Source organism: Ensifer sesbaniae (genome assembly GCF_013283665.1).
In the GTDB taxonomy this organism is placed as follows: domain Bacteria; phylum Pseudomonadota; class Alphaproteobacteria; order Rhizobiales; family Rhizobiaceae; genus Ensifer; species Ensifer sesbaniae.
The window spans coordinates 2,294,761-2,404,057 of the sequence record NZ_JABEKU010000001.1 but is presented as its reverse complement, the minus strand read 5'-3'; the positions used below and the strand labels follow the sequence as shown (position 1 = coordinate 2,404,057).

Sequence of the window (109,297 nt, the reverse complement as noted above, 5' to 3'; positions counted from 1 at the left end):
GGTCTGTACGCCACGGCTGGCACCGGCGCGTGCTGCCGATCTCGGACAGATGACGCTCATCCATTACGACTGGGGAACGTTGCGCCGCCACGATGCCCGTGCGCCGGTGTGGCGGCACTGGCTGGAGCAGGCCGGCATCGCAAATGTCGATGCGAGCGCGGGGCTTTCCTTTACCGATGAAATCCATGCCGTTCAGGCTGCGGTGGCGGGGCAGGGCATTGCCCTTCTCAGCCTCACGCTCGTGGCGGAAGAGCTTGCCTCGGGCATCCTCGTCCAGCCGTTCGAACTGACGCTCGAGAGCGACCGCTACGACCTCGTCTATAGCCCACGGATGGCCGACCGCCCGGCCACCCGTCTGCTGCGAACCTGGGTGCTGGCCCAATTCGGCGGGGGAGACTGTCGCTCCCTGCCGTAACCGCTGATCTTGTTAAAGCGCGTCGCGATCTTTCAGATTCGCTCCTTCGCTTTAAGTCTTTGATATTTTCCATGTCGTTATCGCAAAACCGCTGCACACTTTTGCGCGACATGGTTTAGTCGTCGAAGAGAAAGTCCGGCTGCCAGCGCCGACTGGTGAGGCGCAGGGACCGGTCGGGTTCGATGATGTAGGTTTCATAGACCTTCCGGCCATAGGAATCGATGAACTGGTGCGGCACGATGCTGCCGACCGGCGCCTTCTTCAGCTTGGTGCGCGGCTGGCCGCCATAGGTGATGCTGCCGGGGATCGGCTCGAGATTCGCCGAATAGCCGTAGTAGCTGGAGCCGCCCGCGGTGCAGCCGCTGAGAAGCAGAACGACGGAGAAGGCGGCAAGGGCGTGTTTCATGGCGGCGATCCTCGAATTGCGGGGGCGCTTGTTGCGGAAGGCGCAGGCGGGTTCCTTGCCTTCAGGACGAATTGCGGAACGCGCTGCAACGCTTTGATCTATTGTACAATTTCCTGATGCAATTCCAAGTTCCTGATGCAATTCCAAGAGCGGGCAATCATGTCGGCCCATGTGTTTCGGCAGCACCCACCTTGGGCGGGGCGACGGACGAGACAGCGCCGTGGCCGCTCCAAGCCTCCGGGGTGGTGTGGGTGCGTCGCAGCCGCAACGGGAGAATTTCGCCTTCGTACCCAGATTTGTCGCTGAGCCGAATTCCGGTCCGGGGAAAGATGCGTTACTTCTCTCGTGAACGTTTCGGCGGATCGTGCGTTTCGGCTTCGGGCCTTGCTCATTTTTCCGTCCGTCCCTTCCTGTGTAGACCGGGTATTGCATGACCGCCGAACAGTCTCTCGCGTTTATCGTCATCGGCGCCATGATGGCCTTCTTCATCTGGGGCCGGTTTCGATATGACGTGATCGCCTGTTCGGCGCTGATGCTGGCGGTGGCGGTCGGCATCGTGCCATTCGATCATGCCTTCGACGGTTTCAGCGACGATATCGTCATCATCGTCGGCAGCGCGCTGATCGTCAGTGCCGGGGTTGCGCGCTCGGGCGTGGTGGATGCGACGATCCAGCGGTTCCTGCCCAATATTACATCCGTGCGGGCGCAGCTCGCGCTGCTGGTCATCACCGTCACCGTGCTTTCCGCCTTCATCAAGAACATCGGGGCGCTCGCGATCATGCTGCCGGTCGCCTTCCAGTTTGCCCGGCGGTCGAACGTCCAGCCCTCCACCTTCCTGATGCCGATGGCCTTCGGGTCCTTGATCGGCGGGTTGATGACCCAGGTCGGCACCTCGCCGAACATCGTCGTTTCGCGCGTTCGCCAGGAACTGACCGGCGAGAGCTTCACCATGTTCGATTTCACGCCCGTTGGCGCGACCTTGGCGCTGGTCGGCTGCATTTTCCTGCTCTTTGCCTATAGGCTGGTGCCGCAGCGAACCAGCCAGCAGGTCTCCGTGCACCAGGCGATCGAGATCACCGACTATACGTCCGAGGCCGTGGTCGCTCCCGGCTCGCCGGCGATCGGCAAGCCGCTCAGCAACCTGGTCAAGCTCGGCGACGGCGGTGCCGTCGTCGTCGCCATCTTCCGTCGCGGCCTGCATCTGGCGCCGCTGCCCGACATCAAGCTCGAAGCCGAGGACATTCTGCTGTTCGAGGGTGGCCCTGCGGCGCTGGATCGCATCGTTTCCCAAGCCAAGCTGAAGATTGCGGGCGACCGTTCGCCCAATGGTCGCGAAAAGTCCGGGTCCGAGATCGAGGCAATCGAGGCGGTCGTCGGCAGCGGCTCGCCGCTCGAGGGCATGTCGGCCCAACGGCTGGCACTCTTCAACACGCACAACATCAACCTGCTCGCCGTCAGCCGCCAGGGCGAAAGGCTGAAGCAGCGGCTCGGCAGCATTCGCCTGAGGGCGGGCGACGTCGTGGTGCTGCAGGGCGCGCGGCACGAATTGACATTCTTCCTGCAGGATTTCGGCTGTCTGCCGCTCGCCCAGCGCGAGATCCTGCTCGGCACCAGGCGCAGGGCGCCGCTGCCGATCCTCGTTCTTGCCGCCGCCATGGGCTCGACCGCGGTCGGTGTCGTGCCGGTTCCGATCGCCTTCTTTGCGGCTGCTCTTGCCATGGTGGTGCTGCGCATCATTCCCTTGCGCGACTTCTACCGCTCGGTCGACGGGCCGATCCTCGTGATGCTGGCGGCGCTGATCCCGGTCAGCGATTCCCTGCGAACGACAGGGGGGACGGAGATTATCGCCCAATGGCTCGGCACCGTCGCCGCCGGCCTGCCGCCTGCGGGCGCGCTGACCCTGATCCTGCTTGCGGCGATGGCCGTAACGCCGTTTCTCAACAATGCCGCCACGGTTCTCGTCATGGCGCCGATCGCGGCCAGCTTTGCCGGGGCGCTCGGCTACAAGCCGGAAGCCTTCCTGATGGCGACCGCCATCGGCGCCGGCTGCGATTTCCTGACCCCGATCGGCCACCAGTGCAATACGCTCGTCATGGGCCCGGGCGGCTACCGGTTCAGCGACTATCCGCGCCTCGGCCTGCCGCTTTCCGTCGTGATCGTCATCGTCAGCGTGCCGACGCTGATGATGGTGTGGCCGCTGCGGTAGTTTCCTGACCTAACGGCAGCCCGCCACCACGCATACCTTCGGGGCCGTTCGCCCTACCCGAGAACCGTGACGAGGACCGCTCCCCAGAGCGCCAAGAGCACGTTGCCGATCGCATAGCCGAGGCCGTAGCCGAGGGTCGGCACCTGGCTTCCGGCGCTTTCCTGCACGGCGGCGAGCGCCGGCGCCGACGTTCCGGCGCCGCAGCAGGTGCCGGCGAGCACGCCTTCGTTCATGTGGAACACCCAGCGGCCGAGCGCCAAGGCCGCGAGATGCGAGATCAGGCAGATCAGAAAGCTGGCGATGACGAGCGCCGGGCCGGACTGGACGAGGCCCGTGACAAAGCTCGGGCCGGCCGAGATGCCGACGCAGGCAATGAAGGCGCAGAGCCCGACGCTGTCGAAGAACCAGAGGGTCGCCTCCGGCACGAAGCCGAAGGTGCGCCGGACCGAGCGCAGCCAGCCGGCGACGAGGCCGGCGATCAGTACGCCGACCGCAACGCCGAGGCCGATCTCCAGCGCTCCGAGTTTCAGCGCAGGAATGCCGATGAGGCCGCCGAGGAAGATGAAGACGCCGACATAGACCATGTCGGTCGCCGTCGTCTTGCGATCGGCATAGCCGAGCAGGGCGGCTACATCCTCGACATGGCGCTTGGCGCCGGCGATCGACAGCACGTCGCCGCGGCGGACCGTCAGCCCGGGGAAGATCGGGATCGGCTGGCCGGCACGCAGGATGCCGCGCAGGAAGACCGAGCGCGCCTCCGGCTGCTGCCTGAGCTGCCACAGGCGTTTGCCGGCGACGTCCCTGTTCGTCAGCACCACGTCGAGCATTTCGACCGGGATGTCGAGAAGCTCGCGATCGTCGACCTCGGTGCCGATCCGGCCTGCATAGTCGACCAGGAAACCGCGAAGACCCGCGACCGCGATGATGTCTCCGGCCTGCAGCCGTTCTTTCGGAGTGGGGGAGATGATCTCGTTGCCCCTGCGGATCTGCTCGATATAGGCCTTCTGATGCTCGGGGACCTTCGCTTCTGCCTCTGCGACGGTGAGGCCCACCAATGTGTCGGCGATCTCGAAGGCGCGGGCTTCGATTTCGCGGCGGGCGGTGTCGCCGCGGTTATGGGGAGCGATGTTGAGCTCGGCTTCGAGCTCGGCGCAAGCTTCCTTCAGGCTGCGGCCGAACAGGCGCGGTGCGAGCTGCGACTGGACGAGGATGGCGGTGACGACGCCGACGAGGTAGGCGACCGCAAAGCCGGTGGCCACGGCCGATTCGAACTGGCTGGCGGCTTCGGGTATTGGTGCCGTCTTGCGGAAGGTATCGATGGCGACGCCGACGGTCGCCGATTCCGTCGCCCCGCCGGCCAGCACGCCGGCGGCCGTGCCGAGATCGAAAGCGAAGAAGATCGAGAGAAGGATCGCGGACGCGAGGGCTGCGACGCAGAGCGTCACCGTGACGGCGATCTGGGGCAGGGCATCGGCATTGAGGCTCTGGAAGAATTGCGGGCCGGTGCGGTAGCCGATGGCGAAGAGGAACAGCAGGAAGAAGGCCTGCTTCACGTCGTTGGAAAGCTCGGCGCCCGTCTGGCCGATGAGCACGCCGGCGAGCAGGCAGCCGGTGACGGCGCCGATGGTCACGCCGAAGATGGTGATCTTGCCGATCGCGTAGCCGATGCCGAGCGCCAGGAACAGCGCAAGCTCGGGATGCGCCCGCAGGATGCTGAATAGGTGCTCGATCACGCGGCGTCTCCTCCCGGTTCCAGGCCGAAGGGTCGTCTTCAGCCTGATGATGCGCTGCCTTCCTGCCGGCAGGATCCCGCCGGGAAATCTGGGTGACTGAACTACGGGGCGTCTGCTTGCGCCCGACTGCATGTTTCCTTCTGCAGGACGAAACAAGCAGCGTTCAAAGTGCTGCAGCGATCTCTGCGCGTCTCATGAGGCGCGGCGGCGCTGCGGGAGGAAGCGGCCGGCCACGGACTGGTCGGCCGCCTCGATCGCTTAGCTGATCTTCAGGCCCTTGGCCGCCTGGTAGGTCTGGACGTAACCGCGGGCGACCGAGCGCACGGCGCGGCCGATCTGCGAATAGGCGTCGTCATTGAGGTTGGCGAAGGAAACGCGCGCCGACCAGCTCGGCGCATCGAAGCCGGAGCCGTTCAGGAGGACGATGCCGTGGTCCTCGGCCAGCCGGAAGGGAATGTCGAGCGGGTGAATGTTGTCCTTCACCCAGGTGACGACATCCTGGCCGACATATTTGCGCAGCCAGAACTCGAAATCGATGATGCCGTAATAGTGGTCGAAATAGATGCCCGGATTGGACTCGACCCCCATGCCCTCGATCAGGTTCCAGAAGCGCTTGACGCAGATGGCGATGCAGGCCTTCTGATAGGCCTTCTCGACGTCCATTAGCTCCACCAGGCTGAAGAGCGTCATCATCACCTGCTGGGGAAGCGAAAGGCCGGCGGTGTGGTTCAGCGCCACGTCGCGACTGTCGGCGACGATGCGGTCGATGAACTTCACCTCGCGCGGCTTCGGCGTCATCGCCTTGTAGCGTTTTTCGAGAAGCTCCTGGACCGGCTCGGGATGCGCCTTGATCTTCTCGTCGAAGATGTTGTCCTCAGCAACGGCGATCACGCCCAGGCGCCAGCCGGTGCAGCCGAAATATTTCGAGTAGGAATAGACGCCGATGGTGTTGCGCGGCAGATGGCCGAGCAGGGACTGGAAGCCGGGCACGAAGGTGCCGTAGACGTCGTCGGTAAGGATGATCAGATCGGGGCGCTCGTTGTTGACGAGATCGACGAGGCGCTTGATCGAATCCGGATCGAGGGCGACGGCCGACGGGTTGCCGGGGTTGACCAGGAACAGCGCCTTCACCTCGGGGTTTTCCAGCGCCTTGATGTCCTCGTCGGTGAACTGGAAGCGATCTTCCTGCTCGGCGCTGACATTGATGGTCTTCAGCGTGTAATCCTCGAGCTGCGGCATTTCGAGATAGGGCGTGAAGATCGGCGTGCCGAGCGCGATCGTGTCACCGGCGTTCAGGATGCGGGCGTTCTTCAGCGCCTTGAAGATGTAGCACATGGCGGCGGTGCCGCCTTCGACCGGGTAGAGGTCGAACTTCACGTCCGGCCGGTGGCCGGCGGACATCGCCCACATCAGAAATTCGTGGGTGATGATCTCGTTGTGATGCAGCGCGCGGTCCGGAACCGGATAGTTGTCGCCGATGATCGAGTCGGTCAGCTCGTGCACGAAGGCATCCGGGTCGAAACCGAAGGTGGTGATGGCGTAGTCGACCGCGCTTTGCAGGGTCTTTGCCGGCGGAACGCCTTCATCCTCTTCGTCAACAGCGGCCGCTACTTGAAGCTGTTTCTTCACCCATTTCTGGAAGCGCTGATGCGCGCCGTCCTGCGGCGGCATGCCGGCGACGCCGGCCTTCGGGTCGTAATAGGCGCGCTTGGCTTCCGTCAGCGCGAACTGACCGAGCAGGAAGAAGGCTTCGCGGGCGCGCGTCGCCGTCCAGTTGGGGTTGCCGCGGCCGGCATTGAGGAAGGCCTTGGCGGATTTCTGCGAGCTCGACTTGGCGAGCTTGATCAGCTCGTCCTTGATTTCGAACGGGCTGAGATCGGAAATGCTGTCGTAGAAGTTTCTGTCCAACATGATCCACACTCCCTGTGATCTATGAATTATGAACGATGGCCTCGGTTGCCCGCCCGCCTCAGGCGAGCATGATGACGATGACGAGGCCGAAGATGGTCAGCAGCGTGTTGCCGATGGCATAGGGCATGCCGTAGCCGAGTGCCGGCACCTTGCTCTTGGCCGCTTCCTGGATCATGCCGAGCGCCGCCGTCGTCGTCCGGACGCCGGCGCAGGCGCCGAACAGGATCGCCGGGTGGAAGCGGAAGACGTAGTGGCCGATGAGCACGGAGGCGATCATCGGGATGGAGGTCGCGACCACGCCCCAGATGAAGAGGGAAATGCCGACTTCCTGCAGGCCAGCGACGAAGCCGGGGCCGGCGCCGATGCCGACGACGGCGATGAAGATGTTGAGGCCGAGCGTGTTCAGCAGCCACAGCGCCGGCGACGGGATCCGGCCGAAGGCGGGGTAGGTCGTACGCAGCCAGCCGAGCACGAGGCCGGCCAGCAGGGCGCCGCCGGACGTGGAAAGCCCGATCGGGATGCCGCCGATCGTCAGTGTCAGCGCACCGACCATCGCGCCGATGAAGAGGCCCCAGCCGAGGAAGGCGATGTCGGTGGTTTCGACCGGACGGTCGGCAAAGCCGAGCGCCTTGATCGCCGCTTCGACATGGCGCTTGGCGCCGCCGATGGTGACGATGTCGCCCCGTTCGACGGTCGTGCCCGGCAGCACCGGGATCTCGACCAGCGAACGCACGATCTTGCGGGCATAGACGCCGCGCGCCCAGTCCTCGGTGCTGACATCGGCAAGCGTCCTGCCAGCGAGCGCCTTGTTGGTCACGTAGACGTCGACCACTTCCGCCTCGGCATTGAGGAGTTCCTTGTCCTCGACTTCCGTCAGCCTGGAATCCAGGTTCTCGACGAGCAGGGCTCTGCGGCCGGAGAAGGCGACGACGTCGCCCGGCTGCAGCACCGTGTTACCGTCCGCCTCGATGATCTCGTTGCCGCGGCGCAGGCGCTCGACGTACACGCGGATGCCGGGAAGCAGGTTCTTGACCGGCGTTCCGGTGAGGCCGCTCGCCTGATCGATGCGATAGGCCCGGAGCCCGAAATCGTGATAGGCGCGGGTGATGCCCGGCTCGCTGCTCTCGGAGCCGCCGCCGAGCTTTGCCTCATATTCCCTGCAAGCGGACGGAAGGTCGATGCCGAGAAGCCTGGGCCCGAGCTGGGCGAGGATGATCGCGGAACCGATCGTGCCCCAGATATAGGTCACCGCATAGGCGATCGGGATCTGGTCGGCAAAGGTCTTGGCCTGCTCGGGGGTCAGCCCGAGCGAATTGATCTGGTCGGTCGCAACGCCGATCGCGGCCGAGATCGTCTGCGACCCGGCATACATGCCGGCGCCGTAGCCGAGCGGAAGGCCGGCAATCAGCGCGCAGAGATAGGGAACGATGAGGCACAGCACCAGGACCGAAAGGGCAAAGGCGATCTGCTTCGGCCCGTCGGTGCTGAGGCCCCGCACGAATTGCGGGCCGACACCATAACCGACGGCGAACAGGAAGATCAGGAACAAGGTGGACTTCAGGTCACCGGACACCTGGATGCCGAGCTGCCCGATGAGAACGCCTGCGAGAAGCGTGGCGGTGACGTTTCCGAGATTGAAGCCCGCGACCTTGACGGGGCCGATCAGGAAACCGATGCCGAGGGCGAGGAAGACGGCGACGGGAGGATAGGTCCGAAGCGTCTCGACGAAGAAATCGATTGGATTCACTGCTATACCCTTCAGAAAGTTGAATTGCCGTCACTTCATTTCAGGGGATTTGCGCGGCTAAGTTGATTTTATCGGTGGCTGGTCGATGCCCAATCCCAGCTTCGCCAATTGTCTCTTCGGCCGTTGATTTTCTCAACGGTCATAGGGTTACGTAAGCGTAACGTACGTTAAACTTCCCGGATTTTGGGCAAAGGCGGGGCGAATCGGGGGCGCCGGCATCGGCTTGCAAGCATCGGGCCGGGCGGTTTGCCGATCAGCGTGGGAAGGCGGCTTCGGGAGCGCGGCCGCGCTTCGGTTCCGATCCGTGGGCGCGGTAGCGTCGCGGCAAATTTCGCCGGCTATGCAACTCTTGTGTTGTATTCTTTCACGTTCGCTCATAACGGAAAACACATGGCGACGCATCCGGAGCACATGTCCAGCGGCGGCATCCGCGCGCCGCGAAGCTCGACGTGACGGTGAAGGCTGGTATTTGCGGCCAGTCTTGCGCTCCGCTTCAGATGGCGACACCTTCGAGTGCGATGATCCGTGTCCTGGCACAGCGCTCACGGATCTTCTTCAGGCGCTGATAGTCCGGCGATTGATACCACTCGAGCAGGGAATGCATATCCGGGAACTGGACGATGACGAGTCGGTGCGGCTCCCAGTCGCCTTCGAGCACCCGGGTCGCGCCGCCACGGGCGAGATAGCGGCCGCCGTAGCGCGCCTCCGTCGCCGGCACTTCCTGTATATATTGTTCAAACGCCGCGGCATTCGTGATTTCGACATCCGCGATCAAATAGGCAGCCATGGTGGTATCTCCTTTCCACGCAGGCACCATCGAAGGATACGCCGTTCGGCCGATCCGGGCGAGTTCGCTGTCGATTCCATTCTGTCGAAGGGGGAACCGGCGCTCCTGGCTCTGCGCGAATTTTTTGTTGAAATGTGTAATGTTATTTCGTAACAAGCGTCATGACGAAACGCCGCATGTCGATAGATCTGGAGCCCATGCCCCTGGCAGTTGTTTCAGCCGCCGATTCGTGCGAGGAAGACGTTGATGGTGCTGCATCCGCGGAAATGCGGAAGCGGCTGAAAAGGGAACACGGAACGGACGACCCTGACGGGACCGAAACCGTGGCTGCCCCCGCAACTGTGAGCGGAAAGCGCATTCACACCATGTCACTGGCGACAAGCCGGGAAGACGTGGATGCGCCGCGACCCGCGAGCCAGGAGACCTGCCATCGAACCGATCAACCACAACGGACGGGGTGTTCCGATGGAAAAGAACTGGCTTCCAAGCGACGGTCATCCGTCGTCCTGCCGTTTCGCCATCTCTTGCCGTCAGTCCCACGGAGAGAGAACATGGCCGAGACGAATTCCCGACAGCACAAGATAACGGTCTCTACCGACTGCCGCTTTACCGGTGGCCCGTGCATGCCCGGCGCCGAGCTCATAAAGCGTCTCAACCGCAGCATCGCCGCGCTCGGCGAGCCGCTCGATCGCGATTTCTCGATCGCCGGCACGGTCTGCATGGCGGCCTGCACGCGACCCTGCACCATCGCCTTCCAGGCGACGGGCAAGGCGACACACCTCTTTGGCGGCATTTCGCCCGAGGAGGATATCGACGACCTCGTCCGCTTTGCCGCCACCCATTCCGATCGCGGCGACGGCATGGTGCATGCCGCCACCCATGGCGAGTGCGGCGACGGCAAGACGCTTGCCCGCATCCCGGCGGCGATGCTCGTCTCCGAAGACGTTGCGGGCCACTTCCAATGACGGTGCGGGGAGGGATGAGACCATGACCTGCACCGCAACAGGAGCAACGCTTCGCGTCGAAGGGCTTTGCTGGGGGCCGCGCCCGGGGCTGAAGCTGGTCGACAGCATGGACTTCGCGGTCGAGGCGGGCAGCCGGCTTGCGATCCTCGGGCCGAACGGGGCGGGCAAGACCTCGCTCTTGCGCTGCCTTTACCGGGCGGTGCAGCCGAATGCGGGCCGCATCGAGGTCGACGGCGTCGACCTCTGGTCGATCTCGGCGCGCGAAGCTGCAAGGACGATCGCCGTCGTGTTGCAGGAAATGCCCGGCGATTTTCCCTTCAGCGTGCGCGACGTCGTGATGATGGGGCGTATCCCGCGGCGGGAAGGGCTCAACGGCTGGACGGACACGGACCGCGAGCGCGTGCAGCACGCGCTCTCCCATCTCGATCTCGCCCACCTTGCCGGCCGCCAGTTCTCGACGCTCTCGGGCGGGGAAAAGCAGCGGGTGCTGATCGCCCGGGCGCTTGCCCAGGAGCCGCGCATCATCATCCTGGACGAGCCGACCAATCACCTCGACATCCGCCACCAGCTTGAAATCCTCGAGCTGCTGCAGACGCTGAAGCTGACGATCGTGTCGACACTGCACGACATCAATCTCGCCGCCGACTTCGCAACCGACGTGGCGATCGTGACGGCGGGGCGCCTGACCGCCTTTGGAACACCCGAGGACGTGCTGAGCCTGCGGGCGCTGTCCTCCGCCTTCGGTGTCACCGCCACCGCCCACGCTGCCGGCAGCGCGCGCTTTTCCTTTTCACTTCCTCGACAGGGATCGATTTCATGAAGATCAACATTGCCTCCTCTGCCCTCCTGTTTCTCATCGCCACGGCTGCGCCCGCGCTCGCCTATCCGGTCACGGTCAAGAGCTGCAACCGCGAGGTGACCTTCGATGCCGCGCCGAAACGGGCGATCGCCAATGACGTCAATCTGGTCGAGATGATGCTGGCGCTGAAACTGCAGGACCGCATGGTCGGCTACACCGGCGTTTCCGGCTGGAAGACGCTGGATGAAAAGCTGCGTGAGGGCGTGAAGGAACTGCCGGAGCTCTCGGAGAAATATCCGACCAAGGAGGTGCTCCTCAATGCCGACGCCGATTTCTTCTTCGCCGGCTGGAACTACGGCATGAAGGTCGGCGGCGAGGTGACGCCCGAGACGTTGGCGCCCTTCAAGATCGGCGTCTACGAACTCACCGAGTCCTGCATCCATGTCATGGCCAGGGAAAAGCCCTCGATGGACGACATGTTCGTCGATATCCTCAATCTCGGCCGCATCTTCGGCGTCGAGGATCGCGCCGAAGCGCTGGTTGCGGGTTATCGCAGCCAGCTCGCGGAGATCACCAAGGCCAATGCCGGCCGCGGCAAGCCGACCCGTGTCTTCGTCTATGATTCCGGCGAGGAAAAGCCGTTCACCTCGGGCCGCTTCGGCATTCCGACGGCGATGATCGAGGCCGCCGGCGGCGCCAACATCATGGACGATGTCGACAAGAGCTGGGTGGAAGTCTCCTGGGAGCCGGTGATCGACCGCAATCCGGAGGTCGTGGTCATCGTCAACTACGGCGAGGTGAAGGCCGAGGACAAGATCGCCTTCATGAAGAACAATCCGGCCTTTGACAATATCGATGCGGTCCGGAACGACCGCTTCGTGGTGCTCGATTATGTCGAGGCGACGCCGGGGCCGCGCAACGTCGACGCCATCGCCCGGCTCGCCAAGGCCTTTCACGGCGAGGGCCTGTAACCGATGCTGGCGGAGGATACGTCGCCTGCTCCCGCCGCCGTTTCGCGGGTCGCTCCCGTTCGGGCGATCCGCGGCGGGGTCGGGCTGTTCGCGGCGCTGCTGCTGCTGGTCCTCACCGTGACCGCGGGCGTGTCGCTCGGCTCGGCGCCGATCCCTGTCACCACCGTCTGGTCGATCGTCGCAAGCAAGCTCGCGCCCGGCAGCATCGAGGCCTTCTGGTCGGCAGGCCGCGAAAGCATCGTCTGGGACGTGCGCCTGCCGCGGGTCATGCTGGCGGGGCTCGTCGGTGCCGGCCTGGCGCTGACCGGCGCCGTGCTGCAATCGGTCACGCGCAATCCGCTCGCCGATCCGCATCTGCTCGGCGTCTCCTCGGGAGGCGCGCTCGGCGCGATCGTGGCGCTGCTCCACACCGGAATGATCCTCGGTCTTCTCACGGTGCCGCTCTTCGCCTTTGGCGGCGCGCTTCTGGCAACCGTGCTGGTCGCCTTCGTTTCCCGCGCGCTCGGCGCCAGTGCCGATCGCCTGGTGCTCGCCGGGGTCGCCGTCGCCTTCGTGCTGACGTCGATCGGCAACCTCATGATCTTCCTCGGCGACCCGCGGGCGACCCACACCGTGATCTTCTGGATGCTCGGCGGCCTTGGTCTGGCGCAATGGCCGCACCTCATCTATCCGGCACTGGTGCTCGTCGTCTCGCTTGGCTGGCTGGTCGTCCGGTCGCGCGAGATCAACGCGCTTGCCATGGGCGACGAGACGGCGACGACGCTCGGCATTCCCGTGCGCCGCTTCCGCCTGACGCTCTTCGTCGTCACCGCGCTCCTGACCGGGGTGATGGTGGCCTTTTCCGGCGCAATCGGCTTCGTCGGGCTGATGGTGCCGCATTTCGTGCGGCTCCTTGCCGGCAGCGACAATGTCCGGGTCATCCCGCTCTCGGCCTTCTTCGGCGCCTTGACGCTGATCATGGCCGACCTCGCGGCCCGCGTCATCATGGCGCCGGAGGACATGCCGATCGGCGTCGTCACCGGCATTGTCGGCGGCATCGCCTTTGTTGCCATCCTCACGCGGCGCGCGTAAGGCGTGCATCGACATCGGACGTGGGTGCATGGACATGGGCCGGTTCGCGCCTATGTCTTAGCACATGCATGGCTGGCAGGAGCGGCAGCAGCGCGGCACGAGGGAGCAAATGACGAAGGAAGTTGAAATCTGCACGCCGGACGACGTTTTGAACTTCTGGTTCGGCGAGCTCACCTATGACGACTGGTTCACGGTGAGCGGGGAGCTGGACGAGGCCTGCACTCGCCGGTTCCAGGCGTCGCATCTGGCGCTCGCCCGCGGGGTCGGCGAGATCTGGCGGGCGACACCGGAGAACCGGCTGGCGGCGATCATCCTGCTCGACCAGATGCCGCGCAACATGTATCGCGGCACGCCGCTGGCCTTTGCGACCGATTGCCTGGCGCTGCATGAGGCGAAGCTCGCCGTGGGCATCGGCGCCGACATGGCGATCAAGCGGGAGGCGCGGGCCTTCGTCTATCTGCCGTTCGAGCATTCGGAAAATCTGACCGACCAGACCATGTCGGTGAAGCTTTTCACCGAACTCGGCGACCCGGACTATCTCGATTATGCCATCCGGCACCGCGAGGTGATCGAACAATTCGGCCGCTTCCCGCACCGCAACGCCTTCCTGGCCCGTGTCTCGACGGACGCCGAGCTTGCCTATCTGGCACAGCCCGGCGCCGGTTTCTGACGAAAAATCCGGCGTTGGTGCGTAATTGGCGGCGGCTTTTGCATCTTTCCGCCGTCTTTCGTATTCACATCGCATTGTGATGACCACCGACGCGATTCCGCATCACGGTCTCAACCTGCAAGGATCATGAAATTGCGTTCTGTCGGAAAATTGCCTGCCATTCTCCTCTGCCTGCTGGCGCTTGCCGCCACCGGTCCGGTCATGGCGCAAAAGCCGACGCAGCCGGCACAGGCGACGGCTCAGAACGCAGCACAGCCGGCGCAGAAGACGGCACCCGCTCAGTCGGGCCAGACGGCAACGCAACCGGCCGGCAAGACGGCGCCCGCGCAGGAAGGTGCGCAACCCGCTGACGATGGCGCGACACCGGGCACTGCCACCGAGCCCGCCACGGCCGCCCAGCCGGCGCAGACGGCAACGCCGCCGGCCGAGCAGACGGTACCGGCCGATGCCACGCCACCGGCTCAAACCCAGGCGATCGAGCAGCTCGCCAAGGCCGGCGAGGAGCTCAAGCGGCTGACCGACCTCGTCGACAAGGCGAAAGACGACGATACCGCGCTTGCCGAGCTGAAGGTCCAGGTCGATGCGCTCTCGAAACAGATCATCGGCGTATCGGTCTCGACCCGTCCGCGCCTCGAGGAGATCAAGGCGCGGCTCACCGAACTCGGCGACCCGCCGGGCGAGGGACAGCCGCCGGAGGCGGACATCGTGTCCGCCGAGCGCAAGCGGCTCGTTGCCGAGCGCGGCGCCATCAACGCGCTGACCGGCGAGGCCGAGGGCCTCTCGGTACAGTCGACCAAGCTTTCCAACGCGATTACGGCGACGCGCCGCGCGCTGTTTTCGAACACGCTGCTGAAGAACACCGAAGTCTCCGGCACGATGTTCAACGACGCGCTGTCGGCGACGGCCGACGAGACCCGCGTGCTGACCCGCAGCGTCACGAGCTGGCTGAGCTTTGCCTGGAACTACAAGCGCGTGCAGCTTCTCTCGGCGCTTTTCCTGTCGCTGCTGGCGGCGCTGGTCTTCCTCGCCGGCAGCCGCAGGCTCTTCCGCCCCTGGATCCAGCACGATATTACCGACGAGGAGCCGAGCTATTTCCGGCGACTGTCGGTGGCCTTCTGGTCGACCATGATACCGACGCTGGCTTCCGCCGCCTTCGCCGTGTCGAGCTTCTTCTTCCTGCACTCGTTCAACGTGCTGCGCTCCGACATCGCGCCGATCGTCGCCATCACGCTCGGCGTCAGCGTGGTGGTGTTCTTCATCACCCGCCTTGCCCAGGCGGTGCTTTCGCCGCGCGATGCGCGCTGGCGGCTGGTCCGGGTCTCCGACCGCGGCGCCCGGATGTTGATGGTCGCGATCTTCGCCATGGCGCTGGTCAACGGCCTCGACTACCTCTTCGGCGGCGTCAGCGAAGCGCTCGGTTCGCCGGTCGTCTTGACCGTGGTCAAGAGCTTCGTCGCCTCCATCGTCATCGGCCTGATCATCATCGCTTCAGCCTGGATTCGGCCGACGCTTCGCAAGGACGACGACTTCGACGCGCATGGCCGGTCCTGGCCGCGCTTGGTTTCGATCGGGCTTGTGCTGATCGGTCTCTCGCTGATCGTCGCTGCGGCCTCCGGCTATGTCGGCCTCGCGCGCTTCATCGCCACGCAGATCATCATCACCGGCGCGATCCTGGTGACGATGTATATCGGCATCCTCACCGGCCGGGCCGTGGCGAAGCAGGGCGCATTCGGCGAGACGGCTGCGGGACGCTATCTCGAGCGGCGCTACAATCTCGAGCAGGTGGCGCTCGATCAGATCGGCCTTGTCGCGGGCTTGAGCATCTATGCGCTCGTCGTCCTGTTCTTCATTCCGCTGATCCTCCTGCAATGGGGCTTCCAGATCGCCGATATCGAGGCCTGGGCCTATCGCGCGGTCACCGACATCAAGATCGGCTCGATCACCATTTCGCTGGTCGGCATCCTCGCGGGCGTCCTGTTCTTCGCGCTCGGCTATGCCGTTACCCGCTTCGTGCAGCGCTGGATCGACGGCAACATCATGGCGCGCAGCCGCGTCGATGCGGGCGTGCGCAACTCCATCCGCACCGGCATCGGCTATACCGGCGTCGGCCTTGCCGGCCTCATCGGCCTCTCGGCGGCGGGCATCGATCTCTCCAACCTCGCGCTCGTCGCCGGTGCCCTCTCGCTCGGCGTCGGTTTCGGCCTGCAGAACATCGTCTCGAACTTCGTCTCGGGCCTGATCCTCTTGGTCGAGCGGCCGTTCAAGGTGGGCGACTGGATCGTCAGCGGCACGACGGAAGGTTTCGTCAAGCGCATCTCCGTGCGCGCCACCGAGATCGAGACCTTCCAGCACCAATCGATCATGATGCCGAACTCGCTGCTGATCAACGCGTCGGTCGGCAACTGGACCCACCGCAACAAGCTCGGCCGCTCCGAAATCGCTGTTACCGTGAGCTATGCCAGCGATCCGCGCCGGATCATGGAGCTGCTTTCCGAGATCGCCGCCGCCCATCCGATGGTGCTGAAGAACCCGTCGCCGAGCGTCGGCTTCACCGCCTTCGGCGACGAGCGCATGACCTTCGAGCTCAGGATCTACGTCGCCGACGTGTTGACCGGCGGCGGCGTGCGCAACGACCTGCGCATCTCGATCTACGAGCGCTTCCGCGACGAAGGCATCGGCGAGCCGTTCCCGGTGAAGATCGAGGACGTGCCGGTCGAGGACCAGACCGGCATCGAAAGCGACGAGCCGGAGAAGGTCGGCGAGCCGAAGGGTGCCACGTCGGCCGAGGCAAGAGCATCCGCCGAGGCAAGGGCGCCGGCCAGGACGACCGCTTCCGGCAGGAAGACCGCGTCCGCAGCGCCGCTCGACGAGGAAGAGGAGGTGGAAGAAGCGCGCAAGCGCCGAACCGCCAGCCGCCGCGCGAATCCAAACCGCTGATAAACGGCCCATTCAGCGCCTATTCAGCCGGCCTGCCATAAAAAGCAGGCAATTCTTCTGGTGAGCGCCTGCAGCGCCGCGCGTCTGACCGGACGCGTAAAAGGTCGCTGTAGCACTTTGATTTGCTGCATAATTCCAATTCTCAAATCGATTTCGATTTAAGAAATTATGCAGTAGGCTGGCACCGGCTGAAGAGGTGGCCGGCGCAGCGTCGCGAAACCGACGGGGCGGCCGGCTCGGCGAGAGGGCGGCGCGTCGGGCGCCGATGGGCGATGAAGAAATTTGTGATTGCCTTGCTTTCGGGCGTGCTCGTGGCCGGCGCGCTGGCTGCTGAGGCGGCATCGGCCGCGACCGTCACGAACAAGGACGGCGAGACCGCCGTCCTGGTCGTCGTCGAGGGCGAAAGCCGCATGGAAGTGGCGATTGCATCCGGAGCCACGGAAATGATCTGCCCGAGCGGCTGTTTCGTGACGGCGCCGAGCGGCGACCGCATCGGCCTGCAGGGCGACGAGAATGTCGAGATCGTCAACGGCAACGTCGTCGTGAAATAATCCTCCATTCTACGGCAGGACGATTGCATCCGCAGCTACGGAACCAGTCGCTGCAATGACGGTTTGAGGATGGTTGATGATCCATTACCGGGGTCATGGGCACGGGCCCCGAGTCTTCCTGTGAGCTGGGCCCAATTTGAGAAGCACACTCTTTCCCTGGGCCCCACGTGACGGCGGGGCCATTTCTTTGCGGCTCTCCTTCAAAACTCCTCGCGGTTGGTTGCCTTATCGTCGGATCGGCTCATACTGTAATTACCTCCGGGCGGTGATACGGGCCCCGGTGGCTGGAAGACTGATCGCTTTCGCCCCAATCCAGGAGGTCGCGCGATGTTTTCCACGGCCAATCCAAAGGCGCTTCTCCCTCACGAAATGAACCAGATCGAGCAGATCTTCACCGACATTCTGCGCGCGCGCGGTCTACCACGCGATTGCGAGACAGCACGCTCGATCGCAAGACAGCTGATCAGTGGCTACCAGAGGGGCATCCGCGACAGCGTCGCCCTGAAATACATGATCGGTTTCGACAAGAGCTCGGTGTCAGGCACAGACGCCGATATACCCGACCAGGGCGGCCAAGAGGTTTCAGCGCAGGAGATTGCCAGTGGAATGAACTCTCCGATCGGCCCCGACGACCTCGATATGCTTCAGCGCGTTATCGACCGTGTGTGCACATGTTGCAGCATTCCGCGTCGTGGAAAGCGGGCCGATCGCCTGGCTCGGCATCTGACGGATCAATTCCGCAGAGGAATGTCCGATGAGGGCGCGCTGTTCGAGGCCGCCATGCGGCTGGAGTTGCACGCTTTGGATCAACACCGCTCGGACGCCTGAATGCGGAGCGCCCATTCGGGGCGGTTCGTGCCTGATTTACACACTCTGAAGCGGCGGGACTCGCTTGCGCGACATTGGCGACCGTGGGGGGAGCCTCTACTGGAGGCAGAGGCTCCTGGGGCTGTGCGCGACTACAATGGATGAGGCATCTGCAGTCGCTCTTCGCATGCTACACTCGAGCGATTGGAGCACAACTCATCCATTTTGGGTAAGGATCGGCCCCATCGGATCGGGGCCGATGCGGGACCGTCACCCAGGCTGGGTACGAGGTCGAGGAAGGAAGGACCGCCATGAAACTCCAGCTTATCCGCAACGCGACGCTCAAGCTCGACTATGGCGGCCACACCGTGCTCGTCGATCCGTTCCTTGGACCGAAGCACAGCCTGCCGTCCTTTGCCGGGCGCTCCCCCAATCCGACGGTCGAGCTTCCGATCGATATCGACACCATCCTCGCCGGAGTGGAACTCGTCATCATCTCGCATCTGCATGAGGATCACTTGGACGATACCGCCAAGGAGCGGGTACCGAAGAGCGTGCCGATCTTCTGCCAGCCGGGCGACGAAGAGACGATACGCGCAGCCGGCTTTAGCGACGTCACGCCGCTCTCCGGCAAAGCCAGTTGGCAGGGCCTGACGCTGACCCGACGCGATGGCAGCCATGGGCTTGGTCCTGTCGTCCAGGACATGGGGCCCGTCATCGGTTTCAGCCTCGAGGCGAAGGGCGAACCGACGCTCTACTGGGCGGGCGATACGGTCTTCTATCCGCCCGTCGAGACGACGATCCGCGAAACCAGGCCGGACATCATCGTCACCCATTCCTGCGCGGCGCGCTGGAACGGCGATCTCATCGTCATGGATGCCGAACAGACGATCAAGGTCTGCGAGATGGCCAAGAACGGCATCGTCATCGCCGCGCACATGGAGGCGCTCGATCACGCGACGCTCAGCCGCAGCGAGCTCAGGGCAGCCGCCGATGCCCATGGCATACCCTTGACGAAACTGGTGATCCCTGATGACGGCGAGGTCCTGACGCTGATCCCGCCGGTGGTGTGAAGCGCGGCGCGATCTTTCAGTTCGTGCGTAGGCTTCACGGAATCGAAAATATGCTGATCTCGTTGGTGATGCCGCGCAGCGCTACATTGTGCGACTGCGGATTGAGGCCGCGGTCGCTGAGGAGGTTCGAGGCGCGCGGGTCGTCGAGCACGGAACTGGTGGCGAAGATTTCGCGCGAGGTGGCAAGGTGCTGGACGCGCGAGGCGATGTTGACCGTCTGGCCGAAATAGTCCTGGCGCTCGTTGAGGCTGACGGCGATGCACGGTCCCTCGTGAATGCCGATCTTCAAGAGCAGGTCCTCGGAGCCGCGATCCTCGTTCAACTTGCGCATCGCCTCGCGCATGCGCATGGCTGCCGCAACTGCCCGATCCGGCGTCGGGAAGGTCGCCATGACAGCATCGCCGATCGTCTTGACCACGGCGCCGGCTTCGGCGGCAACGATCTCGTTGACGACGCTGAAATGGGTCTTCACCAGATCGAAGGCCGCGAGATCGCCGACCCGTTCGTAGAGTTCGGTGGAGCCGCGCAGATCGGAAAAGAGAAAGGTGAGGCTGGTGATCTTCAGCCTTTGATCAACATCGATCGTGTCGGTGCGGTAGATATCGCGGAAGGTCTGGTTGGAAAGCAGCCGCTTGGCCGTCAGGAACGGCCGGCGGCGGCCGAGAATGTCGTGCAGCGCGTCATTGGCGATGCAGACCGAGGGCAGGGTGCGGACATCGGTGTGGTTTTCCACCTGGATGCGCAGCGGTCCCGGCTGCATGGTCAGCGCCTCGTCGTGGCGATGGCCGCGATCGAAGACGAGCGACAGGGTGCGCCGCTCCTTGGTCGGCTCGCCCTTGACGTCGATGAACTGTGCGGCATGCGTTACCGGTTCGAAGACGATGATGAACTCCGCCGGCAGTTGCAGCGAGATGACGGCCTTTTCGCCGGGCGGCAGTTCCAGCGCCTCCAGCACGAAATCATCGATCCTGGCCTCGTAGTCCTCTTCCGGCAGCTCGATACCGGAGCCCCAGTAGATTTGGCGGAAATACTCGAAGGGCGACAGCTCGTGCGGGCTGTGGGCCTCGATGTGGCGCACCCGCGGGTTCACGGTGAAGGTGACCTCGACCATTTCGTCGAGCGTCGGCTCATAGCCGGCGGCGCAGAGCGAGCAGGTATAGGTGTCGCTCTGCACCGTCTTCAGCGAGGTGTTGGCGTCGAGCACGCCGCCACAACCGGGGCAGAGCACGTTCCAGGAGAGTTCGAAGAGGCCGAGGCGGGACGCGTGCAGGAACGCCGCGATCGTCTTTTCCTCGTTCAGCCCGTGCTCGGCGGCAAACGCCAGCGCATTGACGCGGCAAAGCTTGCGGTCCGGCGCTTCCCGGACAAAGCGCTCCAACACGTCGGCGATCTCAGGCTGCACGGTTTGGCGCAGCATGTCGAAGAGAGGCTGAGCTTCACTCATGGTGCCATCTTATACTGAAAAGAGACGGCGCGGCAGCCGGTTTGTCGCGGTAGGGGCGAGTGCCGGAGATGGCGCGTAGTCCGCCGACTGCATGTCTCCTTAAGTCGACCCCGACTTGAGGGGACATGCAGCAAATCAAAGTGCTGCAGCGACCTTTGCGCGTCGAGGTCGCTTCAAGGAGACGTGCTCTACGCCGCCTTCCGGTCGCGGCCGAAGGGATCGCCGCGCAGCGATTCCGTGTGCAACGCGGCCACCCATCCGCCGTTCTCGCGGATCCAGGTCGTGGCGTCGGCGGCCTTCAATGTCAGGGGCTGCCCGTCGACCTCCATCTCTTCGGTCACCGTGTAGGCGATGACGGCCACGTCCTCCCGCGGAAAGATGACGCTGACGTCGTCGAGCCGGAACGATCTGAGGCTCCAGGAGCCCTCCGCCTGCTCGGCCATCCGGCGGTAGTCGTCGCGGGTGAGCACGGACGCACCTTGTGCCCCGACGACGATCGACCGTTCCGGCAGCATCGCCACGGACGCCTCGGTATCCTTGTCCATAATGGTTCGCCAGAATTCCTGTTCGAGGTCGATGATCTCCTGTCTTTCGGCATGCATGGTTCGTGTCCTCCATCCGGAATACCCGCAGAAGACGTGGAAAGGCGAAAAGTTCCCTGCCGACGCTAGTCCTGCGCGATGAAGCACGGCATCGCGCATTCTGACCGCGTTAAAGTTCGCCGTTGCGGGAACCCAACGCCCGCGTGTATCGTTTCCCGGCCTGACATCAACCATTGCGCGACAGGATAAAGTCATGACGATGCTCTCGGGAAAGTGCCTTTGCGGTCAGGTGCAGGTTTCGGTGCGCGGTGAGCCGACGCGGGTCGGTATCTGCCACTGCACCGACTGCCGGCAGGAAAGCGGCTCGGCCTTCACCTTCTATGGCATCTGGCCCGCCGATCGCTTCGAACACACCGGCGAGACCTCGGTGTTCCAGGGGCGCCGCTTCTGTCCCCGTTGCGGTTCGCGGGTCTTCTCGGTCGACGACCAGGAGGCGGAAGTCAAGCTTGGCATCCTGTCCGAAGCGCCGACACCGCTTGTGCCGAGCTACGAGCTCTGGATCAAGCGCCGCGAGCCGTGGCTGAGGCCGGTGGAAGGGGCAGCGCAGTTCGAAGAAGACCGCATATGAGGGCAAGTGCCTGCCAATATTCGCCGCAGAAATCGGCGCGGGGCTTGTCTGCGTGATCTGCCGGAAATGGAACTGCATCTTGTCGACGGCGGACATGGCATCTCGACCAAGCGGCCGAACGGATACGCGTGTTCCTATTTTTCACTTCCCTTAAATGAGCATCGATTCAAGAGTAGGATTGTGCTTTAGATCAAGGCGTTGCTGGGTGCCGCGCTGCGTGTGAAGTCGGCGGGCCGCTGGGGGAGTGTATGTCGGCACGGCCTTTGTTGAGGATATCGGATTCTGCCAATGGCCTTTTGGCGGCGGCGGGTCTCATCGTGGTTGCCGCGCTGACCGCGCCGAACTTCGGCGTCGGCGCGCGGCTTGCCCTGGAGGGGGTGCTTGTCGGCATCTGGGGCGTCTATGCGCTGCAACTCACCGACACGCTGGTCGCGCTTCGGACGAAGGACGGTCCTGCGCCGATGTCCGAATTCACGATCGACCTCCTGGCCGTCGTCGTTCCGCTTGCCGGCTTCCTCCTTGCCGGCCCGCAGGATCAGAGCCTTTTTTGCGGCATCTGGCTGTTGAAGCCGCTGCGTCATTCCACCTTCTTCCGGCTGCTGGGCCGGGTCGTGTCACGGGCTGCGCCCAATCTCATCGGCGTCACCTCGCTCTTCGGCATCGTCCTCTTCGGCGCATCGCTGATCGCCTATCTCATCGAGCGCGATGTCCAGCCGGACAAGTTCGGCAGCATTCCCCAGGCCATGTGGTGGGCGGTGGTGACGCTTTCCACCACCGGCTATGGCGACGAGATCCCGCAGACGCTCGCGGGCCGGGTGCTGGCGGGGCTGGTGATGATGAGCGGCATCGGTATCTTTGCGCTCTGGGCCGGCATCCTCGCCACCGGCTTCTTCGAGGAGGTGCGCCGCCAGGATTTCGTGCGCAATTGGCAACTGGTGGCCGCGGTGCCGCTGTTCCAGAAGCTCGGCTCGGCCGCCTTCGTCGAGATCGTGCGGTCGCTGCGCCCGCGGGTGGTGCCGGCCGGCGCCGTCATCTGCCGCAAGGGCGAGGTCGGCGACCAGATGTTCTTCATCGTCGAGGGGCGCGTGAGCATCGCGACCCCATCGCCGACACCGGTCGAGCTCGGCCCCGGCAGCTTCTTCGGCGAGATGGCGCTGATATCGGGCGAGCCGCGATCGGCGACCGTCAGTGCCGCGACCGAAGTCTCGCTGCTGTCGCTCTATTCGGAGGATTTCCAGATGCTGTCGAGCAGCAATCCGGAGATCGCCGAAATCATCCGCAAGACGGCGGAGGCGCGGCGCGGCCAGGCACCCAAGGGCTGATCGCAGCGTTGCGTCGGAAGTGACGGCGAGTCCCGCGCCGGCACGTGCCTCGTCATTTCGCCGGCTGCCATTAACACCAGGGAAAGCCTTTCTCCTCTAGCATGGCGGCTGCAAGTTGCAGTGACTTTGCGGGCATGAGGAACGCTTGGGCGCTGTAGGGGGACACTCTTTCACATAGGCGTTCAATGTCGTTTTTTGGCATTTCCGGAATGTACTATTCCGGCGAATCCCTCGCCGAGCACCGCATCGTGCTGGCCGAGGACTCCAACCTCTTCTCGTCGATGGTGTCGAAGCGGCTGAAAGAGCTGTTCGACATCGATGTCATCGTCTGCCGCGACTATGACGACCTGCAGTTTGCCGTCGAAAACGCGACATTTCCGGCGTCGCTCGCCATCTCCAATATCAATCTCCCGGGGGCGGAGAACGGCGAGGCGCTCAACTACCTGATCGACATGAGCGTGCCGACCATCGTCTTCACCGGCTCCTTCCAGGAATCGACGCGCGAGAAGATCCTCGCCAAGGAGATCGTCGATTACGTCATCAAGGACAGCGTCTTTGCCGTTGACATGCTGGCGGAGTCCGTCTGCCGCTTCCTCACCAACCACGAGCATCACGTGCTGATCGTCGACGACAGCCCGACGGCGCGGGCGCTCTTGACGACGCAGCTCAAGCGCTACAACTTCCGCACCAGCTCGGCCGACAGCGGCGCGGCTGCGCTCGAACTTCTGAAGAATAACCCCGATATCGGCCTCGTCATCACCGACTACAACATGCCCGATATCGACGGCTTCGAACTGACGCGGCGCATCCGCGGCTCCTATGGGCCGCATCAGTTGCGCATCATCGGCGTATCCTCGTCCACCAACCGGCTGCTGTCGGCGCGCTTCCTGAAGGCGGGCGGCAACGACTTCGTCGTTCGTCCCTTCGTCAACGAGGAATTCTACTGCCGCGTCAACCAGAACCTGGACACACTGACGAAAATCCGCACGCTCAGTGAAAAGGTACGGGTTCCGGCGCAGGTATCGGCCTGATACGAGAAATAATCTCCAAAATAATATGGCAAATGGCGCGAACTGCCGCGCTCAGGTTGCCGCATTAACGAAATTGCAATCCGTTCGGTCTTCAATCCGCCGCAACAGGGCGGGGAGCCCGGTCACGCCAGATCACGCCGGCCAAAGGGCCGGTGCGATCAGTGACGGGGTTTGTTCACATATTCGGAGCCAGCGTCACCCCTCGAGGGAAGCACGCCTGCGGCTCGAGAGGGGTTGCAGGGACGTGAGATTGCGCCGCACGCCGGGCCGGGTGAACTCTGTGCAAAAGCACAGCGACAAGCGCATGCTGCTCGTCGAAGATTCCCGGATGTTCGCGACGGCGCTGAAATACGGGCTCGAATCCGTCCACGGCATCCGCGTCACCCATTGCAGCTCGCTCGCGGCGCTCAAGGAAACACTGGAGCAGGCTCCGGAAAGCTTCTCGCTCGCGGTGCTCGATCTCAACCTGCCGGATGCGCCCAATTGCGAGGCGCTCGAATTCGTCCTCGAAAATCAGGTGCCGGCCGTCGTCTTTACCGCGGCCTTCAACGACCATACGCGCGAAGAGATCCTGTCTCGCGGCGTGCTCGATTGCGTCATCAAGCACCAGCCGGAATCGATCAACCTGTTGATCGGCGCCGTCGACCGGGCGCTCACCAACGGCAAGACGACGGTGCTGCTTGCCGATTCCGATGCCGCCTCGCGCAGCGAACTTGCGGGCATCCTGAGAAGGCAGCGGATCGCCGTCTGCGAGGTGGCATCCGCGGCCGATGCGCTGCAGGTGCTCGACAGCGGCGAGGCGGTCGATCTCCTCGTCACCGATCTCGATCTCGCCGACATGTCCGGTGCGGCACTGCTTGCCGAAGTGGAGCGCCGGCAGGGCGACGGCGCGCTGCCGGTGATCGGCCTTTCCGACAGCGGCGATCGAAGGGCGGGTGCTCGTTTCCTGGAGGCGGGCGGCACCGACTTCATCCAGAAGCCGTTCCTCGAAGCGGAATTCAACGGCCGCATCGCGCAGGCCGCCGGCGTGCAGAAGCGCCTGCAGACCCTGCAGCGGCAGGCGGCGAGCGACTACCTCACCGACCTCTACAACCGCCGCCACTTCTTCCTCGCCGGTCCGCGCCTGGTGGAACAGTGCCTGAGGCGCGGCGAGCCGACCGCGATCGCCGTGCTCGACATCGACCATTTCAAGCGGCTCAACGACACCTACGGCCACGAGATCGGCGACATCGTGCTGAAGCACGTGGCCAAGCGGCTTTCGGCGCTGGTGGGCGAGGAACACCTGCTCGCCCGTCTCGGCGGCGAGGAGTTCGGCATCCTCTTCAACGGCTGCGACGTGCGGCGCGCCTTCGCCTTTTGCGATGCGCTGAGGCTGGAACTGGCGAAATCGCGGATCGTTGCCGACGACGAGGAACTGACGATCACCGTCTCGATCGGGCTGGCCACCATCGAGACGGCGGAAGCCTTTGAAAACTACCTGCACGCCGCCGATCAGTTTCTCTACATGGCGAAACATGCGGGCCGAAACCGGGTGATCTCCGAACTCGCGCTGCTCGACGCGCTGGCGTCCTGAAGCCTGTCGCGGGCCGACCGTCACGAAAAATTCACCGCCCAATCTGTCGGCTTGGAACGAAGTCGAACGTCCTTCGGTTATCCGCCCATGATCAAGCGGGACGAAGAGGAGCCGACGGATGAAGAATGTTGTTTCAAATCTCTGGTTCGAGAAGGAGGCGCGCGAGGCGGTCGAATTCTACGTTTCGCTCGTTCCCAATTCGGCGATCACCCGCATCGCCACATTGCCGGCCGAGAGCCCGAGCGGACCGCCCGACAGCGTCAAGATCATCGAGTTCACGCTCGGCAAGCAGGAATTCCTGGCGCTCGAAGCCGGGCCGCTCGATCCGTTCAATCATTCCTTCTCGATCATGATCCAGTGCGACACCCAGGAGGAGATCGACCGGCTGTGGAACGCGATCCTCGATAACGGTGGAGAACCCGAGCAATGCGGCTGGATCCGGGACCGCTGGGGCCTGTGCTGGCAGATCGCCCCGCGTGTGATGGGCGACATGATCGCCCATTCCGACCGTGTGCGCGCCAAGCGTGCGGCGGAGGCCATGCTCGGCATGATCAAGCCCGACATCGCCGAACTGGAACGGGCGTTTCACGGGCAGGTTTAGGAACCGGGAGTGGCTGTCCCGACCGTCATGACGGCGCGCGATGGCGGGGTGGCCGCCTCACTTCCGTCCCTGCGGATAGATCGTTTCGCCGCGCTTCAGCATCTCGACGAAGGTTTCGATCTTCTTCCTTCGCCCTGCCTCCGTCTTCATGTTGTGGGTGCGGAAGGCGAGCGCGAAGCGGTTCTGCTCGCTGAGCCTGGCGAGCATCGCCTTTGCCAATGGCTCGGCGTCGATCGCCGCCTGCAGGTCGTCGGGGATCTGCATGTCCTTGCCGCTGGCATAGGCGCGGTCCCAGCGTCCGTCCGCCTTGGCGGCGTCCACCTGTTTGAGGCCGTGCTCGGTCATGCGGCCTTCCTTGACCAGCCGCGCGACATTATCGACGTTGATCTTACTCCAGACGCTTTTCCTGCCGCGCGGCGAGTAGCGCTGCAGGAAGCTCTTGTCGTCCAGCCCCTTGCGCACGCCGTCGATCCAGCCCCAGCAAAGCACCACGTCGATCGCCTCCTTGGGCGTGATCGAGGGTAGGCCGGAGCTTACCTTGTGGATCTTGATCCAGACTTCGTTTTCGCTTTGATGATGGGCGCCGAGCCAGTCGTAGAAGCTGTCGAAGTCCTTGAACTCGCGGACCTTGGCGGGATTGATGTGGACGGGGGGCATCCGACGGCGTTGCTCCTGATGGTGGCGGTGGGGCGGCAACGGAGCCATGATCCTCCCGCCCGTGCGTGATTCGCAGATGCCGCAAACATTCATAGCTCAGCGGTGCGCGTGCAAGTCTTGCCACGTACAGCGGCCTGGTTCAGGCGCGGCGCCAAACGGCGTGAAACGACAAAACAAGCGCTGAGCGCAAGAGCATAACGGGACCAGCGCATGCCGACCTCACCATTCGTCATCCTCGGGCTTGACCCGAGGATCCATACCGAGTGGCGCAGGAGCATGGATGCTCGGGTCAAGCCCGAGCATGACGGAAGGAGGAGGCGTTGTCGGCCAACGCTGCCTATGCGCGGCCCGGAGCAAAAAGGGCGGAAAACCCCGCCCTTCTGTTTGTTCTTATATCGATCCCTACCGCGCCATCTGCAGCGTCAGCTTGCGGTCGGCGCGCTCCTGCTGGGGCGAGCGGTTGTAGAGTTCGCGGTAACACTTGGAGAAGTGCGAGGCGGAGACGAAGCCGCAGGCAACGGCGACCTCGACCACCGGCATCGACGACTGGATGAGCAAGTGCCGGGCACGGTCGAGGCGGATCTCCAGGTAGTAGCGGGCGGGCGACCGGCCCATCTCCTGGCGGAAAAGCCGCTCGATCTGGCGGCGCGAAAGATCCGCGCCCTCGGCGATTTCCAGAAGCGACAGCGGCTCGGCGAGGTTTGCTTCCATCAGTTCGATGATCGACAGAACCTTGGCGTTCTGGACGCCGAGGCGGGCGCGCAGCGGCAGGCGCTGGCGGTCATGCGGGCCGCGCACGCGGTCGGTCAGCGCCTGCTCGCAGACGCGGTTGACGAGGTTCTCGCCGAAGTCCTGGTCGATCAGGTTCAGCATCATGTCGAGCGAGGCGGTGCCGCCGGCGCAGGTGTAGATGTTGCTGTCGATCTCGTAGAGGTCGGCATAGACCTCCGCCTGCGGGAAGCTCTCGGAAAAGCCCGGCAGGTTTTCCCAGTGGATGGCGCAGCGCTTGCCGGTCAACAGGCCGGCGGAGGCCAGCACATGGGCGCCGGTACAGAGGCTGCCGACGGCAACGCCGCGGTTATAGACCTCGCGCAGCCAGGCGTTCACCGACTTGTTGTTGAAGTCCTCGACATAGATGCCGGAACAGACCAGCACCATCGACGGGCGATTTTCGCCGCCCAGGAACTTGCGTTCATCGGCGAGCGACGAATTGACCTCGAGCGCGATGCCGCTCGAGGAGAAGACCTTTTCGCCGTCGGTCGAAGCGAGGCGCCAGGTATAGGCCTCGTAGCCGAGCATGCGGTTGGCGATGCGGAGCGTTTCGATCGCCGCCGAAAAGGGCAGCATGGAAAAGTTCGGCACCAGGAAGAAGACGAGAGAACGCTTTTTGGTCAGTGGCTTGTTCATGAGGCTTCCCATGCTTGGCGATGCGGGTATATTCGTCGCTTGGAAGATACTCTTCGGCTTGTCTATTTGCGACATTGACATGGAAAGCCGCGACCGCAAAGTGATTTCGCATTGCGACATCGGGCGGCAAAGGGCGGTTCAGTGGATCTTTCAGGCTTCTGTAAGGAAAGCGACAGTTTCTCCAGCGTCGCTGACGTTATCTGACAAGAACTGCCACAGATACGCAATAATCACAAAGTGAGCGCAAAAGTTGTGTTTGCCGATTGCGACGTTTTCGATACGGGAACGGGGTGTCGGTATGAGGCAAGTCGCGCGCCGCTGCTCATGCTTTGGACTTGCTGCAATGACAACCCGGACCCGCGCCAGCGGATCAGCCAAAAACGCTCTCAGCCTGTCCTTGGGGCTCCGGCGGGCGGATCGAAAGCAAATCGCCGACTTGGGATTCTCAGCTCTTCAATCAAACCGGGTCCTGCGTGGGCGAGACAGGCACCGCTTGTATTAGCAAATGTTGAATGGTAGTGATTGCTGTCGCATGCAATCAACGGTCGGTGGCGCTGCCTTAGAGCACTTCACGGCGCGGTGCCGCACCTCGTCCGGAGGGTTGCTCCTGACGTCTCTGAAACATTCGGGCGGGGGCATTGCCGGTATGGCGCAATCGAAAAACGCCCGGGTATGGGCCAGCCGCGCTTTCATGGACTCAACACGGATCAAGGGGTTTACCGCCGATCCGCTGCCGACGGGCATGAGCCTCGGCCAGATGGCCAAATTGAACGAAACGGGCGAGCGGATGTCCGCGGAGCATTTTCCGAGGGAGATCTTCGCCAAATATCCGGACAAGAAGGAAAAGAAGCAGGCGGATCTCGTTCTGGCCGCAGGCGCGGTGGTGGTTTCGGCGGCCTGTGCTGATATCCTGCGGCAATTCGACCTCGGCCATTCCTCGCTCTATCCGATCAAGCTTCTCCAGCACGACCGCAAAACGCCGGTGGAGGGCGAGTATTTTTGTCTCAATATTGGCGAGCGCAAGGATGCGTTCCTTCCTGAATTGTCGCGGGGGGTCACGACCCTCGGCTCCGGGAAACTGCTCGTCCGATCCTATCTGCCTGATGATGACGTTGCCGTCAGCCAGGCCGCGCTCAAGGGCCCCGACCTGTGGGTGAGTCCACCATTGATCCGCCTATTCTTCTTAAGTAATCGGCTCACCCAAGCGCTGCGAGCGGCAAAAATGAGCAGGGTCTTTGGTTTCCGCGCCTGCCGCATCGTCGAAGCTGACTAATCCTCCGAGGGTTGGGTCTCGCTCTCGAAGGGTGCCGGTCAAAAGTAGAAGGGCACCGCCTTCTTGGCGATGCCCTTCATGGGTATCAAGCATTTCGTCTCGCCCTTCGAGGGCAGCTGACGCCATCCTTCATTGTTCCGTCTTATGCACCGCGTCGTCGACCGACGGGAAGCCGATGTCCTTCAGCGTGTCATAGGACAGGTTTTCGAGCGCCCGTTCCTGGCGGTGACGCTTCCACGCCGCCCAGGCGCGGACGCGCAGGTTGAAGAGACCCGGAAGGGACGAGTGGGAGGATGCCCGTTCCGAGGCCGATGAAAAATGAGTGTTGGACATTTCATGGCTCCTTCTGAGTTTCTCAGCAGGTCGCGACCATGACGCTATCTATGGCGCAACCTGATCTATCATTCCAACGAATATGTTTGATGCTTTTCATCAAACATGGTGATTGATCGAAGGGTCTGCAAACATCACGTCGTCGCGCACTCTCCTCGGCAGTTTGGCCAGTTCGCGCTCGGTTTCCACCCGATTCCTGGCAATTTGCGTCCGGCGCCGGCGGCTCGCGATACCTTCGAGCATGGCGATCACGTGATTGAGGGCGGCAAGCACCATGTCCGTGCTACGTCGCTCTTGATATTCTGCCACCATCCGCGAGCCGGCGGTGTTACGCAGGGAACGGTTGGGCGTGGCGATGACAAGCTGGGCGGCGGACATGGGTTTCTCCTTCCTTCGTCGTCCTTGAGCTTGACTATCGGCCATTGGTGATGTTCAATCAAACGAAATGAAGTGAACTAATCTTTCAGTTTTTCTGATCGAGGATGCCGCCATGAACATGATGATGCGCCACGCGCTTCCGCTTCTTGAAATGGACGTGCTGAAGACCTTCGTCGCCATTGCCGAGACCGGCAATTTCACCACCGCCGCCGAGACCGTCTACCGCACGCCGTCTGCTGTCTCGATGCAGATCAAGAAGCTCGAGGAGATGCTGAGCTGCACGCTCTTCCTGCGTGACGCCCGCTCGGTGACGCTGACGCCGAAGGGGGAAACGCTGCTCGGCTATGCCCGTCGGCTGCTGTCGCTCAACAATGAAACGGTGTCGCGCTTCCTGCTGCCGGACATGAACGGCGTCGTGCGCGTTGGTGCGCCCGAAGATGTCGGCGAGCGCATCCTGCCGGAAGTGCTGAAGCGTTTCGCAGAGTCCTATCCCAACGTGACAATCGATGTGTCGATCGGCATGAGCAACGCCATGCGCAAGAAGGTCGACGAGCATCGGCTCGACATCGCGATCTTCAACAGCCTGACCGAGGGAACGCCGAAAAACGGTGAAATCCTGATGCAGGAGAAGCTGGTCTGGGCCGGCGCCAAGTGCGGCAACGCCCATCTCAAGGATCCGCTGCCGGTCTCGATGTGGGAGGATGGCTGCGTCTGGCGCGCCGATGCGGTGGAGAAACTGTCGCGCGCGGGCCGCAAGTTCCGCATAGCCTTTCTCAGTGCCTATACGACCGGCCAGCGCGCCGCCGTTCTTGCCGGCCTCGCGATCGCGCCGCTGCCGCGCTACCTCGTCCAGGGCGAAATGGTGCAGCTCGGGGAGCGCGACGGCCTGCCGGATCTCGGCCACTACAATATCGGCCTGCAGGTGATCAATGATGCACCGGCGCCGGTGCTGGCGGTGGCCGACCATGTGCGTGACGCTTTCGCCGAACTGCAGATGCAATAGCGAGGCCGCATGCGGTTTGTGGTCTCCCGGGCGCTGCCGGCAGCCCTTCCGCCTCCTGGGAGACGTTGATCCTTGAGCGACCAGCCGCGCCCTGTTCTCGATCCGATCGATCGCCTCTCGGAGATCATCTTCGGGCTGCTGATGGCGCTTTCCTTCACGGGAACGATGAGCACGGTCACGGGCGGCGAGGGCGGGGTCAATGCGGTGCTCGCCGCCGCCCTCGGCTGCAACATCGCCTACAGCGCCGCGCGTCTTATCGGACGCGCAAAGGTCGCTGTAGTGCTTTGAAGTGCTGCATGTTTTTGTCCTTTAATCGGCTACGATTAAAGGAAACATGCAGTAGGGCATCGTCGATGGCGTCATGTATGTGCTGACGGCGGCGGTCGAGCGGGTGCGGCGCCGTGGCTTTCTCGATGCTCTCCGGCGCGAGCCGCTTGATCGTGCCCGTGAGATGTTCCTGGAAAACCTGCCCGACGACGTGCGCCGCGTCGCCTCGCCGAAGGAGACCGAGGCGCTGCTTATCCGGGTGAGGGCGCTTGCTTCCGACCCCAGGCACCGGGCGGTCACCGGGCATGACGTCAAGGCGGCTTTCGCTATCTTCCTGCTCGTCGTCACCTCGACGCTGCCGCCCAGCATCCCATTCCTTTTGATCGACGATGTCGCCTTGGCGATGCGCGTCATGCTGTTCGCCGTCGGCGCGCGGCTCGGGCAATATATGGGTCGCAGCCCCTGGCCGATGGCCTTTGCGATGACGGCGATCGGCGCCGTTCTGGTGGCGGTGACGATCCTGTTTGGGGGGTAGCTTCGCGGCAGGGCCGCGCGCGAGGCGATTGCAAGAGGCGTTCCAATTCATGGAGCCCTCGCCGCCGGTCCATGGCGCCAGATTTAAGGGTGGAACCAATCCGTCGGTGTGTGCCCAAGTGTGCGCAAAGATCCCTATCGGCCGACAGCAGCCCTTTTGCTTTCCCGGCCAATCTGTACGATTGCCCCTTTGCCAGGATAGCCGCATGAAGCTCGCACACATCAACTTGGTCGCCCGCGACGCGGATGCGCTCGCCGCGTTTTACGTGAACGTCTTGAAATGCGAGCCCCTTCGGGACCCCAGGATGTTGTCTGGAGAAAAGGTGTCGAGAGGCAATGGGATTGCCAACTGCGAGATCTACACGATCTGGCTCAAATTCCCCGCACTCGACCGCCCCTTTCTGGAAATCCATGAGCACAGGACCATGTATGATCGGAGCCAGCCAAGGGTGAACGAGCCTGGCTTTGGACACCTGTCATTCCAGATGGAGGATATTCGCGTTGCGCTGTCAGCGATCATTCAGGCAGGTGGCAGCCAGATTGGCGAAATCACGGACTTTGGGACGACGGATAAGCCGTATCTCATTGCTTATGCACGCGATCCTGAGGGGAACATTCTCGAGCTTGAACAGACCCGTAATGAGCCGAGCAGATGACCGCGTCTGGCGCGAAGTAGCCGTGCCGTCTCGACCGAAAGGGGCTTGCTCCCGGTCTGCTTCCGGAACCCGCATATCGAAAGCGGACGCGCTGCTCCAATCCATCGTCACCCATTGACGTTGGCATTTTTCTTCACAATAGGGTCAAGCTGACGAAGGTGGCGAGCGCCAGCCACACAGCAACAGGAGTGTAATCGTGAGCGAACCGACCGTAGCCGATGCAACAAACCGCATTTATGAATCGCTGCAGGCGGACAATGCCGACATCGACTTGCATATTGCGACCCTCAAGGCAGCGTTGACGCGGGCGGGTTTGAAGGAAGCCGTATTCGACCCGGCGAGGCTCGTGCAGAACAATCGTTCTGGCAGGAAGCTGATGCAGGCATACTTTCGCCAGCGCGGCGTGACGGTGAATTTCTCGGCTTCGTGAGACCTTCCCATGACGCCAAACGGGGGCCCAGCGTGACGGCTGACCTGATTACCCTCGTTGGGGGCCCGACAGCGAGCTTGGCTTCGTACTCCAACTGAAGTGCCGCGTCCGCCGTCGCCTGCGACGGACCGGATGCGGTTGGCCAACCCGCCGGTGCGCCTGACCGGCGAAGCGCCGAAAAGCTAGAGGCTCAGGCTTTGATCGGCGCCTGGCGGATGTGGATTTCGATCAGCCGCTTCAGTTCGGGGAGATCCCTCGCTTCCAGCGCGTCGACCATCAGATGGTGCTCGCGCGCCGATTGCTCGATGCGTGCCCGTGTGCGCCATTGCGAGACCGGGGCTGACACGGTTCGCTGGCGGATTTCGGCGACGACCTCCACGAGTTCGGAATTGCCGGCAAGCATGAGAAGGGCGCGGTGGAAGGCGAGGTTGGCGTCGTAGTGCTCCATGATGGAGCCGCGGAACGACATTTCGTCGAAATGACGCGCGAGCCCGCGCAGCTCGGCAATGGCCGCCGGCGTGACATTGGCGATCATCCGGTCCGCAACGCCCGTCTCCAGGATCACGCGGATATCGCTGATCTCCCGCGTGCGCTGGTCGTCGAGCTCATAGACCTGATAGCCGCGGTTCGGATTGTGCTGCACCAGTCGGCGCTGCGACAGGCGGTCGAGCGCCCGGCGCACCTCCGGCCGCGTGCAATCGTAGCGGCGCTCCAAGTCGATCTGCTTGAGCCAGGTGCCGGCTGGCAAGGTCCCGGTCAGGATGTCGTGCAGCAACAGGTCGGTGACGTCCTTCTTCTCCTCGGGTTTCTCCTCGGGCGCCAGCATTTCCGTCAGATCGTCGCTCATTTCTGCCTTACACTCTCTTTCCGTCTGTCGCCGCCGTCCGTTGCCGAAGCATCGCGCACCGCGCGTTTCTGCGGCGGAATTGGCTCCATTTTTGGAGAAACTATGATGCTGTCCTGAACAATTCAATGCGGGAGAACGGTGTTCCACGCCAGCCTTTCGCCCTTGTGCACATCGAGTCGAATTGTTTCAGGAGCCTCTTGTGTATCCAAAAATGTTATCGTAAATTGGCACCAATTCTGGTTACTATTGTTGCGGAAGTCAAGAAACGATGAAAAATGCCGATGCCGTCTGGGACCTCCTCGAAGCCAAGCGCGAGCGGTTTTTCGCGCTCAGCGACCGGGTCTGGGATACGCCGGAAACCAACTACGAGGAATTTCGCTCGTCGGCGGAACATGCGGCGGTGCTGGAGGCCGAGGGTTTCCGCGTGTCGCGCGGCATCGCCGGCATGCCGACGGCGCTCATGGGCGAGGCAGGCGAGGGCGGACCGGTCATCGCCATACTCGGCGAGTTCGATGCCCTGCCGGGCTTGAGCCAGGAGGCCGGCCTTGCCGAGGAGCGGCCGCTCTCCGACGGCGGCAACGGTCACGGCTGCGGACACAATCTGCTCGGCGCCGGCTCGATGATGGCGGCAACCGCGGTCAAGGACTATCTCGCCGCCCATGGCATCAAGGGGCGGGTCCGCTATTACGGCTGCCCGGCGGAAGAGGGCGGCTCGTCCAAGGGGTTCATGGTGCGCGCCGGCGTGTTCGACGATGTCGATATCGCCATTTCCTGGCATCCGGCACCCTTTGCCGGCGTCAATAACCCGATCTCGCTTGCCTGCAACGAGCTCGACTTCCGCTTCAGTGGCCGCGCGTCGCATGCTTCGGCTGCACCTCATCTTGGCCGCAGTGCGCTCGACGCGCTCGAGCTGATGAATGTCGGGGTCAACTATCTGCGCGAGCACATGCCGTCGTCGGCGCGGATCCACTATGCGGTGACGGACACGGGCGGCAGCGCACCGAACGTGGTGCAGGCCCGGGCGAAGGCGCGCTATCTCGTCCGTGCCCGCAGCCTGCCGGAACTGCTCGATCTCGTCGAGCGGGTCCGCAGCGTCGCGAAGGGCGCTGCCCTGATGACCGGCACCACGGTCACGGACGTGATCGTCAGCGGCGACGCCAACCTGATCGGCAATACACCGCTGGAAGCGCTGATGCATCGTCAGCTCGAGCAGCTGGGGCCGCCGCAGTTCGACGAGGACGACCGCAGGATCGCGGCAAGATTTCAGGAGACCTTCACCAACGAGGATATCGCCTCCGCCTTCGAACGGTTCGGGCTGAAACTGCGCCGCGGCATTTCCCTCTGCGACACGATCTTTCCGCCCGGAAACGGCGCCGGCACCCTCGTCGGCTCCACCGATGTCGGAACGGTGAGCTGGGTGGTGCCGACGGTGCAGATGCGCGGCGCAACTTACGCGATCGGCACGCCCGGGCACTCCTGGCAGCTCGTCGCGCAAGGCAAGCTGCCGGCCGCCCACAAGGGCATGGAGCATGCGGCCAAGGTGATGGCGAGCACGGCGGTCGCGCTGATCCTCGACCCCTCGCTTATCGCCGCCGCCAAGGCCGACCATGCGGCGAGACTGGACGGCACGCCCTTCGTCAATCCCATTCCTGATGACGTCGATCCGCCGATCCCCGGGGTGAGCCATGGTTAGTCAATCGACAAGCGAAGGGAGGCGCTGCGATGACTGAGCCCGGTTTTCTTGACATCATCAGCTTCGGGCGGGACGGCTGGGGGCCGGTGCTGGCCGCCGGCGCGTGGATGACGATCCTGATCGCGATCGCCGGTTTTGCGATCGGCGGCGTCATCGGCATCTTCGGCGCCTGGGCGAAGATTTCCGGCGGTCCGGTCGTCCGTGGCTCCGCCGAAGCCTTTACCACCGTCCTTCGCGGCATTCCCGACCTCTTGGTGATCTATCTCTTCTATTTCGGCGGCAGCGCCGTGGTGACGGCGGTCGGCCAGTTCTTCGGCCAGGAGGGCTTCGTCAGCTTTCCGGGCTTCCTTGCTGGCGCGCTTGCCGTCGGCATCACCTCCGGTGCCCAGCAGACCGAGGTCTATCGCGGCGCCTTTCGCGCCGTGCATCCGGGCGAGCTGGAGGCGGCAACCGCCTGTGGCATGGGACGGCTCCTCAAATTCCGCCGCATCACCGCGCCGCTGACGCTGCGCCATGCGCTGCCGGGCCTCGGTAACGTCTGGCAGGTGGTGCTGAAGGAATCGGCGCTGGTCTCGGTCACCGGTGTTGTCGAACTCTTGCGCCAGGCGCAGATCGGTGCCGGGTCGACCAGCCGCCCGTTCGATTTCTTCTTCATCGCAGCAATGATCTATCTCGCCATTTCCACCGTCTCGGGCCTGGTTCTCCAGGTCACCGAACGACGGTTCTCGCGCGGCGTCAGGAGGGGCTGATGGACATCCAGTTCGCTCTCGAAACCTTCTGGAGCCTGCTTTCGGCCCTGCCGCTGACGCTGAAGCTCGCGGCGACGTCAATTGCGCTTGGCTCAGTGCTGGCCCTTGGACTGGCGCTTGCGCGTCTCTCCGGCAATCTCGCGCTCGATCTCTTTGCCCGAGCCTATGTGTTCCTGTTTCGCGGAACGCCGCTGCTCGTGCAGATCTTCCTGATCTATTACGGCCTCAGCCAGTTTCCGGCGGTGCGTCACAGCATCTTCTGGCCGCTGCTGCGGGAACCCTACTGGTGCGCGGTGCTGGCGCTGATGCTGAACACGGCCGCCTATGCCAGCGAGATCATCCGCGGCGGGCTGCTTTCCGTGCCGCACGGCCAGGTCGAGGCGGCACGGGCCTGCGGCATGGGGCGTTTCATGATCTTCCGCCGCATCGTCATGCCGCAGGCGCTTCGCCAGGCGCTGCCCGGCTACGGCAACGAGATGATCTCCATGGTCAAGGCGACCTCTCTCGCCTCGATCATCACGCTGATGGAGATCACCGGCGTTGCCGCCAAGATCATTTCGGAGAGCTACCGGGTGATCGAGGTCTTCGTCGTCGCAGGCGTCATCTATCTCGCCATAAACTTCGCGCTGACCCGGCTCGTCGCCTTCGCCGAACACCGGCTGAACCCGCAACTGCGCCCGCCGCTGCCGATCTCCGCCGAACTCAAGGGAGAAGCCCATTGAACATGTCCGCCGCCGTCACCGCACCGGTCGCCATCCGCGTGCACGACCTTCACAAGAGCTTCGGTCCCGTCGAGGTCCTGAAAGGCGTGTCGCTCGACGCGCGCGAGGGGGAAGTGATTTCCATCCTCGGATCCTCCGGCTCCGGCAAGTCGACGCTGCTTCGCTGCATCAACATGCTGGAAGTGCCGAATTCGGGCACGATCGAGGTCGCCGGCGAGGCGATCCGGCTGAAGACGCTGAGTGACGGTCGCAGTCGCCCGGCCGACCAGAAGCAGGTGGATCGCATCCGCTCCGAACTCGGCATGGTGTTCCAGAGCTTCAATCTCTGGTCCCACAAGACGGTGCTTGAAAACGTCATCGAGGCGCCGGTGCATGTGCTGAAGCGACCCCGGGCGGAAGCGATCGAGGAGGCGGAAGCGCTGCTTGCCAAGGTCGGCATCGCCGACAAGCGCAATCACTATCCCTCGCACGTCTCCGGCGGCCAGCAGCAGCGCGCCGCGATCGCCCGCGCGCTCGCCATGCGCCCGAAGGCGATGCTCTTCGACGAGCCGACTTCGGCGCTGGACCCGGAGCTGGTCGGCGAGGTGCTGCGTGTCATGCGCGGGCTCGCGGAGGAGGGGCGGACCATGCTGGTCGTCACCCACGAGATGGGCTTTGCCCGCGACGTCTCGAGCCGCGTCGTGTTCGTGCACAAGGGAACGATCGAGGAGGAGGGCCCGCCGGACGAGGTCTTCACCCGCTCCAGGTCCGAGCGGTTCCGCCAGTTCATCAAGAGTTGAAGTCTGCCGTCAACGGCAGGCGGGCTCCAACAATCAAAGCAATCAACATCCACAAAAGGGGAATGCTGTAATGAAGAAAACGACCGCAATCATCGCTTCGGCGCTTGCCGTGGCCGCGGGACTGATGTCCATGCCGGCGAAGGCCGAGGACAAGAAGTGGACGAAGGTGACGATCGCCACCGAAGGTGCTTTTCCGCCCTATAACCTCACCAAGGCCGATGGCACGCTCGACGGTTACGAGATAGAGCTCAGCAAGTATCTCTGCGATCACATGAAGGTCGAGTGCACCATCATCGCTCAGTCCTTCGACGGTCTGATCCCGGCGCTCAACGCCGGCAAGTTCGATGCGATCATGGCCGGCATGTCGGCGACGGAGAAGCGCAAGGAAGTCATCGACTTCTCGATGTCCTACGGCAGCACCGGCCAGGCATTCGCGACGCTGAAGGGCGGCGAGCTCGAAACCCTGCCGATGAAGGGCGAACTCTTCTCGCTCGCCTCCAACGAGGCGGGCGCCCGCAAGGCGGTCGACGAGTTGAAGCCGCTCGTCGAAGGCAAGACCATCGGCGTCCAGACAGCCTCGATCGCTGCCCGTTTCATCGACGAATATCTGAAGGACGTCGTCGAGGTGCGTGAATACAAGACGACCGAGCAGCACGACCTCGATCTCGTCGCCGGCCGCGTCGATTTCGTCATGGCATCGATGGGCTATCTGAAGACCGCGGTCGAAAAGCCGGCCAACAGCGACATGGTCATCGTCGGCCCTCGCTTCCAAGGCGGCTTCCTCGGCGCCGGCAGCTCCGTCGGGCTGCGCAAGAGCGATCCTGAACTGAAGGCGCTGTTCGACGACGCCATCGCCGCGGCGAAGGCCGACGGCACCATCAAGCGCCTCTCCGAAAAGTGGTTCGGCTTCGACCTGACGCCGCAATAAGGCCTGCCCCCACCCTCGGATCCGGGCGCCGCGCATTCCGCCGAATGCGCGGCGCTTTCGCGTTGGGGGCATCGAGCTTGACTTTCATAAGTCTGCCCTTATGATAAGCCATGACTTATGAAGGAAAAGTACTGGCTGCGCTGGCGGATCCGACGCGAAGGGCGATCTTCGAGAAGCTTGCCAAAGGGCGCTCCTCCGTCGCCGACGTCGCCCGCTCCTTGCCGGTCTCGCAGCCGGCGATTTCTCAGCATCTGAAGGTGCTGAAGGAGGCGGGGCTGGTCAGCGACGAGCCGCTGGGCCAAAGGCGCATCTATTCGATCGATCCGGCGGGGCTCGGCCCGCTTCGGCAATGGCTGGATCGTTTCTGGGAAGATCAGCTTGCCGCCTTCAAGGTGCTGGCCGACAGCGACGAGGCTTCGGGAGCAGGGCCGAGGAAACCGGAACGATAGGGCGGAAGCGATACGGTCGGCGCACATCCGCTGACATCGTGAGCAATGGGAGGAAAGCACATGCATAGGATCGAGCCGGCGCCGGTGGTGAAATCCGTAACCGTCGGCGCGCCGCCGGAGCGCGCCTTCGAGATCTTCACGGCGCGCATGGGCGACTGGTGGCTGAAGACCCATAGCCTGACGGCGAGCGGCCAGAAAACGGTCGTCGTCGAGCGTGCCGACGGCGGACGCTGGTACGAGATCGGCACCTCGGGCGAGGTGAAGGAATGGGGGCGGGTGCTCGCTTACGATCCGCCGAAGCGCATCCTCTTCGCCTGGCAGCTCAATGCCGATTGGACCTTCGATCCGGATTTCGAGACGGAGGTGGAAGTGACCTTCGAACCGACGGCGGAGGGCGGCACGACCGTGCGGCTCGAACACCGCGACCTCGCCAACTACGGCGCGAAGGCGGAGGTGGCCCGTGCGTCGCTCGATTCCGAAGGCGGCTGGGCAGGGCTGCTCGGGGCCTTTGCGGCGAAGGCGGCGTGAGGTTTCGGCCGACTGGTTTTGGCGCCGCCCCGAGGCGATTCGCGACTGAACTTGTTTCGGACACAATCGCTCCCTATATAGCCGCCATCGGCATTGCTGATGAGCGCTGAGTTTCTCGCCGCTCGCAATTGCCGCGTCGCTTTAGACTTTTGACCACGGATGTACTGGCACTGGTGTAAGAGCGATGATGAGGAAGGTCGGTGCGGTTTCGCCCCGGCCTTTTTTGTTGAGCCCACTACGCAATGACGGATCGTCATCTGGCCATGCGCTTCCGCCGCTTTAACGCTCGACGCTGTGCCAAGCCGCGCACGTTCATCTGAGGTTCATGGCGGATTTCGGAAAATGGCCCGACGAAAAACAGTTGGATGATATCATGAAAAAAATAGGTGCAGTCCTCGTAGCCGCCGCTACGGCACTGTCGGCGGTCTCGGCTGAGGCCGTGCCCATGTCTCCCGTTTCGGTGGGGCAGTCCGCTTCCAAGCCGGTCGAGCTGGTCCACCACAAGCCCGGTCATTACGGCGGCCCGCCGCACAAGCGCGGCTACAACGGCTATCGCTACGATGCAGGTCCTCGATACGGCTATTACAATGGCTACCAGGGTTACCGTTACCGTCGCGACGGATACCGTCGGCACAGTGACGGCTGGTGGTATCCCCTGGCCGCATTCGGGGCAGGCGTAGTCATCGGTGGCGCGATCGCATCGCCACCCCGCAGGGTCTATTCCAACGCGCCGTCAGCACATGTCGAATGGTGCTACGACCGCTATCGTTCATACAGAGCCTACGACAACACTTTCCAGCCGCATTATGGGCCACGCCAGGCATGCGTGTCGCCGTATTACTGACCCGCACGCCCGATTGACGGCGACTGCCTTCAACCGCCGTCACCGCCCCCTTGGCAGTGACGGCGGTTCAAAAGTTTCGGGAAGGCATGGACATTGGTGGGCGCCGTCCGCTGACGCGGATCAATCCGACGGCATGCTCCCACGAGGAGCGGGGGCCGAAGAGCGTTGCGGCGAGCCGCTACTTCGTCGGCGTCGGCCGCACCAGCGTGACCACGCGCGGCTTCGAGGGCGCATCCAGCCATTCGATCCACTTGTCCCGTTCCTCGATAGTGTCGAAGAACCGCCAGAGCTTGTAATCTTCCTCGGTGGTCTGCAGCATCTCGCCGATCGAGACGAGTTCCATCGGCAGCTCCACCTCGTTGCCGTCGAAGCGGATGAAATAGATACCTTCGGCGGCGGGACGAATGACCTGCCCGGTGCCGTAGGTGCCATCGGGATCGTCGACGGTGAAGTACATGCCGGTCAGAGTGTCGAAAATTTTGTCGCTCATGGGTCTTGGGTGCCAGTTCAAAAGATGCGGTTCATCAGACCGTCGCTTGCTGCCGGAATTAAGGCAAGCTGAAATCTCCAGTATCCACGTCTGCTGAAGGGTATGCGGCCCATACGTCGGCCCCTCATCCCGCTGCCGCGACCTTCTCCCCGCAGGCGGGGAGAAGGGGCGTGCCGTGCCCGCCCGTATCTTTCTTATCCGTTTGTGATGACCGCCATCTCGATAGTTGCAGTCGTTATGGCAAGCGTGCTGCGGTCTCGTTCCCTCTCCCCGCCTGCGGGGACAGGGTTAGTCCTCGGGTTGAACCCGAGGAGAGGGGCAGATTCTCGATGTCATCCCATGAGGCAAAAAAGCGACTGCGTCCCGAACGGTGCCGGTCCTACTCCCGGCTCCGCCGCCGCCGTCTGCCGCCGCCGTCACCTTCATCGCTGCTCACCTTGCGCTCCGGCAAAGTTACCACCGTCGAAAGCTTCGGGAAGGCGTCGACCTTGTTCGGCAGTGCCATGGCGTTGACGAAATGCTCCTGAAATTTCGATTCAAGCGCCGTCTCTATCTTCTCGATTCTGCTGACGGTTTGCTCGATCTCGCGGCGGTGGCCGCGGTTGAGGAGCGCCATCAGCGCACCGGTGCCGGCGGCGTTGCCGACGGCCTTTACTTCGTCGAGGTCGCAGTCCGGGATGAGGCCCAGCACCATCGCGTATTTCGGGTCGATGAAGGAGCCGAAGGCGCCGGCGAAGCGAATGGTGTCGACATGGTCGACGCCCTGCTTTTCCATCAGGAGCTTGATGCCGGCGTAAAGCGCGGCCTTGGCGAGCTGGATCGCGCGGATGTCGTTCTGGGTCACGGTGATGCGTTGTTCGCCGTCATGCAGCAGGTAGGAGAAGGTGCGGCCGTTCGGGATGATGCGCGGGCTTCTTGCAGCCATGGCGCCATCGACGACGCCGTCCTCAGAGATTATGCCGGAGAGATACATCTCGGCGACGATCTCGATGATCGCCGAGCCGCAGATGCCGGTGACGCCGACACTGGCGGCAGCCTCGGCAAAGCCTTCCTCGTCCGACCACTTGTCGACGCCGATCACCCGGAAGCGCGGCTCCAGCGTTACGGGGTCGATGCGCACGCGCTCGATCGCGCCCGGCGCGGCGCGCTGGCCGGAGGAGATTTCCGCACCTTCGAAGGCGGGGCCCGTGGGCGAGGAGGCAGCGACGACGCGGTTCCTGTTGCCGAGCACGATTTCGGCATTGGTGCCGACATCGACGAGCAGCATCATCTTGTCCTGGCGGTAGGGGCCTTCCGAGAGCGTGGCGCCGGCTGCATCGGCGCCGACATGGCCGGCGATGCAGGGCAGCATATAGAGCCGGGCGCCGCGGTTGACGTCGATCTCGAGCTCATGCGCCCAGTATTGCAACGCGCCGGAGACGGCGAGCGCGAAGGGCGCCTGGCCGAGTTCCGTCGGATCGATGCCGAGGAACAGGTGGTGCATGATCGGGTTGGCGACGAAGACCATGTCGAGAATGTCGTGACGGTCGACCTCGCCTTCGGCGCAGACCTTGCCGATGAGGCCGTTGACCGCCTCGCGCACGGCCTTGGTCATCGCCTCGCGCCCATCCGGGTTCATCATCACATAGGAGACGCGGCTCATCAGGTCTTCGCCGAAGCGGATCTGCGGGTTGGAAGCGCCCGAGGAGGCGGCGATGCGGCCCGAAAGCAGCGACACCAGATGCATGGCGATCGTCGTCGAGCCGATGTCGCAGGCCACGCCATAGGCCTCGTTCTTCAGGCCCGGCCAGAGGCCGACGATGAAGGGGCGGGAGGAGTCCATGTCGCGGTGGATGGCGGCGGTGACGGCCCAATTGCCCTTGCGCAGGATGGTTTGCACCTGCGGGATCAGGTGCGGCGCGATCAGGAGATCCTTCCAGCCCCAATCCTTCTCCAGCATCACCTTCAGCCGGTCGAGGTCGCCGAGCGGCTTGTGCATGTCGGGCTCGTCCACCTCGACATAGCAGAGCTGGACGGCGGCATTGCGCTCGATCACCCGGTCGGTGGCGGCCTTGCGCACAACCTGGGCGTTGATGACGGTGTCCTGCGGCACGTCGACGACGAGATCGCCGAGGATCTGGGCGGAGCAGGAGAGGCGGCGGCCCTCCGGCAGGCCGCGGATCTTCTCGTAACGCTCTTCCTTGGCGCCCTTTTCCGAAATGTGCTCCAGCGAGGAGACGATCTTGTGCTTGGCGAAATTGCCTTCCTGCACCTCGATCTGACAGCGGCCGCAGGTGGCGCGCCCACCACAGACGCTCTCCACATAGACGCCGAGCTTGCGCGCGGCATCGAGAACCGGCGTACCAACGGGGAAGCGGCCGCGCTTGCCCGAAGGCATGAACAGCACCAGAGGTTCCTTTTGCGCGGCTTCGGTCATGTTGGTCTCGATCTCGGAAGTGCCTTCGATGCGCATGCTTCAGGTCTTTCGTCAGGTCCGCTCTCTCCTGAGTGAAGCACCGGTGAGGTGATTCATCTCGCGAGCGAAGCATGGGTAAACGGTTTCAGACTGCACCGGAACGCCGCCCGATAGTTGTCCAATCCCGACATGGAACGATCTCAAAGCATCATTTCAAGTGGTGCTGGCGATGAAGGGTAGATTGCTCACGGCTTCCTGCGCGACAGACGCCGGGCGTTGCTGCGCACCCGCTTGCCATAGGGCCTCAGCGCCGCGGATGCAATCGCCGTTCCGTGGCCGGAGGCCGTGCCGCCGGTCATCAGCCGCATCGTGTTGTCGAAGGCGGCTCTCCAGAGCGCGAGATTGACGGCGACGACACTCTCGGCCGTGGCGGCGATCTTTTCGGAGACCATGCGGTGAAGCTCGGCCACGTCATGCGACTTGCCTGATAGCGCGGCGATATGCATCTCCTGCAGCCGAAGAGCGATCACGAAGGGGGCATCGAACCAGAGCGTGGCGGCATCGAGGCGAAGGCGGCGTGTCATGGTGATCTCCACTTTGCGTTGGCAGATGGATGGACCGACGCCCGTTGCTACGGCGCTCCGGCAAGTTTCGCGACTGCGAATGCGTAGGCGAGGGCCGCTGCCAACACGGCCGAGCTTCCCCAGAGGCAGGCCTTGATGACCCGCTCCGGTGGCCCGAGATAGACCTTCTTCGTGGCGGTGGCGACCATTATCACAGCAAGCACGGCGGCGGACACGATGATCACCGGCGCAACATAGATCCGGAGCGCCGCGTAGAACCGCTGAAACTCGGCTGCATCGTCAAAGAGCATGTACCTGGTCAAGACGACCAAAGGGAGAACGACGGCTAAGAGGCGCAGATGTCTTCTCATCGTCCTTCCTCCCTCTCGGGTGCCGCTTGTAGAACGGCCTATTCGCGCGCGCCGCCGGCGCCCGCGCGGGCCGCACGGCCGCCACGGCGACCGCCGCCACCGCCAGCCGGAGCGGCTGCAGCAACGACGTGGCCGCCTTCGGCGGGCTTGTGGTCGCGGTAGGTCATGATCCAGTTGGTGCAGTTCGGGTCGGTGCCGTTCAAGACGTTTGCGGCGCGCACGGCTTCCATTTCCTGCGGGCGACAGGGGTTCATGATCGCCGAGGTCATGCCGGCGCCGATGACCATCGGGATGAAGCCGGCATTGATGCCGTGGCGGTGCGGCAGGCCGAAGGAGATGTTGGAGAGGCCGCAGGTGGTGTTGACCTTCAGCTCTTCGCGCAGGCGCCGGAGCAGCGCGAAGACCTGCTGGCCGGCGGTGCCCATGGCGCCGATCGGCATGACCAGCGGGTCGACGACGATGTCATGCGGCTTGATGCCGTAGTCGGCGGCGCGCTCGACGATCTTCTTGGCGACGGCGAAACGCACGTCCGGGTCCTCGGAAATGCCGGTTTCGTCGTTGGAGATCGCGACGACCGGCACGTCGTACTTCTTGCAGAGCGGCAGGATCGCCTCGAGCTTCTCTTCCTCGCCGGTGACGGAGTTGACGAGCGGACGACCCTTGGCGACACGCAGGCCCGCTTCGATCGCGGCGGTGACGGAACTGTCGATCGACAGCGGCACGTCGACGAGACCCTGGACGATTTCCAGCGTCTTGACCAGCAGCGGCGGCTCGGTCTCGTTCGGGTTGACCGCGGTGACGCCGGCATTGACGTCGAGCATCGTGGCACCCGCGGCGACCTGCTCCAGCGCATCCTTGATGACGGTGTCGAAGTTGCCCTCGATCATCTCGGCGGCGAGCTTCTTGCGGCCGGTCGGGTTGATGCGTTCGCCGATGACGCAGAACGGCTGATCGAAGCCGATGATGATCTCGCGGGTGGCGGAAGCGACGATGGTGCGGGTCATGCAGGGTCCTTTGTCTTAAAAGCGTCGGGCTATGTAATCACGCCCTTGAAATCGATGAAAGGCGCCGACTGGCCGGCGCCGGTTTTGTCTGCAATCTGCTCAGTGCGGATGATGGGCCGCGGCTTCGGCCATCTGCTGCTGGTTTTCTTCCTTGCCCTCGCGGATCTGTTCCAGGCGCTCGGCAACCAGCGCGTCGGCCGGCAGCGTCTCGCGCTTCCAGGGCTTGCGGCCCTTCAGCACGCCCGATTCATGCACGATCTCCGCGACATATTCTTCCTGGCGGTAGGCCATCACGTGGATGCCGGAGACGCCTTCGATCTCCTTTACCTCGTTGATGATGTCGATGCAGAGCTGCTTGCCTTCCTTCTTCTGGTCCTGCGCGCCTTCGAGGCGGGTGATCACGCTGTCCGGAATATGGATGCCCGGCACGTTGGAGCGGATCCAGCGGGCGGTCTTGGCCGACGCCATCGGCCCGACGCCGACGAGAATGAAGCATTTCTCGTGCAGGCCGAGATCGCGCACCTTCTTCATGTATTCGCGGAACATCGGCACGTCGAAGCAATACTGGCTCTGGACGAACTGGGCGCCGGCCTCGATCTTCTTGGCCAGGCGATAGGGGCGGAAGTCGTAGGGCGGGGCGAAGGGGTTGATCGCGGCCCCCAGGAACACGTGCGGCGGCGTCGTCAGCTTGCGGCCCGAGAGGAACTTCGAGTTGTCGCGCATGATGCGCACGGTTTCGAGCAGCGACATGCAGTCGAGGTCGAAGACGGGCTTGGCGCCCGGCTGGTCGCCCGCCTGCACGCCGTCGCCGGTGAGGCACATGATGTTCTGCACGCCCATGGCGGATGCGCCGAGCACGTCGCCCTGGATGGCGATGCGGTTCTTGTCGCGGCAGGCGATCTGCATGATCGGCGCGTAGCCCATGCGGGTCAAAAGCGCGCAGATGCCGACGGAGGACATATGGCAGTTGGCGCCGGAGGCGTCGACCGCGTTGATGCCGTCGACCCAGCCGTCGAAGATTGCCGCGCGCTCGTAGACGTCCTGCGGGTTGGCGCTGTCGGGCGGGTTGAGCTCGGCGGTGACGGCGAATTCGCCGCGGCGCAGCACGCGCTCGAGACGGCCGCGCGAGGAATGGCCGGGCAAGGGATCCAGCGGCGCGCCGGGATCATGGGGATTGATGTCGGGGCTCATGCCTGGTCTTCCTTTGATGCCGCTTCACGGCGCGCTGCGGCTTCCGCCGTCACGCGCAGCCAGGACGAGGTTTCGCGCAGCGACTGGTTGACCGGCTTCTGCACATTCATGATTGCGTTGCCCTTCACCATGTTCTGCGAGCCCTTCCAGGCCTGCACCCAGACGCAGGGCATGTCCGGCTCGACCTCGCAATTGCCGTTGGCGCGAACGCCGCCGCAGGGGCCGTTGCGCAGCTGCTTCGGACAGTTCATCGGGCAGGACATGCCGGTCGAAGACAGCGCGCACTGGCCGCACATGCGACAATCGAACAGGAAGCCCTTCACGTGGCGCTCGACGAAAGTCACGGGACGCTCGACCCGGCCGTAGCCGATGGCGTTCCACAGCGGGTGAAGCAGCAGGAACAGGTCGGCGAAGCGGTTGTAGAACCATTCGAGGAAACGGGAGTGCCGCACCGCCCAGAGGCGGACCGTGTATTTGTGGCGCGAGCGGCGGCTCGGCGAGACGCCTTGGGGGGTGTAGGCGCCGGTCGCGGCCTTGGCGGCGGGCGCGGCATTGCCCTTCATGATCTTCGGCTCGCCCGTGGGCTTGGCGTCAGCCATTGTCCCGGCCTCCGGCTTTGACGAGCGCGACGAGGCGCTCGCGGTCATAGGCGGCTTCGAGCTCGGCAACGGCGCTGTCGGCCTCGGCGTCGAGATCGTCGGAGACCGGCACCGGATCGGCCTTGCGCCACTCGGCGAGATAGTCGTCGGTTTCGGCAGCGCCGGTGCGCATGGCACACATGTCGATCGCTTCGGTGAAGCGCAGTGAGAGCTCGCGCTTCGCCGTCGTGCGGCCCTTCTTGATGATGACCTGGGCCGGAATGTCGCGCCAGTAGACGATAATGCGATCTGCCATCGGGTGTCGTTCTCCTCCCCCTGCATGTTTCCTTTGACCGGAGCCGATTAAAGATCAAAACCATGCAGCACTCTAAAGCGCTACAGCGACCTTTGTGCGTCTGATGAGACGCGCGGCGCTGTAGGTGCGACAATGCGCATGTACAGGCTTCCGGGCTCATCTCGCCACGACGTCGGATATGTCCAAAAACGACGCTGACGCGGAAGCTATATCAGACGCCTTGGGAGCGATCCGCAAGTGCCGCTTGACGCTTGGCAAGGCGACCTCCGCGATCAGGGCGGATTGTCCGCAGTTTCAGGCTTTTAGGTCGCAGCCGGCCGACAGGATCGCAGGGATTCCGCCTACCAGATGCGACGCGTCAGGCCATTCCACACCCAGGTCCAGATCGGCGGGTGAAACCATTGCCGTGACGGACCTGCGACATCGACGGTTCTCAGGTTTCCGGCAAGCGCATCCTCGATGGCGGCAATCGCGATACCGGTGGAGGCGGCGGTCTGCAGCAGCGGAAAGGTGTGCATCGTATCTTCAGGCGCCGGTTTCTGGCGCGACTGATAGAGCACGCCGCCGGTATCGACGCCCGCATCGACCAGATGCACGGTGGCGCCGAAATTCCCCGCGTCGCCGTTGACCAGCGCCCAGTAGCCGCCCATCAACCCGCGATAGGCGGGGTTGATGCCGGCGTGGAAATTGATCACCGGGCAGGGGATCGCCGCAAGCGTTGCGGCCTTCAGCATGCGGCAACTGATGAGGAAGACGACATCCGGTTCGAGCGCGCGAAGCTGCCGGACGGCTTCGGCGTCGTTGATCGAGGCGACGGGTTTGACCGGGATCGACGGATCGGGCGTGCCCGAGACCTTATAGGTGGCGATGATCTCTTCCGCCCGTTTGCGGGTGAAACGCTTGCCGAAGCGCGAGGCGATCATGGTGGCAAGCTGCCCGAGCGCGGTCATCCAGCCGAGCTTGCGGGCGCGTCGGCGCAGGAACAGGCCCTTCGATTCCGGCTGTTCCCCGATGACGGTGACATCGGCAAAGCGCGCAGCCAGCGCATTGATCATGATCCACGGATTTTCGCCACCCGCCGTCACCACGACGATGCGGCCCGCACGTTTGCCCGCGGCTTGATCCTGGCTGGCGATTTCGGTCATGGCGGCCCCGCGGATGACTACAGCGCCGCGCGTTCTGTCAGACGCGCAAAGGTCGCTGTAGCACTTTGAAGTGCTGCATGTTTTTGTCCTTTAATCGGCTACGATTAAAGGAACATGCAGTAGAGCCACAGATATGAAGGCTTGCCCGTTACCGCCGGCTTAACTGGTTCCAGTACCACTCGGCCACACCGCCGCCGAGCACGACCAGAGCCACGGACTCGACCATCTTTATGTCGTCGGTCAGCTTACAGACCTCGCCGATCAGTAGCGCCAGGATGAGGCCGCCGGCGCATCCAAGCGCGTAAGGCAGGTATTCGAGGAATTTCACCGGTTTCCTCCACGTGGATGCAAAGAGGGGCAGCTTCGGTCTCAAAACCGGCCCCGCGGTTGCGCGCGAGCAATGTACAAGTTAGCGCAGAATCGCAATCGAGGAAGAGCTGATTTTTCCGCCTGTGCCGCGTGATCGGTGAGGGCCTGTTGGTCGGGTCTTTGCGCATTTCAACGACGGCGAGGAGATTGCCCCTCTCCTCGGGTTTAACCCGAGGACTAACCCTCTCCCCGCAGGCGCGGAGGGGACGTGGGCAGATCTAAGCGTTGTCAGGTGGAGTTGCTGGGATTGGGGAGGCGAGGGCGAAGCGCCTGGAAATCGAGGACGGCTGTTGTCGAGACAAGCGGACGCAACCAGTCTCCTCCTCCCCGTCATGCCGGGGAGAAGGTCGCGGCAGCGGGATGAGGGGGCTTGTTCCGCTGCACCATAGCCTCACGACGCCGCAGTGATGCGCCGGTGAATACCCCCGAGACTTTCCGCGAACCGCTCGAACGTCCCGTGCTCCGTCAGTTCGCGCAACACCTGCTCGTTGATGCCGCCGCGGGTCGCATAGTCGGCGGCCAAGTGTGCGAAGCTGGCATCCGGCGTCGCCGCCGGCGCCTGGCCCAGAGCCCCAAACAGGGAGGCGACATAGTCGCGGCCCTTCGCGTCTTCGACGCCGTGGTCCTTCAGCCAGCTATGGATCGTTTCGAGATATTTGAAGTAGCTGGCATAGGTGGCGGTCGCGACGCTCAGCGCATCGAATTCGCTCTCGCTCGCAACCTCGATCGCCTTGCCGAGCCTGCCGAAGAACGCGGCGATTTCCGGGTCCGGCGGAAAGATGATCGTCGGCCCCTGGCGGATCGCGATCATCGGCATCGGCAGGGCCTTGGTCACCCGCTTCACCGGACCGACCATCGCGGCGATCTCGTCGCAGGAAAAGGTGGCAATCAGGCTGAGGACGTGATGATCCGGCCGAAAGCGCAAGCCAGGCAGCACGTCGCGGGCGATCTGCGGCCGGACGCCGAGCATCACCATGTCTGAGGCGTCGAGCACGGCCTGATTGTTGGCGGCAACGGTCACGCCAGGAAAGCGGGCAGCCAGGCCGGCTGCGATCTCTTCGTTGCGCGGTGAGAGGATGACGGTGGTGGTGTCGCGGGGAAGCGTCTTGAGGCCGGTGACGATCGCCGAGGAGAGTGCGCCGGTGCCGATGAATCCGAGTTTCATGAAAATTCTGTCGCCTGGTGATTTCAGCCGATCCGTGAAACTGCCGGGCTTGGCATGCACGGGTACGGGTTTGTGGTTCGGGGAATAATAATACCAAAGGCGCCGGCGACAAGCGATCGCGACAGCGTCGCCCATGGGATAAGGAGGCATTTCAACAGTGCCGTTGAGGTCGCCACGCCCTGTCGTCTGCTGCGGGGAGAAGGGACGTGGACGGGGTGATATTGCAGAGCAGGGCGGCGATCCTGCGAGACCAAGGGGGGCGAGCGCGTGCGGCGCGTTTTGGCTGAGATCTAGCGAAAATCAGCGGCCGTGAGGACATAGATCGTCCGGTGCCCCTTGGCATAGGCTGCCGTCGCGACCTCGTGGATTGTGTTGCGCGCGGCGTCGAATGCCAGCAGGCAGGCTGCCTCGGTCGTCCGGGTGCCACCGGAGAGGGCCGCCGCCTCGACATAGAAGGGCACTTCGAACATGCCGTCGTGGCCAAGGAAACGGACGGCGTTCCTCGCTCCATCGAAGCTTCGGCATGGGTTTGGGAAGGTCAGTGGCATGGTCGTGATCCTTTTAGCCGCAAGCCAGGCCGGCCAGCGGCGGGCCGTCACAAGATCCGCCCGAAGAGGATCGTCGTCACGACGACAGCGACCGCCAGCGAAAGGGCGATCCAGGCAAGCAGGCTGCGGTAGTCGAAGAGATAGATCTGAGCCGGTATGTGGTACTTCATGATCGCCTCCTGCGGCTGACCTGTTGGAAGGATGGTTTGGATCTAAAGGGCGTGTCTGGTCTTGAAGGTCCGTTCGGCCAGCGCCATTCCGTGATCGTCGGCACGGATCAGTTCGAGATCGCCTTCATCGGTCACGCGCTCATGGCATTCGCCGCTGCTGCGAATGCGGTACTGGAGTGCATTGTCGCGGATCGGCAGCGTTGCGGTAATGCGGTAGGCTTCTCCGCTGATCGACTCTCTTGTCAGCGCCCTCTTGGAGCGAACAAGCTGGCCGACGTGGAAGCGGTGCACCGGCGACTGGTCGCGGGGGCCGCGGATGATGCGTTTCGTAATAGAGAGAGTGTTCATGGCGGTCTCGGTCCTTCTGGGCTGCGGGCAGACACGGTCGGTCGGGCAGGCGCGATGGGCCGGTTATCGACCGATCAATCAAGGTTCGGGGACCAATAGACGTCTCGAGGCGAGACGTGCTTCGAGGAGAAGCATGGATCAAGCACTGGATCCGAAGCTTGCCTGTCGTTCGAAAATTTAGGAGATAGGTGCGGTTCGAATTTCTGATACCGCGAAAGCCACATCGGCCAAATTTACTTGGATATACTATTGCGCGCCGATTGAGTTTCAATTGAGGCGCGTGTGGCTTCCGGCGCAGATTTAAAGTGTTTTTGGCGTGCCGCTGGTGTTTCTCCCGAGTTTCTCGTTGCCCGCGCGATAAAACTCAGGTGCCAATTGCGGATGTGTTAAGCTCGTCGTTTCGAACTGGAGACTGTCATGTCCGAGCCGAACAAACTTTACCAGAGCGACATCATCACCCTGCACAAGGCGCCGCTGATCGGCACGCTCTGCCTGGAATGCGACGATGGCCCGATCGAGGTCGCCCTGAACCGAACGGCTGCCGAGGCCCTGCAGAAGGCGATTGTGCGCTTCCTTTCCGAGGCCGCGTGACTCTCCCGGCCACGATGGCCCCATTCGACGAAGGAGAGGCGCGATGTCCTCCCGTTTGGTCTTCTCACTGTTTCTGGTCGCCCTGTCGGTTGTTCTCGTCTGGGCCTTCAGGCCACCTCAGGGCAATGCGGGTGGTCGCCCCGCCATGCCGCATGTGGCTGAGCAAGGGCAGGTGGTGAACCCCGATTGTGGGCTGGGCTGAACCATGGCCACTCTCAGATATGGCCTCAAGGTCGAAGCCAACAATGTCTGGGCGGTGATCGATGTCTTCACCGGGCAAACGGTTGTTCTTGACGGTTGCCTGATGTCGAACCTGCCGCGCGATGAAGCGGACGATCTTCTTGATCTTCTCAATCTCAAGGACGGCATCCGCAGGGGCACGATCAAGGTTCCGCGCCGGCCGCCGGAAGATGAAGACAAGGGCTAGATTGTTCGGACTGGACATCCGCGATGGTTGGCTCAACCGGACAGGGTAGCCCTCTCGCCATGCCGCCTGGTTCCTGGCGGCGAGGGTGGCCTCGACAAAGTGCGCGGCAGGCGACGCTATTTCATGTAGGCGCGCACCACATCCACCAGCTCTGCGGCGGCTTCGTCTCGCTCCTTCTGCGACAGGTCGGCCGCGGCCAGATGCATGTGGATGTGGTCTTCGACGACTTCCGCCATCAGCCCGTTGACCGCACCGCGGATGCCGGCAATCACCTGCATGACCTCGGTGCAGCCCTTTTCCTCTTCCAGCATCCGTTCGACCGCCTCCATCTGGCCCCGCAGCCGCCGGACCCTGTTGATGAGCTTCTGCTTTTCACGGATGGTATGGGTCATCGGATACTCCGGTTTCGGGCGCCGTCACTACGCGGCCCGTGGTTCCACCTCCACCGTCACATGCGACAAATCGTGAATGGCGGCAAGCTTCTCGCGATAATAGGAGGGCGCGCGCGGGTTATCGGCGACAATCGAGACGATGGCGCCGTGGTGGCCCGGCCCGAGCTGCCAGACGTGCAGATCGACGATCTCGGCATCCTCCTTCGCGACGATCTCTCCGATTTCCTCCGGCAGGTCTTCGCCTTCGGGGATGTAGTCCAGCAAGGTTGCGCCGGTGTCGCGGATGAGACCGAAGGACCAGCGGGCAATGATGATGGCGCCGACGATGCCCATCGCGGGATCGAGCCACAGCCAGCCGTAGATCGCGCCCAGGCCGAGAGCGGCAATCGCGAGAACCGAGGTCAGGGCGTCGGCAAGCACGTGCAGATAGGCGGCGCGCAGGTTTCGATCCTGTCCGCCATGGTGTCCATGGTGATGCCCGTGGCGATCGTGGTGGTGATGGCTGTGATCGTCCTTCAGCAGCCAGGCGCAGATGAGGTTGACGATGAGGCCGGCGACGGCGACGAGAGTCGCTTCGCTGAAATCGATCGTGACCGGAGCGTTGAGGCGACGAAGGCTTTCCCAGCCGATCAGCAGCGCGATGAGCGCGAGGACGATGGCACTCGAAAAACCAGCGAGCTCGCCGAGCTTTCCGGTGCCGAAGGTGAAGCGGCGATTGTTCGAGTGCTTGCGGGCATAGAGATAGGCGAGGGCTGCGATCAGCATTGCCGCCGCATGGGTCGACATGTGCCAGCCGTCGGCAACGAGCGCCATCGACCCGAAGACCTGACCGGCCGCGATCTCGATCACCATCATCGTCGCGGTGACGGCGATGACGATCCAGGTCCGCCGCTCGTTGCGCTCGTGATTGCCACCGAGGAAGACATGGTCATGGCGCGCGGCGAGCACGCGCGCCTCGTCGTGCGAATGCGCGTGGTGACTGTGATGGTGGCGATGATGATCGTGCTGGTGGTTGCTCATGCCGATGTCTCCGATATGATATAGGGGGGTACCCTATTTTAAGTCTGGCGTAAAGCGCTCGTTTTCTCTACCGTTCCTCGGCGCTCGTCGTCGGCGAGGAGAGTGTGCCGGCACTTTTGGAGCCGTGGCCGGCTCTAGCGGGATGCGCTCACATGCATTCCGCCGCCGCTCTAACCCTTTGTTTTTGCCGCACTTGTGCGACGTCAGGTGTTTCCACCTGACTGCCAAATGCTCTAGCCGGCTCCGCCGAGAGCGATGGCCGAGCCGGTAAACGGCAGGACCCGCTTGTAGCCCATGGGCGTCGGCTCGATCTGCGTGGCGGCGGACGTGCCGAATTGCGTGATGCCCGCGCCAAGATACGCCGCCAGATCGTGGCGACGCCCGCCGAAATCGAACGAAGCGCTTGCGATCAGGCGGGCCGAAAACACATTGGTGCCAAACAAGGCTGCCGACGTCCCGCCAATGGTGTCCGAGAGCGTGGTGCCGACCACAAGGCTGGTCCGCCGGAATGTCGCGATGCATTCGCCTTCTGCGAACGAGGCGGGGTCGTCGAAAGTTCCTCGCGGCTTGCGCTGCAGGTAGACGGAGAACTCGCCGACGGGGTCGAGCCCGAGAGACAGCGCGCCGTTTGCCATCCCCTGCGCCTTGAAGGGCTTGGCCGCGAAGGTGAAATGCGCCGTCGTTTCGCCCGGTTCACCGTCGAAGATCTCGGCATCAGGAAAAGGCAGGTGCAGGAAATAACCATAGTCGGCCAGCGTACCGTCGTTCGCCTCGTAGAAGCGACCCGTGGCATACCAGGCGAGTTCGGCAGGAAGCAGTGCACTCATGGCGGGCAGTCCTGTGGTCAGCGGTAAGTTGCAGCCAGTACGTTGTGCAGCTTTCTCACCGGGGCGGGAAGGGTCCGCCGCGGCCCGCGTGCCGCTGGAAGGCGCTATTCAGCCGATAGCGTAAACACGCGCCGGCACGGTCGGTGAATATTGGTTCTCTTTGCTACACGGTGCGCCATGGAATGACACGGCGCAGGTGATCGCGCACCTTCGCCTCACGCCTTCAGAAGTGACGTCGCGAGATCCCCATAGCCGGTGAAGCGGTACTCGTATTCGAGCCCCAGATAATCGGCGGCCTTCTTCGCCTTTTCCTGCAGGGCCGGATCCTCCTGCTGCGAGAGATAGACCAGCTTGCGGTAATGGCCGAAATACATGTCCCTCAGCTCCGGATGGCGGTTGAGGCCGAGTGGTTCGATGACGAAGGCCTCGAATTGGCGGGCGAGGAAGTCGGTCAGGAAGAAGGCGGTGATGTCGTCATCCCAGCGGCGGGCGAAATCCTCGTTGCCGACGAAGAAGGAATAGCAGTGCGGGCCGGGGATGCGCTCGACCTTTTCCTCCTCGCATAACCGGTCGAGATGGCCGCCGGTGCCGCAATCGGCGTAGGCGATGAAAATGCGCTCGAAGCCTTCGGCGCGCGCCTTGGCGATCGCCTCACGAATGCCCGGCGTGATCTTTTCCGGCGTGTTGTGCCAGATGGCCGGCAGACAGTTGAGATCGATATGAGAAAGACCGTTCGCCTCGCAGATCGCCAGGATTTCGCGCGCGATGGCGCCACAACCGATCACGTGAACTTTTTTCGGTTGTGCGGGTTCTATCGGACGCGATATTTTTTCCATCTTGATTCCACTTGGCTATGCGGGAAGGAACCTGACCATGAAAGTAAAAAATCTCGCCATCGTCGGCGCCGTTCTCGTTGCCATGGCAACGCTGAGCGCTTGCGGCAACACCATCCGCGGCATCGGCAGGGACACCGCAAATGTGGTCAACGCGACGCAGGACGCCGGCCGCAGCGTGGCGAAGGCCGCCAACTAAAGGGTGCCCGTCACCTGACGGCGCGCCGTCGACGCGTCATTACATATAAGAAAGCCGGCCGCAGATTTCACTTCTGCGGCCGGCTTTTTCATTTCGGATCGCCCGAAGCTCAGCTGGCCGCCAGGCGGTTGTGCTTGCGCTTCATGAAGTCCTTGGCGGTTTCGACGGCGATCGCCGCGTCGCGGCAATAGGCGTCGGCGCCGACGGCCTTGCCGAATTCCTCGTTCAGCGGCGCGCCGCCGACGAGAACGACGTAGTCGTCGCGCATGCCCTTTTCCTTCATCGTGTCGATCACGACCTTCATATAGGGCATGGTGGTGGTCAGCAGCGCCGACATGCCGAGAATATCCGGCTGCTCGCGCTCGATCGCTTCGAGGTAGTTCTCGACCGGGTTGTTGATGCCGAGGTCGACGACATCGAAGCCGGCGCCTTCCATCATCATGCCGACGAGGTTCTTGCCAATGTCGTGAATGTCGCCCTTGACGGTGCCGATCACCATCTTGCCGAGCTTCGGCGCGCCGGTTTCGGCGAGAAGCGGCCGCAGGATCGTCATGCCGGCCTTCATCGCGTTGGCCGACAGCAGCACTTCGGGCACGAACAGGATGCCGTCGCGGAAGTCGATACCGACGATGCGCATGCCTTCGACCAGTGCCTGGGTCAGGACGTCATAAGGCGTCCAGCCGCGTTCGAGCAGGATGCGGGTCCCGTCCTCGATTTCCTCCTTCAGACCGTCATAGAGGTCGTCATGCATCTGCTGCACGAGTTCTTCGTCGGAAAGGTCCTCGAGAATGATTTCATCGTCTGCCATATTGGGGTTCCTCGGTTCCTGGCACGGCCGCGCGAAAATTTCGGGCGCGTCCACCAATCCATAACGTTCGATTTCTAAAAATCTGTTTTCGAAAGCGACGTCGCATATGACAAAAAGCGACGGGAGAGCAGCTTCTTTTGACGCCTGCATATTCTTAACAAAAACAATATATTCGCGCCACGCGGTTTTTGGCGTCGTGGGATCGCTTCTCGGTAGTGTTCGAGTTGCGCCACTCCTTGGCGCATTGAGACCCGCAAGGACCCCGATGCTTGGTAGCATTAGGGCCAATCCATGCTTGAAGGCGCAAGAAGTGATGCGCGGGAGAGGAAAAGCGAATGAGCGACGTAACAGATCAGGGCGCGGGTGAAGGCGGCGGCCGCCGCGCGCGTGGCGAGGGACGGGGAGCGGCAGCGCGGCGTGCGTCGCGCACCGGCGGCGGTCCGGGGCCGTCTCTGCCCTATATCCAGCGCAAGATTCGCGAATACGAGGTCCTCGACGAGGAAGGCCTGCAGCTCATCGAGCGCAATGCCGACACGATCCTGGAGGAAATCGGTATCGAGTTCCGCGACGACGCCGAGGCGCTCGAACTGTGGAAAGAAGCCGGCGCCGATGTGCGCGGCCAGCGCGTTCATTTCCCCAAGGGGCTCTGCCGCGAACTGTTGAAGACCGCGCCCTCGGAATTCACCTGGCACGCCCGCAACCCTGAACGCAGCGCCCAGGTCGGCGGCAAGGCGACGATCTTCGCGCCGGTCTACGGCCCACCCTTCGTGCGCGACCTCGATGGTGTCAGGCGCTATGCGACGATCGAGGATTTCCGCAATTTCGTGAAGCTCGCCTATATGGCGCCGTCGGTGCATTCGTCCGGCGGCACGGTCTGCGAGCCGGTCGATATCCCGGTGAACAAGCGCCACCTCGATATGGTCTACAGCCATATCAAATATTCCGACAAACCCTTCATGGGCTCGGTGACGGCGCCGGAGCGGGCGGAAGACACGATCGCCATGGCAAAGATCGTCTTCGGCGACGACTTCGTTGAAAACAACTGCGTCACGCTGAACCTCATCAACGCCAACTCGCCGATGGTCTTCGACGAGACCATGGTGGGGGCGCTGAAGGTCTATGCCCGCCACAACCAGGCCTGCGTGCTTTCGCCCTTCATCCTCTCCGGCGCCATGAGCCCGGTGACGGTTGCCGGCACGCTGACGCAGATCCTCGCCGAAGTTCTCGCCGGCGCCTCGTTCACCCAGCTCATCCGCAAGGGTGCGCCGGTGCTCTTCGGCACTTTTGCCGCCTCGATCTCGATGCAGTCGGGTGCGCCGACCTTCGGCACGCCGGAGCCGTCGCTCGTCTCCTACGGCGCGGCCCAGCTCGCCCGTCGCCTGAAGCTTCCCTTCCGTACCGGCGGCTCGCTCTGCGGCTCCAAGGTTCCGGATGCGCAGGCAGCGCACGAATCGGCCAATACGCTGAACATGACGCTGCTTGCCGGCACCAATTTCGTGCTGCATGCGGCCGGCTGGCTGGAAGGCGGTCTCGTCTCGTCCTACGAGAAGTTCATGATCGACCAGGACCAGCTCGGCATGATGCAGAAGATGGCCGAAGGCGTGGATCTCTCGGAAAACGCCCAGGCGCTCGACGCGATCCGCGAAGTGGGTCCGGGCAGCCACTATCTCGGCTGCGCCCATACCCAGGCAAACTTCCAGACCGCCTTCTACCGTTCGCCGCTTGCCGACAACAACTCCTTCGAACAGTGGGAAGTGGAAGGCGAAAAGCGCATCGAGCAGCGCGCCAATGCGCTCGCCCGCACCTGGCTGGAACATTACGAGGCGCCTTACCTCGATCCGGAGATCGACGAAAAGCTCAAGGCCTATATCGCGAGCCGCAAGGACTCGATGCCGGACGCCTTCACCTGAAAGGCTCCCGAGCGCGCCAGGGAGCAAGGCGGAGCGGCGCAGGTGGCTGACATGATCCAGAAGGAGGTCTGGCGCCCGCACTACGAACACCAGGGGCCGAAACCGAAATGACGGCGCCTTCCGCGACAGCGGACAAGCTTATCGAGATGGTCCGTGCGGCGCTGGCGCCGCACGGACTTTTTGTGCGTGGAGCGTTGAACTTCTCCTCCGCAGAGGCAGCGCCGCTGCTTTCCGATGGGCGGCGGGCGGCAAGCGTGCTGCTCGTCGGCAATATCGGCGGCTCGCTCTGGCCAGCCTTCAGCGCCTGGCGGGATGGCCTGCCGGATCGCGGCGGTGCCGATCCACTCGATACCTGGTCGAAGGCGGTGATCGGGCCGATCGCCGAAGCGTGCGGCGCCACCGCCTATTTCCCGTCCGATCCGCCCTGGCAGCCGTTCCAGCAATGGGCGATGCGGGCGGAGGGCCTGAAGGCGTCGCCGCTCGGCATCCTCATCCATCCGCGTTACGGGCTCTGGCACGGCTATCGCGGCGCGCTCGGGCTCGAAATGGCACTGAGCGACACGGGCGAGCGCATGGAGGCGCACCCTTGCGATCGCTGCCTCGAGAAGCCCTGCATCTCGGCCTGTCCGGCAAACGCGCTTGCCGATGAGCGCTTCGATGTCGGCCTCTGTCGCGGCCATCTGCGCAACGAAGCGGGCAGGGCGGGCTGCCTCGCGACAGGCTGTCTCTCGCGTGATGCCTGTCCTGTTGGGGACGCCTATCGCTATCCCTTGGAGCAGCTCCGTTTCCATATGGCGGCGCTCGAGCTTTGAGCGGAAACCATGTGCGGTTTTCAGAGCAATTCCAGGAAAAGTGTGAAACGGTTTTCCGTCCGGAATTGCGTAATTTCAAAAGGCTAGGTCCTTTCACTGTTTCCATGAAACAGTGAAAGGACCTAGCCTGCGTCTCGATTTCACGCATGAGACGCGACCGCATTGCCGTCTTTGCCCGCAAAGATGGTGGAAATCTCCAAAATGACTAAAATTGGAGATGTCCTGGAAAGATAATATTATCGAATTTACACCGATCTGGACGGCGTGGCGTTGGAGTCCATCGTATGAGAGGCAGCCCAGTCGTATCCGTGAGCAACTATCCTCCGCACCTCTCGCGCGAGGAAGTGGAAGCGCAGATCTCCCGTCTCGACAGTATCCACGCCGCAAACAGCCAGATCCTGGAGGAAGCGTTCAAGCGCCTGCTGGCGATCGGCGCCGGCCACGCGGCCGTCATCGCCGCCTGCATCGCGGGCTTCGACGCGCTGGTGGACCGTTCGGTGCTGGCAAGCGATCTCCTTCCCGATGCGATCAATTTGCTCCGGAAGTTCGCGTTGACCGTCAGCGCCCTTGGCCTGTTCTTCACCTTCCTGGCGATTGGCAACAATTTCAGCGAGGTGCAGAAGGAGGCGAAGCGTCACGCGGTCAAGCTTGCCACGACGCTCAGGGAAAAGCGGCTCCTGCTTTCCCTGTCGCAGGACGTGCTCAATCGCGATCCCGGCTCCTACGTGCTGATGGGCGTCGGGGGGCTTGCCTGCCTGTGCGTGATCTTCGGGCTGGCCGCCGCCGCCGGATGCTTCGGCCTCGTCATGGCCATGGGGCTGCTTGCGGGCGGCTGACGACTTTCGCTGGCGCTGCGCCAGAACCGCCGCAATCTCCGTGATGCTTGGTCTCTGATTCGATTGGACCTTTTGCCATGCCGCTTTTTCCCAAACCTTTTCTCGTCGGCGCCGTTCTCTCCGCCGGTCTTGCCGGGCCCGCGCTCGGCGCCTGCCGCGACGTCAGCCATCTCGGCCGGGACTATGTCGCCTGCAGCTTCGATCCGGCGACAAGCGATATCCGCCTCTACAACAAGGACCAGGCCGGCGTTCCCTTCCGCTCCTTCCGGGCGCTATCGCTCGAATTGCGCCACCGTGACGAATACATGGCCTTTGCGATGAATGGCGGCATGTTTCACGAGGATCTGTCGCCGGTCGGCCTGCACATCGAGGAGGGGCGCGAGCAGGCGCCGCTCAACACCAATACCGGCTGGGGCAATTTCCACCTGCTGCCGAACGGGGTCTTCTATGTCGGTGACGGCAAGGCGGGGGTGATGGCGGCGGACGCCTATCGCGACGCCGGGATTGCCCCACGCTTCGCCACCCAATCCGGGCCGATGCTGGTGATCGACGGCAAGCTGCATCCGCGTTTCCTGCCCGATAGCACCAGCTTCAAGACCCGCAACGGCGTCGGCGTGACGGCCAAAGGAGAGGTGGTCTTCGTCGTCTCCAAACGCCCGGTGCGGTTCCACGATTTCGCGACGCTCTTTCGTGACACATTGGATTGCCCCAATGCGCTGTTTCTCGACGGCACGATTTCCAGCGTCTATGCGCCCGAGATCAACCGCCATGATCGGCTGTTTCCGCTGGGGCCGATGATCGCCGTCGTCGGGAAATTTCCACGCTGACGTTCTTTGGGCGCGGGATGCGGCCGGAAACCGCAGGCACTTTTCCTGATCCCGATAAAAAAATCTTCTTTCCACCCAAGGAATGGTTTGCCTGCAACGTCTAAGGTTCAAATGAGGTGAGGGCGGGCACGGATTTGGACGCTGAACTCGTCGAAAAGGCGGTGAATGGAGACCGGCAGGCCTTTGGCCAGCTGGTCGAGCGGCACTATGATTTTGTCCATGCGGTCGCCTGGCGCTGGTCCGGCGATGTCTCGGATGCTGACGATATCGCCCAGGAGGTGTGCCTGCGTCTCGGCAGCGCGATCCGCGGCTTTCGCGGCACCAGCCGGTTTCGCACCTGGCTCTATACGCTGACGCTGAATGCCGCGCGTGACCACAAGAGGCGGCAGGCGCGCGACGACCGGCGGCTGCAGGCCTATGCCAGCGAGCAGGTGACGATCGCGCAGCCCCAGGATCCCGACGAGGAGCAGCGCGAGGCGCTCTGGGCGGCAGTGCGCGAACTGCCGGAAAAACAGTGCGACGCGGTGCTGCTCGTCTATGCCGAGGGGCTGAGCCACGCAGCTGCGGCCGACGTGCTCGGCTGTTCGGAGGCAACCATATCCTGGCATGTGCACGAGGCGCGCAAGCGCCTCAAGACAGTGCTTGGCAAGGAGGCAGTGTGACCATGAGCGACGATTTCGAAAAGCTTGGCGGGCTCAACCCGCCGAAGGCTTCTCGGCAGGCGCGCGCCCGCGCGCTCGCCGCCGCCATGCAGGCCTTCGACGAGCAGCAAGAAAATGCAACCTCCACCCAAGGATCGGCCCGGCCGGTTCGTCAAAGCTCCATCTTCAACCGGATATGGAGCCCCATCATGAACCGGAAACTGCTTGCCGGATCGGCACTGGCCACCCTCTTGGTCGTGCCCGCCGCCGCCTTTCTGACGCTCGAACTGACGCGCAACGGTGCGCCCTTCGGCGAGAGCGCGCAGGAGATTGCGCTGAAGGATCAGCCGAGGCAGGAGGCGGAACCGCAGGCGGCTGCGAAGAAAGCGGCCGCCGAACTCGCGCGCCAACGGGAAGCGAGAACCGTGGAGGCGCCGGCTGCCGTACAGGCCGAGAGCGAAGCTGCAGTGTCCGCGGAAGCCGACGCGCTCGCCAACCGCATGGCGAGCGACAGCGCCGCCCCGCTCTCTGCCGTCGGTGCCGTGCAGCCGCAGATGACCTTTCTGCCGGCGCCGGTCGCTCGGCACGAATTGCTCGCCGCACCTGAGGAAAACCGCGAGCGCTTCGGCAAGGCCGAGAGCAATCCGGTGAAAAGCGTTGCCACCGATCCGGTCTCGACCTTCTCGATCGATGTCGACACGGCATCCTATGCCTTCGTGCGCCGCTCGCTGATGGAAGGACAGATGCCGGAGCCCGACGCCGTGCGCGTCGAGGAGATGGTCAACTACTTCCCCTATGACTGGCCGCGGCCGGTAACCGCTGCCGAACCCTTCAAGGCGACGGTGACAGTAACGCCGACGCCGTGGAACGGCGGCACGCGGCTGATGCACGTGGCGATCAAGGGTTATGACGTCGTGCCGGCGGAGGCGCCGAAGACGAACCTCGTCTTCCTGATCGACGTTTCCGGCTCCATGGACGAGCCGGACAAGCTGCAGCTGTTGAAGAGCGCCTTCCGGCTGCTCGTCGAAAAGCTGAAGCCCGAGGATACGGTCTCGATCGTCACCTATGCCGGCAATGCCGGAACGGTGCTGGAGCCGACCACGGTCAAGGACAAGGCGAAGATCCTTGCGGCCATCGATACCTTGCAGCCCGGCGGCTCGACCGCCGGTGCCGAGGGCATCGATGCCGCCTACGCGCTCGCCGAGAAGGCTTTCGTCAAGGGCGGGGTCAACCGCGTCATGCTGGCGACCGATGGCGATTTCAACGTCGGCCCGTCGAGCGACGAGGACCTGAAGCGGCTGATCGAGGAGAAGCGCAGGAGCGGCATCTTCCTTTCGGTGCTCGGCTTCGGCCGTGGCAATTACAACGACGCGCTGATGCAGACGATCGCCCAGAACGGCAATGGCACCGCCGCCTATATCGATACGCTGGCCGAGGCGCAGAAGACGCTGGTGGAGGAGGCGGGCTCGTCGCTCTTTGCGATCGCCAAGGACGTCAAGCTGCAGGTCGAGTTCAACCCGACGGCGATCGCCGAATACCGCCTGATCGGCTACGAGACCCGCGCCTTGAAGCGCGAAGACTTCAACAACGACAAGGTGGATGCCGGCGACATCGGCTCCGGCCACAGCGTGACGGCGATCTACGAGGTGACGCCGAAGGGCAGCCCGGCGGTGCTGAACGACGACCTGCGCTATGCGACGGCCGAGAAGCCGGGGGCAGAAGCAAGCCCGAACAGCGGCGAGCTCGCCTTCCTGAAGATCCGCTACAAGAAGCCGGACGGCGACAGGAGCGAGTTGATCACCACGCCGGTGACCGAGGCCAATGCGGTGCCGTCGCTCGCCGAGGCGCCCACCGACGTCCGCTTCTCCGTCGCGGTTGCGGCCTTTGGGCAGAAGCTCTCGGGCGTGACGGCCCTGGCCGACTATTCCTACGACTCGATCATCGACCTTGCCGCTGCTTCAAAGGGCGCCGATCCGTTCGGCTATCGCGGCGAGTTCGTCAATGTTGTGCGGCTGGCCAAGGGGCTCGGCAGTTCGAAGAATTGAGGTCGCCGGATCTGCCCCTCATCCATGCGGTGAGGGAAGCCCCTCATCCACGCGGTGAGGGAAGCCCCTCATCCATGCGGTGAGGGAAGCCCCTCATCCGCCTGCCGGCACCTTCTCCCCGTCATGACGGGGAGAAGGAACCAAGCGGTGACGGTCTCGCCCAGACTGTGATCGGGCAATGGAACGCCGAGGTCGGGCGCGGAGGGTGCGCCCAGCGGTTCTCTCCCCGCATGCGGGGAGAGATGTCCGGCAGGACAGTGAGGGGCATTTGTCAGGTTGCGCGAGGTGAGGGGCAACCACCCTTTCCGTCATCAAGTCAATTTGATTCGGCAACGAGCGTGCGCCTTATATCAAGCCTTCGGAAAGGCGCGCTCCAATCCGCCGGACTTCGAAAGACCCGCCTTGAAGGCCTGATAGGCGGCGTGCTGGCTGGAGCGGCCGGCTTCCGTCAGGCGCATCTGCAGGCGCGCCGGCGCTTCGCTGCCCAGCCACTGGCCGAGCCTTTCCAGCTTCAGCGAGTTGAGGAACCTTGCTTCGGAGGCGAGGTCGAGGTGACGGTAGAGGCCGTCCATCAACCGCTCGTCCTGCTCCGGGTTTTCCATCAGCAGGCGCAGGAAGGACTGGTCCGCTTCACCGAATGCATGGAGCTTTTCGGCAACGGTGTCGCGGTCGGGAAAGGAAGCTGGGCCAGCGTTCATGTCGGTGTCACCCCGTCTGCGTTTCCGACCGCGCGGCGCGTTCTGTGGGGCGCACACGGTCGCTGAACGAATCTCTTTGCCATCGGGGATAGGCCAGCGGCCATCGGTGCGCAAGCTGTGGCGCAAGGGCTGCAATTGAACAATTTGTCCAATATTGACAATAAATCCAAATCCGGCAATAAGCGGCCCATGACCATTGCACCCGCCTTCGCCTCCATCCTCGCCACGCATGCGCCGACGGCGGCTGCGATCAGCGCCTTGCTCTATCCGCATGGAGAGGTCGTGCTGCATGACCTGAAGACCGGTACGATCGCGGGGATCTGGAACTGCTTTTCCGGGCGCACGGTCGGCGAAGATTCGCTGATCGAGGAAGAGTTCGCCGCGGTCGGCAGTGCCGACGCCGTGCTCGGCCCCTATGAAAAGACCGGCGCCGATGGCCGGCGCTTCAAGTCGATCTCCGCCGTGCTGCGCGATGGGACGGGCGAAGCGGTCGGCCTGCTCTGCATCAATCTGGATATGTCGATGATCGATACGGCGGTGAAGCTGCTTTCGGCTTTCGCCGGCGCCGAGCAGCCAAGGCCGCAGGCGCTCTTTGCGCGGGATTGGCGCGAGGAGATCAATGCGACGCTGCATGGCTGGCTGAAGGAGAGGGGGCTGGCGCTCTCAGCCTTGAAGCGCGGCGATCGCGTGGCGCTGGTAGCGGCGCTCGACGCACGCGGACTGTTCGAGACACGCAACGCCGTCGACCATCTTGCAAGCCTCATCGGCGCCTCGCGCGCCTCGATCTACAATTACCTCGCTGCGGCGCGCGGCGAGGCGCCCTGAATGAAACGCGCGCATTCCGGACGGAGACGCGCTCCGCGTCCCGCCGGAATTGCCGGATCCGCAAACCGTTTCGCGCGCCGTCGGCGCCCGAGGAGGAGACTTCCATGACGACCTTGCCCGATTTCCGGCTCGAAACCCATTTTTCGCGCTGGGAGTTCAATGCGCGCCACCACATGACCGCGAGCGACAGCCAGACGATCAGCATGCGCGAACTGCTGGCACTTGCCGACGACGAGGATCGCGCCGCCTGGGAAAACATCGCGCTCGGCTATACCGAGACCTATGGCGCGCCGGCGCTCCGGGCGGCGATCGCCGCCACCTATGAGGGGCTTTCGGCCGCCGACATCCTCTGCTTCGCCGGAGCGGAGGAGGGGCTCTATTGCGCCATGCTGGCGCTGCTCGGGCCGGAGGACCACGCGATCGTGACGGTGCCCAACTACCAGTCGATGGAGACTTTGCCGGTAACGATCGCCGGCGCCGTCACCGGTGTGCCGCTCCGGCCGGAAAACAATTGGCGGCTCGATATCGCCGATGTGCGCGCCGCGCTGAAGCCCAACACCCGGCTGATCTGCGTCAACTTCCCCAACAACCCGACCGGCGCCATTGCCAACCAGGAAACGTTCCGGGCGCTGGCGAGCCTCTGCGCCGAGCGCGGCATCCATCTCTTCAGCGACGAGGTCTATCGTGGGCTGGAGCGCGACCCGTCGCTGTGCCTGCCGCAGGCGGCAGAACTCTTCGAGCGCGGCATTTCGCTGAATGTCATGTCCAAGGCCTATGGGCTTCCGGGCCTCAGGATCGGCTGGATCGCCTGCCGCGACCATGCACTGCTGGAGCGCATGGAGAAGATGAAGCACTACCTGTCGATCTGCAATTCGCGCCCATCGGAAGTGCTGGCGACCATCGCGCTCAAGGCCCGCGAGACGATCCTCGACCGCAACCGGGCGCTGGTTGCCACCAATCTGGACAAGCTCTCGGCCTTCTTCGCCGAATATCCCGATCTCTATGAATGGCGGGCACCGGACGGGGGCTGCGTCGGTTTTGCCCGCTATCGCGGCGCCGATGGCGTCGAGACCCATTGCCGGCGGCTGGTGGAGGAATCGGGCGTTCTGCTCCTGCCGTCGAGCCTCTTCGTTTCGGATCTCCTGCCGGTCGTAACCGATCGCTTCCGTGTCGGCTTCGGCCGCAAGGATATCGAGATCGGTCTCGATGCCTGGCGGCGGCATCTCCTCGATGAACACCGCGCGCCCGCGTAGGAGCGCAAGGCTGCCGATCGGCGGCGGACGGCACGCCCGCGGGCTCCGTCGGCCGTCCGTGCCCTAGAAAGCGCACAAATGTGGATATACACGGCGCTGCTGTGGCTCTGATGGTGGGGCCCGTGTTAACGAGCGGCACATGCCGCCGAGTATTTCCTATTGATGCAATACAGACCCGAAATCGATGGACTGCGCGCGTTAGCCGTCGTGCCAGTCCTCCTGTTCCATGCCGGTTTCGGCCTCCTTGCCGGTGGTTTTGCCGGCGTCGACGTCTTCTTCGTCATCAGCGGCTTTCTGATTACCTCGATCATTCACCGAGAAATCCGCGACGGCAGCTTCAGCGTCGTCCGCTTCTACGAGCGGCGAGCCCGCCGGATCGCGCCCGCGTTGCTGCTGGTTTGCGCGGTCTCTATTCCCTTCGCGCTGATGTGGATGCTGCCGGAGGAGCTCAACAATTTCGGCAAGAGCCTCTATGCGGTGAATTTCTTCGCCTCGAATTTCCTGTTCTGGGGTCAGACGGGCTATTTCGCGCCGAGCACCGAGCTGATGCCGCTGCTGCACACCTGGTCTCTGGCGGTCGAGGAGCAGTACTATGTCGTCTTTCCGCTGCTCCTGCTCGGGCTGCGCCGCGCGTCTGCGGCAATGGCCCTGAAGGTCGTGCTGGCTCTCGTGGCCTTGAGTTTCGCCATGACGCAGCTTCTGGCACGCGCCGATCCGGCCGCGAATTTCTATCTCCTGCCCAGCCGCTTCTGGGAGCTCGGCGTGGGTGCGGGTCTGGCGCTTGTCAGCGCCGAGAGGCTCGATCTGGCAAAAGTGCGCCGCGAAATGCTTTCGGCGCTTGGCCTGGCGGCGATCGTCGCGAGCTATCTCTTCGTTCCGGAATCCGCCTTCTTTCCCGGCTGGACGACGGTGCCCGTGGTGCTCGGTACGGCGCTCGTCCTTGCCTTTGCCCGCGGCGATACCGCCGTCGGCCGGTTGCTGTCGCTGAAGCCGCTGGTGGCGATCGGCCTCGTCAGCTACAGCCTTTATCTGTGGCACCAGCCGGTCTTCGCCTTCGCGCGGCTGAGGGCGATCGATGGCATCCCGGCCGGAGGCTATGCGCTGCTGATCGTGTTGTGCTTCGCGCTGGCCTATCTCAGCTGGCGCTTCGTCGAGCAGCCCTTCCGCAAACCCAAGCGTTTCGGGCGCGCCGCCGTCTTCGGCGCGACGCTGGCCGCCGGGTCGGCGGCGATCGCACTCGGCTTCGGCTTCGATGGCTCGGACGGACTGGTTGCCCGCAACCGCGAGTTGGCGGCGTTGACGCGGCCGAGCGTCGGCCTTGGCAAGAAATGCGATGCCGTCGCCGATCTGAGATGCGCCACCAGCCCGAAGCCCGAGGTCGCAGTCTGGGGGGATTCCTTTGCCCGCCACCTCGTCGACGGCGTCATCGCCTCGAAGCCGGACGTGCGGCTGGTGCAGCTTGCCAAGAACAATTGCGGCCCCTTCCTCAATCTGGCGCCCGTCGTTCCCCGGCTCGGCCGCGACTGGCCGCAGGATTGCGTGCGTTACAACGACGACGTTCGCCGCTTCCTGCTCGCCAACCGCTCGATCCGCTACGTCGTTCTCTCCTCGCAGCTCAGCCAGTATCTGCAGGAGGAAACCGTGCTCGTCGACGGCCACAAGGAGGTGCCGTCGGGAACGAGCGTCCTCAGCGAGGGCCTGCGAGAGACGCTTGCCTGGCTGAAAGCCAACGGCTTCGAAGCCGTCTTCGTGGCACCGACACCGCATGACGGGCGCGATACGGGCCTCTGCATTGCCAGGGCACGGCTGCTCGGCCAACCGGATCGGCGCTGCGAACCGGCGCTGAAGGACGTGCGCAAATACGACCGCGACGTGCTGAAGGTCGTCGCCGATATCGCCGACGAATATCCGGTCGTCAGTTTCATGAACTATCTCTGCGATGCGGATAGCTGCAAGGTCGAGGACAAGGGCGTGCCGCTCTTCGAGGACTTCGGACATTTCTCCGAGCAAGGGTCTCGCCAGATGGGGCGTGCCTTCGACTTCTACCGTTCCTTCGTCGCCGCCGCGGAGAGCGATGTCTTTTCGTGGCGCCGGCCGGTCGGCCCGCCGGCTTTCGAGGGCGCCCGCCTCTGACGGCTCGCGCCGCTGCAGGCCGCTCTCCACCGGCCCCCAAAAGCAAACGCCCCGGATCATGCGATGCCGGGGCGTCTGCTTGTTGATCTGCCTTGCTGCTGCATATTTCCTTTAATCGTAGCCGATTAAAGGACAAAAACATGCAAGCAATTCTAGATCCTTTCACTGTTTCATGGAAACAGTGAAAGGATCTAACCTTTTGAAATTACGCAATTCCGGTCGGAAAACCGTTTCACACTTTTCCTGGAATTGCTCTAAGTGCTACAGCGACCTTCGCGCGTCCGATAAGACGCGCGGCGCTGTAGGTCAGGCGCGGCGGCTGCGGCGCTCGCGGCTCGGGGCAGCGGCGGTTTCATTGGCCGTCTTGTTGCGCAAGGGGCCGATCTTTTCGATGATCAGATCCAGCGTCGGGCGTTCGCGGCGCACATGTTCGTCGAGTGCGACGCGCATGGCGGCGAGGTGGCCGCAGGTGGTGCCGCAGCAGCCGCCGATGATCCTGGCGCCGGCATCGGCCGCCAGGCGCACATATTCGGCCATCAGCGGCGGCGTGCCGGAATAGTGGATCTCGGAACCGCGGAATTCCGGAATGCCGCAATTGCCCTTGACGATGACGGTCGCCTCGGGGGCGGCTTCGGTCATGTCGAGCAGCGAGGAAAGGATGTCGGAAGCGCCGACGCCACAATTGGCGCCAACGGCGACCGGGCCGTTGCCGAGATCGCTGGCGACACCGTGGATATCCTTGGGATGCAGGCCCATCATCGTCTTGCCGGCGGTATCGAAGGAGCCGGTGTAGACGTAGGGGAGGCCGACCTTGGCGGCTGCTTCCGCGGCGGCGCGGATTTCGTCCGGCGAGGACATGGTCTCGATCCAGGCGACTTCGGCACCGCCGGCCTTCAGGCCCTCGATCTGCTCGACGAAGGCGGCAACGGCATCCTCATAGGAAAGCGCGCCAAGCGGGATCAGCAGTTCGCCGGTCGGGCCGACGGAGCCGGCGGTGATGACCTTGCGCGGTGCCTTGTCGGCAACGGCGCGGGCGATCTCGGCGGCGCGCTTGTTCAGCGCATGCACGCGGTCGTCCGCCTGGTGCAGTTTCAGGCGATGGCGGGTGCCGCCGAAGGTGTTGGTAAGGATGATGTCGGCGCCGGCGTCGACGAAGTCCTGGTGCAGCTTGGTGATGTTCTCCGGCTTCGTCTCGTTCCAGAGTTCCGGCGCTTCGCCGGCTTCGAGCCCCATGGCGAAGAGCGAGGTGCCGGTGGCGCCATCGGCGAGAAGAATGCCTTTTTCGGCAAGCAGGGCGGAGAGGACATTGGATGCTGCGGTCATCGGTTTTTCCCGGCTAAAATGAACAGTAGTAAGATATAAAGATATGTTTATGTCTTGGCAAGCGGTCAGCGTTGGGCGGTTGCCGCTTCGGCGCGCATGCTCATGCGCCCGGCAAGGCCAAGCCCGAAGACGGCGAGCGCCGTCAAAAGCCACATCGGGTCGGCGCGGTTGAGGAAGAAGCTTTCGAGCATGGCGTTATAGGTCATGAAGATGACCACCATGACGCAGAAATCGGCGAAGATCCGCGCCTGCGGGCGGCGATAGGCGCGCATGTAATCGAAAAGCGGCTTGATGAAGAGGAGCGCCGTCATGAGGATGCCGCCCGGCACGCCGAACATCAGCACCGCGTCGAGATAGCTGTTGTGTCCGGTGACGATGCCGCGCACGTCCCAGCTCGCCTCGAAATTCGCTTCCATGCCCATGATGACCGGCGACAGCCAGAAGCTTGCATAGCCCTGGCCGAGCCAGGGGCGCTCGGCGATGCTGGTGCTGGCGAATTTCCAGATGTCGTCGCGGCCGGTGAAGGTCGCATCGTCGATCAGCGCCTTGGTGATCGAAAGCAGCGTGTCGGAATAGATGGTGCCGAGGGTCAGGCCGAAGACCAGAGCCGACATGGCGAGGTGGGCGAGGATCATCAGGCCGGGGCTGCGCACCGCGCGGCCGGCAAAGACCAGGCCGATCGCGATCGGCAGGAAGCCGATCGTCGTCTTCGACCCGGTGTGCAGCACGAAATTGGCCGCGAGCAGGGTGATTGCCCAACCGCGCAGCGGCGCGCCCGCGCGCAGGCAATAGATACCGAACATGCAGAGGACGGAGAAAACCGGCGCCGAGACGTTCTTGTGCAACAGATGCCCGCGCCAGAAGCCCGCATGCCAGGGTTCGTCGCCGAAGGCCGAATGAACGGCGCGATCCGGCGCCACGAAGAGTGCGGCATAGTCGATCAGGATCAAAAGCAGAATGGCGTTGGCGCCGGCATTGACGAAATCCCGTTCGCTGCGCGGCAACACCAGCACGCCCGCCACCATGATCATCGCGATGAGGCTCAGCGTCAGGCCGCGGGCAGATGCGGCGGGATCATAGGATTGCAGGCAGGAAAGATAGGCGACCGCGAAGATCGCGATCCAGCTTGGCGAGACCAGACGGGCCAATATCCGCCTGTCGACCGTAAGCAGCATGGCGAAAAGATAGACCGCGCCAAGCACCAGGTAGCCGACCTGGTTGACGATGTTGCCTTCGTTGGCCGCGTTCGGATCGGTCTCGACCGCGCCCTGGAACGGGATCAGCGTGAAGACGATGAGGAACAGGCCAAGGCCCGAGAGCAGCGCGGCAAGACCCTGAACGAGCTCCGCCAATCCGGCGTCGAAGGCCGCCGGCACCCGCTGGCGCGTGGTGGAATGGTCTGCCGTGGCTGAGTTCGAGTGCATGGCGGCGCCGAAACGGGTGAAGCTCAGATGCCGCAACGCGGGCGGCATCGTCGAATGCGGCTCCCTGTTCGACGCCGCCGGTCGGGGCTGGTCGGGCAGGGGGGCGCCGTCACCTTGGCGCAATCAGGTTAAACCTCGGTGAAACGCCTGTGTGCGTCTCGGTCTCCGGAGCTTGAGGATCCGATATTTGCGCGCCGATTGCCGCAGGTGCTTGCCGCCCGGGTCTCATACCCGTAGAAGGGTGGGGCCCGTAAAGAGGTCGGGAATGTCTCGGCCGTGGAAAACGCGGCCGTTGCCGTGTTCTGCGGCATGCCTTCCATAATTCGATCACGATTTTCGTCCCGAGGTCGTTCGATAGCGTCGAAACGAGAAAACACGATATGCAGTCCCTTATCCGTATGGTCGCGTCTGCCGCGGTCTCCGTGAGCCTGCTGCTTGGCAGCGTTTCCTTTGCTGCCGCCGGACAGGCGCATTTTGTCGTCAATGCCGAGACCGGCTCGATCCTCGAGGCCGACAATGCGGACGAACTGAACTTTCCGGCGTCGCTGACGAAGATGATGACGATCTATCTCGCCTTCGAGGCGCTGAAGAACGGCACGCTCAAGTGGGACCAGAAACTGACGGTATCGGAACATGCCAACGGCCTGGAGCCGTTCAAGCTGGCGGTCGGCGCCGGGCGCCAGATCACCGTGCGCGAAGCGGTCATGGGCATGGTCGTGCTTTCGGCCAATGATGCCGCGGTCGTCATCGGCGAGACGCTTGCCGGGAACGAGCCCGCCTTCGGCGAGATGATGACCCGCAAGGCCAAGGCGCTCGGCATGAGCCGCACGGTCTTCAAGAATGCCAACGGCCTGCCGGACCCGGCCCAGGTGACGACGGCGCGCGACATGGCGACGCTGGGTCTGGCGCTGATGCGCGACTTTCCCGAGGAGTTCCAGCTCTTCGCCAACAAGACGATCGAATTTCGCGGCATGAAGCTGCGCGGCCATAACAACGTGATGAAGCGTTACGAGGGCGTCGACGGTATCAAGACCGGTTATACGGACGCCTCCGGCTACAATCTCGTCACCTCGGCCAAGCGCGGTGGCACCCGCCTCGTCGCCGTCGTCATGGGCGGCAAGACGGCGCAATCGCGCGACGACGACATGATCGCGCTGCTCGACAAGTTTCTGCCGCCGAAGGAGGCCGCAAAAGCCGCAAGCGCTGTCGAACCGGTTGCGGCGGCCACCATGACGACGAACTGATCGTCTGAGGCTTGCCCCTCTCCTCGGGTTTAACCCGAGGACTAACCCTCTCCCCGCAGGCGGGGCGAGGGGACGAGGGCGACGGCAAACGCCAGTGACAAGAGGCCAGTGATAGAGCGAACGCAGGAAACGGCCGCGCTCATTGCCTTTGTAGCGATTAGAAGCGGCTGTCCCGTCATGGGTGGGCGTGTTGAGTTGAAACGCGGCGTCACCGCGAGTCCCTTCTCCCCGTCGGGACGGGGAGAAGGTGTCGGCAGGCGGATGAGGGGCAGTTTGCTGCTCCAAGCCGCGCTATCGCATCACGCCGCTGCGCGATCCTCGTGGCTCACCGGCGTCACCATGGCGGCGATGACCGTGGAAAGGTCGAGCGCACCGATCGGGCGGCCATTGCTATCGACGACATGGGCGCTCGCGACGCGGGCGGCGGTCATCGTCCGCGCCGCCGCTTCCAGCACCGTGCCGGCCGCAAGCGGCACGCCGTCGGCATTGCCGGAAAGCGGACGCATGATCGTCTCGACATTGATCACCCGGCCGCGGTTCACTTCCTTGACGAAAGCGGTGATGTAGTCGTCGGCCGGCGAAAGCACGATCTCCTGGCCGGTGCCCTGCTGCACCACCCGGCCATCGCGCAGGATGGCAATCTTGTCGCCGAGGCGCAGCGCCTCGTCGAGGTCGTGGGTGATGAAGACCACGGTCTTCTTCAGCTCCTTCTGCAGGTCGAGAAGCACGGTCTGCATGTCGACGCGAATCAGCGGATCGAGCGCCGAATAGGCTTCGTCCATCAGCAGGATGTCGGCATCGTTGGTGAGTGCGCGGGCGAGGCCGACGCGCTGCTGCATGCCGCCTGAAAGCTGGTTCGGATAGTGGTTCTCGAAGCCCTTGAGACCGACGCGCTCGATCCAGCGTCGGGCGCGCTTTTCGCTCTCCTTGCGCTCGATGCCCTGGATTTCCAGGCCATAGACCGTGTTGTCGAGCACGGTGCGGTGCGGCAGCAGCGCGAACTTCTGGAATACCATCGCCGTCTTGTGGCGGCGAAATTGCCGGAGGTCGGCGTCGTTCATCTTGCAGACGTCGACGCCGTCATAGAGCACTTCGCCTGCGGTCGGGTCGATCAGCCGGTTGATGTGGCGAATCAGCGTCGACTTGCCGGAGCCCGAGAGACCCATGACCACCATGACGCCGCCGGCGGGCATGTAGATGTTGATGTCCTGCAGGCCGAGCACGTGGCCGTGCTTCTCGTTGAGCTCGGCCTTGCCCATGCCTTTCTTGACGGCGTCGACGAAGTCGCCGCCGCGGGGGCCGAAGATCTTGTAGAGGTTCTTCACCTCGATTGCATGACTAGCCATGGATAACCTCCGAGTGCTTCTGCAGCCGCTTGCCGAAGGCCTGGCTGGTACGGTCGAAAATGATGGCGATACCGACGAGGGCAAAACCGTTGAGGAAGCCGACGGTGAAGAACTGGTTGGCGATTGCCTGCAGCACGTTCTTGCCGAGGCCGCCGACGCCGATCATCGAAGCGACGACAACCATCGCCAGAGACATCATGATGGTCTGGTTGATGCCGGCCATGATGGTCGGCAGAGCCAGCGGCATCTGCACGTTCTTCAGTTTCTGCCAGCCGGACGAGCCGAAGGCGTCGGCCGCTTCCAGCACTTCCTTGTCGACGAGGCGAATGCCGAGATTGGTCAGCCGGATCATCGGCGGCACGGCGTAGATGACGACGGCGATCAGGCCCGGCACCTTGCCGATGCCGAAAACCATGACGACGGGGATCAGATAGACGAAGCTCGGCATCGTCTGCATGACGTCGAGGATGGGATTGACGAAGGCCTGCACCCGGTCCGACCGCGCCATGAGGATGCCGATCGGAATGCCGATCAGGATCGAAATCAGCGTGCAGACCGTGACCATCGCCAGCGTGATCATCGTGTCGTTCCAAAGCCCGACAAGGCCGATGACGATCATCGACAGCGCCGTTCCGATGGTGACGGCCATGTTGCGGCTGCCGAAATAGACGATCGCGACCATGGCGGCCAGGATCACGATCCAGGGCGAACCGACGAACAGGCTTTCGAGATAATTCAGGAACCATTGAAGCGGTTGCACCACCGTATCGATGGCGTTTCCGTAGGATCGAACGAAGCTCTTGAAACCGTCGTCGACGGTCTTGCGTGCCAGGCGGATCGTGCTGTCGTCAATGGCAGGGAACTTGCAGAGCAAAGCTGGCAAGACACTGCAGATGGATGCCATATGTTTCCCCTTCTTGGCCGGAAGTCTTTTATCGAGCCGGCTGCGTCCCGACATCGACTGGCGTCGAGTCCTGCGCACACTGCGAGTGGCCTCTTTGGGCCCGGCCTTTAGACTGTGTCAGCGAAATGTGGCGCCCGCTTTACTGTTTGCGACGCGGACGGCCATGCTTCGCCGCCTCTGGAACGATGCGCCCCCGAACGGAACCCGCAAGGGCGCTGCATTGTTCCGTTCCGCAGGATCATGCCGGAACGGAAAGGCGGCCGTCATCGACGGCGCGCCTGCCATCATGACGTATCAGAGCGCCGCCTTGACCTTCTCGGCCACTTCCGGGCTCACCCACTGCGTCCACATGTCAGGGAATTCTTCGAGGAAGTGCTTGGCCGCATCCTCGTTGGTGCCCTGGTTCTGATCCATCCAGGCAAGAACCTTGTTGACCGTGCCGTTGTCCCACTTGCGCGCCTTGACGTAATCCATGGCGACGCTGGCCTTTTCGGCGAAGGACTTGGTCACGACCGTGAAGACATCCGAGACCGGGTAAGAGTTGACCTTCGGGGCCGGGCAGTCCGGAACGGCCGTGCAGGAGTCCCATTCGGCCTTGTCGTGGTCGACGCCGAAGGAGAGGCGGGTCATGTCGTATTTGCCGAGGATCGCGGTCGGCGCCCAGTAGTAGCCGAGCCAGCCGGTCTTCTTTTCGAAGGCGTTGGCAATCGAGCCGTCGAGGCCGGCGGCCGAACCGGTGTCGACCAGGACGAATCCGGCCTTTTCCGCATCCAGCGCCTTATAGAGATTGGCGGTCGAAACCTGGCAGTTCCAGCCGGACGGGCAATTGTGCACCGCGGCCTTCGTCGGGTCTTCCGGCGCCGGGAAGAGCTCGGGATGTTTCAACGCGTCCTGTACGGTCTTGATGTCCGGGTGCGCGTCGGAGAGGAACTTCGGGATCCACCAGCCTTCGACGCCGCCTTCGCTGAGGATCTTTGCTGCCTCGATCAGCCGGCCTTCCTTGATCGCCGCGTCGAGCGGCGTGCGCACGGCGTTGACCCAGAGTTCCGGCGCCATGTCTGGCTGCGCCTTTTCATTCATCGAGGCGAAGGTCGGCATGGTGTCGCCGGTGACCAGCGTCACGGTGCAGCCGTAACCGTTTTCGAGAATGAACTTGTCCACCTGGGCGGCAACGCCGGCAGAAGCCCAGTTCATTTCGGCAATGCTGACTTCACCGCATTCCGCGGCCTGCGCGGAACCCGCCAGGGCATAGAGGCCCGCCGCGAGAATGGTGGAAGCGAGGAGTTTCTTCATGTTGCAAGACCTCCCAGTCTTTTTTGCAGCCAATATCCAAACGGGAATCCACGGCGGATGCAGGACATCCTCCGCCACCCGGAGCAACTGTGCAGCCTGAGGGTTCGGCATCAAACAAGCCAAGGTTCACCCTTGCTGCGGACGGTGTGGGAGTTCGTTTTCAGCCCTGGCCGCGGAACCCTGTCGCCAGCCAATCTCCTCTTATACCGCCAGCCAAGCCTAAGTATTCTCGCTGGGAAATCAACCTCTTCAATCGGAAGGTCGGGTCGCGATCATTTCTCGCGCGTTCTGTCTGCGACATGGTCGAAGGGCGTTTTATGAGCGTGGGAAGGGTCGAATTTAAGCAATAGCGACAATTCCTGCCGCAAAAGACGGCGCTCTGCGCCGCGCGATCGGGAAGCCTGTCGAGATCCTGACTTTTCCTATCGTGATTGCGCCACGGAGATTGGCGCGCATGTCGCGAAAAAAAATCGAAAAAAGCCGGAATTCATCTTTGATTAAATCCTCAATAACCATCCGGTAACGATGTCCAGCTAATTGTTCTCTCGCGGCGGGGGAACTGCCGCGGGTCCGGATCAGGTAGAGCGTCCCGGGCTCCGAGCGAACCTTCGGTGCGTTACTCCGAAGTGACCAGGTGTTTTTTGGCGGCCGCATCCCTCTGTCGAGGTTGATGCGGCCTTCGCATTTCTGGGCCATCGTCGCCACAAAAAAACCGCCCCAGATGGGGCGGTGGGAGGAAGCTCTGGGAGGCGAGCCCCGAGGGGAGAAGAATGCCCCGGTCGCGGGGTCAGCCGACGTTCGACGTGCGGATGACGCCGAGCGGGCCGAAGGGCGCGTCGGCCACGAGGTTGCGCACGCGCGACTGGCTGTTCGGAACCTTGGAGTTCCAGGCGATCTGAACGAAATTGGGTTTGCTGAAAATGTACAGCATGGACGTGAACCTTGAGAGGCCGGAGGCCTATCCTCCGGGGCTTGTTGTGCTGGCGGTGATATAGGTGTGCGCCGCAAAAAAAATGAATGCCAAACTCGCCATGCCATGTCGCATTTTGGCCATCCGCCGCGGCGTTTTCGACAAGCCCTGCGACGGCGCGAAACATTGCGTGAGCGCCCTGGCTCGATTGCGGCGAAATCGTGTCGAAACAGACCTTTGCCACTGAGCGTTTCAGTGTTACCGATGGCCCCATGACACGCAGGATCATGTTGCAGGGAACCGGCTCGGATGTCGGAAAATCGGTACTGGTGGCGGGGCTCTGCCGGCTCGCTGCCAACCAGGGCCTGAAGGTCCGTCCGTTCAAGCCGCAGAACATGTCGAACAACGCCGCCGTTTCCGACGATGGTGGCGAGATCGGCCGGGCGCAATGGCTCCAGGCGCTGGCTGCGCGCGTGCCGTCGTCCGTGCACATGAATCCGGTGCTCCTGAAGCCGCAGTCCGACGTCGGCAGCCAGATCGTCGTCCAGGGCAAGGTGGCCGGCCAGGCGAAGGGTCGGGAGTACCAGGCGCTCAAACCCAAGCTGCTTGGCGCGGTGATGGAGAGCTTCGAGCAGATTTCGGCCGGCGCCGATCTCGTGGTGGTGGAAGGCGCGGGCTCGCCGGCGGAAATCAACCTCAGGGCCGGCGACATCGCCAATATGGGCTTTGCGACCCGCGCCGGCGTGCCGGTCGTGCTCGTCGGCGATATCGACCGCGGCGGGGTGATCGCCTCGCTCGTCGGCACGCATGCGATCCTGCCGGAGGAAGACCGGCGCATGGTCGCCGGCTATCTCATCAACAAGTTCCGCGGCGACGTGACGCTGTTCGACGACGGGATTGCCGCCGTGAACCGCTTCACCGGCTGGCCCTGCTTCGGCGTCGTACCCTGGCTCAAGGCAGCGGCACGGCTACCGGCGGAAGATTCGGTCGTGCTGGAGAAACTGACGCGGGGCGAGGGACGGGCATTGAAGGTTGCGGTGCCGGTGCTGTCGCGCATCGCCAATTTCGACGATCTCGATCCGCTTTCGGCCGAACCCGAGATCGATCTCGTCTTCGTTCGGTCGGGCCATCCGATCCCTGACGATGCCGGCCTCGTCGTCATTCCCGGGTCGAAATCGACGATCGGCGATCTCATCGATTTCCGGGCGCAGGGCTGGGACCGCGATCTTCAACGCCATGTGCGCCGCGGCGGCCGGGTCATCGGCATCTGCGGCGGCTACCAGATGCTCGGCCGGCGCGTGACCGATCCGCTCGGCATCGAAGGCGGCGAGCGGGAGGTCGAGGGCCTGGGGTTGCTCGACGTCGAAACCGAGATGGCGCCGGAAAAGACCGTGCGCAACAGCCATGCCTGGTCGCTGGAGCACGACGTGGCGCTCGAGGGCTACGAGATCCACCTGGGCAAGACTGAAGGCGCGGATTGCGACCGCCCGTCCGTGCGCCTCGACGACCGCGCCGACGGGGCTCTGTCTGCCGATGGCCGGGTGATGGGCACCTATCTGCACGGCCTGTTTTCGAGCGACGCCTATCGCGCAGCACTCCTGAAAAGCTTCGGCATCGAAGGCGGCGCCAGCAACTACCGCCAGTCGGTGGATGCCGCGCTGGACGATGTGGCGGGCGAACTGGAGGCGGTGCTTGACCGGCGCTGGCTCGCCGGGTTGCTCGGACGCTAACCGAATGCCTTGCCTCAGTCGTGCCGAGCGGTCGACTTGGGTGAGCGGCGCATCGGCGGAAAGCCATACAGCTTTCGCTTTTCCGCTCTAGAATCGTCGAGAAGGGTCGAGAAGGAAGAGAGTTCGGCAGCCGCCGTGCAGGGAGGCAGGTGTTTCAATGCAGGACGAAAACACGCGGGCGCACTGGGATAATGCCTACCAGACGAAGGGCGAGGCGGGGGTTAGTTGGTTCGAGGATACGCCGGCGATTTCCCTCGATCTCATCCGCAGGCATACGGCAATTGCTTCGTCGTCGCTGATCGATATCGGTGGCGGCGCCTCGCGGCTGGTGGACGCATTGCTTGACGAGGGCATGAAGACGATCACCGTGCTCGACCTGTCACCAGCGGCCCTGGAGACGGCCAAGGCAAGGCTTGGGTTGCGGGCCGACGGCGTGCAATGGGTTGCCGCCGATGTGACCGAGTGGGAACCGGATCGAAGCTACGACATCTGGCACGATCGCGCCGCTTTTCACTTCCTGACCGAACCGGAAGACAGGGCCGCCTATATCGAGCGGCTGACGGCGGCCGTGGCGCCCGGCGGGCACGCGATCATCGCCACCTTCGCCCCCGACGGGCCGGAGCGCTGCAGCGGCCTGCCGGTGGTGCGCTACGACCCGGCGGCACTGGCAGAGGTCATCGGGCCGTCGTTCCGGCTGGTCGAGCATGTGATGCACCAGCACAGGACGCCGTGGAACTCGACCCAGGCCTTCCAGTTCAGCGTGCTAGAGCGGGTGGGCGGCTAGTTCATCGCTGCGCCGACAAATCGTCGCGCGGCGCAACTCGGTGGCCAAGGTGTCGCAAGCGTCGATTGACTTTGCGCTGCCCGCTTCCTAATCATCTGACGTTGGATGGTTTCCCCGTGTCGTGGCGACATGGGGGAATAATTGGGAATGTGACGGATGGACCCAAATCGGGCATCCTTATCGCAGCCGACCCCGCGACTGTAGAACGGTCAGGGTTCGCCATCGGGCTCGAAGCTTAGGCTTGCCGCGCGATTGCATGGGGCAATCGAGGCAAATCGGAAACGAGCCGGAAAAGCCACTGGCGTGGCATCGTGATCAGCCGGGTTGGACGCCTCTTCTTCTACGAATCGTCCGCCCTTCACGATACCGCCCACAGCGCCGCGCGTCGGAGACGACGCGCAAAGGTTCGCTGTGGCACTGGAAAACGCCGGGAAGGTGAGGCGGGCCGCTCGGGTCCTGACATCGGAACCTCGCCCTCACGGGCGAGGCGATGCGGGAAGCCGTGACGCCGTGAGCCAGGAGACCTGCCATCCGGCATGGGCATTCCGCCCGAGGAGACCCGTGGTCTCCAACGCCATCACGGAGGTTGTTTTGGCTCTCAGATATTTTCCCGATCGCGCCGCCGGCGCGCCGAACGATCGTTGCCATCTGCCGCTGACCTTGGCGTGTTGAGGCGGCGGCGATGAGCAATTCCAGCGCCGGCCCCGTTCTTGTCCTCGGCGGCGCCCGTTCCGGCAAATCCAGCTTTTCCGAGAGGCTCGTCGAAGCGTCCGGGCTCACCATGCATTATGTCGCGACCGGCCGCGCCTGGGACGACGAAATGCGCGAGCGGATCGACCATCACAAGGCACGCCGCGGCGAAGGCTGGACGACGCACGAAGAGCCGCTCGATCTCGTCGGCACCCTCAGGCGCATCGATGACCCCAATCATGTCGTGCTGATCGACTGCCTGACGCTCTGGGTCACCAATCTCATGCTCGAAGAGCGCGACATGGCGGCGGAGTTCGCTGCCCTTGCCGCATATCTCCCCGAGGCGCGGGCGCGCCTCGTTTTCGTTTCCAACGAGGTCGGCCTCGGCATCGTGCCCGAGAACCGCATGGCGCGCGATTTTCGCGACCATGCCGGCCGGCTTCACCAGATCGTTGCGGAGAAATCCGCTGAAGTTTACTTTGTCGCGGCCGGTTTGCCGCTGAAAATGAAGGGTTAATCCATGACCACTGCGAGAGCCAGCCACGGCAAGATTCCGGCGACCGTCATCACCGGCTTCCTCGGCGCCGGCAAGACGACGATGATCCGCAACCTGCTGCAGAACGCCGACGGCAAGCGCATCGCGCTGATCATCAACGAGTTCGGCGATCTCGGTGTCGACGGCGACGTCTTGAAGGGCTGCGGTGCCGAGGCCTGCTCCGAGGACGACATCATCGAGCTCACCAATGGCTGCATCTGCTGCACCGTCGCCGACGATTTCATCCCGACCATGACGAAGCTGCTCGAGCGCGAGAAGCGCCCGGACCACATCATCATCGAAACCTCGGGCCTCGCTTTGCCGCAGCCGCTGGTCGCCGCCTTCAACTGGCCGGATATCCGCAGCGAAGTGACCGTCGATGGCGTCGTGACGGTGGTCGACAGCGCCGCCGTTGCCGCCGGCCGCTTTGCCGACGATCACGACAAGGTCGATGCGCTGCGCGTCGAGGATGACAATCTCGACCACGAAAGCCCGATCGAGGAGCTCTTCGAGGACCAGCTTACCGCCGCCGACCTCATCGTTCTCAACAAGACCGACCTGATCGACGCCTCGGGCCTGAACTCGGTGCGCGAGGAAGTGGCCTCCCGCATCAGCCGCAAGCCGACGATGATCGAGGCGAAGAACGGCGAAGTTGCCGCCGCCATCCTGCTCGGCCTCGGCGTCGGCACGGAAGGCGAAATCGCCAACCGCAAGTCGCACCACGAGATGGAACATGAGGCGGGCGAGGAGCACGACCATGACGAATTCGACAGCTTCGTCGTCGAGCTTGCTTCGGTCGCGGATCCGGCTGCCTTCATCGACCGCCTGAAGGGCGTGATCGCCGAACACGACGTTCTGCGCCTCAAGGGCTTTGCCGACGTGCCCGGCAAGCCGATGCGCCTTCTGATCCAGGCGGTGGGCGCCCGCATCGATCAATATTACGACCGCGCCTGGGCGGCCGGCGAAAAGCGCGGCACGCGCCTCGTCGTCATCGGCCTGCACGACATGGATGAAGCGGCGGTGCGCGCTGCGATCACCGCGCTCGTCTAGATCATTGCTTGAGTGAAATGATCTAACGTATTGAAATGATGCAGTTCCGGACGGAAGTCGCTATCGGCGTTTTCGTTCGGGATTGCCCGAACGGACAAAACGAATGCATCTGCTTCTCGCCCAGAAAGGAACGATTGCCGACGGCAACGAGGCTATCGACCTGGGGCAAACGCCGGCCGACATCCTGTTTCTCTCGGCCGCCGACACCGAGCTTTCCTCGATCGCCGCCGCCCACGGCCGCCGCGACGGCGGCCTTAGCCTGCGCATCGCCAGCCTCATGAGCCTGATGCACCCGATGTCGGTCGACACCTATGTCGAGCGCACGGCGCGCCACGCGAAGCTCATCGTCGTTAGGCCGCTCGGTGGGGCCAGCTATTTCCGCTATCTGCTCGAAGCGTTGCATGCCGCTGCGGTCACGCACCGTTTTCAGATCGCCGTGCTGCCCGGCGACGACAAGCCGGATCCGGGACTCGAACCTTTCTCGACGGTTGCGGCCGACGATCGCCAGCGGCTCTGGGCCTATTTCACCGAGGGCGGCGCCGACAATGCGGGCCTGTTCCTCGATTATGCCGAGGCACTGGTCTCGGGCGCAGAAAAGCCGCAGCCGGCGAAGCCCTTGCTCAAGGCCGGCATCTGGTGGCCGGGCAAGGGCGTGATCGGGGTTTCGGAGTGGTTGGGCGTGGTGGGGGCGAGTGTACGGCTCTCTGACCAGAAATTACCCCCCTCTGTCCTGCCGGACATCTCCCCCACAAGGGGGGAGATCGGGGATGCGAGAGCTCGCTCCGAGATGGGCGGAGAGCGTGAGGCGATTTCCGCGCACAAAGACCTTGCAACCGCCGCCAACCATTCTGACCGCGCCAACGTTACCGACCCCAACTTGGGACCGAGCGCTCACCCCGGGCCAATCTCCCCCCTTGTGGGGGAGATGCCCGGCAGGGCAGAGGGGGGTAACGCCTCCGCAAACGCCACCATCGCCATCTGCTTCTACCGCGCCCTCGTCCAGAGCGGCGAGACGCGGCCGGTGGAGGCGCTGATCGATGCGTTGGCGCAAGAAGGTGTGCGCGCGCTGCCGGTCTTCGTGTCGAGCCTCAAGGATGCCGTCTCTGTCGGCACGCTGCAGGCGATCTTCGCCGAGGCAGCACCCGACGTGGTGATGAACACCACCGGTTTCGCCGTCTCGTCGCCCGGCGCTGACCGGCAGCCGACCGTCTTGGAATCGACCGGCGCGCCGGTGCTGCAGGTGATCTTCTCCGGCTCGTCGCGGGGGCAATGGGAAGCCTCGCCGCAGGGGCTGATGGCGCGCGATCTCGCGATGAATGTCGCGCTGCCGGAAGTGGACGGCCGCATTCTTGCGCGGGCCGTCTCCTTCAAGGCGGCGTCGATCTATGACGCCAAAGTCGAGGCCAACATCGTCGGGCATGAGCCGCTCGAAGACCGTGTGCGCTTTGCCGCCGGCCTTGCCGTCAATTGGGCGAAGCTTCGCCGCGCTAGGCCTGCCGAACGCCGCATCGCCATCGTTATGGCCAACTATCCGAACCGCGACGGCCGCCTCGGCAATGGCGTCGGGCTCGACACCCCCGCCGGTACCGTCGAGGTGCTTCGCGCCATGGCGCGCGAGGGATATGCGGTCGGGGAGATTCCTGCCGATGGCGACGCGCTGATGCGCTACCTGATGGCCGGGCCGACCAATGCGGCGAGCCATGATCGCGAAATCCGCGAGCGAATTTCGTCAAGCGATTACAAGGTTTTCTTCGATTCGCTTCCGAAACGGATTCAGGATGAAGTGACCGATCGCTGGGGTGCGCCCGAGGCCGATCCCTTCTTCCTCGACGGCGGCTTCGCGCTGCCGCTCGCCCGCTGCGGCGCGGTTGTCGTCGGCATCCAGCCGGCGCGCGGCTACAACATCGATCCGAAGGAAAGCTACCACTCGCCGGACCTCGTGCCGCCGCACGGCTATCTCGCCTTCTATGCCTTCCTGCGCCAGCAGTTCGGTGCGCAGGCGATCGTGCACATGGGCAAGCACGGCAATCTCGAATGGTTGCCGGGCAAGACCTTAGCGTTGTCGGAGACCTGCTATCCCGAGGCGATCTTCGGGCCGCTGCCGCATATCTACCCCTTCATCGTCAACGATCCGGGCGAGGGTACGCAGGCCAAGCGCCGCACCAGCGCCGTCATCATCGACCACCTGACACCGCCGCTGACGCGGGCCGAATCCTACGGGCCGCTCAAGGACCTGGAGGCGTTGGTCGACGAATATTACGACGCCGCCGGCGGCGACCCGCGGCGGTTGCGGCTCTTGAGCCGCCAGATCCTCGATCTCGTGCGCGACATCGGTCTCGACAGCGACGCCGGCATCGACAAGGGCGACAGCGACGACAAGGCCTTGGAAAAGCTCGACGCCTATCTCTGCGACCTCAAGGAGATGCAGATCCGCGATGGCCTGCACGTCTTCGGCGTGGCGCCGGAGGGGCGGTTGCTGACCGACCTGACGGTGGCACTGGCGCGGGTTCCGCGCGGCCTCGGCGAGGGCGGTGACCAGAGCCTGCAGCGGGCGATCGCCGCGGATGCGGGGCTGAATGGGGTGGCCGCGTCCGTTCGGGCATCCTCGGCGGGTGGTGCACCCCCCTCTGTCCTACCGGACATCTCCCCCACAAGGGGGGAGATCACGGATGCGGGCGCTCGTTCCGCAGCAAACGGTGTTGAAGGAGGCCCTGAGGACGGCCAAAGTAGAACTGCTGTTTCTCAGGGCACAACAGGCGTTGACGTTGGCTTGGGAACGAGCGGCAGCCCCACGCCGATCTCCCCCCTTGTGGGGGAGATGCCCGGCAGGGCAGAGGGGGGTAGCCTCACGGAAATAGAGGGGGACAACGCCACAGGAGCAGACGGAGGTATCCCGCCCCACGCTCACCCCTTCGATCCGCTCGATTGCGTCATGTCGGACCCCTGGACCGGTCCGAAGCCAACAATCCTCGCCAACCTCTCCGACGCTCCCTGGCGCACCGCAGGCGATACGGTCGAACGCATCGAGCTGCTCGCCGCAAAACTCGTCTCGGGCGAACAGATCTGCCCGCAGGACTGGGCCAACACCCGCGCGGTGCTCGACGAAATCGACACACGCCTGAAACCCTCGATCTCCGGTTCCGGCGCGGCCGAAATGACCGGGTTCCTCACCGGTCTCGACGGCCGCTTCGTCGCTCCCGGTCCTTCCGGCGCGCCGACTCGCGGCCGGCCGGACGTGCTGCCGACGGGGCGCAATTTCTATTCCGTCGACAGCCGCGCCGTACCGACGCCGGCGGCCTATGAGCTCGGCAAGAAATCGGCCGAACTCCTGATCCGCCGCTATCTGCAGGATCATGGCGAATGGCCGTCGTCCTTTGGGCTGACCGCCTGGGGCACGGCGAACATGCGCACCGGCGGCGACGATATCGCCCAGGCGCTTGCGCTGATCGGCGCGAAACCCACCTGGGACATGGTCTCGCGCCGGGTGATGGGCTATGAGATCGTGCCGCTCGCCGTGCTCGGGCGGCCGCGCGTCGACGTCACGCTGCGTATCTCCGGTTTCTTCCGCGATGCCTTCCCGGACCAGATCGCGCTCTTCGACAAGGCGATCCGCGCCGTCGGCGCACTGGAAGAGGACGATGCCGACAACATGATCGCCGCGCGCATGCGGGTAGAAGCCCGGCGGCTGGAGGCGGAAGGTGTGGAAACCGCAGAGGCTGCCCGTCGCGCCTCCTACCGCGTCTTCGGCGCCAAGCCCGGTGCCTATGGCGCCGGGCTGCAGGCGCTGATCGACGAGAAGGGCTGGGACAGCCGCGCCGATCTCGCCGAAGCCTATCTCACCTGGGGTGCCTATGCCTATGGCGCCGGCGAGGAGGGCAAGGCGGAGCGCGACCTCTTCGAGGAACGCCTGCGCACGATCGAGGCGGTGGTGCAGAACCAGGACAACCGCGAGCACGACTTGCTCGACAGCGACGACTACTACCAGTTCGAGGGCGGCATGAGTGCCGCTGCCGAACGCTTAAGCGGCGCTCGGCCGGCGATCTACCACAACGACCATTCGCGGCCGGAAAAGCCCGTCATCCGTTCGCTGGAGGAGGAGATCGGCCGCGTGGTCCGGGCCCGCGTCGTCAATCCCAAGTGGATCGATGGCGTCATGCGCCACGGCTACAAGGGCGCGTTCGAGATCGCCGCAACGGTCGATTACATGTTCGCCTTTGCCGCGACCACGGGGGCCGTGCGCGATCATCATTTCGAGGTCGCCTATCAGGCCTTCATCGTCGACGAACGGGTGGCCGACTTCCTGCGCGACAAGAACCCGGCCGCCTTTGCCGAGCTTGCCGAACGCTTCCTCGAAGCAATCGACCGCAATCTTTGGACCCCGCGCTCGAACTCGGCGCGATTTGAACTTGCCGATATCGGCAACGCCGCGACCCGGCTTCGGGTCGGCAACGAATAGAGCGGTTCCGGGCAGCGGTTTTCCGTCCGGAATTGCTTGGAAGCAAAGACCTGGTTCCGTTTCGCTGTTCAGTGCAACGCGGAACTGAACATTACGGGATGAGGAAAAGCGCGTGCGGTTTTCCGCCGACATCCCGCTGATTTGATGAGGGAGTTATCATGAGCGACGAGACGACGAACAGCGGCGAAGCCCCGGCCGAGAAGGATGATGCCCGCCATGCCATGAAGATGGCGAAGAAGAAGGCGGCGCGCGAAAAGATCATGGCGACGAAGACCGACGAGAAGGGCCTGATCATCGTCAATACCGGCAAGGGCAAGGGCAAGTCGACCGCCGGCTTCGGCATGATCTTCCGCCATATCGCCCACGGCATGCCCTGCGCCGTCGTGCAGTTCATCAAGGGGGCCATGGTGACCGGCGAGCGCGAGCTGATCGAGAAGCATTTCGGCGACATCTGCCAGTTCTATACTCTCGGCGAGGGCTTCACCTGGGAAACGCAGGACCGCGCCCGCGACGTGGCGATGGCCGAAAAGGCCTGGGAGAAGGCGAAGGAGCTGATCCGCGACGAGCGCAATTCGATGGTGCTGCTCGACGAGATCAACATCGCGCTGCGCTACGACTATATCGACGTCGCCGAAGTCGTGCGCTTCCTCAAGGAAGAAAAGCCGCACATGACCCATGTGGTGCTCACCGGCCGCAACGCCAAGGAAGACGTGATCGAGATCGCCGACCTCGTCACCGAAATGGAGCTGGTCAAGCATCCGTTCCGCTCCGGCATCAAGGCGCAGCAGGGCGTGGAGTTCTGATGAGCCAGAGCTGGCAGCCCTACAGCGCCGCGCGTCCGCAGGACGCGCAAAGGTCGCTGTAGCACTTTGAGTCCTGCATGATTTCGCCCTTAAGTCGGCTTGCCGATTTAAGGAACCATGCAGGGGCATTGCTATCGGCCGTGTTCGCTGCCTTGACGGCGATTTTCGCCAAGGTCGGCGTCGCGCAGATCAATTCCGATTTCGCGACGCTGATCCGCACCGTCGTCATTCTCTGCGTGCTGGCCGGCATCGTCGCGGCCACCGGTCAGTGGCAAAAGCCCTCGGAGATCCCGGGGCGCACGTGGCTGTTCCTGGCTCTGTCAGGCCTTGCCACCGGCGCCTCCTGGCTTGCCTATTTCCGCGTGCTGAAGCTCGGCGACGCCGCACGCGGGGCGCCGATCGACAAGCTCTCGATCGTCATGGTCGCGATCTTCGGCGTGCTCTTCCTCGGCGAGAAGCTCAACCTGATGAACTGGCTGGGCGTCGTGTTCATTGCTGCGGGAGCGTTGCTGCTGGCGGTGTTTTGAACTTGAACGCGCCTGCCGTCCGCGAATTTGTTCACCGAATGCCCGCCTCAATGCAACCGGCCCTTGAAGGGGCTCTTGGAAGCACGCATATAGTTGCTCCACATAGTTTAGATTGCGGGTGAAGCTTGAAGACCGTTGCTAGAGTTGCGTTTGCTGTCGCATCGCTGTTCCTGATCGCATCATGCAGTGAAACCGGCTCATCCCAAACGACCAGGAGCAGCGCATCCGCAGTCGAGAAGGTAGAAAAAGCAAAGGCGGCTCCCACGCCAAAGATGAGCCGAAAGCAACGAGCCGAGGCCGAAGCCGAGGCAAAGGCGCGCGCCGAAGCGCGCAGCCCTCGGCAATGCAAGACCCCCAAACAGATTTGTGGCTACGGCGCGGGGCCAGCAGGCGAAGAATGCTCATGCTGGTCAACCACGGGCGCGCCCGACGTTGGCCTGACGGTCAAATGACGTTCGCATAAGTCGCGGCCCCGCTGTGGTCTCGGCGAGCCAGGAACGCGCGCCTGGCCTCACATCCCCAGCCAGATTCTGAGGGGATGCGACGGATCGGCCAGCAGCCGGGTCGCAAGCGCAATCGAGACGACGATGAGCAGCGGCTTGATGATCTTGGCGCCCTTGGCCATGGCGTAGCGTGAGCCCACCTGGGCGCCGAGGAATTGGCCGACGCCCATCAGCAGACCCACTTTCCAGAGGATGGCGCCGAAGGACAGGAAGACGGCGAAGGCGCCGATATTGGAGCCGAAGTTCAGGAACTTCGTGTGCGCCGTGGCCTTGAGCACGCCGAAGCCGGCGAGCGTCACGAAGCCGAGCATGAAGAAGGAGCCGGTGCCGGGGCCAAAGACGCCGTCGTAGAAGCCGATCAGCGGCACGAGGGTGAGCGTGAACACGAAGGGCGTGATGCGGCGATGCTGGTCGACATCGCCCATGTTCGGCTTCAGGCCGAAATAGAGCGCAATGGCGATCAGCAGGAATGGCAGCACAGCCTTCAGGACGTCGCCGGGAACGACGGTTGCGAGCAGCGCGCCGAACACCGAGCCCAGCGCCGACATCAGCGCCATCGGCAATTGCTCCCTGAGGTTGACGTGACCGCGCCGCGCATAGGAGAGGCTTGCCGAGCCGGAGCCGAATAGCGACTGCAGCTTGTTGGTGCCAAGCGTCTGCAGCGGCGGGATGCCGGCGATCAGCATGGCGGGAATGGTGATCATGCCGCCGCCGCCGGCAATCGAATCGATGAAACCGGCAATGAAGGCGGCAGCGAACAGGAAGACGAGCAGGTGGAAGGCGAGATCTTGCACGGGAGGGACTCGGGGAGGAGCTGTCAGGAGGGCTTTTCCGCCTTGTGTCAGAGCCGGGCGCGATTTGCAAAGCCTTCTGTTGTGGCGGCGCCGTGGCTGCAGCTTGCAAAAGAGCAAAACGCCCAAGGATTCAAAACCTTGTTCTGAGTCGCTGCGTTTTCGGATGGGGTGCCGGCGATAGAGCGGCGGCCGGAAGAGGCTGTCATCGCGATAGGTGTGCGGGTAGCCGTCTCCTCCAATCGCGACATGACGATGGCGCAATCCGGTTTGACCGGTCTCACGCGCTCCGGTAAAAATGACGGATATGCGACGGCGTCCGCTTTGGCGGACTGAAAGAGCATCCGGTGCGGCCGACCCAAGCAGGGGGCCTTCAGCCGGTGCTGTCCAGATCGGTTCGGAACAGTCTGTTCCAGCCGGCGCTTCGTTAAGGAGAACCGACGAAGGGAGCCGGCCACCGATGCCATCGGCTAGGGGATCAAAGCAATTCCAGCAAAAGTGTGCAGCGGTTTTGCGTCCGGAATTGCGTGAAAATAACGCGCTGGTCGAGACGACGAAAGCAGGGGCCGGGCTGGTGCTCGGGCTCGGCTGCGAGCGGCGAACGCCAGCCGACGAAGTGATCGCGCTTGCTGAGCGCGCCTTGGCTGCCGCCGGTGCGGCGCCTGCGGATCTCCGGCTTGTCGCCTCGCTCGATGCCCGCGCCGAGGAGCCGGCGATCCTGGCGGCGGCGAAACATTTCTCCGTTCCGGCGGCTTTTTACGACGCGGCCACCCTCGAAGCCGAGCTTCATCGGCTCGCCAACCCCTCCGAGATCGTTTTTGCCCATACGGGCTGTCATGGCGTTGCCGAAGGTGCCGCGCTCGTCGGCGCCGGGGAAGAGGCCGTGCTGATCGTGCCGAAGATCGTCTCCGCGCATGCGACGGCGGCGCTTGCCGGCCCATCGAGAGATGCGGCAGCGCGCGTGCCGGCGGCGGCCGAGGTCGCCTGATGCGCGCTTATGTTGTTGAATTGAATCAATCTTTTGTCCGGGTTTGTTCTAAAATGGAATCCGGTTCTTCGCAGATCGAGTTAGGGGCACCGGCAAGCGGTGCCGGTATACAGGGTGGGCAGCACGAATGATCGACGACCTCTTTGCCGGATTGCCGGCGCTCGAGAAAGGTTCGGTCTGGCTCGTTGGTGCCGGTCCCGGTGATCCCGGTCTCCTGACCTTGCATGCGGCCAATGCGCTGCGCCAGGCGGATGTGATCGTGCATGATGCGCTGGTCAACGAGGATTGCCTCAAGCTCGCGCGGCCGGGCGCCGTGCTCGAGTTCGCGGGCAAACGCGGCGGCAAACCGTCGCCGAAACAGCGCGACATCTCGCTGCGGTTGGTCGAACTGGCGCGTGCCGGCAACCGGGTGTTGCGCCTCAAGGGCGGCGACCCCTTCGTCTTCGGCCGTGGCGGCGAAGAGGCGCTGACGCTTGTTGAACATCGGATCCCATTCCGCATCGTGCCGGGCATCACCGCGGGCATCGGCGGGCTTGCCTATGCCGGCATTCCCGTCACCCATCGCGAGGTCAATCACGCGGTCACCTTCCTCACCGGCCACGATTCTTCCGGCCTGGTGCCGGATCGCATCAACTGGCAGGGGATTGCCAGCGGCTCGCCCGTCATCGTCATGTACATGGCGATGAAACATATCGGCGCGATCACCGCCAACCTCATTGCCGGCGGGCGCTCGCCGGACGAGCCGGTCGCCTTCGTCTGCAATGCCGCAACGCCGGAACAGGCGGTGCTCGAAACGACGCTTTCGCGCGCCGAGGCCGATGTCGAGGCGGCCGGGCTGGAGCCGCCAGCGATCGTCGTCGTCGGCGAGGTCGTGCGGCTTCGGGCGGCACTCGACTGGATCGGCGCGCTCGACGGGCGCCAGCTTGCCGCCGATCCCTTTGACAATCGCATGCGCAGGAACCCGGCATGAGCGGGCTGCTGATCGCAGCACCCTCGTCAGGCTCGGGCAAGACGACGGTAACGCTTGGGCTGATGCGCGCGCTGAAGAAGCGCGGTGTCGCGATCGCGCCGGGCAAGGCCGGTCCCGACTATATCGATCCCGCCTTCCATGCGGCGGCAACGGGCGAACCCTGTTTCAACTACGATCCCTGGGCGATGCGCCCGGAACTGCTGCTTGCCAATGCCTCACAGGCGGCCGCGGGCGGCCGCACGCTGATCGTCGAGGCGATGATGGGTCTGCATGACGGTGCCGCTGACGGCTCGGGAACGCCTGCGGATCTCGCGGCGACGCTCAATCTTGCCGTCATTCTCGTTGTCGATTGCGCCCGCATGTCGCATTCGGTCGCCGCACTCGTGCGCGGCTACGCGGATCACCGCAGCGATATCAGGGTGGTTGGCGTCATCCTCAACAAGGTCGGCAGCGATCGGCACGAGAAGATGCTCTGCGATGCCCTGGAGCGGGTGCGAATGCCCGTGTTCGGCGTGCTCAGGCAGGACAATGCGCTCAAGCTGCCGGAGCGTCATCTCGGCCTCGTGCAGGCGGGCGAGCATGGCGCGCTCGAAGGCTTCATCGAGGCCGCCGCAGCGCGGGTCGAGGCGGCATGCGACCTCGATGCCATCAGCCGCGCTGCAGCGATCTCTCCACGTGGATCGGCCGCGAATATCGAGCGGCTTCGCCCGCTCGGTCAGCGCATCGCCGTGGCGCGCGATATCGCCTTTGCCTTCTGCTACGAGCACCTGCTGTTCGACTGGCGGAGCGCCGGCGCCGAAATCTCGTTCTTCTCGCCTTTGGCCGACGAAGCGCCGGCTCCGGCCGCCGACGCCGTCTATCTGCCGGGCGGCTATCCGGAGCTGCATGCGGGGCAGTTAAGTGCAGCTTCAACCTTCCGTTCCGGCATGCATTCCGCTACCGGGCGAGGAGCCCGGATCTTCGGCGAATGCGGAGGCTATATGGTGCTCGGCGAAGGGCTTGTCGCCGCCGATGGCGTACGCTACGACATGCTCGCCCTGCTGCCGCTGGTAACCAGTTTTGCCGAGCGCAGGCGGCACCTCGGCTATCGCCGGGTCGTGCCTGTCGACAACGCCTTCTTCGATGGACCCATGACGGCGCACGAATTCCACTATGCGACCATCGTCGCCGAAGGTGCTGCCGACCGGCTGTTTTCGGTGAGCGACGCGGCCGGCGACGATCTCGGCCATGCCGGCCTGAAACGCGGCAACGTCGCCGGGTCCTTCATGCACCTCATCGATATCGCGGGTGCGCCATGAGCGCCGGAATGAGCGCACCGATCGTTCACGGCGGCGGCATCACCGAAGCCGCAGCGCGCTTCGGCGGCCGGCTCGAGGACTGGCTCGATCTTTCGACCGGCATCAATCCATGCCCCGTTGCCTTGCCCGAGGTACCCGAGCGCGCCTGGCATCGGCTGCCCGACCGGCAGACGGTCGATGCGGCGCGGCTGGCGGCCCAGGAATATTACCGCACCAATGGCGTGCTGCCGTTGCCCGTGCCCGGCACGCAGTCGGTGATCCAGCTTTTGCCGCGTCTCCTGCATGAAAACGGGAAGACGCCGGCAAACAGCCGCGTCGCGATCTTCGGGCCGACCTATGGCGAATATGCCCGCGTGCTGTCGGCGTCCGGCTTTGCCGTCGATCGCGTCGACAATGCCGATGCCCTCGGCGCCGAGCATGGCCTGGTCATCGTGGTGAACCCCAACAATCCGACCGGCCGTGCCTTCGTCCCAGCTGATCTCCTGGAACTGGCCGCGCGGCAGCGCGCGAGCGGCGGACTGCTGCTGGTCGACGAGGCCTTCGGCGATCTGGAGCCGGACCTGAGCGTCGCCGACCATGTGCGCGGTGAGGGCAACCTCATCGTCTTCCGCTCCTTTGGCAAGTTCTTCGGGCTTGCCGGTTTACGCCTTGGTTTCGTCATCGGCAGCGAGCCGGTCCTTGCTGCGTTTGGCGATTGGCTCGGCCCCTGGGCCGTGTCCGGTCCGGCGCTGATCATTTCCCGCGCGCTGATGCAGGGCGATACGACAGCGATTGCGGCCGGCATTCGCGAGCGGCGCGCCGGCCTCGATGCGGCCCTGGATGGGGCAGGGCTCAAGCGGATCGGCGGCACCGGGCTTTTCGTGCTGGTTGAGCACCCGAGGGCGGCTCTGCTGCACGAGCGGCTCTGCGGAGCACATATTCTGACCCGCAAGTTCGACTATGCGCCAACCTGGCTCAGGATCGGTCTTGCGCCGGATATGGCGGGTGACCGGCGGCTGGCGGATGCGCTTGCCCGGATGGAACTCTGAATGTCCAGCACCATCCTTCTCGTGCTCGCGCTGGCGCTGGTGATCGACCGGCTCGTCGGCGATCCGGACTGGCTGTGGGCGCGCCTGCCACATCCCGTCGTCTTCTTCGGCAAGGCGATCGCCTTCTTCGATGATAGGCTGAACCGCGAGGATCTGGCGGACGGCGCGCGCAAGTTTCGCGGCGTCGTCACGATCGTGCTGCTGCTCGCGGTCAGCGCCTGGCTCGGCCATCTGCTGCACCGCCTGTTCGCCGCCTTCGGCCCGTTCGGTTTCCTGCTGGAGGCGATGCTGGTCGCCGTCTTTCTGGCGCAGAAGAGCCTGGCCGATCATGTCCGCCGCGTCGCCGAGGGCTTGCGGCAAGGCGGGCTCGAAGGCGGGCGGAGTGCCGTTTCGATGATCGTCGGCCGCGATCCGAAGACACTGGACGAGCCGGCGGTCTGCCGCGCGGCGATCGAAAGCCTCGCCGAGAACTTCTCCGACGGTGTGGTGGCGCCCGCCTTCTGGTATGCGGTCGCCGGATTGCCCGGTCTCATCGCCTACAAGATGCTGAACACGGCCGATTCTATGATCGGCCACAAATCGCCGAGATATCTGCACTTCGGCTGGGCTTCGGCGCGGCTCGACGATCTCGCCAACCTGCCGGCAGCAAGGCTCTCGGTCCTGCTGATCGCCGCCGGCGCGCTGATCCACCGTGGCGCGCGCGCCGCCAAGGATGCGCTCGTTGTAGCCCTTCGCGACCACGGCCTGCACCGCTCGCCGAATTCCGGCTGGCCGGAAGCGGCGATGGCCGGCGCGCTCGATCTGCAGCTTGCCGGCCCGCGTATCTATGGCGGCGTCAAGGTCAGCGAGCCGATGATCAACGGTCCGGGTCGCGCTGTCGCGCGAAGCGAAGATATCGATGCCGGCATCGCCGTATTCGATGGCGCCTGCACGGTGATGACTGTTGTCGTCCTGGCCGTCGCGATGATTTGATCGTTTCGGCGGAACCCGTCCCGCGAAAACGAGTTCCGCGTTAGGATTGTTTGATACTCGGCCGGTTATTCTCTTCGGACGTCTGGTTCCGCCGGTTAGCGTTCGTCATCCCGGAGAGAGAAGCATGCGGAATGCATTATTGACCGTGCTCGTCGCCGTTCTGATGCAGTTTCCCGTTCAGCCCCTGAACGCCGCCAATCTCATTGCCGACATCAGCCTGTCCTCGCAGACCATGGTCGTCAGGCAATACGGCATCGTCATGTATCGCTGGAAGGTCTCGACCGCCCGCAAGGGCTATGTCACGCCGCGCGGCAGCTGGAAGGCAAAATGGCTCTCGCGTTACCATCGCTCGAGCAAATACGACGATGCGCCCATGCCCTATGCGGTGTTCTTCAAAGGGGGGTATGCGGTCCATGCCACCTACGACATCAAGCGGCTCGGCCGCCCGGCGTCGCATGGCTGCGTGCGGCTGCATCCGAACAATGCTGCCGAGTTTTTCGCCCTGACGCGCCAGCATGGGTTGGCGAATACGCGTATCGTCATCACGCGCTGACGGCGCTGCCCATGCTGTCTCGTCCAGTTCGCTGACGGGATTTGCCCCTCATCCGGCTGCCGCCACCTTCTCCCCGCAGGCGGGGAGAAGGGACGCATGGCGCCGCCTTGCACCACGCTACTGTGGAGAAGGTGAGGCCAACAGCGAGCTCGTTCCCTCTCCCCGCCTGCGGGGAGAGGGTTAGGGTGAGGGGCAATCCCGCTCAAAAAGACATGAGGAGCAGCGTCGCAACGACGCCGAGCGCCGCATCAGTCGATGCCGGCTACATCCATCAGCCGGTCGAGGCTCGGCACGGTGACGTGGCGGCTGTTTTCGATGCGGATGACGTTGTCCTTGCGCAGCTTGGTGATCTGCCGGCTGACGGTTTCGATCGTCAGGCCCAGATAGTCGGCGATGTCGGAGCGGGAGAGCGGCAGGTCGAATTCCTTCGCGGCTCCCTGTTCCGGATCGATATGGGTGGCGATGATATAGAGGAAGCTCGCCACCTTCTCCTGGGCGGTCTTGCGCCCGAGCGTCAGCATCCAGTCGCGCGCCTCGTCGAGTTCCTTCAGCGCCTGCTCGTGCAGCCGGTGTTCGAGACCCGGCGCCTCGGAAACGAGCCGCTCGATGACGGTGCGCGGGAAGCAACAGATGTCGGTGTCGACGGCCGCTTCCGCCGTCAGGGCGCTTTCGCGGGTGAAGGGGCGGCCCATGAAGTCGGGCGCAAACTGCAGGCCGACGATCTGCTGCCGGCCATCGGCCAGAACCTTGCTGAGCTTGACGACGCCGCTGATGATGTTGGCATAGCTGTCGGTCGTTTCGCCCTGGCCGACGACTTCGCGGCCGGGCTCGATGCTGCGGCGGGTCGAGTGGCGGCTGAGGTCGAGCAACTGGTCCGGGGTGAGCGTTCCGCAAACGCCGCCGTGACGCGCCTCGCAGGCCACGCAGACGGTCGGAATGTCCGAGTTATGGATATCCTTGCGGCGATGTTCGTTCACGATCTGCAATTCTTTCTACCTGCATGTCGTTGCTCTCTGGAATGGACCAAAGAGGATGCAGGTCGTTAAATCAAGAGTTGACAGGTGCCAATTCCGAAAGCGCGAAACAATGTCTCATGCTGACTTGCGTATTGTCAATTTTAACGTGTTAATTCGGCGACTTGATCAAAATCAAAGGCGTCTTCGCGTATCCGCCCTATGCCATCGTCATGACAGCGGAGAGACCGATGGAAGACGCGCTTATCCTCAAATATGCGGGCCCGGTGCCGCGCTACACCAGTTACCCGACCGCCCCGCATTTTTCCGAGGCGGTGGGCCTTGCGGATTATGAAAGCTGGCTCGATCAGATCGGCCCGGGCGAGGCGATTTCGCTTTATGCCCATGTGCCCTATTGCGACCGGCTCTGTTGGTTCTGTGCCTGCCACACCAAGCAGACGCTGCGCTACGATCCCGTCGCAACCTATTTGCAGGGCCTGCATCGCGAGGTTGCATCGGTCGGCGGGCGGGTGAACCGCGAAGCCAGGGTAACGGCGCTGCATTTCGGCGGCGGTTCGCCGACTCTCGTCCGGCCGGAGGACATGATCGCGCTCAAGCGCAGCTTCACCGATCATTTCACCTTCGCGCCGGATTGCGAGATCAGCGTCGAGATGGATCCGAACGACCTCGACGAGGCGCGTCACGATGCGCTGGCGGCGATCGGGATGACACGGGCGAGCTTCGGCATCCAGGATTTCGACCCGGTGGTGCAGAAGGCGATCAACCGCATCCAGACCTATGAGCAGACCCGCGATGCGATCGAGGCATCGCGGGCGCGGGGTGTCCGTTCGGTCAATTGCGACGTCCTTTACGGGCTTCCGTATCAGAGCCTTTCGTCACTGGAGCGGACGATGGCGGCGGTGCTGACGCTCGCGCCCGATCGCGTCGCGCTCTTCGGTTACGCGCATGTGCCCTGGATGAAAACGCACCAGAAGATGATCCCGGACGAGAGCCTGCCCGGCGTGGTCGAGCGCTTCGCCCAGATGAGCCGGGCGGCGGAAATGCTGCTGTCGGCCGGCTACGAGGCGATCGGCATCGACCATTTCGCAAAGCCCGAAGACAGCCTAGCGCGCGCCAATCGGGAAGGGCGCCTCCGCCGCAATTTCCAAGGCTATACGGACGATGAGGCGGAAACGCTCATTGGCCTCGGTGCCTCGGCGATCGGCCAGTTCCGTCAGGGTTATGTCCAGAACATGCCGGCAACCGGCGAATATCTGCGTCATGTGGAGCAGGCAGGCATGGCGGCAGTTCGCGGCTACCGCTTCACGCCGGACGACCGGTTGAGAGCAAAAGTGATCGCCGACATCATGTGCCGTTTCGCCTTCTCCTTTGACGGGGTCGAACGGGCATTTCCGGGGCTGGCCGCCGCGGTGGTCGAGGAGGCGCGGCTTTTCCGGGCGCGCGACGCCGACGGGCTGACGACGATCGAAAACGGTGTCTTCCGCCTGACCGAACGCGGACGGCCCTTTGCGCGATCGGTGGCGGCGAACTTCGACGCCTATCTCGGCAATGGTCGCGGTCGGCATTCGGTCGCCGTTTGAGGCGTAAGCCTGCAACACCGGTTTTCAATTCGCCAACGGTTGCAATCAAGGCCATTGGCTTTTGCGGCGCATTTACCTATAGGATCGCCGAGACTCGACTTAAGTTACTAGAGGTATGCGCGTGACAGCTACATTCGACAAGGTTGCCGACATCATTGCGGAGACGAGCGAGATCGATCGCGAGACGATCACGCCCGAAAGCCACACGATCGACGATCTCGGCATCGACAGCCTGGATTTCCTCGACATCGTCTTTGCGATCGACAAGGAATTCGGCATCAAGATCCCGCTCGAGCAGTGGACGCAGGAGGTCAACGAAGGCAAGGTCTCGACCGAAGAGTATTTCGTTCTGAAGAACCTCTGCGCCAAGATCGACGAACTGCGGGCTGCCAAGGGCTGATCGGGCTTTCGCCCAAGCCTTGCCGCACCAATTCCAATGCCGCCCGTCGCGCCTCGCGCTTGACAGGCGGCATTGGCGTTTTTACTTGAGCCCGAAACGAACGGCCCGAAAACGAACAGGGTGAGCCTCAATGCTCCTTGAATACTTCCAGATGATCGATCGTGTCGAAACGGTCGATCTTTCGGCTGGCCGGCTGACGGCGCGGTCCGTCGTTCCCGAGAAGAGCCCGGTGTTCGAAGGCCATTTTCCAGGCTACCCGCTGGTGCCGGGCGTACTCCTGATCGAGACCATGGCGCAGGCCTCCGGCTTCCTGGTGCTGGCCGCCACCAATTTTGCGGCCATGCCCTTCCTGATGTCGGTCGACGGCGCCAAGATGCGCACCTTCGTCGAGCCCTCGGCCGAACTCGAGATCGAAGCCTTCCTCGAGCATGAAGGTTCGGGCTTTGCCGTTACCAAGGCGAAGATCACCTCGGCCGGCAAGAAGGTCTGTGACGCCCAGCTGAAACTGAGGACGATGCCGTTCGATCAGGTTCCGCTCGGCGATATCGTTCGCAAGCGGGCCGAGGAACTGGGCCTGATGGCGGCTCTTTCGGCGACAGCCGGTTCGGAGAAGTAAGATGACCAAATCCGCAAACGACGTCGTCATTACCGGCGTCGGCATCGTCACCAGCCAGGGCGTCGGCGTCGAGCCGCATCTGGCCCTCTTGAGCGCCGAGGCTTCGCCGGCCGTGCGCGTCGAGACCGAGAAGTTCAGTCCCTATCCGGTGCATCCGCTGCCGGAAATCGACTGGTCGCAGCAGATCGCCAAGCGTGGCGACCAGCGCCAGATGGAAAACTGGCAGCGCCTCGGCGTCTTCGCCGCCGGCCTGGCGCTCGATGATGCCGGTCTCAAGGACAATCTCGAAGCCTGCGGCAGCATGGACATGATCGTCGCTGCCGGCGGCGGCGAGCGCGACATCAACGTCGACTCGCTGATCGTCGACGAAGCGCTGAAGCGCAACGATCGCGAACAGCTCCTCAACGAAAAGCTGACCACCGAACTGCGCCCGACGCTGTTCCTGGCGCAGCTTTCCAACCTGCTCGCCGGCAACATTTCGATCGTGCACAAGGTCACCGGCTCGTCGCGCACCTTCATGGGCGAGGAAGCGGCCGGCATCTCGGCGATCGAAACCGCCTTTGCCCGCATCAAGGCCGGCCAGTCGAGCCATACGCTCGTCGGCGGCGCCTTCTCGGCCGAACGTCTCGACATCATTCTCCTGATCGAAGCCATCCAGGGCCATGCGCTCGGCGACTGGCACCCGATCTGGTCGCGCAGCAAGGATAATGGCGGCGGCATGATCCTCGGTTCGGTCGGCGCCTTCCTGGTGCTGGAATCGCGTGAATATGCCGAAGCCCGCGGCGCCCGCATCTATGCCACGATCGAGGCGATCGGCGGCGACCGCGGCTCGCGTGAAAGCGGCAAGCTCGAAGCCCGGCTTGCTGATCTCGCCAAGCCGGCGGAGAAACTTGACCCGACATCGACCGTCGTGTTCTCCGGTACGTCCGGTTTCCATGATCTGGTGGCGCGCGAGAAGGCGTTCCTCGAGGCGAAGTTGGCCGGGGCGCCGGTGCGCGCCTATGGCGGCCTCGTCGGCCACAGCATCGAAGCGCAATTCCCGCTGGGCCTGGCGCTTGCGGCTTTGTCGCTGGGCGAGGGCGCCAGGGTGCCGGCCTTCGATGCCAGCGCCGAGAAGCCGATGACGGCGGCGGCGAAGAGCGCCGTGGTCACCACCATCGGCCATTCGCGCGGCGAAGGCGTCGCCGTCCTTTCGGCGGAATAACAGGAGCGGACCATGAGCAACGCTTACAAGGACCATCTCGGCCGCCCGATCATCGCCGTCACCGGCATGGGCGTCATCACCTCGCTCGGCCAGGGTGTCGAAGACAACTGGGCAGCGCTTTCGGGCGGTGTCTCGGGCATCCACAAGATCACCCGGTTCCCGACCGAAGGCCTGAACACCCGCATTTCCGGTACGGTCGATTTCATCGACATCCCCGCGGACAATGCCGTCGAGCGTTCCTATGCCATGGCGCGCGAGACGACGCTGGAAGCGCTGGCGCAGGCCGGCATTTCCGGCGATTTCAACGGCCCGCTGTTCCTGGCCGCCCCGCCGGTCGAGCCGGAATGGAGCGCGCGCTTCGAGCTTGCCGATCGTTCGCCGCCGTCGGAGCGGCCGGGCGACGCCTATAACCGTTTCCTCGCCGCCATGCGCCAGAAGGCCGATCCGGTGTTCCATGAGGCCGTGCTCTTCGGCTCGATCTCGGAACGCCTTGCCGATCGCTTCGGCACGCGCGGCCTGCCGGTGACGCTGTCGACCGCCTGTGCCTCGGGCGCCACGGCGATCCAGCTCGGCGTCGAGGCGATCCGCCAGGGCCGCACCGATCGCGCGCTGACGGTCGCGACCGATGGCTCGGTCAGCGCCGAGGCACTGATCCGCTTCGCGCTGCTTTCGGCGCTTTCCACCCAGAACGATCCGCCGGAAAAGGCGTCTAAGCCCTTCACCAAGGACCGTGACGGCTTCGTCATCGCCGAAGGTGCAGCGACCCTCGTGCTCGAATCTCTGGAAGCGGCGGTCGCCCGCGGCGCCCGCGTCTACGGCATCCTGAAGGGCTGCGGCGAGAAGGCCGACCTCTTCCACCGCACGCGCTCCTCGCCGGATGGTGGCCCGGCGATCGCGACGATCCGCGCGGCCCTTGCCGACGCCGGCATCGACGAAAACGGTATCGGCTACATCAACGCCCACGGCACCTCGACGCCCGAGAACGACAAGATGGAATACCTGTCGATGTCGAACGTCTTCGGCGATCGCCTGCCGTCGATCCCGGTCTCGTCCAACAAGTCGATGATCGGTCATACGCTGACGGCGGCCGGTGCAGTCGAGGCGGTATTCTCGATCCAGACGATGCTGACCGGCACGCTGCCGCCGACGATCAACTACCAGAACCCCGATCCGGCGATCGTGCTCGACGTTGTGCCGAACGTGAAGCGCAGCCAGCAGGTGACTGCGGTGCTGTCGAACTCCTTCGGCTTCGGCGGCCAGAACGCCAGCCTCGTCATGACTGCCGAGCCGGCTTGAGCCTTTACGAGGACAAGGCGCATTAGGCGTTACCCCCCCCTCTGCCCTGCCGGGCATCTCCCCCACAAGGGGGGAGATTGGATGTGGCACCGTCTTGCTCATCAAGGGACGCTGAGCGCGGATCCCTCTATTAATGCGATTGGCTTGCCGCGGGTCGATCTCCCCCCTTGTGGGGGAGATGGTCGGCAGGCCAGAGGGGGGTGCAGCGCCGTTGCCCCAATGTGTATATATGCCAGTCAGCACGGCCCAGCCGCTCGACTATCTAAAGATCTAAAGGAAGAACCATGCGCGCCCTGCAACTGCTCGATGACCGCAAGCTCGAAATCACCGACATTCCGGAACCGGAAGTGCCCGGCCCGGGTGAGGTGACGCTGCGCGTCAAGGCGGTGGCACTCAACCATATCGACGTCTGGGGCTGGCGCGGCATGGCCTTTGCCAAGCGCAAGATGCCGCTGGTCATCGGCGCGGAAGCATCCGGCGTCGTCGACGCGATCGGTCCTGGCGTTTCGAGCGTGCTGCCGGGCCAGCTCGTGTCGATCTATGGCGCGCGCACCTGCGGTCTCTGCCGCCCGTGCAAGGAAGGCCGCGACAATCTCTGCGAACATGTCGGTGGCGTGCACGGCTTCCACCTCGACGGCTTCGCGCAGGAGAAGATCAACCTGCCGGCGCGCCTCTTGGTGCCGGCGCCTCCGGGTGTCGACGCGGTCGGCGCAGCCCTTGCTCCGGTCACCTTCGGGACCGTCGAGCACATGCTGTTCGATAATGCCAAGCTGGAACCCGGCGAAACGATCCTCGTCCATGCCGGCGGCTCCGGCATCGGCTCGGCGGCGATCCAGCTCGCCAAGAAGATCGGCTGCACCGTCATCACGACGGTGGGCTCTGACGACAAGATCGAGAAGGCGAAGGCGCTCGGCGCCGATCACGTCATCAACTACCGCAAGGACCGCTTCGAAGGCGTGGTGCGCAAGCTCACCAAGAAGAAGGGTGTCGACGTCGTGTTCGAACACGTCGGCAAGGACACCTGGGCGGGCTCGATGCTCTCGATGAAGCGCGGCGGCCGTCTGGTCACCTGCGGTTCCACCTCGGGCGTTTCCACCGACATGAACCTGATGATGCTGTTCCAGCAGCAGCTGAAGCTGCTCGGCTCCTTCGGCTGCCGCATGGAGAACATGGCGAACGCCATGCAGAAGATGGCCCGCGGCCTCGTGCATCCGGTCATCGATACCGAGGTCGGCCTCGACGAGATCGACCGGGCACTGGAGCGCATGGAATCGCGCCAGATCTTCGGCAAGATCATCCTGAAGATGGATTGATGGACGTGCGCATGCTGATCACACGGCTGGTGCTGGCGGCGGATCGTACGCGGCAGTGGCTGATTGCGCAGTTCGTCTTCCTGCTGCTGACGATCCTGAAGATGTTTCCCGCCGACGGCGCGATCAACTTCATGGATCGAGCGGTGCGCTTCATCGGCCCGAAGACCAGCCGGCACAAGCTGACGCTGACCAATCTGCGCAATGCCTTTCCGGAGAAAAGCGAGGCGGAGATCGAGGAGATCGCGCTTGAAAGCTGGGGCAACATGGGCCGCATGGCGGCCGAATACGTGTTCCTCGACCGTCTCTTCGATTTCGATCCGGAGCGCACGACGCCGGGTCGGGTCGAAGTGTCGGGCATTCCGCTGTTCCTGGAGCTTCGCGACAATCCGCGCCCCTTCATCGTCTTCACCGCCCACAGCGGCAATTTCGAGATGCTGCCGGTTGCCGGGTCCGCCTTCGGTCTCGACGTGACCGTGCTCTTCCGCCCGCCGAACAATCCCTATGTGGCCGAGAAGGTGTTCAAGTTCCGCGAGGAGCGCATGGGCAACCTCGTGCCGTCGCATGCCGGCTCGTCCTTCGCGCTCGCCCGCCAGCTCGAACGGGGCCTGGGCGTCGGCGTTCTCGTCGACCAGAAGTTCCGCAAGGGGCTGAAGACCAAGTTCTTCGGCCAGGACGTGCAGACCAATCCGCTGCTTGCCAAGCTCGTCCGCCAGTTCAACTGCGAGGTCTATCCCGCCCGCTGCATCCGGTTGCCCGGCGGCCGTTTCCGGCTGGAACTGGAGCCGGCGATCGCGATCCCGCGCAAGGCAGACGGCAATGTCGACGTCACCGCCACGGCGCAGGTGCTGAACGACAAGGTGGAAAGCTGGGTAAGGGAATATCCCGGCCAGTGGCTCTGGTATCACGACCGCTGGCACATCAAGCGCTATCTCAAGGACTGATTCCCTTCCGCACGAACAAGCGCGCTTGAGGCTGCTTCAGCGCGGCATCTAAAATTTTGGCGCGCCCGGACATGAAGCTCGGCGGTCGGCACATTCGCCGGCTCGCCTGCGGCTTCGCGGGCCGGTTTTGCCCTGAAAATACTTCAAAAGGTTAAGTTTTTCTTTCTGCTGTTGAACGCTAACGCAATGAGTGTAAACTCGACGTTGTCTCGCGAGGGGAAGACTGCAAGCGCTTTGGATGGCCGGAGTGGTGCGGTTTTACGCGGAAGTGGTGGGGGAAGCATCAAAACTGGATCAGTGTCTGCAGCATCAACGCCTGTCTTGTAAGTGCATCGAAGCGGCTCTGCCGTGGGGGAATTGGGGTTTCGAATTGAACGCACTGATTGAGCTGTTCTGGTTCAAGTATTCGCAGATGCAGTATGCCGTACGTACGGCAGACGAGCATTTGATCGGCATCCTGGATCGCGAACTCGATCCGATCCTCAGATCCGTCTACGACGAGAAGGCGGTGAGCGTCGAAGACGCCCGACTTCAGTTCCAGTTCCTGATCGACATCCTGCGGGTCGAGGCCGACGACATCTCCTGCGTACTCCGGCATTCGCAACTGCTGCAATCGCTGATCAACCGCTATTTCGCGGCGACGGGCGCGGAGAAATTCGCCGACCTGCAGCTCGAGCGGCTGCCGGCCCAGCCGAGCAAAGGCAGGGCCGATGAAGGCCTGCTCAACGAGGCGATCCTCGACAGTTTCCCGGATCGCATCGCGGTGATTACGCCGGATTACCGCTACCTCTACACCAACCCGCGCAATGCCGAGCATCTGGAGAGCCGTCCGATGGACCTGATCGGCCGGCATATCGTCGAGTTCATCGGCATCCGGCGCTTCGAGCAGCGCGTGAAATCCTATCTCGATCGCTGTTTTGCGGGCGAGGTGGTCGACTATACCTTCGCTAAGACGGTCGATGCGCGCACCGTCGTCGTACGCTGCCGGCTGACGCCGTGCATGTCCAGCACCGGCAAGCTCATCGGCGCGATCCTGGTGATCCAGGAACATGCCGACCGTCGCCGCGCGATCGCGGCCTGACGCTACAGCGCCGCGCGTCTCATGAGACGCGCAAAGGTCGCTGTAGCACTTTGATTTGCTGCATGTCTTCGTCCTTAAATCGAGGTCGATTCAAGGAGACATGCAGTAGACCCTTAGGCAAGATCAAGCGAGACGATGTCCGGATTGAAGAAGCGCGACCGCAGCACGGCCGCGCTCAATTCTGCTCTCGAATATGAGCTTGTCCTTGGGCGTTCACTCGGCGGGCGCGGTGATGGCGCGCAGACATTCCCGCTCGAAGCCGACATGCCGCCTAAGGCTCGTAAAGAAGCCGCGCAGCATGTAGCCGGCGGTTTCGGCATTGACCGTTTCGTCTGCGGCGCCGAGACGCTCCAGCATTTCCGTCAGCTCCTCGGCGAAGCATTCGTCCTCGCAGTGCTCGTATTTCAGCCGCTCCAGCGTCGCGCCGATCGTCGGGTCGCTGCGGAAGGTGCGCTCGATCCACGGGAACACCAGGTTTTCCTCGCCGGAATGCATTTCGCGGATCATAGGTCCGAGCACCTTGGCGGCGTAGACGCATTTCTGCCGGTCGATTTCGGCGGGCAGGCTGTCGGCGATTTCCTCGAGGCTGTTGCAGAGCGCGAGTTGTTCTTCATGCGCACGGGCGAGCCACGCGAACGGCTCGGCCATCGGGACGGGGCGGGGAGGCGACTCGGGGCGGCTCCGGATTCGTCCATCCTCAAACGTCTTTTTCATCGGCTTCAAACGCCAGCTCCCATGGCGCTCCCTATTGTCTGCCGAGGATGATGCATTCGAGGCGTTCCAACCTTGATCTGAATCAAGGTCGGATCGCCCCGATTCTGACACTTTCCGCCAAGCTGCAGTGACGTGCCTCGTTCAGGGCGTGTCTCCGCGTGCGATCGGACCAAGTTGGGGACCCAACCATGAAATACACATTCGAGATGATCCTGCTCGGGGTCGGTGCATTCCTGGCGCTCGTCGGCGCCGGCTTTACGCAGGACCGGCACTTTGAAGCCCATATGTGGGTGTTGTTCTTCGTGCTCCTCGCCGGCACCATCATGCTGATGCGACGCATCGAGTTCAGCCCGGTTTCCGCGGGCAGGGCGCCGCCACCGCCACCGCAGTCGGAATATTTCGACGAGGTGGTCAAGTATGGCGTGATCGCCACCGTCTTCTGGGGCGTCGTCGGCTTTCTCGTGGGCGTCGTGGTTGCGCTCCAGCTCGCCTTTCCGGACCTCAACATCGAGCCCTGGTTCAACTTCGGCCGCATGCGGCCGCTGCACACCTCGGCGGTGATCTTCGCCTTCGGCGGCAACGCGCTGATCGCGACGTCCTTCTACATCGTCCAGCGCACCAGCCGCGCGCGCCTCTTCGGCGGCAATCTCGGCTGGTTCGTGTTCTGGGGCTACCAGCTCTTCATCGTCATGGCCGCTACCGGCTACCTGCTGGGGATCACCCAGTCCAAGGAATATGCGGAGCCGGAATGGTACGTCGACCTCTGGCTGACGATCGTCTGGGTCGCCTATCTCGTCGCCTTCCTTGGCACGCTGCTGACGCGCAGGGAGCCGCATATCTATGTGGCCAACTGGTTCTACCTCGCCTTCATCGTCACGATCGCGATGCTGCACATCGTCAACAACCTGGCGGTGCCGGTCTCCTTCGTCGGCTCGAAGAGCTACTCGGCCTTCGCCGGCGTGCAGGATGCGCTGACCCAATGGTGGTACGGGCATAACGCCGTCGGCTTCTTCCTGACGGCCGGCTTCCTCGGCATGATGTATTACTTCATCCCCAAGCAGGCCAACCGCCCGGTCTACTCCTACCGCCTGTCGATCATCCACTTCTGGTCGCTGATCTTCATGTACATCTGGGCGGGGCCGCACCACCTGCACTATACGGCGCTGCCCGACTGGGCGCAGACGCTCGGCATGGTCTTCTCGGTCATGCTGTGGATGCCCTCCTGGGGCGGCATGATCAACGGCCTGATGACGCTCTCGGGCGCCTGGGACAAGATCCGCACCGATCCGATCATCCGCATGATGGTGATGGCCGTCGCCTTCTACGGCATGGCGACCTTCGAAGGTCCGATGATGTCGATCAAGACGGTCAACTCGCTCAGCCACTACACCGACTGGACCATCGGTCACGTGCATTCCGGCGCGCTCGGCTGGAATGGCCTCATCACCTTCGGCGCGATCTACTATCTCGTTCCGAAGCTGTGGAACCGCGAGCGCCTCTACAGCGTGCGCATGGTCAACTGGCACTTCTGGCTCGCCACCCTCGGCATCGTCGTCTACGCGGCGGTCATGTGGGTCGCCGGCATCCAGCAGGGCCTGATGTGGCGCGAGTACGACGACCAGGGCTTCCTCGTCTATTCCTTCGCGGAATCGGTCGCGGCCATGGTTCCCTACTACGTGCTGCGTGCCCTTGGCGGCGCACTGTTCCTCTCCGGGGCTCTGCTCATGGCCTTCAACGTAACAATGACCATCCTCGGCCGCCAGCGCGACGAAGCTCCGATCTTCGGTGCGACGCCCGCGCTGAAAGCTGCGGAATAGGAGGGCATAGACCATGTCCATTCTCGACAAACACGCTTCGCTGGAGCGTAACGCCACCCTGCTGCTCGTCGGCTCGCTGCTCGTCGTCTCCGTCGGCGGTATCGTGGAAATCGCGCCGCTCTTCTATCTCGAAAACACCATCGAGAAGGTGGAAGGCATGCGGCCCTATTCGCCGCTGGAGCTTGCCGGCCGCGACATCTATATCCGCGAAGGCTGCTATGTCTGTCACAGTCAGATGATCCGCCCGTTCCGCGACGAAGTGGAGCGCTACGGCCATTACTCGCTGGCGGCGGAATCGATGTATGACCATCCGTTCCAGTGGGGCTCCAAGCGCACCGGGCCGGATCTCGCCCGCGTCGGCGACCGCTACTCCAACGAGTGGCACGTGCAGCACATGACCGAGCCGCGCTCGGTGGTGCCGGAATCGGTGATGCCGGGCTACGCCTTCCTCAAGGAGACGACGCTCGAGGTGGAGAACGTCGCCATGAACCTGAAGGCCAACAAGGCGGTCGGCGTTCCCTATACGGACGAGATGATCGACAACGCGCTGGCCGACATGAAGGCCCAGGCTGATCCGAATGCCGACACCTCGGGCGTCGAGGCGCGCTATCCAAAGGCCAAGCTCGGCGACTTCGACGGCAACCCGCAGAAGCTGACGGAGATGGATGCGCTCATCGCCTATCTGCAGATGCTCGGCACGCTGGTCGACTTCTCCACCTACGACGACACCACCGGCTATCGCTAAGGAGAACGCAGATGGAAACCTACACGGCCATGCGCCAGTTCGCCGATAGCTGGGCGCTGCTTGCCATGACGCTCTTCTTCCTCGGCGTCGTCGCCTTCATCTTCCGGCCCGGCGCCAAGAAGGCCGCCGACCAGGCCGCAGCCATCCCTCTGAAGGAGGATTGATCCATGGCGGAAAAACACGTCGACGAAATCAGCGGCGTCGAGACCACCGGCCACGAATGGGACGGTATCCGCGAACTCAACAACCCGATGCCGCGCTGGTGGGTCTATACCTTCTACGCAACCATCGTCTGGGCGGTCGGCTACATGATCGTCTATCCGGCGGTACCGCTTCTGACGGATGCCACCAAGGGCGTGCTCGGCTATTCGAGCCGCGCCGAGGTGAGCGCAGAGCTCGCAAACGCCAAAGCCGCCCAGGCCGGCAACCTCGAAAAGATCGCCTCGAGTTCGATCGCCGATATCATGGCCGATCCGCAGCTCCAGCAGTTCGCCGTTTCCGGCGGCGCCTCGGCCTTCAAGGTCAACTGCGCCCAGTGCCACGGCTCGGGTGCGGCCGGTTCCGCCGGCTTCCCGAACCTGAACGACGACGACTGGCTCTGGGGCGGCAAGCCCGAAGAGATCTACCAGACGATCGCCCACGGCATCCGCTATGATGGCGACGGCGAGACCCGCGTTTCGGAAATGCCGGCGTTTACCGAAATCCTGCAGCCGGAAGAGATCAAGCAGACGGCAGCCTACGTCGTCAGCCTCACCGGCACGCCGTCGGACGTCTCGATGGTCGAGCCGGGCAAGGCATTGTTCGAAGCCAACTGTGCGTCGTGCCATGGCGCCGACGCCAAGGGCAACCGCGAGTTAGGCGCCCCGAACCTGGCTGACGCACTGTGGCTGAAGGGCGAGGGCGAGCAGGCGATCATCGCGCAGATGAAGGTGCCGAAGCACGGCGTCATGCCCGCCTGGCTGCCGCGCCTCGGCGACACCACCGTCAAGCAGCTTGCCGTCTTCGTGCATTCGTTGGGTGGCGGCGAGTAGGGCTCGCCGGCACTCAGTGCCAGGGCGCCCCTCACTGTCCTGCCGGACATCTCTCCCCGCTTGCGGGGAGAGAGTCGCTGGGGGTGACGTTCTCGCAAAATCAGATCCTGTGAATGGCGAACGGTCAGGCTTGCTGCCTTCTCCCCGCTTGCGGGGAGAAGGTGCCGGCAGGCGGATGAGGGGCAGCGCTGATCGTCAACCAAGAAACGGCCGCGTCGAAAGACGCGGCCCTTCTCATTCCAGCGCGGCGGGGCGTTGTCAGCTTTACTGCTGCGACCACACCGCCAGTTCATAACCATCTGGGTCGGCGAAGTGGAAGCGGCGGCCGCCGGGGAAGGAAAAGATCGGCTTGACGATCTTGCCGCCTGCCTTTTCGACACGGGCCTGTGTTTGCTCGAGATCGTCGGCATAGATGATGACCAGCGGCCCGCCGCTGCCGACAGGGCCCGTGGTCGTGAAGCCGCCGGTTAGCCGGCCGTCCTGGAACTCGCAATATTCGGGGCCATAGTCGGTGAAGGTCCAGCCGAAGGCGCCGCCGTAGAAGGCCTTGCTCGCAGCGATGTCGGCGACGTTGAACTCGACATAGTCGATGCGGCCGTCGTTGCCCTTGTTACCCATTTTTCACCTGTCTTTTCCGGATTCCATGAGAGATTTCAAAGCGGCGAGATCCTTCGCCACCCAACCGGCGTCGCCGGCAAATTGTTCCGCGCTCATGCCCGGCTGGCGCAGAAGTGTGAACATCACCTCCGCCCCGTCGCCGTTCGGCACGACGCGCAGCGAATTGTGAACCTCGGTGCCATCTGCAAGCGTGACGAGATGATCGACGACGCCGAAGTCGTTGTCGGGGGCAAAGCGCACGCGCGCATCGCCGAGCGGTCCCGGCGCCAGCCAGTCCTCGCCGTCACGCGTCAGGCCTGACGACAGGCCGGAGGCCCAGCGGTGCATGTTCTCGTGCTTGGCCATGAAGGCGTAGACCTCGCGCCAATCGCGGTTGATGGTGGTGTGAACGATCTTCGCTTCAAGTGTTGGCATGCCTGGTTCTCCTGGACGCGGAATTAGCACGGGC

113 protein-coding genes and 1 riboswitch (1 of these 114 cut by a window edge) are annotated in these 109,297 nt (G+C 63.6%); of the genes, 69 read left to right on the top strand and 44 right to left on the bottom strand.

What is annotated here, in order from left to right; translation table 11 throughout:
* Positions 1 to 415: the 3' portion of a LysR substrate-binding domain-containing protein gene (locus BHMPCIPO_RS11655; RefSeq protein WP_173516895.1), read on the top strand. It extends 494 nt beyond the left edge of the window; only the last 415 of its 909 coding nucleotides appear in the window; its start codon lies beyond the left edge, outside the window; the stop codon is at positions 413 to 415.
* Between the two features lie 115 nt (positions 416 to 530).
* Here BHMPCIPO_RS11655 and BHMPCIPO_RS11650 read toward each other — a convergent pair whose 3' ends face one another.
* Positions 531 to 821: a putative periplasmic lipoprotein gene (locus BHMPCIPO_RS11650; RefSeq protein ID WP_173516894.1), complete on the bottom strand. Its 291-nt coding sequence runs from the start codon at positions 819 to 821 to the stop codon at positions 531 to 533.
* 430 nt (positions 822 to 1,251) lie between these two features.
* On the opposite strand from BHMPCIPO_RS11650, the gene BHMPCIPO_RS11645 reads away from it, so the two are divergent.
* Entirely contained in the window at positions 1,252 to 3,027 is a 1,776-nt protein-coding gene (locus tag BHMPCIPO_RS11645; protein ID WP_173516893.1) for an SLC13 family permease, read from the top strand.
* A 53-nt stretch (positions 3,028 to 3,080) separates the two neighbouring features.
* Here the strand turns inward: BHMPCIPO_RS11645 and BHMPCIPO_RS11640 are convergent, their stop codons facing one another.
* The 4 genes from BHMPCIPO_RS11640 to BHMPCIPO_RS11625 all read right to left on the bottom strand — a co-directional run bounded on the left by BHMPCIPO_RS11640 (position 3,081) and on the right by BHMPCIPO_RS11625 (position 9,205).
* A complete protein-coding gene (locus BHMPCIPO_RS11640) occupies positions 3,081 to 4,760 on the bottom strand; it encodes an aspartate:alanine exchanger family transporter (protein ID WP_173516892.1) in 1,680 nt (559 codons plus the stop codon).
* 258 nt (positions 4,761 to 5,018) lie between these two features.
* Entirely contained in the window at positions 5,019 to 6,671 is a 1,653-nt protein-coding gene (locus tag BHMPCIPO_RS11635; RefSeq protein ID WP_173516891.1) for a bifunctional aspartate transaminase/aspartate 4-decarboxylase, read from the bottom strand.
* A gap of 58 nt (positions 6,672 to 6,729) precedes the next feature.
* Complete coding sequence (gene aspT / locus BHMPCIPO_RS11630; protein ID WP_312033022.1) at positions 6,730 to 8,418, bottom strand: aspartate-alanine antiporter; 1,689 nt, start codon at positions 8,416 to 8,418, stop codon at positions 6,730 to 6,732.
* 493 nt (positions 8,419 to 8,911) lie between these two features.
* Complete coding sequence (locus BHMPCIPO_RS11625; protein WP_173516890.1) at positions 8,912 to 9,205, bottom strand: DUF1330 domain-containing protein; 294 nt, start codon at positions 9,203 to 9,205, stop codon at positions 8,912 to 8,914.
* Between the two features lie 230 nt (positions 9,206 to 9,435).
* Positions 9,436 to 9,651: riboswitch (cobalamin riboswitch) on the top strand.
* A gap of 105 nt (positions 9,652 to 9,756) precedes the next feature.
* Here BHMPCIPO_RS11625 and BHMPCIPO_RS11620 point away from each other — a divergent pair.
* The 9 genes from BHMPCIPO_RS11620 to BHMPCIPO_RS11580 all read left to right on the top strand — a co-directional run bounded on the left by BHMPCIPO_RS11620 (position 9,757) and on the right by BHMPCIPO_RS11580 (position 19,049).
* Positions 9,757 to 10,170, top strand: a complete 414-nt coding sequence (locus tag BHMPCIPO_RS11620) for a DUF1636 family protein (RefSeq protein WP_173516889.1) — start codon at positions 9,757 to 9,759, stop codon at positions 10,168 to 10,170.
* Positions 10,171 to 10,192: 22 nt separating this feature from the next.
* Positions 10,193 to 10,990 carry an ABC transporter ATP-binding protein gene (locus BHMPCIPO_RS11615; RefSeq protein ID WP_173516888.1) on the top strand — a complete coding sequence of 266 codons (798 nt, stop codon included), beginning with the start codon at positions 10,193 to 10,195 and terminating at the stop codon, positions 10,988 to 10,990.
* Positions 10,987 to 11,940 carry an ABC transporter substrate-binding protein gene (locus BHMPCIPO_RS11610; RefSeq protein ID WP_173516887.1) on the top strand — a complete coding sequence of 318 codons (954 nt, stop codon included), beginning with the start codon at positions 10,987 to 10,989 and terminating at the stop codon, positions 11,938 to 11,940. Before BHMPCIPO_RS11615 ends, BHMPCIPO_RS11610 begins: the two co-directional genes overlap by 4 nt.
* A gap of 3 nt (positions 11,941 to 11,943) precedes the next feature.
* Positions 11,944 to 13,011, top strand: a complete 1,068-nt coding sequence (locus BHMPCIPO_RS11605; protein ID WP_173516886.1) for a FecCD family ABC transporter permease — start codon at positions 11,944 to 11,946, stop codon at positions 13,009 to 13,011.
* A 109-nt stretch (positions 13,012 to 13,120) separates the two neighbouring features.
* Positions 13,121 to 13,681, top strand: a complete 561-nt coding sequence (locus tag BHMPCIPO_RS11600; protein ID WP_173516885.1) for a DUF924 family protein — start codon at positions 13,121 to 13,123, stop codon at positions 13,679 to 13,681.
* A 126-nt stretch (positions 13,682 to 13,807) separates the two neighbouring features.
* Complete coding sequence (locus tag BHMPCIPO_RS11595; protein ID WP_173516884.1) at positions 13,808 to 16,618, top strand: mechanosensitive ion channel family protein; 2,811 nt, start codon at positions 13,808 to 13,810, stop codon at positions 16,616 to 16,618.
* A 272-nt stretch (positions 16,619 to 16,890) separates the two neighbouring features.
* The gene (locus BHMPCIPO_RS11590) at positions 16,891 to 17,169 is read left to right on the top strand and encodes a hypothetical protein (RefSeq protein ID WP_173516883.1); all 279 of its coding nucleotides are present in this window, start codon (positions 16,891 to 16,893) and stop codon (positions 17,167 to 17,169) included.
* Between the two features lie 327 nt (positions 17,170 to 17,496).
* Complete coding sequence (locus tag BHMPCIPO_RS11585) at positions 17,497 to 17,997, top strand: hypothetical protein (protein ID WP_173516882.1); 501 nt, start codon at positions 17,497 to 17,499, stop codon at positions 17,995 to 17,997.
* 290 nt (positions 17,998 to 18,287) lie between these two features.
* Complete coding sequence (locus BHMPCIPO_RS11580) at positions 18,288 to 19,049, top strand: MBL fold metallo-hydrolase (protein WP_173516881.1); 762 nt, start codon at positions 18,288 to 18,290, stop codon at positions 19,047 to 19,049.
* Positions 19,050 to 19,083: 34 nt separating this feature from the next.
* On the opposite strand, the gene BHMPCIPO_RS11575 is transcribed toward BHMPCIPO_RS11580, so the two are convergent.
* Complete coding sequence (locus BHMPCIPO_RS11575) at positions 19,084 to 20,493, bottom strand: adenylate/guanylate cyclase domain-containing protein (RefSeq protein ID WP_173516880.1); 1,410 nt, start codon at positions 20,491 to 20,493, stop codon at positions 19,084 to 19,086.
* Positions 20,494 to 20,681: 188 nt separating this feature from the next.
* Positions 20,682 to 21,095 (bottom strand): nuclear transport factor 2 family protein, encoded by a 414-nt coding sequence (locus BHMPCIPO_RS11570; protein ID WP_173516879.1) that lies wholly within the window; start codon positions 21,093 to 21,095, stop codon positions 20,682 to 20,684.
* Between the two features lie 193 nt (positions 21,096 to 21,288).
* On the opposite strand from BHMPCIPO_RS11570, the gene BHMPCIPO_RS11565 reads away from it, so the two are divergent.
* The 5 genes from BHMPCIPO_RS11565 to BHMPCIPO_RS11545 all read left to right on the top strand — a co-directional run bounded on the left by BHMPCIPO_RS11565 (position 21,289) and on the right by BHMPCIPO_RS11545 (position 26,190).
* Positions 21,289 to 21,663 (top strand): GFA family protein, encoded by a 375-nt coding sequence (locus BHMPCIPO_RS11565; protein ID WP_173516878.1) that lies wholly within the window; start codon positions 21,289 to 21,291, stop codon positions 21,661 to 21,663.
* A gap of 248 nt (positions 21,664 to 21,911) precedes the next feature.
* Positions 21,912 to 22,985 carry a cyclic nucleotide-gated ion channel gene (locus tag BHMPCIPO_RS11560; RefSeq protein WP_173516877.1) on the top strand — a complete coding sequence of 358 codons (1,074 nt, stop codon included), beginning with the start codon at positions 21,912 to 21,914 and terminating at the stop codon, positions 22,983 to 22,985.
* 185 nt (positions 22,986 to 23,170) lie between these two features.
* Positions 23,171 to 24,016 carry a response regulator gene (locus BHMPCIPO_RS11555; protein WP_173516876.1) on the top strand — a complete coding sequence of 282 codons (846 nt, stop codon included), beginning with the start codon at positions 23,171 to 23,173 and terminating at the stop codon, positions 24,014 to 24,016.
* A gap of 280 nt (positions 24,017 to 24,296) precedes the next feature.
* Complete coding sequence (locus BHMPCIPO_RS11550; protein ID WP_312033021.1) at positions 24,297 to 25,589, top strand: diguanylate cyclase; 1,293 nt, start codon at positions 24,297 to 24,299, stop codon at positions 25,587 to 25,589.
* A gap of 118 nt (positions 25,590 to 25,707) precedes the next feature.
* Positions 25,708 to 26,190 (top strand): VOC family protein, encoded by a 483-nt coding sequence (locus BHMPCIPO_RS11545; RefSeq protein ID WP_173516874.1) that lies wholly within the window; start codon positions 25,708 to 25,710, stop codon positions 26,188 to 26,190.
* A gap of 57 nt (positions 26,191 to 26,247) precedes the next feature.
* Here the strand turns inward: BHMPCIPO_RS11545 and BHMPCIPO_RS11540 are convergent, their stop codons facing one another.
* Together BHMPCIPO_RS11540 and BHMPCIPO_RS11535 are read right to left on the bottom strand one after the other, a co-directional pair.
* A complete protein-coding gene (locus BHMPCIPO_RS11540) occupies positions 26,248 to 26,847 on the bottom strand; it encodes a YdeI/OmpD-associated family protein (protein WP_173516873.1) in 600 nt (199 codons plus the stop codon).
* 402 nt (positions 26,848 to 27,249) lie between these two features.
* Complete coding sequence (locus BHMPCIPO_RS11535; protein ID WP_173516872.1) at positions 27,250 to 28,254, bottom strand: GlxA family transcriptional regulator; 1,005 nt, start codon at positions 28,252 to 28,254, stop codon at positions 27,250 to 27,252.
* A gap of 532 nt (positions 28,255 to 28,786) precedes the next feature.
* Here BHMPCIPO_RS11535 and BHMPCIPO_RS11530 point away from each other — a divergent pair.
* Positions 28,787 to 29,527 carry an imm11 family protein gene (locus tag BHMPCIPO_RS11530; protein WP_173516871.1) on the top strand — a complete coding sequence of 247 codons (741 nt, stop codon included), beginning with the start codon at positions 28,787 to 28,789 and terminating at the stop codon, positions 29,525 to 29,527.
* 129 nt (positions 29,528 to 29,656) lie between these two features.
* On the opposite strand, the gene BHMPCIPO_RS11525 is transcribed toward BHMPCIPO_RS11530, so the two are convergent.
* Positions 29,657 to 29,860 carry a hypothetical protein gene (locus BHMPCIPO_RS11525; RefSeq protein WP_173516870.1) on the bottom strand — a complete coding sequence of 68 codons (204 nt, stop codon included), beginning with the start codon at positions 29,858 to 29,860 and terminating at the stop codon, positions 29,657 to 29,659.
* 99 nt (positions 29,861 to 29,959) lie between these two features.
* Positions 29,960 to 30,238 (bottom strand): hypothetical protein, encoded by a 279-nt coding sequence (locus BHMPCIPO_RS11520; protein WP_173516869.1) that lies wholly within the window; start codon positions 30,236 to 30,238, stop codon positions 29,960 to 29,962.
* Positions 30,239 to 30,350: 112 nt separating this feature from the next.
* Between BHMPCIPO_RS11520 and BHMPCIPO_RS11515 the strand changes: the two genes are divergently transcribed.
* The 5 genes from BHMPCIPO_RS11515 (at position 30,351) to BHMPCIPO_RS11495 (ending at position 33,128) form a co-directional block, all read left to right on the top strand.
* Positions 30,351 to 31,241, top strand: coding sequence for a LysR substrate-binding domain-containing protein (locus BHMPCIPO_RS11515; protein ID WP_173516868.1), 891 nt, complete (start codon positions 30,351 to 30,353; stop codon positions 31,239 to 31,241).
* Positions 31,242 to 31,313: 72 nt separating this feature from the next.
* Positions 31,314 to 31,529 carry a hypothetical protein gene (locus BHMPCIPO_RS11510; protein ID WP_173516867.1) on the top strand — a complete coding sequence of 72 codons (216 nt, stop codon included), beginning with the start codon at positions 31,314 to 31,316 and terminating at the stop codon, positions 31,527 to 31,529.
* 73 nt (positions 31,530 to 31,602) lie between these two features.
* Entirely contained in the window at positions 31,603 to 32,043 is a 441-nt protein-coding gene (locus BHMPCIPO_RS11505) for a VIT1/CCC1 transporter family protein (RefSeq protein WP_173516866.1), read from the top strand.
* 205 nt (positions 32,044 to 32,248) lie between these two features.
* Positions 32,249 to 32,698 (top strand): VOC family protein, encoded by a 450-nt coding sequence (locus tag BHMPCIPO_RS11500; protein ID WP_173516865.1) that lies wholly within the window; start codon positions 32,249 to 32,251, stop codon positions 32,696 to 32,698.
* 193 nt (positions 32,699 to 32,891) lie between these two features.
* On the top strand, positions 32,892 to 33,128 hold the full coding sequence (locus tag BHMPCIPO_RS11495; RefSeq protein ID WP_173518148.1) for a hypothetical protein: 237 nt from the start codon (positions 32,892 to 32,894) through the stop codon (positions 33,126 to 33,128).
* 190 nt (positions 33,129 to 33,318) lie between these two features.
* Here BHMPCIPO_RS11495 and BHMPCIPO_RS11490 read toward each other — a convergent pair whose 3' ends face one another.
* Entirely contained in the window at positions 33,319 to 33,975 is a 657-nt protein-coding gene (locus BHMPCIPO_RS11490; RefSeq protein ID WP_246304297.1) for a GntR family transcriptional regulator, read from the bottom strand.
* 268 nt (positions 33,976 to 34,243) lie between these two features.
* Between BHMPCIPO_RS11490 and BHMPCIPO_RS11485 the strand changes: the two genes are divergently transcribed.
* From BHMPCIPO_RS11485 to BHMPCIPO_RS11450, 8 genes are all read left to right on the top strand, one after another.
* Positions 34,244 to 35,668 (top strand): M20 family metallopeptidase, encoded by a 1,425-nt coding sequence (locus tag BHMPCIPO_RS11485; protein ID WP_173516864.1) that lies wholly within the window; start codon positions 34,244 to 34,246, stop codon positions 35,666 to 35,668.
* Between the two features lie 29 nt (positions 35,669 to 35,697).
* On the top strand, positions 35,698 to 36,417 hold the full coding sequence (locus BHMPCIPO_RS11480; RefSeq protein ID WP_173516863.1) for an ABC transporter permease: 720 nt from the start codon (positions 35,698 to 35,700) through the stop codon (positions 36,415 to 36,417).
* Positions 36,417 to 37,139, top strand: coding sequence for an ABC transporter permease (locus tag BHMPCIPO_RS11475; protein ID WP_173516862.1), 723 nt, complete (start codon positions 36,417 to 36,419; stop codon positions 37,137 to 37,139). The genes BHMPCIPO_RS11480 and BHMPCIPO_RS11475 overlap by 1 nt, the downstream gene beginning before the upstream one ends.
* A gap of 2 nt (positions 37,140 to 37,141) precedes the next feature.
* Complete coding sequence (locus tag BHMPCIPO_RS11470) at positions 37,142 to 37,918, top strand: ABC transporter ATP-binding protein (RefSeq protein ID WP_173518146.1); 777 nt, start codon at positions 37,142 to 37,144, stop codon at positions 37,916 to 37,918.
* 70 nt (positions 37,919 to 37,988) lie between these two features.
* Positions 37,989 to 38,846: a transporter substrate-binding domain-containing protein gene (locus BHMPCIPO_RS11465; protein ID WP_173516861.1), complete on the top strand. Its 858-nt coding sequence runs from the start codon at positions 37,989 to 37,991 to the stop codon at positions 38,844 to 38,846.
* A gap of 110 nt (positions 38,847 to 38,956) precedes the next feature.
* Positions 38,957 to 39,295: an ArsR/SmtB family transcription factor gene (locus BHMPCIPO_RS11460; protein ID WP_173516860.1), complete on the top strand. Its 339-nt coding sequence runs from the start codon at positions 38,957 to 38,959 to the stop codon at positions 39,293 to 39,295.
* 60 nt (positions 39,296 to 39,355) lie between these two features.
* Positions 39,356 to 39,823 (top strand): SRPBCC family protein, encoded by a 468-nt coding sequence (locus tag BHMPCIPO_RS11455; RefSeq protein ID WP_173516859.1) that lies wholly within the window; start codon positions 39,356 to 39,358, stop codon positions 39,821 to 39,823.
* Between the two features lie 373 nt (positions 39,824 to 40,196).
* Entirely contained in the window at positions 40,197 to 40,667 is a 471-nt protein-coding gene (locus BHMPCIPO_RS11450) for a BA14K family protein (RefSeq protein WP_173518145.1), read from the top strand.
* Between the two features lie 178 nt (positions 40,668 to 40,845).
* Here BHMPCIPO_RS11450 and BHMPCIPO_RS11445 read toward each other — a convergent pair whose 3' ends face one another.
* From BHMPCIPO_RS11445 to BHMPCIPO_RS11385, 14 genes are all read right to left on the bottom strand, one after another.
* Positions 40,846 to 41,157, bottom strand: a complete 312-nt coding sequence (locus BHMPCIPO_RS11445; protein ID WP_173516858.1) for a hypothetical protein — start codon at positions 41,155 to 41,157, stop codon at positions 40,846 to 40,848.
* A 379-nt stretch (positions 41,158 to 41,536) separates the two neighbouring features.
* Entirely contained in the window at positions 41,537 to 43,609 is a 2,073-nt protein-coding gene (locus BHMPCIPO_RS11440) for an ASKHA domain-containing protein (protein ID WP_173516857.1), read from the bottom strand.
* A 188-nt stretch (positions 43,610 to 43,797) separates the two neighbouring features.
* The gene (locus BHMPCIPO_RS11435) at positions 43,798 to 44,136 is read right to left on the bottom strand and encodes a hypothetical protein (protein WP_173516856.1); all 339 of its coding nucleotides are present in this window, start codon (positions 44,134 to 44,136) and stop codon (positions 43,798 to 43,800) included.
* A gap of 47 nt (positions 44,137 to 44,183) precedes the next feature.
* Positions 44,184 to 44,486, bottom strand: a complete 303-nt coding sequence (locus BHMPCIPO_RS11430; protein ID WP_173516855.1) for a hypothetical protein — start codon at positions 44,484 to 44,486, stop codon at positions 44,184 to 44,186.
* A gap of 38 nt (positions 44,487 to 44,524) precedes the next feature.
* The gene (locus BHMPCIPO_RS11425) at positions 44,525 to 45,490 is read right to left on the bottom strand and encodes a methyltetrahydrofolate cobalamin methyltransferase (RefSeq protein WP_173516854.1); all 966 of its coding nucleotides are present in this window, start codon (positions 45,488 to 45,490) and stop codon (positions 44,525 to 44,527) included.
* A gap of 99 nt (positions 45,491 to 45,589) precedes the next feature.
* On the bottom strand, positions 45,590 to 46,681 hold the full coding sequence (locus BHMPCIPO_RS11420; protein WP_173516853.1) for a methylenetetrahydrofolate reductase: 1,092 nt from the start codon (positions 46,679 to 46,681) through the stop codon (positions 45,590 to 45,592).
* On the bottom strand, positions 46,678 to 47,280 hold the full coding sequence (locus BHMPCIPO_RS11415) for a methylenetetrahydrofolate reductase C-terminal domain-containing protein (protein WP_173516852.1): 603 nt from the start codon (positions 47,278 to 47,280) through the stop codon (positions 46,678 to 46,680). Before BHMPCIPO_RS11415 ends, BHMPCIPO_RS11420 begins: the two co-directional genes overlap by 4 nt.
* Positions 47,273 to 47,575, bottom strand: a complete 303-nt coding sequence (locus tag BHMPCIPO_RS11410) for a virulence factor (RefSeq protein WP_173516851.1) — start codon at positions 47,573 to 47,575, stop codon at positions 47,273 to 47,275. Before BHMPCIPO_RS11410 ends, BHMPCIPO_RS11415 begins: the two co-directional genes overlap by 8 nt.
* A 341-nt stretch (positions 47,576 to 47,916) precedes the next feature.
* A complete protein-coding gene (locus tag BHMPCIPO_RS11405) occupies positions 47,917 to 48,720 on the bottom strand; it encodes a formyl transferase (protein WP_173516850.1) in 804 nt (267 codons plus the stop codon).
* 148 nt (positions 48,721 to 48,868) lie between these two features.
* Positions 48,869 to 49,048, bottom strand: coding sequence for a hypothetical protein (locus tag BHMPCIPO_RS11400; protein ID WP_173516849.1), 180 nt, complete (start codon positions 49,046 to 49,048; stop codon positions 48,869 to 48,871).
* Between the two features lie 432 nt (positions 49,049 to 49,480).
* Positions 49,481 to 50,254, bottom strand: coding sequence for a pyrroline-5-carboxylate reductase (locus BHMPCIPO_RS11395; RefSeq protein WP_173516848.1), 774 nt, complete (start codon positions 50,252 to 50,254; stop codon positions 49,481 to 49,483).
* A 290-nt stretch (positions 50,255 to 50,544) separates the two neighbouring features.
* On the bottom strand, positions 50,545 to 50,802 hold the full coding sequence (locus BHMPCIPO_RS11390) for a DUF1488 family protein (RefSeq protein WP_173516847.1): 258 nt from the start codon (positions 50,800 to 50,802) through the stop codon (positions 50,545 to 50,547).
* 47 nt (positions 50,803 to 50,849) lie between these two features.
* Entirely contained in the window at positions 50,850 to 50,972 is a 123-nt protein-coding gene (locus BHMPCIPO_RS33440) for a hypothetical protein (RefSeq protein ID WP_282439028.1), read from the bottom strand.
* Between the two features lie 42 nt (positions 50,973 to 51,014).
* The gene (locus tag BHMPCIPO_RS11385; protein WP_173516846.1) at positions 51,015 to 51,320 is read right to left on the bottom strand and encodes a hypothetical protein; all 306 of its coding nucleotides are present in this window, start codon (positions 51,318 to 51,320) and stop codon (positions 51,015 to 51,017) included.
* Between the two features lie 417 nt (positions 51,321 to 51,737).
* Between BHMPCIPO_RS11385 and BHMPCIPO_RS11380 the strand changes: the two genes are divergently transcribed.
* From BHMPCIPO_RS11380 to BHMPCIPO_RS11370, 3 genes are read left to right on the top strand one after another with little or no spacing between them, the layout of a single operon-like run.
* The gene (locus BHMPCIPO_RS11380) at positions 51,738 to 51,911 is read left to right on the top strand and encodes a hypothetical protein (RefSeq protein ID WP_173516845.1); all 174 of its coding nucleotides are present in this window, start codon (positions 51,738 to 51,740) and stop codon (positions 51,909 to 51,911) included.
* 43 nt (positions 51,912 to 51,954) lie between these two features.
* Positions 51,955 to 52,113, top strand: coding sequence for a hypothetical protein (locus BHMPCIPO_RS11375; RefSeq protein WP_173516844.1), 159 nt, complete (start codon positions 51,955 to 51,957; stop codon positions 52,111 to 52,113).
* A gap of 3 nt (positions 52,114 to 52,116) precedes the next feature.
* A complete protein-coding gene (locus tag BHMPCIPO_RS11370) occupies positions 52,117 to 52,338 on the top strand; it encodes a hypothetical protein (protein WP_173516843.1) in 222 nt (73 codons plus the stop codon).
* Positions 52,339 to 52,454: 116 nt separating this feature from the next.
* On the opposite strand, the gene BHMPCIPO_RS11365 is transcribed toward BHMPCIPO_RS11370, so the two are convergent.
* The 4 genes from BHMPCIPO_RS11365 to BHMPCIPO_RS11350 form a co-directional block, all read right to left on the bottom strand.
* On the bottom strand, positions 52,455 to 52,730 hold the full coding sequence (locus BHMPCIPO_RS11365) for a metal/formaldehyde-sensitive transcriptional repressor (protein ID WP_173516842.1): 276 nt from the start codon (positions 52,728 to 52,730) through the stop codon (positions 52,455 to 52,457).
* 27 nt (positions 52,731 to 52,757) lie between these two features.
* A complete protein-coding gene (dmeF, locus tag BHMPCIPO_RS11360; protein WP_173516841.1) occupies positions 52,758 to 53,750 on the bottom strand; it encodes a CDF family Co(II)/Ni(II) efflux transporter DmeF in 993 nt (330 codons plus the stop codon).
* A 233-nt stretch (positions 53,751 to 53,983) separates the two neighbouring features.
* Positions 53,984 to 54,577, bottom strand: a complete 594-nt coding sequence (locus BHMPCIPO_RS11355; RefSeq protein ID WP_173516840.1) for a hypothetical protein — start codon at positions 54,575 to 54,577, stop codon at positions 53,984 to 53,986.
* Positions 54,578 to 54,792: 215 nt separating this feature from the next.
* The gene (locus BHMPCIPO_RS11350) at positions 54,793 to 55,413 is read right to left on the bottom strand and encodes a DUF1638 domain-containing protein (protein ID WP_173516839.1); all 621 of its coding nucleotides are present in this window, start codon (positions 55,411 to 55,413) and stop codon (positions 54,793 to 54,795) included.
* 82 nt (positions 55,414 to 55,495) lie between these two features.
* On the opposite strand from BHMPCIPO_RS11350, the gene BHMPCIPO_RS11345 reads away from it, so the two are divergent.
* Positions 55,496 to 55,609 (top strand): entericidin domain-containing protein, encoded by a 114-nt coding sequence (locus BHMPCIPO_RS11345; RefSeq protein WP_246304415.1) that lies wholly within the window; start codon positions 55,496 to 55,498, stop codon positions 55,607 to 55,609.
* Between the two features lie 109 nt (positions 55,610 to 55,718).
* On the opposite strand, the gene BHMPCIPO_RS11340 is transcribed toward BHMPCIPO_RS11345, so the two are convergent.
* A complete protein-coding gene (locus BHMPCIPO_RS11340; RefSeq protein ID WP_173516837.1) occupies positions 55,719 to 56,417 on the bottom strand; it encodes a cobalamin B12-binding domain-containing protein in 699 nt (232 codons plus the stop codon).
* Positions 56,418 to 56,752: 335 nt separating this feature from the next.
* Here BHMPCIPO_RS11340 and BHMPCIPO_RS11335 point away from each other — a divergent pair, with 335 nt between their 5' ends.
* The 6 genes from BHMPCIPO_RS11335 to BHMPCIPO_RS11310 all read left to right on the top strand — a co-directional run bounded on the left by BHMPCIPO_RS11335 (position 56,753) and on the right by BHMPCIPO_RS11310 (position 63,488).
* Positions 56,753 to 58,327, top strand: a complete 1,575-nt coding sequence (locus BHMPCIPO_RS11335) for a trimethylamine methyltransferase family protein (protein WP_173516836.1) — start codon at positions 56,753 to 56,755, stop codon at positions 58,325 to 58,327.
* 107 nt (positions 58,328 to 58,434) lie between these two features.
* On the top strand, positions 58,435 to 59,139 hold the full coding sequence (locus BHMPCIPO_RS11330) for a 4Fe-4S dicluster domain-containing protein (protein ID WP_173516835.1): 705 nt from the start codon (positions 58,435 to 58,437) through the stop codon (positions 59,137 to 59,139).
* 284 nt (positions 59,140 to 59,423) lie between these two features.
* Complete coding sequence (locus BHMPCIPO_RS11325; RefSeq protein WP_173516834.1) at positions 59,424 to 59,975, top strand: hypothetical protein; 552 nt, start codon at positions 59,424 to 59,426, stop codon at positions 59,973 to 59,975.
* 77 nt (positions 59,976 to 60,052) lie between these two features.
* A complete protein-coding gene (locus BHMPCIPO_RS11320; RefSeq protein ID WP_173516833.1) occupies positions 60,053 to 60,802 on the top strand; it encodes a phosphodiester glycosidase family protein in 750 nt (249 codons plus the stop codon).
* 134 nt (positions 60,803 to 60,936) lie between these two features.
* Positions 60,937 to 61,464, top strand: a complete 528-nt coding sequence (locus tag BHMPCIPO_RS11315; protein WP_173516832.1) for an RNA polymerase sigma factor — start codon at positions 60,937 to 60,939, stop codon at positions 61,462 to 61,464.
* A 2-nt stretch (positions 61,465 to 61,466) separates the two neighbouring features.
* Complete coding sequence (locus BHMPCIPO_RS11310; RefSeq protein WP_173516831.1) at positions 61,467 to 63,488, top strand: vWA domain-containing protein; 2,022 nt, start codon at positions 61,467 to 61,469, stop codon at positions 63,486 to 63,488.
* Between the two features lie 350 nt (positions 63,489 to 63,838).
* On the opposite strand, the gene BHMPCIPO_RS11305 is transcribed toward BHMPCIPO_RS11310, so the two are convergent.
* Positions 63,839 to 64,186 carry a hypothetical protein gene (locus tag BHMPCIPO_RS11305; protein ID WP_173516830.1) on the bottom strand — a complete coding sequence of 116 codons (348 nt, stop codon included), beginning with the start codon at positions 64,184 to 64,186 and terminating at the stop codon, positions 63,839 to 63,841.
* 189 nt (positions 64,187 to 64,375) lie between these two features.
* On the opposite strand from BHMPCIPO_RS11305, the gene BHMPCIPO_RS11300 reads away from it, so the two are divergent.
* From BHMPCIPO_RS11300 to BHMPCIPO_RS11290, 3 genes are all read left to right on the top strand, one after another.
* Positions 64,376 to 65,011, top strand: a complete 636-nt coding sequence (locus BHMPCIPO_RS11300; RefSeq protein ID WP_173516829.1) for a helix-turn-helix transcriptional regulator — start codon at positions 64,376 to 64,378, stop codon at positions 65,009 to 65,011.
* 104 nt (positions 65,012 to 65,115) lie between these two features.
* Positions 65,116 to 66,264 carry an aminotransferase class I/II-fold pyridoxal phosphate-dependent enzyme gene (locus tag BHMPCIPO_RS11295; protein ID WP_173516828.1) on the top strand — a complete coding sequence of 383 codons (1,149 nt, stop codon included), beginning with the start codon at positions 65,116 to 65,118 and terminating at the stop codon, positions 66,262 to 66,264.
* Positions 66,265 to 66,426: 162 nt separating this feature from the next.
* Positions 66,427 to 68,397 (top strand): acyltransferase family protein, encoded by a 1,971-nt coding sequence (locus BHMPCIPO_RS11290; protein WP_173516827.1) that lies wholly within the window; start codon positions 66,427 to 66,429, stop codon positions 68,395 to 68,397.
* A gap of 306 nt (positions 68,398 to 68,703) precedes the next feature.
* On the opposite strand, the gene bmt is transcribed toward BHMPCIPO_RS11290, so the two are convergent.
* Together bmt and BHMPCIPO_RS11280 are read right to left on the bottom strand one after the other, a co-directional pair.
* Entirely contained in the window at positions 68,704 to 69,720 is a 1,017-nt protein-coding gene (gene bmt, locus BHMPCIPO_RS11285) for a betaine--homocysteine S-methyltransferase (protein ID WP_173516826.1), read from the bottom strand.
* Between the two features lie 65 nt (positions 69,721 to 69,785).
* The gene (locus BHMPCIPO_RS11280; RefSeq protein ID WP_173516825.1) at positions 69,786 to 71,192 is read right to left on the bottom strand and encodes an O-antigen ligase family protein; all 1,407 of its coding nucleotides are present in this window, start codon (positions 71,190 to 71,192) and stop codon (positions 69,786 to 69,788) included.
* A gap of 332 nt (positions 71,193 to 71,524) precedes the next feature.
* Here BHMPCIPO_RS11280 and BHMPCIPO_RS11275 point away from each other — a divergent pair, with 332 nt between their 5' ends.
* Complete coding sequence (locus tag BHMPCIPO_RS11275; RefSeq protein ID WP_173516824.1) at positions 71,525 to 72,388, top strand: D-alanyl-D-alanine carboxypeptidase family protein; 864 nt, start codon at positions 71,525 to 71,527, stop codon at positions 72,386 to 72,388.
* Between the two features lie 299 nt (positions 72,389 to 72,687).
* Here BHMPCIPO_RS11275 and BHMPCIPO_RS11270 read toward each other — a convergent pair whose 3' ends face one another.
* The 5 genes from BHMPCIPO_RS11270 to BHMPCIPO_RS11250 all read right to left on the bottom strand — a co-directional run bounded on the left by BHMPCIPO_RS11270 (position 72,688) and on the right by BHMPCIPO_RS11250 (position 76,862).
* Positions 72,688 to 73,734, bottom strand: a complete 1,047-nt coding sequence (locus BHMPCIPO_RS11270; RefSeq protein WP_173516823.1) for a quaternary amine ABC transporter ATP-binding protein — start codon at positions 73,732 to 73,734, stop codon at positions 72,688 to 72,690.
* The gene (locus BHMPCIPO_RS11265) at positions 73,727 to 74,638 is read right to left on the bottom strand and encodes an ABC transporter permease (RefSeq protein ID WP_173516822.1); all 912 of its coding nucleotides are present in this window, start codon (positions 74,636 to 74,638) and stop codon (positions 73,727 to 73,729) included. Before BHMPCIPO_RS11265 ends, BHMPCIPO_RS11270 begins: the two co-directional genes overlap by 8 nt.
* A 294-nt stretch (positions 74,639 to 74,932) precedes the next feature.
* A complete protein-coding gene (locus BHMPCIPO_RS11260) occupies positions 74,933 to 75,931 on the bottom strand; it encodes an ABC transporter substrate-binding protein (protein WP_173516821.1) in 999 nt (332 codons plus the stop codon).
* Positions 75,932 to 76,270: 339 nt separating this feature from the next.
* Positions 76,271 to 76,636, bottom strand: a complete 366-nt coding sequence (locus BHMPCIPO_RS11255) for a hypothetical protein (RefSeq protein WP_173516820.1) — start codon at positions 76,634 to 76,636, stop codon at positions 76,271 to 76,273.
* 82 nt (positions 76,637 to 76,718) lie between these two features.
* Positions 76,719 to 76,862 (bottom strand): hypothetical protein, encoded by a 144-nt coding sequence (locus BHMPCIPO_RS11250; RefSeq protein WP_173516819.1) that lies wholly within the window; start codon positions 76,860 to 76,862, stop codon positions 76,719 to 76,721.
* Between the two features lie 251 nt (positions 76,863 to 77,113).
* On the opposite strand from BHMPCIPO_RS11250, the gene BHMPCIPO_RS11245 reads away from it, so the two are divergent.
* From BHMPCIPO_RS11245 to BHMPCIPO_RS11215, 7 genes are all read left to right on the top strand, one after another.
* Positions 77,114 to 78,571: a cobyric acid synthase gene (locus tag BHMPCIPO_RS11245; RefSeq protein WP_173516818.1), complete on the top strand. Its 1,458-nt coding sequence runs from the start codon at positions 77,114 to 77,116 to the stop codon at positions 78,569 to 78,571.
* A 157-nt stretch (positions 78,572 to 78,728) separates the two neighbouring features.
* On the top strand, positions 78,729 to 79,355 hold the full coding sequence (locus tag BHMPCIPO_RS11240; protein ID WP_173516817.1) for a class I SAM-dependent methyltransferase: 627 nt from the start codon (positions 78,729 to 78,731) through the stop codon (positions 79,353 to 79,355).
* Positions 79,356 to 80,037: 682 nt separating this feature from the next.
* Entirely contained in the window at positions 80,038 to 80,562 is a 525-nt protein-coding gene (gene cobU, locus BHMPCIPO_RS11235) for a bifunctional adenosylcobinamide kinase/adenosylcobinamide-phosphate guanylyltransferase (protein ID WP_173516816.1), read from the top strand.
* A 3-nt stretch (positions 80,563 to 80,565) separates the two neighbouring features.
* Complete coding sequence (gene cobW, locus BHMPCIPO_RS11230) at positions 80,566 to 81,630, top strand: cobalamin biosynthesis protein CobW (RefSeq protein WP_173516815.1); 1,065 nt, start codon at positions 80,566 to 80,568, stop codon at positions 81,628 to 81,630.
* Positions 81,631 to 81,733: 103 nt separating this feature from the next.
* The gene (gene cobN, locus BHMPCIPO_RS11225; RefSeq protein WP_173516814.1) at positions 81,734 to 86,086 is read left to right on the top strand and encodes a cobaltochelatase subunit CobN; all 4,353 of its coding nucleotides are present in this window, start codon (positions 81,734 to 81,736) and stop codon (positions 86,084 to 86,086) included.
* Between the two features lie 158 nt (positions 86,087 to 86,244).
* Entirely contained in the window at positions 86,245 to 86,889 is a 645-nt protein-coding gene (gene cobO / locus BHMPCIPO_RS11220) for a cob(I)yrinic acid a,c-diamide adenosyltransferase (protein WP_173516813.1), read from the top strand.
* A 77-nt stretch (positions 86,890 to 86,966) separates the two neighbouring features.
* Positions 86,967 to 87,416: an EamA family transporter gene (locus tag BHMPCIPO_RS11215; RefSeq protein WP_173516812.1), complete on the top strand. Its 450-nt coding sequence runs from the start codon at positions 86,967 to 86,969 to the stop codon at positions 87,414 to 87,416.
* Positions 87,417 to 87,927: 511 nt separating this feature from the next.
* Here the strand turns inward: BHMPCIPO_RS11215 and BHMPCIPO_RS11210 are convergent.
* Positions 87,928 to 88,713: a TSUP family transporter gene (locus tag BHMPCIPO_RS11210; RefSeq protein ID WP_173516811.1), complete on the bottom strand. Its 786-nt coding sequence runs from the start codon at positions 88,711 to 88,713 to the stop codon at positions 87,928 to 87,930.
* 520 nt (positions 88,714 to 89,233) lie between these two features.
* Between BHMPCIPO_RS11210 and BHMPCIPO_RS11205 the strand changes: the two genes are divergently transcribed.
* From BHMPCIPO_RS11205 to BHMPCIPO_RS11180, 6 genes are all read left to right on the top strand, one after another.
* On the top strand, positions 89,234 to 89,698 hold the full coding sequence (locus BHMPCIPO_RS11205) for a cobalamin biosynthesis protein (RefSeq protein WP_246304296.1): 465 nt from the start codon (positions 89,234 to 89,236) through the stop codon (positions 89,696 to 89,698).
* 130 nt (positions 89,699 to 89,828) lie between these two features.
* Positions 89,829 to 90,668, top strand: a complete 840-nt coding sequence (gene cobA / locus BHMPCIPO_RS11200; protein ID WP_376741655.1) for a uroporphyrinogen-III C-methyltransferase — start codon at positions 89,829 to 89,831, stop codon at positions 90,666 to 90,668.
* On the top strand, positions 90,665 to 91,966 hold the full coding sequence (locus BHMPCIPO_RS11195) for a cobyrinic acid a,c-diamide synthase CobB (RefSeq protein WP_173516809.1): 1,302 nt from the start codon (positions 90,665 to 90,667) through the stop codon (positions 91,964 to 91,966). Before cobA ends, BHMPCIPO_RS11195 begins: the two co-directional genes overlap by 4 nt.
* An 8-nt stretch (positions 91,967 to 91,974) precedes the next feature.
* Positions 91,975 to 92,994, top strand: coding sequence for a threonine-phosphate decarboxylase CobD (cobD, locus tag BHMPCIPO_RS11190; protein WP_173516808.1), 1,020 nt, complete (start codon positions 91,975 to 91,977; stop codon positions 92,992 to 92,994).
* On the top strand, positions 92,995 to 93,966 hold the full coding sequence (gene cbiB, locus BHMPCIPO_RS11185; protein ID WP_173516807.1) for an adenosylcobinamide-phosphate synthase CbiB: 972 nt from the start codon (positions 92,995 to 92,997) through the stop codon (positions 93,964 to 93,966).
* A gap of 163 nt (positions 93,967 to 94,129) precedes the next feature.
* Positions 94,130 to 94,519 carry a L,D-transpeptidase gene (locus tag BHMPCIPO_RS11180; protein ID WP_376741654.1) on the top strand — a complete coding sequence of 130 codons (390 nt, stop codon included), beginning with the start codon at positions 94,130 to 94,132 and terminating at the stop codon, positions 94,517 to 94,519.
* 248 nt (positions 94,520 to 94,767) lie between these two features.
* Here the strand turns inward: BHMPCIPO_RS11180 and BHMPCIPO_RS11175 are convergent, their stop codons facing one another.
* Positions 94,768 to 95,505, bottom strand: coding sequence for a helix-turn-helix domain-containing protein (locus BHMPCIPO_RS11175; RefSeq protein WP_173516805.1), 738 nt, complete (start codon positions 95,503 to 95,505; stop codon positions 94,768 to 94,770).
* 218 nt (positions 95,506 to 95,723) lie between these two features.
* Between BHMPCIPO_RS11175 and hemN the strand changes: the two genes are divergently transcribed.
* From hemN to BHMPCIPO_RS11135, 8 genes are all read left to right on the top strand, one after another.
* A complete protein-coding gene (gene hemN, locus BHMPCIPO_RS11170; RefSeq protein WP_173516804.1) occupies positions 95,724 to 97,073 on the top strand; it encodes an oxygen-independent coproporphyrinogen III oxidase in 1,350 nt (449 codons plus the stop codon).
* Between the two features lie 115 nt (positions 97,074 to 97,188).
* Positions 97,189 to 97,473: an acyl carrier protein gene (locus BHMPCIPO_RS11165; RefSeq protein WP_089044188.1), complete on the top strand. Its 285-nt coding sequence runs from the start codon at positions 97,189 to 97,191 to the stop codon at positions 97,471 to 97,473.
* 130 nt (positions 97,474 to 97,603) lie between these two features.
* Positions 97,604 to 98,089 carry a 3-hydroxyacyl-ACP dehydratase FabZ family protein gene (locus BHMPCIPO_RS11160; RefSeq protein ID WP_173516803.1) on the top strand — a complete coding sequence of 162 codons (486 nt, stop codon included), beginning with the start codon at positions 97,604 to 97,606 and terminating at the stop codon, positions 98,087 to 98,089.
* 1 nt (position 98,090) lies between these two features.
* The gene (locus tag BHMPCIPO_RS11155) at positions 98,091 to 99,293 is read left to right on the top strand and encodes a beta-ketoacyl-ACP synthase (protein ID WP_173516802.1); all 1,203 of its coding nucleotides are present in this window, start codon (positions 98,091 to 98,093) and stop codon (positions 99,291 to 99,293) included.
* Positions 99,294 to 99,305: 12 nt separating this feature from the next.
* The gene (locus BHMPCIPO_RS11150) at positions 99,306 to 100,589 is read left to right on the top strand and encodes a beta-ketoacyl-ACP synthase (RefSeq protein ID WP_173516801.1); all 1,284 of its coding nucleotides are present in this window, start codon (positions 99,306 to 99,308) and stop codon (positions 100,587 to 100,589) included.
* Positions 100,590 to 100,873: 284 nt separating this feature from the next.
* Entirely contained in the window at positions 100,874 to 101,902 is a 1,029-nt protein-coding gene (locus BHMPCIPO_RS11145; RefSeq protein WP_173516800.1) for a zinc-binding dehydrogenase, read from the top strand.
* Between the two features lie 11 nt (positions 101,903 to 101,913).
* Positions 101,914 to 102,843 (top strand): lipid A biosynthesis lauroyl acyltransferase, encoded by a 930-nt coding sequence (locus BHMPCIPO_RS11140; RefSeq protein ID WP_173516799.1) that lies wholly within the window; start codon positions 101,914 to 101,916, stop codon positions 102,841 to 102,843.
* 370 nt (positions 102,844 to 103,213) lie between these two features.
* Positions 103,214 to 103,924 (top strand): PAS domain-containing protein, encoded by a 711-nt coding sequence (locus BHMPCIPO_RS11135; RefSeq protein ID WP_173516798.1) that lies wholly within the window; start codon positions 103,214 to 103,216, stop codon positions 103,922 to 103,924.
* 213 nt (positions 103,925 to 104,137) lie between these two features.
* Here the strand turns inward: BHMPCIPO_RS11135 and BHMPCIPO_RS11130 are convergent, their stop codons facing one another.
* Entirely contained in the window at positions 104,138 to 104,572 is a 435-nt protein-coding gene (locus BHMPCIPO_RS11130) for a hemerythrin domain-containing protein (RefSeq protein WP_246304294.1), read from the bottom strand.
* A gap of 254 nt (positions 104,573 to 104,826) precedes the next feature.
* Between BHMPCIPO_RS11130 and ccoN the strand changes: the two genes are divergently transcribed.
* The 4 genes from ccoN to ccoP are packed head-to-tail and all read left to right on the top strand — an operon-like array spanning position 104,827 to position 108,231.
* Positions 104,827 to 106,455, top strand: a complete 1,629-nt coding sequence (gene ccoN / locus BHMPCIPO_RS11125) for a cytochrome-c oxidase, cbb3-type subunit I (protein ID WP_173516796.1) — start codon at positions 104,827 to 104,829, stop codon at positions 106,453 to 106,455.
* A gap of 13 nt (positions 106,456 to 106,468) precedes the next feature.
* The gene (gene ccoO, locus BHMPCIPO_RS11120; protein ID WP_173516795.1) at positions 106,469 to 107,200 is read left to right on the top strand and encodes a cytochrome-c oxidase, cbb3-type subunit II; all 732 of its coding nucleotides are present in this window, start codon (positions 106,469 to 106,471) and stop codon (positions 107,198 to 107,200) included.
* Between the two features lie 11 nt (positions 107,201 to 107,211).
* Entirely contained in the window at positions 107,212 to 107,364 is a 153-nt protein-coding gene (locus tag BHMPCIPO_RS11115) for a cbb3-type cytochrome c oxidase subunit 3 (protein WP_173516794.1), read from the top strand.
* A gap of 3 nt (positions 107,365 to 107,367) precedes the next feature.
* A complete protein-coding gene (gene ccoP, locus BHMPCIPO_RS11110) occupies positions 107,368 to 108,231 on the top strand; it encodes a cytochrome-c oxidase, cbb3-type subunit III (RefSeq protein ID WP_173516793.1) in 864 nt (287 codons plus the stop codon).
* A 264-nt stretch (positions 108,232 to 108,495) separates the two neighbouring features.
* On the opposite strand, the gene BHMPCIPO_RS11105 is transcribed toward ccoP, so the two are convergent.
* The gene (locus BHMPCIPO_RS11105; RefSeq protein WP_173516792.1) at positions 108,496 to 108,849 is read right to left on the bottom strand and encodes a VOC family protein; all 354 of its coding nucleotides are present in this window, start codon (positions 108,847 to 108,849) and stop codon (positions 108,496 to 108,498) included.
* A gap of 3 nt (positions 108,850 to 108,852) precedes the next feature.
* The gene (locus BHMPCIPO_RS11100) at positions 108,853 to 109,263 is read right to left on the bottom strand and encodes an SRPBCC family protein (protein ID WP_173516791.1); all 411 of its coding nucleotides are present in this window, start codon (positions 109,261 to 109,263) and stop codon (positions 108,853 to 108,855) included.
* Between the last annotated feature and the right edge of the window lie 34 nt (positions 109,264 to 109,297).

What these genes read in the sequence shown, in the direction of transcription:
- BHMPCIPO_RS11650 (WP_173516894.1), bottom strand. Translation starts at nt 821, where the DNA reads ATGAAACACGCCCTTGCCGCCTTCTCCGTCGTTCTGCTTCTCAGCGGC.
- BHMPCIPO_RS11645 (WP_173516893.1), top strand. Translation starts at nt 1,252, where the DNA reads ATGACCGCCGAACAGTCTCTCGCGTTTATCGTCATCGGCGCCATGATG.
- BHMPCIPO_RS11635 (WP_173516891.1), bottom strand. Translation starts at nt 6,671, where the DNA reads ATGTTGGACAGAAACTTCTACGACAGCATTTCCGATCTCAGCCCGTTC.
- BHMPCIPO_RS11625 (WP_173516890.1), bottom strand. Translation starts at nt 9,205, where the DNA reads ATGGCTGCCTATTTGATCGCGGATGTCGAAATCACGAATGCCGCGGCG.
- BHMPCIPO_RS11620 (WP_173516889.1), top strand. Translation starts at nt 9,757, where the DNA reads ATGGCCGAGACGAATTCCCGACAGCACAAGATAACGGTCTCTACCGAC.
- BHMPCIPO_RS11615 (WP_173516888.1), top strand. Translation starts at nt 10,193, where the DNA reads ATGACCTGCACCGCAACAGGAGCAACGCTTCGCGTCGAAGGGCTTTGC.
- BHMPCIPO_RS11610 (WP_173516887.1), top strand. Translation starts at nt 10,987, where the DNA reads ATGAAGATCAACATTGCCTCCTCTGCCCTCCTGTTTCTCATCGCCACG.
- BHMPCIPO_RS11605 (WP_173516886.1), top strand. Translation starts at nt 11,944, where the DNA reads ATGCTGGCGGAGGATACGTCGCCTGCTCCCGCCGCCGTTTCGCGGGTC.
- BHMPCIPO_RS11600 (WP_173516885.1), top strand. Translation starts at nt 13,121, where the DNA reads ATGACGAAGGAAGTTGAAATCTGCACGCCGGACGACGTTTTGAACTTC.
- BHMPCIPO_RS11595 (WP_173516884.1), top strand. Translation starts at nt 13,808, where the DNA reads ATGAAATTGCGTTCTGTCGGAAAATTGCCTGCCATTCTCCTCTGCCTG.
- BHMPCIPO_RS11590 (WP_173516883.1), top strand. Translation starts at nt 16,891, where the DNA reads ATGAAGAAATTTGTGATTGCCTTGCTTTCGGGCGTGCTCGTGGCCGGC.
- BHMPCIPO_RS11585 (WP_173516882.1), top strand. Translation starts at nt 17,497, where the DNA reads ATGTTTTCCACGGCCAATCCAAAGGCGCTTCTCCCTCACGAAATGAAC.
- BHMPCIPO_RS11580 (WP_173516881.1), top strand. Translation starts at nt 18,288, where the DNA reads ATGAAACTCCAGCTTATCCGCAACGCGACGCTCAAGCTCGACTATGGC.
- BHMPCIPO_RS11575 (WP_173516880.1), bottom strand. Translation starts at nt 20,493, where the DNA reads ATGAGTGAAGCTCAGCCTCTCTTCGACATGCTGCGCCAAACCGTGCAG.
- BHMPCIPO_RS11570 (WP_173516879.1), bottom strand. Translation starts at nt 21,095, where the DNA reads ATGCATGCCGAAAGACAGGAGATCATCGACCTCGAACAGGAATTCTGG.
- BHMPCIPO_RS11565 (WP_173516878.1), top strand. Translation starts at nt 21,289, where the DNA reads ATGACGATGCTCTCGGGAAAGTGCCTTTGCGGTCAGGTGCAGGTTTCG.
- BHMPCIPO_RS11560 (WP_173516877.1), top strand. Translation starts at nt 21,912, where the DNA reads ATGTCGGCACGGCCTTTGTTGAGGATATCGGATTCTGCCAATGGCCTT.
- BHMPCIPO_RS11555 (WP_173516876.1), top strand. Translation starts at nt 23,171, where the DNA reads ATGTCGTTTTTTGGCATTTCCGGAATGTACTATTCCGGCGAATCCCTC.
- BHMPCIPO_RS11545 (WP_173516874.1), top strand. Translation starts at nt 25,708, where the DNA reads ATGAAGAATGTTGTTTCAAATCTCTGGTTCGAGAAGGAGGCGCGCGAG.
- BHMPCIPO_RS11540 (WP_173516873.1), bottom strand. Translation starts at nt 26,847, where the DNA reads ATGCCCCCCGTCCACATCAATCCCGCCAAGGTCCGCGAGTTCAAGGAC.
- BHMPCIPO_RS11535 (WP_173516872.1), bottom strand. Translation starts at nt 28,254, where the DNA reads ATGAACAAGCCACTGACCAAAAAGCGTTCTCTCGTCTTCTTCCTGGTG.
- BHMPCIPO_RS11530 (WP_173516871.1), top strand. Translation starts at nt 28,787, where the DNA reads ATGCAATCAACGGTCGGTGGCGCTGCCTTAGAGCACTTCACGGCGCGG.
- BHMPCIPO_RS11525 (WP_173516870.1), bottom strand. Translation starts at nt 29,860, where the DNA reads ATGTCCAACACTCATTTTTCATCGGCCTCGGAACGGGCATCCTCCCAC.
- BHMPCIPO_RS11520 (WP_173516869.1), bottom strand. Translation starts at nt 30,238, where the DNA reads ATGTCCGCCGCCCAGCTTGTCATCGCCACGCCCAACCGTTCCCTGCGT.
- BHMPCIPO_RS11515 (WP_173516868.1), top strand. Translation starts at nt 30,351, where the DNA reads ATGAACATGATGATGCGCCACGCGCTTCCGCTTCTTGAAATGGACGTG.
- BHMPCIPO_RS11505 (WP_173516866.1), top strand. Translation starts at nt 31,603, where the DNA reads ATGTATGTGCTGACGGCGGCGGTCGAGCGGGTGCGGCGCCGTGGCTTT.
- BHMPCIPO_RS11500 (WP_173516865.1), top strand. Translation starts at nt 32,249, where the DNA reads ATGAAGCTCGCACACATCAACTTGGTCGCCCGCGACGCGGATGCGCTC.
- BHMPCIPO_RS11490 (WP_246304297.1), bottom strand. Translation starts at nt 33,975, where the DNA reads ATGAGCGACGATCTGACGGAAATGCTGGCGCCCGAGGAGAAACCCGAG.
- BHMPCIPO_RS11485 (WP_173516864.1), top strand. Translation starts at nt 34,244, where the DNA reads ATGAAAAATGCCGATGCCGTCTGGGACCTCCTCGAAGCCAAGCGCGAG.
- BHMPCIPO_RS11480 (WP_173516863.1), top strand. Translation starts at nt 35,698, where the DNA reads ATGACTGAGCCCGGTTTTCTTGACATCATCAGCTTCGGGCGGGACGGC.
- BHMPCIPO_RS11475 (WP_173516862.1), top strand. Translation starts at nt 36,417, where the DNA reads ATGGACATCCAGTTCGCTCTCGAAACCTTCTGGAGCCTGCTTTCGGCC.
- BHMPCIPO_RS11470 (WP_173518146.1), top strand. Translation starts at nt 37,142, where the DNA reads ATGTCCGCCGCCGTCACCGCACCGGTCGCCATCCGCGTGCACGACCTT.
- BHMPCIPO_RS11465 (WP_173516861.1), top strand. Translation starts at nt 37,989, where the DNA reads ATGAAGAAAACGACCGCAATCATCGCTTCGGCGCTTGCCGTGGCCGCG.
- BHMPCIPO_RS11460 (WP_173516860.1), top strand. Translation starts at nt 38,957, where the DNA reads ATGACTTATGAAGGAAAAGTACTGGCTGCGCTGGCGGATCCGACGCGA.
- BHMPCIPO_RS11455 (WP_173516859.1), top strand. Translation starts at nt 39,356, where the DNA reads ATGCATAGGATCGAGCCGGCGCCGGTGGTGAAATCCGTAACCGTCGGC.
- BHMPCIPO_RS11450 (WP_173518145.1), top strand. Translation starts at nt 40,197, where the DNA reads ATGAAAAAAATAGGTGCAGTCCTCGTAGCCGCCGCTACGGCACTGTCG.
- BHMPCIPO_RS11445 (WP_173516858.1), bottom strand. Translation starts at nt 41,157, where the DNA reads ATGAGCGACAAAATTTTCGACACTCTGACCGGCATGTACTTCACCGTC.
- BHMPCIPO_RS11440 (WP_173516857.1), bottom strand. Translation starts at nt 43,609, where the DNA reads ATGCGCATCGAAGGCACTTCCGAGATCGAGACCAACATGACCGAAGCC.
- BHMPCIPO_RS11435 (WP_173516856.1), bottom strand. Translation starts at nt 44,136, where the DNA reads ATGACACGCCGCCTTCGCCTCGATGCCGCCACGCTCTGGTTCGATGCC.
- BHMPCIPO_RS11430 (WP_173516855.1), bottom strand. Translation starts at nt 44,486, where the DNA reads ATGAGAAGACATCTGCGCCTCTTAGCCGTCGTTCTCCCTTTGGTCGTC.
- BHMPCIPO_RS11425 (WP_173516854.1), bottom strand. Translation starts at nt 45,490, where the DNA reads ATGACCCGCACCATCGTCGCTTCCGCCACCCGCGAGATCATCATCGGC.
- BHMPCIPO_RS11420 (WP_173516853.1), bottom strand. Translation starts at nt 46,681, where the DNA reads ATGAGCCCCGACATCAATCCCCATGATCCCGGCGCGCCGCTGGATCCC.
- BHMPCIPO_RS11415 (WP_173516852.1), bottom strand. Translation starts at nt 47,280, where the DNA reads ATGGCTGACGCCAAGCCCACGGGCGAGCCGAAGATCATGAAGGGCAAT.
- BHMPCIPO_RS11410 (WP_173516851.1), bottom strand. Translation starts at nt 47,575, where the DNA reads ATGGCAGATCGCATTATCGTCTACTGGCGCGACATTCCGGCCCAGGTC.
- BHMPCIPO_RS11405 (WP_173516850.1), bottom strand. Translation starts at nt 48,720, where the DNA reads ATGACCGAAATCGCCAGCCAGGATCAAGCCGCGGGCAAACGTGCGGGC.
- BHMPCIPO_RS11395 (WP_173516848.1), bottom strand. Translation starts at nt 50,254, where the DNA reads ATGAAACTCGGATTCATCGGCACCGGCGCACTCTCCTCGGCGATCGTC.
- BHMPCIPO_RS11390 (WP_173516847.1), bottom strand. Translation starts at nt 50,802, where the DNA reads ATGCCACTGACCTTCCCAAACCCATGCCGAAGCTTCGATGGAGCGAGG.
- BHMPCIPO_RS33440 (WP_282439028.1), bottom strand. Translation starts at nt 50,972, where the DNA reads ATGAAGTACCACATACCGGCTCAGATCTATCTCTTCGACTACCGCAGC.
- BHMPCIPO_RS11385 (WP_173516846.1), bottom strand. Translation starts at nt 51,320, where the DNA reads ATGAACACTCTCTCTATTACGAAACGCATCATCCGCGGCCCCCGCGAC.
- BHMPCIPO_RS11380 (WP_173516845.1), top strand. Translation starts at nt 51,738, where the DNA reads ATGTCCGAGCCGAACAAACTTTACCAGAGCGACATCATCACCCTGCAC.
- BHMPCIPO_RS11375 (WP_173516844.1), top strand. Translation starts at nt 51,955, where the DNA reads ATGTCCTCCCGTTTGGTCTTCTCACTGTTTCTGGTCGCCCTGTCGGTT.
- BHMPCIPO_RS11370 (WP_173516843.1), top strand. Translation starts at nt 52,117, where the DNA reads ATGGCCACTCTCAGATATGGCCTCAAGGTCGAAGCCAACAATGTCTGG.
- BHMPCIPO_RS11365 (WP_173516842.1), bottom strand. Translation starts at nt 52,730, where the DNA reads ATGACCCATACCATCCGTGAAAAGCAGAAGCTCATCAACAGGGTCCGG.
- dmeF (WP_173516841.1), bottom strand. Translation starts at nt 53,750, where the DNA reads ATGAGCAACCACCAGCACGATCATCATCGCCACCATCACAGTCACCAC.
- BHMPCIPO_RS11355 (WP_173516840.1), bottom strand. Translation starts at nt 54,577, where the DNA reads ATGAGTGCACTGCTTCCTGCCGAACTCGCCTGGTATGCCACGGGTCGC.
- BHMPCIPO_RS11350 (WP_173516839.1), bottom strand. Translation starts at nt 55,413, where the DNA reads ATGGAAAAAATATCGCGTCCGATAGAACCCGCACAACCGAAAAAAGTT.
- BHMPCIPO_RS11345 (WP_246304415.1), top strand. Translation starts at nt 55,496, where the DNA reads ATGGCAACGCTGAGCGCTTGCGGCAACACCATCCGCGGCATCGGCAGG.
- BHMPCIPO_RS11340 (WP_173516837.1), bottom strand. Translation starts at nt 56,417, where the DNA reads ATGGCAGACGATGAAATCATTCTCGAGGACCTTTCCGACGAAGAACTC.
- BHMPCIPO_RS11335 (WP_173516836.1), top strand. Translation starts at nt 56,753, where the DNA reads ATGAGCGACGTAACAGATCAGGGCGCGGGTGAAGGCGGCGGCCGCCGC.
- BHMPCIPO_RS11330 (WP_173516835.1), top strand. Translation starts at nt 58,435, where the DNA reads ATGACGGCGCCTTCCGCGACAGCGGACAAGCTTATCGAGATGGTCCGT.
- BHMPCIPO_RS11325 (WP_173516834.1), top strand. Translation starts at nt 59,424, where the DNA reads ATGAGAGGCAGCCCAGTCGTATCCGTGAGCAACTATCCTCCGCACCTC.
- BHMPCIPO_RS11320 (WP_173516833.1), top strand. Translation starts at nt 60,053, where the DNA reads ATGCCGCTTTTTCCCAAACCTTTTCTCGTCGGCGCCGTTCTCTCCGCC.
- BHMPCIPO_RS11310 (WP_173516831.1), top strand. Translation starts at nt 61,467, where the DNA reads ATGAGCGACGATTTCGAAAAGCTTGGCGGGCTCAACCCGCCGAAGGCT.
- BHMPCIPO_RS11305 (WP_173516830.1), bottom strand. Translation starts at nt 64,186, where the DNA reads ATGAACGCTGGCCCAGCTTCCTTTCCCGACCGCGACACCGTTGCCGAA.
- BHMPCIPO_RS11300 (WP_173516829.1), top strand. Translation starts at nt 64,376, where the DNA reads ATGACCATTGCACCCGCCTTCGCCTCCATCCTCGCCACGCATGCGCCG.
- BHMPCIPO_RS11295 (WP_173516828.1), top strand. Translation starts at nt 65,116, where the DNA reads ATGACGACCTTGCCCGATTTCCGGCTCGAAACCCATTTTTCGCGCTGG.
- BHMPCIPO_RS11290 (WP_173516827.1), top strand. Translation starts at nt 66,427, where the DNA reads ATGCAATACAGACCCGAAATCGATGGACTGCGCGCGTTAGCCGTCGTG.
- bmt (WP_173516826.1), bottom strand. Translation starts at nt 69,720, where the DNA reads ATGACCGCAGCATCCAATGTCCTCTCCGCCCTGCTTGCCGAAAAAGGC.
- BHMPCIPO_RS11280 (WP_173516825.1), bottom strand. Translation starts at nt 71,192, where the DNA reads ATGCCGCCCGCGTTGCGGCATCTGAGCTTCACCCGTTTCGGCGCCGCC.
- BHMPCIPO_RS11275 (WP_173516824.1), top strand. Translation starts at nt 71,525, where the DNA reads ATGCAGTCCCTTATCCGTATGGTCGCGTCTGCCGCGGTCTCCGTGAGC.
- BHMPCIPO_RS11270 (WP_173516823.1), bottom strand. Translation starts at nt 73,734, where the DNA reads ATGGCTAGTCATGCAATCGAGGTGAAGAACCTCTACAAGATCTTCGGC.
- BHMPCIPO_RS11265 (WP_173516822.1), bottom strand. Translation starts at nt 74,638, where the DNA reads ATGGCATCCATCTGCAGTGTCTTGCCAGCTTTGCTCTGCAAGTTCCCT.
- BHMPCIPO_RS11260 (WP_173516821.1), bottom strand. Translation starts at nt 75,931, where the DNA reads ATGAAGAAACTCCTCGCTTCCACCATTCTCGCGGCGGGCCTCTATGCC.
- BHMPCIPO_RS11250 (WP_173516819.1), bottom strand. Translation starts at nt 76,862, where the DNA reads ATGCTGTACATTTTCAGCAAACCCAATTTCGTTCAGATCGCCTGGAAC.
- BHMPCIPO_RS11245 (WP_173516818.1), top strand. Translation starts at nt 77,114, where the DNA reads ATGACACGCAGGATCATGTTGCAGGGAACCGGCTCGGATGTCGGAAAA.
- BHMPCIPO_RS11240 (WP_173516817.1), top strand. Translation starts at nt 78,729, where the DNA reads ATGCAGGACGAAAACACGCGGGCGCACTGGGATAATGCCTACCAGACG.
- cobU (WP_173516816.1), top strand. Translation starts at nt 80,038, where the DNA reads ATGAGCAATTCCAGCGCCGGCCCCGTTCTTGTCCTCGGCGGCGCCCGT.
- cobW (WP_173516815.1), top strand. Translation starts at nt 80,566, where the DNA reads ATGACCACTGCGAGAGCCAGCCACGGCAAGATTCCGGCGACCGTCATC.
- cobN (WP_173516814.1), top strand. Translation starts at nt 81,734, where the DNA reads ATGCATCTGCTTCTCGCCCAGAAAGGAACGATTGCCGACGGCAACGAG.
- cobO (WP_173516813.1), top strand. Translation starts at nt 86,245, where the DNA reads ATGAGCGACGAGACGACGAACAGCGGCGAAGCCCCGGCCGAGAAGGAT.
- BHMPCIPO_RS11215 (WP_173516812.1), top strand. Translation starts at nt 86,967, where the DNA reads ATGATTTCGCCCTTAAGTCGGCTTGCCGATTTAAGGAACCATGCAGGG.
- BHMPCIPO_RS11195 (WP_173516809.1), top strand. Translation starts at nt 90,665, where the DNA reads ATGAGCGGGCTGCTGATCGCAGCACCCTCGTCAGGCTCGGGCAAGACG.
- cobD (WP_173516808.1), top strand. Translation starts at nt 91,975, where the DNA reads ATGAGCGCACCGATCGTTCACGGCGGCGGCATCACCGAAGCCGCAGCG.
- cbiB (WP_173516807.1), top strand. Translation starts at nt 92,995, where the DNA reads ATGTCCAGCACCATCCTTCTCGTGCTCGCGCTGGCGCTGGTGATCGAC.
- BHMPCIPO_RS11180 (WP_376741654.1), top strand. Translation starts at nt 94,130, where the DNA reads ATGCAGTTTCCCGTTCAGCCCCTGAACGCCGCCAATCTCATTGCCGAC.
- hemN (WP_173516804.1), top strand. Translation starts at nt 95,724, where the DNA reads ATGGAAGACGCGCTTATCCTCAAATATGCGGGCCCGGTGCCGCGCTAC.
- BHMPCIPO_RS11165 (WP_089044188.1), top strand. Translation starts at nt 97,189, where the DNA reads ATGCGCGTGACAGCTACATTCGACAAGGTTGCCGACATCATTGCGGAG.
- BHMPCIPO_RS11160 (WP_173516803.1), top strand. Translation starts at nt 97,604, where the DNA reads ATGCTCCTTGAATACTTCCAGATGATCGATCGTGTCGAAACGGTCGAT.
- BHMPCIPO_RS11155 (WP_173516802.1), top strand. Translation starts at nt 98,091, where the DNA reads ATGACCAAATCCGCAAACGACGTCGTCATTACCGGCGTCGGCATCGTC.
- BHMPCIPO_RS11150 (WP_173516801.1), top strand. Translation starts at nt 99,306, where the DNA reads ATGAGCAACGCTTACAAGGACCATCTCGGCCGCCCGATCATCGCCGTC.
- BHMPCIPO_RS11145 (WP_173516800.1), top strand. Translation starts at nt 100,874, where the DNA reads ATGCGCGCCCTGCAACTGCTCGATGACCGCAAGCTCGAAATCACCGAC.
- BHMPCIPO_RS11140 (WP_173516799.1), top strand. Translation starts at nt 101,914, where the DNA reads ATGCTGATCACACGGCTGGTGCTGGCGGCGGATCGTACGCGGCAGTGG.
- BHMPCIPO_RS11130 (WP_246304294.1), bottom strand. Translation starts at nt 104,572, where the DNA reads ATGGCCGAGCCGTTCGCGTGGCTCGCCCGTGCGCATGAAGAACAACTC.
- ccoN (WP_173516796.1), top strand. Translation starts at nt 104,827, where the DNA reads ATGAAATACACATTCGAGATGATCCTGCTCGGGGTCGGTGCATTCCTG.
- ccoO (WP_173516795.1), top strand. Translation starts at nt 106,469, where the DNA reads ATGTCCATTCTCGACAAACACGCTTCGCTGGAGCGTAACGCCACCCTG.
- BHMPCIPO_RS11115 (WP_173516794.1), top strand. Translation starts at nt 107,212, where the DNA reads ATGGAAACCTACACGGCCATGCGCCAGTTCGCCGATAGCTGGGCGCTG.
- ccoP (WP_173516793.1), top strand. Translation starts at nt 107,368, where the DNA reads ATGGCGGAAAAACACGTCGACGAAATCAGCGGCGTCGAGACCACCGGC.
- BHMPCIPO_RS11105 (WP_173516792.1), bottom strand. Translation starts at nt 108,849, where the DNA reads ATGGGTAACAAGGGCAACGACGGCCGCATCGACTATGTCGAGTTCAAC.
- BHMPCIPO_RS11100 (WP_173516791.1), bottom strand. Translation starts at nt 109,263, where the DNA reads ATGCCAACACTTGAAGCGAAGATCGTTCACACCACCATCAACCGCGAT.